At 71.6% G+C, this 111,444-nt stretch carries 111 protein-coding genes, 3 pseudogenes and 1 riboswitch (2 of these 115 running past the window's edge); of the genes and pseudogenes, 62 read left to right on the forward strand and 52 right to left on the reverse strand.

Annotated features, from left to right (window positions below):
* The 6 genes from ACZ6QQ_RS21885 to ACZ6QQ_RS21910 form a co-directional block, all read right to left on the reverse strand.
* Positions 1-116: the 5' portion of a hypothetical protein gene (locus tag ACZ6QQ_RS21885; RefSeq protein WP_465878548.1), read on the reverse strand. The gene continues 307 nt to the left of window position 1, outside the view; 116 of the gene's 423 nt are visible here — the first part of the coding sequence; it begins with the start codon at positions 114-116; its stop codon lies off the left edge, out of view.
* Positions 113-916, reverse strand: coding sequence for a hypothetical protein (locus tag ACZ6QQ_RS21890; RefSeq protein WP_465878549.1), 804 nt, complete (start codon positions 914-916; stop codon positions 113-115). Before ACZ6QQ_RS21890 ends, ACZ6QQ_RS21885 begins: the two co-directional genes overlap by 4 nt.
* Before the next feature lie 40 nt (positions 917-956).
* Entirely contained in the window at positions 957-1,277 is a 321-nt protein-coding gene (locus ACZ6QQ_RS21895; RefSeq protein WP_465878550.1) for a hypothetical protein, read from the reverse strand.
* 87 nt (positions 1,278-1,364) lie between these two features.
* Positions 1,365-2,141: a hypothetical protein gene (locus tag ACZ6QQ_RS21900; RefSeq protein WP_465878552.1), complete on the reverse strand. Its 777-nt coding sequence runs from the start codon at positions 2,139-2,141 to the stop codon at positions 1,365-1,367.
* A 72-nt stretch (positions 2,142-2,213) separates the two neighbouring features.
* Positions 2,214-2,399 carry a hypothetical protein gene (locus tag ACZ6QQ_RS21905; protein WP_465878555.1) on the reverse strand — a complete coding sequence of 62 codons (186 nt, stop codon included), beginning with the start codon at positions 2,397-2,399 and terminating at the stop codon, positions 2,214-2,216.
* Positions 2,400-2,696: 297 nt separating this feature from the next.
* Positions 2,697-4,499 carry a bifunctional metallophosphatase/5'-nucleotidase gene (locus ACZ6QQ_RS21910; RefSeq protein WP_465878557.1) on the reverse strand — a complete coding sequence of 601 codons (1,803 nt, stop codon included), beginning with the start codon at positions 4,497-4,499 and terminating at the stop codon, positions 2,697-2,699.
* A 188-nt stretch (positions 4,500-4,687) separates the two neighbouring features.
* Here ACZ6QQ_RS21910 and ACZ6QQ_RS21915 point away from each other — a divergent pair, with 188 nt between their 5' ends.
* From ACZ6QQ_RS21915 to ACZ6QQ_RS21925, 3 genes are all read left to right on the forward strand, one after another.
* Positions 4,688-4,852 (forward strand): hypothetical protein, encoded by a 165-nt coding sequence (locus tag ACZ6QQ_RS21915; RefSeq protein WP_465878559.1) that lies wholly within the window; start codon positions 4,688-4,690, stop codon positions 4,850-4,852.
* Between the two features lie 13 nt (positions 4,853-4,865).
* Positions 4,866-5,000: a biotin/lipoyl-containing protein gene (locus tag ACZ6QQ_RS21920; RefSeq protein ID WP_465878562.1), complete on the forward strand. Its 135-nt coding sequence runs from the start codon at positions 4,866-4,868 to the stop codon at positions 4,998-5,000.
* A gap of 271 nt (positions 5,001-5,271) precedes the next feature.
* Complete coding sequence (locus ACZ6QQ_RS21925; protein WP_465878564.1) at positions 5,272-5,907, forward strand: hypothetical protein; 636 nt, start codon at positions 5,272-5,274, stop codon at positions 5,905-5,907.
* 73 nt (positions 5,908-5,980) lie between these two features.
* Here ACZ6QQ_RS21925 and ACZ6QQ_RS21930 read toward each other — a convergent pair whose 3' ends face one another.
* Positions 5,981-6,499, reverse strand: coding sequence for an LURP-one-related/scramblase family protein (locus ACZ6QQ_RS21930; RefSeq protein WP_465878566.1), 519 nt, complete (start codon positions 6,497-6,499; stop codon positions 5,981-5,983).
* 409 nt (positions 6,500-6,908) lie between these two features.
* Here ACZ6QQ_RS21930 and ACZ6QQ_RS21935 point away from each other — a divergent pair, with 409 nt between their 5' ends.
* Positions 6,909-7,544: a hypothetical protein gene (locus ACZ6QQ_RS21935; protein ID WP_465878569.1), complete on the forward strand. Its 636-nt coding sequence runs from the start codon at positions 6,909-6,911 to the stop codon at positions 7,542-7,544.
* Positions 7,545-7,627: 83 nt separating this feature from the next.
* Here the strand turns inward: ACZ6QQ_RS21935 and ACZ6QQ_RS21940 are convergent, their stop codons facing one another.
* The gene (locus ACZ6QQ_RS21940) at positions 7,628-8,287 is read right to left on the reverse strand and encodes a nucleotidyl transferase AbiEii/AbiGii toxin family protein (RefSeq protein ID WP_465878570.1); all 660 of its coding nucleotides are present in this window, start codon (positions 8,285-8,287) and stop codon (positions 7,628-7,630) included.
* The gene (locus ACZ6QQ_RS21945; RefSeq protein ID WP_465878573.1) at positions 8,284-8,628 is read right to left on the reverse strand and encodes a hypothetical protein; all 345 of its coding nucleotides are present in this window, start codon (positions 8,626-8,628) and stop codon (positions 8,284-8,286) included. Before ACZ6QQ_RS21945 ends, ACZ6QQ_RS21940 begins: the two co-directional genes overlap by 4 nt.
* Before the next feature lie 320 nt (positions 8,629-8,948).
* Here ACZ6QQ_RS21945 and ACZ6QQ_RS21950 point away from each other — a divergent pair, with 320 nt between their 5' ends.
* Positions 8,949-9,896, forward strand: coding sequence for a hypothetical protein (locus tag ACZ6QQ_RS21950; protein ID WP_465878576.1), 948 nt, complete (start codon positions 8,949-8,951; stop codon positions 9,894-9,896).
* A gap of 81 nt (positions 9,897-9,977) precedes the next feature.
* Here ACZ6QQ_RS21950 and ACZ6QQ_RS21955 read toward each other — a convergent pair whose 3' ends face one another.
* Genes ACZ6QQ_RS21955 through ACZ6QQ_RS21975 form a run of 5 tightly spaced genes read right to left on the reverse strand, consistent with a single transcriptional unit; the run spans position 9,978 to position 13,887 of the window.
* Complete coding sequence (locus ACZ6QQ_RS21955) at positions 9,978-10,955, reverse strand: magnesium transporter CorA family protein (protein ID WP_465878578.1); 978 nt, start codon at positions 10,953-10,955, stop codon at positions 9,978-9,980.
* Complete coding sequence (locus ACZ6QQ_RS21960) at positions 10,952-11,395, reverse strand: hypothetical protein (RefSeq protein ID WP_465878581.1); 444 nt, start codon at positions 11,393-11,395, stop codon at positions 10,952-10,954. The genes ACZ6QQ_RS21955 and ACZ6QQ_RS21960 overlap by 4 nt, the downstream gene beginning before the upstream one ends.
* The gene (locus ACZ6QQ_RS21965) at positions 11,392-12,504 is read right to left on the reverse strand and encodes a molybdopterin-dependent oxidoreductase (RefSeq protein ID WP_465878582.1); all 1,113 of its coding nucleotides are present in this window, start codon (positions 12,502-12,504) and stop codon (positions 11,392-11,394) included. Before ACZ6QQ_RS21965 ends, ACZ6QQ_RS21960 begins: the two co-directional genes overlap by 4 nt.
* Positions 12,505-12,526: 22 nt before the next feature.
* Positions 12,527-13,228, reverse strand: coding sequence for a TIGR04282 family arsenosugar biosynthesis glycosyltransferase (locus ACZ6QQ_RS21970; protein WP_465878583.1), 702 nt, complete (start codon positions 13,226-13,228; stop codon positions 12,527-12,529).
* On the reverse strand, positions 13,225-13,887 hold the full coding sequence (locus ACZ6QQ_RS21975; RefSeq protein ID WP_465878587.1) for a glycosyltransferase: 663 nt from the start codon (positions 13,885-13,887) through the stop codon (positions 13,225-13,227). The genes ACZ6QQ_RS21970 and ACZ6QQ_RS21975 overlap by 4 nt, the downstream gene beginning before the upstream one ends.
* 162 nt (positions 13,888-14,049) lie before the next feature.
* On the opposite strand from ACZ6QQ_RS21975, the gene ACZ6QQ_RS21980 reads away from it, so the two are divergent.
* The 8 genes and pseudogenes from ACZ6QQ_RS21980 (at position 14,050) to ACZ6QQ_RS22015 (ending at position 25,076) form a co-directional block, all read left to right on the forward strand.
* Entirely contained in the window at positions 14,050-15,501 is a 1,452-nt protein-coding gene (locus ACZ6QQ_RS21980; protein WP_465878589.1) for a hypothetical protein, read from the forward strand.
* Positions 15,502-15,633: 132 nt separating this feature from the next.
* A pseudogene (fdh, locus tag ACZ6QQ_RS21985) lies at positions 15,634-18,840 on the forward strand (formate dehydrogenase); the annotation flags it as partial.
* A gap of 20 nt (positions 18,841-18,860) precedes the next feature.
* The gene (locus ACZ6QQ_RS21990; RefSeq protein WP_465878593.1) at positions 18,861-19,907 is read left to right on the forward strand and encodes a 4Fe-4S dicluster domain-containing protein; all 1,047 of its coding nucleotides are present in this window, start codon (positions 18,861-18,863) and stop codon (positions 19,905-19,907) included.
* Complete coding sequence (nrfD, locus tag ACZ6QQ_RS21995) at positions 19,904-20,923, forward strand: NrfD/PsrC family molybdoenzyme membrane anchor subunit (RefSeq protein ID WP_465878596.1); 1,020 nt, start codon at positions 19,904-19,906, stop codon at positions 20,921-20,923. Before ACZ6QQ_RS21990 ends, nrfD begins: the two co-directional genes overlap by 4 nt.
* 50 nt (positions 20,924-20,973) lie before the next feature.
* A complete protein-coding gene (gene selA, locus ACZ6QQ_RS22000; protein ID WP_465878599.1) occupies positions 20,974-22,362 on the forward strand; it encodes an L-seryl-tRNA(Sec) selenium transferase in 1,389 nt (462 codons plus the stop codon).
* A 2-nt stretch (positions 22,363-22,364) separates the two neighbouring features.
* Complete coding sequence (selB, locus tag ACZ6QQ_RS22005; RefSeq protein WP_465878602.1) at positions 22,365-24,131, forward strand: selenocysteine-specific translation elongation factor; 1,767 nt, start codon at positions 22,365-22,367, stop codon at positions 24,129-24,131.
* Positions 24,132-24,247: 116 nt separating this feature from the next.
* The gene (locus ACZ6QQ_RS22010) at positions 24,248-24,874 is read left to right on the forward strand and encodes a carbonic anhydrase (protein ID WP_465878603.1); all 627 of its coding nucleotides are present in this window, start codon (positions 24,248-24,250) and stop codon (positions 24,872-24,874) included.
* 4 nt (positions 24,875-24,878) lie between these two features.
* A complete protein-coding gene (locus ACZ6QQ_RS22015) occupies positions 24,879-25,076 on the forward strand; it encodes a hypothetical protein (RefSeq protein WP_465878605.1) in 198 nt (65 codons plus the stop codon).
* 24 nt (positions 25,077-25,100) lie between these two features.
* On the opposite strand, the gene ACZ6QQ_RS22020 is transcribed toward ACZ6QQ_RS22015, so the two are convergent.
* A complete protein-coding gene (locus tag ACZ6QQ_RS22020; protein WP_465878606.1) occupies positions 25,101-26,252 on the reverse strand; it encodes an SRPBCC domain-containing protein in 1,152 nt (383 codons plus the stop codon).
* Positions 26,253-26,353: 101 nt separating this feature from the next.
* On the opposite strand from ACZ6QQ_RS22020, the gene ACZ6QQ_RS22025 reads away from it, so the two are divergent.
* Both ACZ6QQ_RS22025 and ACZ6QQ_RS22030 read left to right on the forward strand, forming a co-directional pair.
* Positions 26,354-27,676: a hemolysin family protein gene (locus ACZ6QQ_RS22025; RefSeq protein ID WP_465878609.1), complete on the forward strand. Its 1,323-nt coding sequence runs from the start codon at positions 26,354-26,356 to the stop codon at positions 27,674-27,676.
* 141 nt (positions 27,677-27,817) lie between these two features.
* Positions 27,818-27,973: an amidophosphoribosyltransferase gene (locus ACZ6QQ_RS22030; protein WP_465878935.1), complete on the forward strand. Its 156-nt coding sequence runs from the start codon at positions 27,818-27,820 to the stop codon at positions 27,971-27,973.
* A gap of 74 nt (positions 27,974-28,047) precedes the next feature.
* Here ACZ6QQ_RS22030 and ACZ6QQ_RS22035 read toward each other — a convergent pair whose 3' ends face one another.
* Positions 28,048-28,719 carry a hypothetical protein gene (locus ACZ6QQ_RS22035; RefSeq protein WP_465878610.1) on the reverse strand — a complete coding sequence of 224 codons (672 nt, stop codon included), beginning with the start codon at positions 28,717-28,719 and terminating at the stop codon, positions 28,048-28,050.
* Positions 28,720-28,850: 131 nt separating this feature from the next.
* Here ACZ6QQ_RS22035 and ACZ6QQ_RS22040 point away from each other — a divergent pair, with 131 nt between their 5' ends.
* Entirely contained in the window at positions 28,851-29,051 is a 201-nt protein-coding gene (locus ACZ6QQ_RS22040; RefSeq protein ID WP_465878612.1) for a hypothetical protein, read from the forward strand.
* A 30-nt stretch (positions 29,052-29,081) separates the two neighbouring features.
* Here the strand turns inward: ACZ6QQ_RS22040 and ACZ6QQ_RS22045 are convergent, their stop codons facing one another.
* From ACZ6QQ_RS22045 to ACZ6QQ_RS22060, 4 genes are all read right to left on the reverse strand, one after another.
* Positions 29,082-29,588 (reverse strand): hypothetical protein, encoded by a 507-nt coding sequence (locus ACZ6QQ_RS22045; protein WP_465878614.1) that lies wholly within the window; start codon positions 29,586-29,588, stop codon positions 29,082-29,084.
* The gene (locus tag ACZ6QQ_RS22050) at positions 29,585-29,794 is read right to left on the reverse strand and encodes a phosphatidylethanolamine-binding protein (RefSeq protein WP_465878617.1); all 210 of its coding nucleotides are present in this window, start codon (positions 29,792-29,794) and stop codon (positions 29,585-29,587) included. The genes ACZ6QQ_RS22045 and ACZ6QQ_RS22050 overlap by 4 nt, the downstream gene beginning before the upstream one ends.
* A 46-nt stretch (positions 29,795-29,840) precedes the next feature.
* Positions 29,841-30,818 (reverse strand): universal stress protein, encoded by a 978-nt coding sequence (locus tag ACZ6QQ_RS22055; protein WP_465878936.1) that lies wholly within the window; start codon positions 30,816-30,818, stop codon positions 29,841-29,843.
* A gap of 97 nt (positions 30,819-30,915) precedes the next feature.
* Positions 30,916-31,803: a CE1 family esterase gene (locus ACZ6QQ_RS22060; protein ID WP_465878621.1), complete on the reverse strand. Its 888-nt coding sequence runs from the start codon at positions 31,801-31,803 to the stop codon at positions 30,916-30,918.
* A gap of 164 nt (positions 31,804-31,967) precedes the next feature.
* On the opposite strand from ACZ6QQ_RS22060, the gene ACZ6QQ_RS22065 reads away from it, so the two are divergent.
* Complete coding sequence (locus tag ACZ6QQ_RS22065) at positions 31,968-32,267, forward strand: antibiotic biosynthesis monooxygenase (RefSeq protein WP_465878622.1); 300 nt, start codon at positions 31,968-31,970, stop codon at positions 32,265-32,267.
* Between the two features lie 23 nt (positions 32,268-32,290).
* Here ACZ6QQ_RS22065 and ACZ6QQ_RS22070 read toward each other — a convergent pair whose 3' ends face one another.
* A complete protein-coding gene (locus ACZ6QQ_RS22070; RefSeq protein WP_465878623.1) occupies positions 32,291-32,833 on the reverse strand; it encodes a GNAT family N-acetyltransferase in 543 nt (180 codons plus the stop codon).
* A gap of 122 nt (positions 32,834-32,955) precedes the next feature.
* On the opposite strand from ACZ6QQ_RS22070, the gene ACZ6QQ_RS22075 reads away from it, so the two are divergent.
* Entirely contained in the window at positions 32,956-33,696 is a 741-nt protein-coding gene (locus ACZ6QQ_RS22075) for an SAM-dependent methyltransferase (protein WP_465878624.1), read from the forward strand.
* 68 nt (positions 33,697-33,764) lie between these two features.
* Here the strand turns inward: ACZ6QQ_RS22075 and ACZ6QQ_RS22080 are convergent, their stop codons facing one another.
* Both ACZ6QQ_RS22080 and ACZ6QQ_RS22085 read right to left on the reverse strand, forming a co-directional pair.
* Positions 33,765-34,403, reverse strand: a complete 639-nt coding sequence (locus ACZ6QQ_RS22080; RefSeq protein ID WP_465878627.1) for a hypothetical protein — start codon at positions 34,401-34,403, stop codon at positions 33,765-33,767.
* Positions 34,400-35,806, reverse strand: a complete 1,407-nt coding sequence (locus tag ACZ6QQ_RS22085; RefSeq protein WP_465878629.1) for a selenium-binding family protein — start codon at positions 35,804-35,806, stop codon at positions 34,400-34,402. The genes ACZ6QQ_RS22080 and ACZ6QQ_RS22085 overlap by 4 nt, the downstream gene beginning before the upstream one ends.
* Before the next feature lie 607 nt (positions 35,807-36,413).
* Between ACZ6QQ_RS22085 and ACZ6QQ_RS22090 the strand changes: the two genes are divergently transcribed.
* From ACZ6QQ_RS22090 to ACZ6QQ_RS22120, 7 genes are all read left to right on the forward strand, one after another.
* Positions 36,414-38,087, forward strand: coding sequence for an ABC transporter substrate-binding protein (locus tag ACZ6QQ_RS22090; RefSeq protein ID WP_465878631.1), 1,674 nt, complete (start codon positions 36,414-36,416; stop codon positions 38,085-38,087).
* On the forward strand, positions 38,087-39,043 hold the full coding sequence (locus ACZ6QQ_RS22095) for an ABC transporter permease (RefSeq protein ID WP_465878634.1): 957 nt from the start codon (positions 38,087-38,089) through the stop codon (positions 39,041-39,043). The genes ACZ6QQ_RS22090 and ACZ6QQ_RS22095 overlap by 1 nt, the downstream gene beginning before the upstream one ends.
* On the forward strand, positions 39,040-39,924 hold the full coding sequence (locus ACZ6QQ_RS22100; protein WP_465878636.1) for an ABC transporter permease: 885 nt from the start codon (positions 39,040-39,042) through the stop codon (positions 39,922-39,924). The genes ACZ6QQ_RS22095 and ACZ6QQ_RS22100 overlap by 4 nt, the downstream gene beginning before the upstream one ends.
* The gene (locus ACZ6QQ_RS22105) at positions 39,924-41,567 is read left to right on the forward strand and encodes a dipeptide ABC transporter ATP-binding protein (protein WP_465878638.1); all 1,644 of its coding nucleotides are present in this window, start codon (positions 39,924-39,926) and stop codon (positions 41,565-41,567) included. Before ACZ6QQ_RS22100 ends, ACZ6QQ_RS22105 begins: the two co-directional genes overlap by 1 nt.
* A gap of 69 nt (positions 41,568-41,636) precedes the next feature.
* Complete coding sequence (locus ACZ6QQ_RS22110; RefSeq protein ID WP_465878639.1) at positions 41,637-43,070, forward strand: LLM class flavin-dependent oxidoreductase; 1,434 nt, start codon at positions 41,637-41,639, stop codon at positions 43,068-43,070.
* Positions 43,067-44,986, forward strand: a complete 1,920-nt coding sequence (locus tag ACZ6QQ_RS22115; protein ID WP_465878641.1) for an ABC transporter ATP-binding protein — start codon at positions 43,067-43,069, stop codon at positions 44,984-44,986. The genes ACZ6QQ_RS22110 and ACZ6QQ_RS22115 overlap by 4 nt, the downstream gene beginning before the upstream one ends.
* Positions 44,983-46,950: an ABC transporter ATP-binding protein gene (locus tag ACZ6QQ_RS22120; RefSeq protein WP_465878642.1), complete on the forward strand. Its 1,968-nt coding sequence runs from the start codon at positions 44,983-44,985 to the stop codon at positions 46,948-46,950. The genes ACZ6QQ_RS22115 and ACZ6QQ_RS22120 overlap by 4 nt, the downstream gene beginning before the upstream one ends.
* A 16-nt stretch (positions 46,951-46,966) precedes the next feature.
* On the opposite strand, the gene ACZ6QQ_RS22125 is transcribed toward ACZ6QQ_RS22120, so the two are convergent.
* The 3 genes from ACZ6QQ_RS22125 to ACZ6QQ_RS22135 are packed head-to-tail and all read right to left on the reverse strand — an operon-like array spanning position 46,967 to position 49,523.
* Positions 46,967-47,713, reverse strand: coding sequence for an ABC transporter ATP-binding protein (locus tag ACZ6QQ_RS22125; RefSeq protein ID WP_465878645.1), 747 nt, complete (start codon positions 47,711-47,713; stop codon positions 46,967-46,969).
* A complete protein-coding gene (locus ACZ6QQ_RS22130) occupies positions 47,680-48,546 on the reverse strand; it encodes an ABC transporter permease subunit (RefSeq protein WP_465878648.1) in 867 nt (288 codons plus the stop codon). The genes ACZ6QQ_RS22125 and ACZ6QQ_RS22130 overlap by 34 nt, the downstream gene beginning before the upstream one ends.
* Positions 48,543-49,523 (reverse strand): aliphatic sulfonate ABC transporter substrate-binding protein, encoded by a 981-nt coding sequence (locus ACZ6QQ_RS22135; protein ID WP_465878650.1) that lies wholly within the window; start codon positions 49,521-49,523, stop codon positions 48,543-48,545. Before ACZ6QQ_RS22135 ends, ACZ6QQ_RS22130 begins: the two co-directional genes overlap by 4 nt.
* Before the next feature lie 448 nt (positions 49,524-49,971).
* On the opposite strand from ACZ6QQ_RS22135, the gene ssuE reads away from it, so the two are divergent.
* Together ssuE and ACZ6QQ_RS22145 are read left to right on the forward strand one after the other, a co-directional pair.
* Positions 49,972-50,523 (forward strand): NADPH-dependent FMN reductase, encoded by a 552-nt coding sequence (gene ssuE, locus ACZ6QQ_RS22140; protein WP_465878652.1) that lies wholly within the window; start codon positions 49,972-49,974, stop codon positions 50,521-50,523.
* 53 nt (positions 50,524-50,576) lie between these two features.
* Positions 50,577-51,746, forward strand: a complete 1,170-nt coding sequence (locus ACZ6QQ_RS22145) for an LLM class flavin-dependent oxidoreductase (RefSeq protein WP_465878654.1) — start codon at positions 50,577-50,579, stop codon at positions 51,744-51,746.
* 74 nt (positions 51,747-51,820) lie between these two features.
* On the opposite strand, the gene ACZ6QQ_RS22150 is transcribed toward ACZ6QQ_RS22145, so the two are convergent.
* On the reverse strand, positions 51,821-52,591 hold the full coding sequence (locus tag ACZ6QQ_RS22150; protein ID WP_465878656.1) for a GNAT family N-acetyltransferase: 771 nt from the start codon (positions 52,589-52,591) through the stop codon (positions 51,821-51,823).
* A gap of 367 nt (positions 52,592-52,958) precedes the next feature.
* Between ACZ6QQ_RS22150 and ACZ6QQ_RS22155 the strand changes: the two genes are divergently transcribed.
* The 11 genes from ACZ6QQ_RS22155 (at position 52,959) to ACZ6QQ_RS22205 (ending at position 60,666) form a co-directional block, all read left to right on the forward strand.
* Positions 52,959-53,603, forward strand: a complete 645-nt coding sequence (locus tag ACZ6QQ_RS22155) for a CDP-alcohol phosphatidyltransferase family protein (protein WP_465878658.1) — start codon at positions 52,959-52,961, stop codon at positions 53,601-53,603.
* Positions 53,600-54,532 carry a DUF881 domain-containing protein gene (locus ACZ6QQ_RS22160; protein ID WP_465878659.1) on the forward strand — a complete coding sequence of 311 codons (933 nt, stop codon included), beginning with the start codon at positions 53,600-53,602 and terminating at the stop codon, positions 54,530-54,532. Before ACZ6QQ_RS22155 ends, ACZ6QQ_RS22160 begins: the two co-directional genes overlap by 4 nt.
* Complete coding sequence (locus tag ACZ6QQ_RS22165) at positions 54,529-54,861, forward strand: small basic family protein (RefSeq protein WP_329110516.1); 333 nt, start codon at positions 54,529-54,531, stop codon at positions 54,859-54,861. The genes ACZ6QQ_RS22160 and ACZ6QQ_RS22165 overlap by 4 nt, the downstream gene beginning before the upstream one ends.
* Before the next feature lie 118 nt (positions 54,862-54,979).
* Complete coding sequence (locus ACZ6QQ_RS22170) at positions 54,980-55,948, forward strand: DUF881 domain-containing protein (protein WP_465878938.1); 969 nt, start codon at positions 54,980-54,982, stop codon at positions 55,946-55,948.
* Between the two features lie 63 nt (positions 55,949-56,011).
* Positions 56,012-56,392: a glycine cleavage system protein GcvH gene (gene gcvH, locus ACZ6QQ_RS22175; RefSeq protein ID WP_465878661.1), complete on the forward strand. Its 381-nt coding sequence runs from the start codon at positions 56,012-56,014 to the stop codon at positions 56,390-56,392.
* 212 nt (positions 56,393-56,604) lie between these two features.
* On the forward strand, positions 56,605-57,057 hold the full coding sequence (gene odhI, locus ACZ6QQ_RS22180) for an oxoglutarate dehydrogenase inhibitor Odhl (RefSeq protein ID WP_121161321.1): 453 nt from the start codon (positions 56,605-56,607) through the stop codon (positions 57,055-57,057).
* A 56-nt stretch (positions 57,058-57,113) separates the two neighbouring features.
* Positions 57,114-57,821, forward strand: a complete 708-nt coding sequence (gene ftsR / locus ACZ6QQ_RS22185; protein WP_465878939.1) for a transcriptional regulator FtsR — start codon at positions 57,114-57,116, stop codon at positions 57,819-57,821.
* Positions 57,822-58,037: 216 nt separating this feature from the next.
* A complete protein-coding gene (locus ACZ6QQ_RS22190) occupies positions 58,038-58,502 on the forward strand; it encodes a bifunctional nuclease family protein (protein ID WP_465878662.1) in 465 nt (154 codons plus the stop codon).
* 184 nt (positions 58,503-58,686) lie between these two features.
* Positions 58,687-59,286, forward strand: a complete 600-nt coding sequence (locus tag ACZ6QQ_RS22195; protein ID WP_465878664.1) for a MerR family transcriptional regulator — start codon at positions 58,687-58,689, stop codon at positions 59,284-59,286.
* Between the two features lie 33 nt (positions 59,287-59,319).
* Positions 59,320-60,042, forward strand: coding sequence for a SanA/YdcF family protein (locus ACZ6QQ_RS22200; RefSeq protein WP_465878665.1), 723 nt, complete (start codon positions 59,320-59,322; stop codon positions 60,040-60,042).
* A 153-nt stretch (positions 60,043-60,195) separates the two neighbouring features.
* Complete coding sequence (locus ACZ6QQ_RS22205; protein WP_465878666.1) at positions 60,196-60,666, forward strand: group I truncated hemoglobin; 471 nt, start codon at positions 60,196-60,198, stop codon at positions 60,664-60,666.
* A 52-nt stretch (positions 60,667-60,718) separates the two neighbouring features.
* Here the strand turns inward: ACZ6QQ_RS22205 and mgrA are convergent, their stop codons facing one another.
* Both mgrA and ACZ6QQ_RS22215 read right to left on the reverse strand, forming a co-directional pair.
* The gene (mgrA, locus tag ACZ6QQ_RS22210; protein ID WP_465878668.1) at positions 60,719-61,720 is read right to left on the reverse strand and encodes an L-glyceraldehyde 3-phosphate reductase; all 1,002 of its coding nucleotides are present in this window, start codon (positions 61,718-61,720) and stop codon (positions 60,719-60,721) included.
* A gap of 49 nt (positions 61,721-61,769) precedes the next feature.
* Complete coding sequence (locus tag ACZ6QQ_RS22215) at positions 61,770-62,186, reverse strand: winged helix-turn-helix transcriptional regulator (protein ID WP_465878669.1); 417 nt, start codon at positions 62,184-62,186, stop codon at positions 61,770-61,772.
* A gap of 257 nt (positions 62,187-62,443) precedes the next feature.
* Positions 62,444-62,540, forward strand: a riboswitch (glycine riboswitch).
* 78 nt (positions 62,541-62,618) lie between these two features.
* Between ACZ6QQ_RS22215 and gcvP the strand changes: the two genes are divergently transcribed.
* The gene (gene gcvP / locus ACZ6QQ_RS22220; protein ID WP_465878671.1) at positions 62,619-65,441 is read left to right on the forward strand and encodes an aminomethyl-transferring glycine dehydrogenase; all 2,823 of its coding nucleotides are present in this window, start codon (positions 62,619-62,621) and stop codon (positions 65,439-65,441) included.
* A 138-nt stretch (positions 65,442-65,579) separates the two neighbouring features.
* On the opposite strand, the gene ACZ6QQ_RS22225 is transcribed toward gcvP, so the two are convergent.
* On the reverse strand, positions 65,580-65,780 hold the full coding sequence (locus ACZ6QQ_RS22225; RefSeq protein WP_465878940.1) for a DUF5999 family protein: 201 nt from the start codon (positions 65,778-65,780) through the stop codon (positions 65,580-65,582).
* A 123-nt stretch (positions 65,781-65,903) separates the two neighbouring features.
* Between ACZ6QQ_RS22225 and ACZ6QQ_RS22230 the strand changes: the two genes are divergently transcribed.
* On the forward strand, positions 65,904-67,148 hold the full coding sequence (locus ACZ6QQ_RS22230; RefSeq protein WP_465878673.1) for a chorismate-binding protein: 1,245 nt from the start codon (positions 65,904-65,906) through the stop codon (positions 67,146-67,148).
* A 119-nt stretch (positions 67,149-67,267) separates the two neighbouring features.
* On the opposite strand, the gene ACZ6QQ_RS22235 is transcribed toward ACZ6QQ_RS22230, so the two are convergent.
* The 3 genes from ACZ6QQ_RS22235 to ACZ6QQ_RS22245 form a co-directional block, all read right to left on the reverse strand.
* Positions 67,268-68,137 carry a nitroreductase/quinone reductase family protein gene (locus ACZ6QQ_RS22235; RefSeq protein ID WP_465878675.1) on the reverse strand — a complete coding sequence of 290 codons (870 nt, stop codon included), beginning with the start codon at positions 68,135-68,137 and terminating at the stop codon, positions 67,268-67,270.
* A 433-nt stretch (positions 68,138-68,570) separates the two neighbouring features.
* Positions 68,571-69,539 carry a cation diffusion facilitator family transporter gene (locus tag ACZ6QQ_RS22240; protein WP_465878676.1) on the reverse strand — a complete coding sequence of 323 codons (969 nt, stop codon included), beginning with the start codon at positions 69,537-69,539 and terminating at the stop codon, positions 68,571-68,573.
* A gap of 465 nt (positions 69,540-70,004) precedes the next feature.
* Positions 70,005-70,532: a flavin reductase family protein gene (locus tag ACZ6QQ_RS22245; RefSeq protein WP_465878678.1), complete on the reverse strand. Its 528-nt coding sequence runs from the start codon at positions 70,530-70,532 to the stop codon at positions 70,005-70,007.
* Positions 70,533-70,793: 261 nt separating this feature from the next.
* On the opposite strand from ACZ6QQ_RS22245, the gene ACZ6QQ_RS22250 reads away from it, so the two are divergent.
* On the forward strand, positions 70,794-70,985 hold the full coding sequence (locus ACZ6QQ_RS22250) for a hypothetical protein (RefSeq protein ID WP_465878680.1): 192 nt from the start codon (positions 70,794-70,796) through the stop codon (positions 70,983-70,985).
* Positions 70,986-71,059: 74 nt separating this feature from the next.
* Positions 71,060-71,572: a peptide deformylase gene (def, locus tag ACZ6QQ_RS22255; RefSeq protein WP_465878681.1), complete on the forward strand. Its 513-nt coding sequence runs from the start codon at positions 71,060-71,062 to the stop codon at positions 71,570-71,572.
* A 9-nt stretch (positions 71,573-71,581) separates the two neighbouring features.
* Here def and ACZ6QQ_RS22260 read toward each other — a convergent pair whose 3' ends face one another.
* A complete protein-coding gene (locus tag ACZ6QQ_RS22260; RefSeq protein WP_465878682.1) occupies positions 71,582-72,352 on the reverse strand; it encodes a sulfite exporter TauE/SafE family protein in 771 nt (256 codons plus the stop codon).
* A gap of 195 nt (positions 72,353-72,547) precedes the next feature.
* Here ACZ6QQ_RS22260 and ACZ6QQ_RS22265 point away from each other — a divergent pair, with 195 nt between their 5' ends.
* Positions 72,548-73,327 carry an endonuclease/exonuclease/phosphatase family protein gene (locus tag ACZ6QQ_RS22265; RefSeq protein WP_465878684.1) on the forward strand — a complete coding sequence of 260 codons (780 nt, stop codon included), beginning with the start codon at positions 72,548-72,550 and terminating at the stop codon, positions 73,325-73,327.
* A 118-nt stretch (positions 73,328-73,445) separates the two neighbouring features.
* The gene (locus ACZ6QQ_RS22270) at positions 73,446-76,109 is read left to right on the forward strand and encodes an Hsp70 family protein (RefSeq protein ID WP_465878685.1); all 2,664 of its coding nucleotides are present in this window, start codon (positions 73,446-73,448) and stop codon (positions 76,107-76,109) included.
* Here the strand turns inward: ACZ6QQ_RS22270 and ACZ6QQ_RS22275 are convergent.
* The 3 genes from ACZ6QQ_RS22275 to ACZ6QQ_RS22285 all read right to left on the reverse strand — a co-directional run bounded on the left by ACZ6QQ_RS22275 (position 76,091) and on the right by ACZ6QQ_RS22285 (position 78,785).
* Complete coding sequence (locus ACZ6QQ_RS22275) at positions 76,091-77,128, reverse strand: tyrosine-type recombinase/integrase (RefSeq protein ID WP_465878687.1); 1,038 nt, start codon at positions 77,126-77,128, stop codon at positions 76,091-76,093. The two genes, ACZ6QQ_RS22270 and ACZ6QQ_RS22275, sit on opposite strands and share 19 nt — an antisense overlap.
* A 413-nt stretch (positions 77,129-77,541) precedes the next feature.
* Positions 77,542-77,979, reverse strand: a complete 438-nt coding sequence (gene coaD, locus ACZ6QQ_RS22280; protein WP_465878689.1) for a pantetheine-phosphate adenylyltransferase — start codon at positions 77,977-77,979, stop codon at positions 77,542-77,544.
* Between the two features lie 77 nt (positions 77,980-78,056).
* On the reverse strand, positions 78,057-78,785 hold the full coding sequence (locus ACZ6QQ_RS22285; RefSeq protein WP_465878690.1) for an SDR family oxidoreductase: 729 nt from the start codon (positions 78,783-78,785) through the stop codon (positions 78,057-78,059).
* Between the two features lie 234 nt (positions 78,786-79,019).
* On the opposite strand from ACZ6QQ_RS22285, the gene ACZ6QQ_RS22290 reads away from it, so the two are divergent.
* Positions 79,020-79,739 (forward strand): hypothetical protein, encoded by a 720-nt coding sequence (locus ACZ6QQ_RS22290; RefSeq protein WP_465878691.1) that lies wholly within the window; start codon positions 79,020-79,022, stop codon positions 79,737-79,739.
* Positions 79,740-79,814: 75 nt separating this feature from the next.
* On the opposite strand, the gene cydB is transcribed toward ACZ6QQ_RS22290, so the two are convergent.
* Together cydB and ACZ6QQ_RS22300 are read right to left on the reverse strand one after the other, a co-directional pair.
* Positions 79,815-80,810, reverse strand: a complete 996-nt coding sequence (cydB, locus tag ACZ6QQ_RS22295; protein WP_465878693.1) for a cytochrome d ubiquinol oxidase subunit II — start codon at positions 80,808-80,810, stop codon at positions 79,815-79,817.
* 14 nt (positions 80,811-80,824) lie between these two features.
* A complete protein-coding gene (locus tag ACZ6QQ_RS22300; protein ID WP_465878695.1) occupies positions 80,825-82,390 on the reverse strand; it encodes a cytochrome ubiquinol oxidase subunit I in 1,566 nt (521 codons plus the stop codon).
* 197 nt (positions 82,391-82,587) lie between these two features.
* Between ACZ6QQ_RS22300 and ACZ6QQ_RS22305 the strand changes: the two genes are divergently transcribed.
* A complete protein-coding gene (locus ACZ6QQ_RS22305; RefSeq protein WP_465878696.1) occupies positions 82,588-83,370 on the forward strand; it encodes a lysophospholipid acyltransferase family protein in 783 nt (260 codons plus the stop codon).
* Between the two features lie 20 nt (positions 83,371-83,390).
* Here the strand turns inward: ACZ6QQ_RS22305 and ACZ6QQ_RS22310 are convergent, their stop codons facing one another.
* Positions 83,391-83,915: a LuxR family transcriptional regulator gene (locus tag ACZ6QQ_RS22310; RefSeq protein ID WP_465878697.1), complete on the reverse strand. Its 525-nt coding sequence runs from the start codon at positions 83,913-83,915 to the stop codon at positions 83,391-83,393.
* A complete protein-coding gene (locus ACZ6QQ_RS22315; RefSeq protein ID WP_465878698.1) occupies positions 83,912-86,500 on the reverse strand; it encodes a helix-turn-helix transcriptional regulator in 2,589 nt (862 codons plus the stop codon). The genes ACZ6QQ_RS22310 and ACZ6QQ_RS22315 overlap by 4 nt, the downstream gene beginning before the upstream one ends.
* 205 nt (positions 86,501-86,705) lie before the next feature.
* On the opposite strand from ACZ6QQ_RS22315, the gene ACZ6QQ_RS22320 reads away from it, so the two are divergent.
* From ACZ6QQ_RS22320 to ACZ6QQ_RS22330, 3 genes are read left to right on the forward strand one after another with little or no spacing between them, the layout of a single operon-like run.
* Positions 86,706-88,262 carry a dynamin family protein gene (locus tag ACZ6QQ_RS22320; protein WP_465878699.1) on the forward strand — a complete coding sequence of 519 codons (1,557 nt, stop codon included), beginning with the start codon at positions 86,706-86,708 and terminating at the stop codon, positions 88,260-88,262.
* Positions 88,259-90,127, forward strand: coding sequence for a dynamin family protein (locus tag ACZ6QQ_RS22325; RefSeq protein ID WP_465878700.1), 1,869 nt, complete (start codon positions 88,259-88,261; stop codon positions 90,125-90,127). The genes ACZ6QQ_RS22320 and ACZ6QQ_RS22325 overlap by 4 nt, the downstream gene beginning before the upstream one ends.
* Positions 90,128-90,132: 5 nt before the next feature.
* The gene (locus ACZ6QQ_RS22330) at positions 90,133-90,867 is read left to right on the forward strand and encodes a hypothetical protein (RefSeq protein WP_465878701.1); all 735 of its coding nucleotides are present in this window, start codon (positions 90,133-90,135) and stop codon (positions 90,865-90,867) included.
* A gap of 20 nt (positions 90,868-90,887) precedes the next feature.
* On the opposite strand, the gene ACZ6QQ_RS22335 is transcribed toward ACZ6QQ_RS22330, so the two are convergent.
* On the reverse strand, positions 90,888-91,646 hold the full coding sequence (locus ACZ6QQ_RS22335) for a class I SAM-dependent methyltransferase (RefSeq protein ID WP_465878702.1): 759 nt from the start codon (positions 91,644-91,646) through the stop codon (positions 90,888-90,890).
* A gap of 117 nt (positions 91,647-91,763) precedes the next feature.
* Here ACZ6QQ_RS22335 and ACZ6QQ_RS22340 point away from each other — a divergent pair, with 117 nt between their 5' ends.
* From ACZ6QQ_RS22340 to ACZ6QQ_RS22350, 3 genes are all read left to right on the forward strand, one after another.
* On the forward strand, positions 91,764-92,543 hold the full coding sequence (locus ACZ6QQ_RS22340) for a glycerophosphodiester phosphodiesterase (RefSeq protein ID WP_465878703.1): 780 nt from the start codon (positions 91,764-91,766) through the stop codon (positions 92,541-92,543).
* A 46-nt stretch (positions 92,544-92,589) separates the two neighbouring features.
* The gene (locus ACZ6QQ_RS22345; protein ID WP_465878704.1) at positions 92,590-93,975 is read left to right on the forward strand and encodes an MFS transporter; all 1,386 of its coding nucleotides are present in this window, start codon (positions 92,590-92,592) and stop codon (positions 93,973-93,975) included.
* A gap of 64 nt (positions 93,976-94,039) precedes the next feature.
* A complete protein-coding gene (locus ACZ6QQ_RS22350; protein WP_465878705.1) occupies positions 94,040-94,756 on the forward strand; it encodes a thymidine kinase in 717 nt (238 codons plus the stop codon).
* Positions 94,757-94,772: 16 nt separating this feature from the next.
* On the opposite strand, the gene ACZ6QQ_RS22355 is transcribed toward ACZ6QQ_RS22350, so the two are convergent.
* Positions 94,773-95,228, reverse strand: a complete 456-nt coding sequence (locus ACZ6QQ_RS22355; RefSeq protein WP_465878707.1) for an Rv0361 family membrane protein — start codon at positions 95,226-95,228, stop codon at positions 94,773-94,775.
* On the opposite strand from ACZ6QQ_RS22355, the gene ACZ6QQ_RS22360 reads away from it, so the two are divergent.
* Positions 95,227-95,661 carry a GntR family transcriptional regulator gene (locus ACZ6QQ_RS22360; RefSeq protein ID WP_465878710.1) on the forward strand — a complete coding sequence of 145 codons (435 nt, stop codon included), beginning with the start codon at positions 95,227-95,229 and terminating at the stop codon, positions 95,659-95,661. The genes ACZ6QQ_RS22355 and ACZ6QQ_RS22360 overlap by 2 nt on opposite strands.
* Here ACZ6QQ_RS22360 and ACZ6QQ_RS22365 read toward each other — a convergent pair.
* Entirely contained in the window at positions 95,651-96,475 is an 825-nt protein-coding gene (locus tag ACZ6QQ_RS22365; RefSeq protein WP_465878714.1) for an ATP-grasp domain-containing protein, read from the reverse strand. The two genes, ACZ6QQ_RS22360 and ACZ6QQ_RS22365, sit on opposite strands and share 11 nt — an antisense overlap.
* Positions 96,476-96,691: 216 nt before the next feature.
* Between ACZ6QQ_RS22365 and ACZ6QQ_RS22370 the strand changes: the two genes are divergently transcribed.
* Both ACZ6QQ_RS22370 and ACZ6QQ_RS22375 read left to right on the forward strand, forming a co-directional pair.
* Positions 96,692-98,398 (forward strand): acyl-CoA dehydrogenase family protein, encoded by a 1,707-nt coding sequence (locus ACZ6QQ_RS22370; RefSeq protein ID WP_465878717.1) that lies wholly within the window; start codon positions 96,692-96,694, stop codon positions 98,396-98,398.
* Between the two features lie 156 nt (positions 98,399-98,554).
* Positions 98,555-99,763: an outer membrane protein assembly factor BamB family protein gene (locus ACZ6QQ_RS22375; protein WP_465878720.1), complete on the forward strand. Its 1,209-nt coding sequence runs from the start codon at positions 98,555-98,557 to the stop codon at positions 99,761-99,763.
* A 23-nt stretch (positions 99,764-99,786) separates the two neighbouring features.
* Here ACZ6QQ_RS22375 and ACZ6QQ_RS22380 read toward each other — a convergent pair whose 3' ends face one another.
* Entirely contained in the window at positions 99,787-100,794 is a 1,008-nt protein-coding gene (locus ACZ6QQ_RS22380) for a tyrosine-type recombinase/integrase (protein WP_465878722.1), read from the reverse strand.
* Between the two features lie 74 nt (positions 100,795-100,868).
* Positions 100,869-101,393, reverse strand: a complete 525-nt coding sequence (soxR, locus tag ACZ6QQ_RS22385) for a redox-sensitive transcriptional activator SoxR (RefSeq protein ID WP_465878725.1) — start codon at positions 101,391-101,393, stop codon at positions 100,869-100,871.
* A 108-nt stretch (positions 101,394-101,501) separates the two neighbouring features.
* On the opposite strand from soxR, the gene ACZ6QQ_RS22390 reads away from it, so the two are divergent.
* A complete protein-coding gene (locus ACZ6QQ_RS22390; protein ID WP_465878726.1) occupies positions 101,502-102,110 on the forward strand; it encodes an NADPH-dependent FMN reductase in 609 nt (202 codons plus the stop codon).
* A gap of 227 nt (positions 102,111-102,337) precedes the next feature.
* Here the strand turns inward: ACZ6QQ_RS22390 and ACZ6QQ_RS22395 are convergent, their stop codons facing one another.
* Positions 102,338-103,393, reverse strand: a complete 1,056-nt coding sequence (locus tag ACZ6QQ_RS22395) for a hypothetical protein (RefSeq protein WP_465878727.1) — start codon at positions 103,391-103,393, stop codon at positions 102,338-102,340.
* A 241-nt stretch (positions 103,394-103,634) separates the two neighbouring features.
* Here ACZ6QQ_RS22395 and rox point away from each other — a divergent pair, with 241 nt between their 5' ends.
* The 3 genes and pseudogenes from rox to ACZ6QQ_RS22410 all read left to right on the forward strand — a co-directional run.
* Positions 103,635-105,062, forward strand: a complete 1,428-nt coding sequence (gene rox, locus ACZ6QQ_RS22400; RefSeq protein ID WP_465878731.1) for a rifampin monooxygenase — start codon at positions 103,635-103,637, stop codon at positions 105,060-105,062.
* Positions 105,001-105,558 carry an alpha/beta hydrolase gene (locus tag ACZ6QQ_RS22405; RefSeq protein ID WP_465878733.1) on the forward strand — a complete coding sequence of 186 codons (558 nt, stop codon included), beginning with the start codon at positions 105,001-105,003 and terminating at the stop codon, positions 105,556-105,558. The genes rox and ACZ6QQ_RS22405 overlap by 62 nt, the downstream gene beginning before the upstream one ends.
* A gap of 108 nt (positions 105,559-105,666) precedes the next feature.
* Positions 105,667-105,780: pseudogene (locus tag ACZ6QQ_RS22410) on the forward strand (DUF4158 domain-containing protein); the annotation flags it as partial.
* Positions 105,781-105,833: 53 nt separating this feature from the next.
* Here ACZ6QQ_RS22410 and ACZ6QQ_RS22415 read toward each other — a convergent pair.
* From ACZ6QQ_RS22415 to ACZ6QQ_RS22425, 3 genes are all read right to left on the reverse strand, one after another.
* Positions 105,834-105,992 (reverse strand): hypothetical protein, encoded by a 159-nt coding sequence (locus tag ACZ6QQ_RS22415; RefSeq protein WP_465878949.1) that lies wholly within the window; start codon positions 105,990-105,992, stop codon positions 105,834-105,836.
* Positions 105,992-106,471, reverse strand: coding sequence for a hypothetical protein (locus ACZ6QQ_RS22420; RefSeq protein ID WP_465878950.1), 480 nt, complete (start codon positions 106,469-106,471; stop codon positions 105,992-105,994). The genes ACZ6QQ_RS22415 and ACZ6QQ_RS22420 overlap by 1 nt, the downstream gene beginning before the upstream one ends.
* A 537-nt stretch (positions 106,472-107,008) precedes the next feature.
* Entirely contained in the window at positions 107,009-107,956 is a 948-nt protein-coding gene (locus tag ACZ6QQ_RS22425) for a tyrosine-type recombinase/integrase (protein ID WP_465878735.1), read from the reverse strand.
* 177 nt (positions 107,957-108,133) lie between these two features.
* Here ACZ6QQ_RS22425 and ACZ6QQ_RS22430 point away from each other — a divergent pair, with 177 nt between their 5' ends.
* Positions 108,134-108,769 (forward strand): LysE family translocator, encoded by a 636-nt coding sequence (locus ACZ6QQ_RS22430; RefSeq protein WP_465878738.1) that lies wholly within the window; start codon positions 108,134-108,136, stop codon positions 108,767-108,769.
* Positions 108,770-109,026: 257 nt separating this feature from the next.
* Here ACZ6QQ_RS22430 and ACZ6QQ_RS22435 read toward each other — a convergent pair whose 3' ends face one another.
* Complete coding sequence (locus ACZ6QQ_RS22435) at positions 109,027-109,647, reverse strand: TetR/AcrR family transcriptional regulator (protein WP_433688287.1); 621 nt, start codon at positions 109,645-109,647, stop codon at positions 109,027-109,029.
* A gap of 89 nt (positions 109,648-109,736) precedes the next feature.
* Here ACZ6QQ_RS22435 and ACZ6QQ_RS22440 point away from each other — a divergent pair, with 89 nt between their 5' ends.
* Positions 109,737-110,174 carry a nuclear transport factor 2 family protein gene (locus ACZ6QQ_RS22440; RefSeq protein WP_240670041.1) on the forward strand — a complete coding sequence of 146 codons (438 nt, stop codon included), beginning with the start codon at positions 109,737-109,739 and terminating at the stop codon, positions 110,172-110,174.
* 91 nt (positions 110,175-110,265) lie between these two features.
* Here the strand turns inward: ACZ6QQ_RS22440 and ACZ6QQ_RS22445 are convergent.
* Positions 110,266-110,733 (reverse strand): annotated as a pseudogene (locus ACZ6QQ_RS22445) (Tn3 family transposase); the annotation flags it as partial.
* 244 nt (positions 110,734-110,977) lie between these two features.
* On the opposite strand from ACZ6QQ_RS22445, the gene ACZ6QQ_RS22450 reads away from it, so the two are divergent.
* Positions 110,978-111,444, forward strand: the 5' portion of a protein-coding gene (locus ACZ6QQ_RS22450) for a GNAT family N-acetyltransferase (RefSeq protein WP_465878740.1). Its footprint extends 160 nt past the window's final position; 467 of the gene's 627 nt are visible here — the first part of the coding sequence; its start codon is at positions 110,978-110,980; the stop codon falls past the right edge of the window.

A 111,444-nucleotide genomic window follows, 5' to 3' on the forward strand; every position in this document is an offset into this window, starting at 1 on the left:
AGCAGGTACCCGACCCCGCCGAGCAGCACCGCGTACGCGATGAGCAGCGCGCCGGTCCCGGTGGCCCGCAGCCGGGCGGCGCGCCGCAACCGGTCACCCTCGGCCGGTCCGGTCATGGCTCCAGGCGCCAGTCCGTGCCGTCGGCGACCGCCGGTGCCGGGTCCCGCAGGGTGCCGTCGGAGATCCTGTCGGCGGCCGAGACCGGCCAGCGGTGACCGTCGAACGCCAGCCACTCGTTGACCCGGTCCCGGAGATTGCCCTCCTGGACCGCGGTCACCCCGAGCAGGGTGCCGGTCCCCGCCGCCAGCGCGGTCAGGAACACCAGACACGCGGCGATCGCGATGAACGGCCCGGCCGGGGCGCCGAACACCGTCGCGGTCGACGCGGCGGCACCGATCAGACCGCCCACCAGCGCGGTGATCGCCACCAGGATCGAGCCCCACCAGACCACGATCGCCGCCGCGGTCGCGGTCAGCGCACCGTGGATGGCGTCGGCGAAGTCCTTCTTGATCGAGGTGATCGCCTTGAGCTGCGCACCCAGCATCCGCTTGTACGCGTCCGCCGCCGGCCCCTTCCACTCGTCCAGGATCGCCGACTTGTCCGGGTCGGCCGCCCCGGCGAGCGCGCTGACCGGCGACCCCACGTCGTCCGCCCAGGCGTTGCCGACCCGCAGCAGCGCCGGTGGCCACCCCGGCTTCGCGACGTACCTGTCCAACTCCGCGTAGATCTTGTTGATCAGCGCGACGAACCGCTCGGTCGAGTCACGGATCCCGTCGCCGACGAAACCGGGCACCTTCGACAGCACCCGGTTGACATTGTCGACGATCTCCCCGGTCTTCTGCTGTACGCGTCTCAGGGCGGCCTCGAACTCCTCGATCAGTTCGCGGAACTCCTGCTCACCGGGGCTCGGCGTCACCGCACACCGTCCTTGTCTGCTGTTCGTGCCTGGCTCGTCGTCAGTAGATTCCGCGCATCCGGTGCACCGCGTCCCGCTCGTCGGCGGCGTACCCGTCGGCGGCGGTGCGCAGCGCCGACCCGATCGCGTCGAAGTTGGCGGCACCCTCCCGCAGCAGCCGCGCCAGCTTCTCCTGCAACTCGCCGTACGTCTCCACCAGACCGGTGAGCGACGCCACGCCGGACAGCTCGAACGGGCCCAGGCTCTGCGCCGAGGCCGACTTCGACGCGGCGTCCATCGTGTCGGCGTGCCGACCCCACGACTGGGCACCGTCGTACAGCGCGGCGATCGACGCCTCGATCTGCTCTTTGCTCGGTGGCACGGTCTTACCTCACAATCGCTGGCCGGGCCGGCTCGCCGGGGTCGTCGGCGAGGGCCGACCGCCGGACGGACGAACTGGTGGGATCGGTCACGACGGGTGCAGCCCGAGTCGCCGGGCGAGTTCGAGCGGGTCCCCGGACAGTCGACCCAACGACCCGATCCGACTGTCGGCGACCAGAGCCTGCACGCTGTGCCGGCCGGCGACCGCGTACGCCGCCTCGAACGCCGCCAGGGTCGCCCGGCCGATGTTGACCTCGTGCGTGGCGTGGAGCCACCGGGCGTCGTACTCGACGGCGACCGGGGCGCCGGCACCGGTGACCCGTACGGTCACCTGCCGGGCCGGGTCCTGCCCGTCGTACGAGCGGTTCTGCTGGTCGGCGACCTGCCGGGACAGGACGTCGAGATCGGCGTCAAGATCCCGCAGCATCCGCACCATCTGCCGCATCGCCTCGATGGTCGCCTCCTGGTCCGGTCGTGCCGACAACGACGCCACCAGTTCGTCGACCGACCGGCGACCCGCCGACGGTGCCGGCGACGGGTCCGGGATCGCCTCGGCGGCCTCGTCCGGCGCCGTGAGCCCTTCGCTGAGCCGCGCGTCGAGGTCCCGCAGCCGCTCCAGCGCCGCCGCGTCGACCGCGGCCCGTACGGCCTCGCCGAGTCCGACGGCACCGCCGATCCGGCGCCAGCCCTGGGCCACCCGGACGTGTCGTACCCGGCCGTCGCCGTCGAGTTGGACGCTCACCACGTCGGCCGGGTCGCTGCCCGGGTAGCGGGCCGACGGGTCAGCCGCCGCGCCCACCCGCCGGGCGAGGTCGTCGGCCTCGGCCCACAGTCGTCCGAAGTCCGGATCGGTGTCCCCGTTCACCCCGCGCACCTTCCGCTTCCTCCCCCTGGCACCAGTGCACCCTAGCGGCAGACCAGCTCCGGGCACCGCCCGTCACGGGGTGCGTTTTCGACTCCGCCGACCGGAGGTGGACATCCGGACGGGGTCGGCGAGAAAGCCGGTGAGTGCGGCCCGCCACTGATCCGGGCTGTCCAGGCGCAGATCGTGGCCGGCGCCCGGCACCTCGACCGGGGTGACCAGCGGATGTCGTCGGATGCGGTCGTACTCCTCATCGGACATGAAGCCCAGCTCACGTGGTGGGTGCCGGTCAGCCAGGCGACGGTCGCCGACCACTCGCCGGCGTAGCCGCAGAGGCCGGGCAGGAGCAGGACCGGCGGGCCGGCACCGCCGAGGTCGTGCAGCGCCAGCCGGGTGCCGTCCGCGGCACGAAACTCACCCATGGGTACGGAACCCTACCGACCGGCCACCCCGCTTCGGTACGCGCGACGTCCGGTGGGGCAGCGGTGTCCGACACCCGCCGCCCCACCCGACGTGTACGCCGACCGGCGCGCACGCTCGGGGCACGCCCAGCCTGGGTCAGCTCGGGAACTCCACCGGCACGCCCTCGCGCACCAGGCGCCAGTTCGGTACGAAGAAGTCGGCCGGGTCGATCGTGCCCTTCGCCTGCGCCCAGTCGATCAGCAGCTGGCGGATCTCCTGCTGCTGGTTGTAGATCTGGGTCTTCACGATGCCGGGGAAGTTGCCGCCGCCGCTGCGCCGGTAGTTGTTCACCGCGATCACGAACTGGTCGCCGTCGGCGACCGGGGTGCCCGTACCGGGGTGGACCAGGCGGGTGATCCGCTGACCGACCGGGCGGCTGATGTCGATGTCGTAGTCGACGCCGGAGATGGTGTCGTAGTTGTAGTCCGGCACCGACGGGTCGCTGATCGTCGCCGGGTCGACCGGGGCACCCGGACCCAGCGTCCGGAAGTACTTCGCCGAGAACTCCAGGTACGCCTTCACCTCGGCGCCGCTGATCAGCACGGCTTCGAGGGTGTTGTCGTAGATGTAGAGCCCGGCCACGTCCTTGATCTTCACGTCACCGGCCGGGAACACCGCCGTACGACTGAACGGGGCGGCGATCGACAGCACCGGCAGACTCGCGTACGCGGTGCCGACCAGGGCGGCGCCGACCACGTCGGTCTGCACCTTGTTGATGTAGTCGAGGATCGGGGTGTCCTTGTACCGGGACTCGGTCGCCGGCAGGGCGACGGCGGAGGTGGCCACCACCTGGTTCACGTACGCGACCGTCTTGTTGTGCTGCGCGCGTACCGCTGCCAGCACCTTCGGGTCCTCGACCACGGTGTTGGTGTTCAGCATGGTGGCGTGCTTGCTGGTGATCTTCCAGTGGTTGCGTTCCCGGGTGAGCGTGAAGTCCATCCGGGTCAGCCGCTGACCCCACCGTGACGGCTCCGACGTCAACACCTGCACACCGGTGGCGGTGTTGGTGACGAACCGCTCCACCACCTCGTTGTGCGCGTGGCCGAACAGGATCGCGTCGATGCCGGGGACCTGCTGGGCGATCAGCGCGACCGGGTTCTCGTTCGGCAGTTCCGGGCCGTAGCTCGACGTACCGTTGTCGCCACCGTGCGCGGAGATCAGCACGATGTCGGCGCCGCGCTGGCGCATGATCGGCACGTACTTCGCGGCGGTCGCGATCATGTCCTCGAACCGGAGCTTGCCCTCGACGTTGCCCTTGTCCCAGATGGCCGTGCCGGGGTTGGTCAGACCGAGGATGCCGACCCGCAGCGCCGGTGCGCCCGCGCCGAGGTCGACCTTCTTGATGACGTACGGCGTGTACGCCGGCTTGCCGGTACGCGCGTTGACCGCGTTGGCGGCCAGGGCCGGGAAGCCGAGCTGCCGGATCCAGAGGTCGAGCAGGGGCAGACCATAGTTGAACTCGTGGTTGCCCAGGGTCACGGCGTCGTAGTCGAGGATGTTCATCGCCCGCGCCATCGGGTGCTTCTCACCGGTCGACGTGATCGGCTCCTGCTTGGCGTAGTACGTCGCCAGTGAGGTGCCCTGGATCGTGTCCCCGGCGTCCAGCACCAGAGTCGCCTTGCCCCGGCGCTCCCTGCGGATCTGGTTGACCAGGGTGGTCAGCTTCGCCACCCCGATGTCGTTGTGCGCGCTGTCGTCGTACTCGGCGTCCTTGTAGTAGTCCCAGTTGTAGACGTTACCGTGAGTGTCCGAAGTACCCAGGACGGTGAGGTCCCAGCTCTTCGGCTTCGTGGGCCGGTGCGCCTGCGCCGGGGTGGCGGCGACCAGCGGCGCGGCTGCGGCGGCAGCCGCGGCGGCAACCAGAAGCTGGCGGCGGGACGGGCCGGAGGGAGAGGTCATTACGCGCCTTTCCAATGACAGTGGGTGTCGCCTCGTGGGCGTCGTCGGCACGATAACCACCCGCCCGGAACCGCGCCAGTCCAGCGGCGAAGTCGACACGTTCCGGCCATCGGCCGCACACTCCGGCGAAACCGGGGCGGTTCGATCGGGATCGGTCGGAGGTTGACGTGACGGCCTACCTTTCGGTCGTGTCGGATGTCGTCGCTCCCGTCCTGGCCGCGATCCTCGCGGCAACCGTCGCGTTCGGCACACCCCTCCGGCTCCGGCGACCGGATCCTCCCGCGATCCGGGCCGAGGTCCGCAGGCGGTGGTGGCTCTACCCCCGGCCCGGCGACACCGTACGCAGCCGGTGAGCCTTTCTGTACGGTGTCCACCGACAAGGTCGATACGGAGATCCCCTCGGACGTTTCCGGCATTGTTACCGCGGTCCTCGTCACGCCGCCATGCGATCTCGCCGTTGGCGAGCCGATAATCCTGGTCGCCACGGATTCGTCACAATAACGCCGAGCCGGCCATCGGCAGTGCTGCGATTGGTTGCCGCGGCCGCGACGTATGCGAGGTTTGCAAGCTTGATCAACTCGGGTCGGGTGGCCGTCGGCGGAATGTTGGCGGGGCCGGGGCGGTTATACATCGCGTACGACCGGAGCAGCGCCGGGGTTGAGTTCTCGCCCCGTGCCGGCTGTGGCCTCGTACTTCTTTCACCCGAGTGAGTCGCTTCGCCTACCCCCATGGGCGTGCGCGTCGGGTACCCCCGATTGAAAGGTGAGCCATCGTGAAGACGACGACTTTCACCACCTTCGTAGAGACTTCGTTTGTTCGTAAGACCGCTCTGGGTATTGCCGGCCTCGCGTTTGTCGGTGGTGCGGTTGCCGGGCCCGCGTCGCACGTGTTCGCGTCTCCGGCCGAGCACACCGCCGCCGCCCCGGCGATGACCACGGTCGCGCAGGTGACCAGTGACAAGCCGGGCATGGACAAGCTCGTCCCGCACGGCACTCAGGGTGCTCAGTCGAGCATCGACCTGAGTAAGGAGCAGACCGACAACGCCAAGGCGATTGTCGAGACCGCCAAGAAGCTCGGTATGGGTGAGCGTGGTGCGGTGATCGCGGTTGCTACCTCCATGCAGGAGTCGAAGTTGGAGAACCTGGGTCATCTGGGTGACATGAACGACCACGACTCGCTGGGTCTGTTCCAGCAGCGGCCGAGTTCGGGTTGGGGTACTCCGGAGCAGATCACGGACCCGACCTACGCCTCGACCGCGTTCCTGAAGTCGTTGAAGCAGGTTGATGGTTGGCAGGACATGCCGTTGACGGATGCGGCGCAGAAGGTTCAGGTGTCGGCGTTCCCGGATGCGTACGCGCAGTGGGAGAACCAGGCCGCGCACATCGTGCAGGACGTCTGGACCAAGTAAGCAACAAGCTGAAAACGCGGCCCGGTCCGGGTCCCGGCAACGGGACCCGGACCGGGCCTAACGTGTCGGCGGCTCAGCCGTCCTTCTTCGCCTTCTCCTTCTCTTCGCGCTCCTTCTCGGCGCGGGACTGCGCGAGATCCAGGGCGAGGACGCCGGCCAGGATGAGCAGGTGATTGTCCTCTCCGAGGATCTTCACCGCGTAGGTGTCACGGAACGTGAACCACTTCTTGGACACCGAGGCGACCTCACGGCCGTCCTGCTCCACCGTGTACTCGTGGTCGAGCAGGTCGCCACGCATCTCCAGGTCGTGCGGTCCCGGTATGTCGATCGTGTACTTGTCCCGGAACGGAGTGAAGAGGTTCTTGCGTACCTCGGCCGCCTTCTCGCCACCGATTTTGATCGTGTACGTACGTCGGAGTGCGATGAGCTGCCGATGCACCGAGGCGACCTCCTCGCCGGTGGTGTCCTCGATGACGAGCTTGTCGCGGAGGGTCAGCACCTTGCCGTCGACCCGGTAGACCTTCCGGCCGGAGTCGTCGGTGATGTCGAAGTCGTCGCCGATGTCGAAGAGGCGCTCACGGATCAGGTACATGGGTGCATCCTTGCATCGGCCCGCACCCTGGGCATCCCGAGGACATGCCGGACGACGACCCCGTGTGCTCCCCGAACCTCGCGACCGTGACCCGGCTCCCACCGGTGACAGGCGTGCCCTCGCGGAGTAGGGCCCCGCCCCAACGCGCGGTAGGCGCTTCCTCGTCATACGTGACTGCGCCCCGCCGCGACGTATGCGAGGTTTGCTGGCTTGATCGACTTGGCTCGGGGGCCGGTGGGCGGAATGTTGGCGGGCCCGGCACGGTTATACATCGCGTACGACCGGAGCAGCGCCGGGGTTGAGTTCTCGCCTCGTGCCGGCTGTGGCCTCGTACTTCTTACCCCGTACGCGAGCGCCTTTCCCCCTTGTGGGCGCGCGTCGGGTACCCCCGATTGAAAGGTGAGCCATCGTGAAGACGACGACTTTCACCACCTTTGCTGAGACTTCGTTTGTTCGTAAGACCGCTCTGGGTATTGCCGGCCTCGCGTTTATCGGTGGTGCGGTTGCCGGGCCCGCGTCGCACGTGTTCGCGTCTCCGGCCGAGCACACGGCCGCCGCCCCGGCGATGACCACGGTCGCGCAGGTGACCAGTGACAAGCCGGGCATGGACAAGCTCGTCCCGCACGGTACGCAGGGTGCTCAGTCGAGCATCGACCTGAGTAAGGAACAGCGTGACAACGCCAAGGTCATTACGGATACGGCGAAGAAGCTGGGTATGGGTGAGCGTGGTGCGGTGATCGCGGTTGCTACTTCGATGCAGGAGTCGAAGTTGGAGAACCTGGGTCATCTGGGTGACATGAACGACCACGACTCGCTGGGTCTGTTCCAGCAGCGGCCGAGTTCGGGTTGGGGTACTCCGGAGCAGATCACGGACCCGACCTACGCGTCGACCGCGTTCCTGAAGAGCCTGAAGCAGGTTGATGGTTGGCAGGACATGCCGTTGACGGATGCGGCGCAGAAGGTTCAGGTGTCGGCGTTCCCGGATGCGTACGCGCAGTGGGAGAACCAGGCCGCGCACATCGTGCAGGACGTCTGGACCAAGTAAGTAGTTACGGGTGCAGCCCGTTGGCCGGGTCTCCGAAGCCGGGGACCCGGCCAACGGCGTACCACCCGGGGTTTCGCTCCGGGTCAGCGTGGCCAGTCGGCCAGGCGCTGGTGGACGATCCGTACCTCGTCCGGGGTGAGGCCGTAGCGGGCGAACCGTCGGTCGGGTAGCCGGTCCAGGTAGTGACCGGCGGCCCGGATGTCCTCCGGGTCGAGGGCCGGATCGTAACTGTGCGCCAGCGCCAGCAACTCGTCCAGGCGGTACACGTCCAGGGCGGCGGCGATGTCGATGTAGTCGCGGACCTCGCGGCGGGTGATCAGGGCGACGGTCTTGCTCGCGACCAGGTCCTGCACGTGCATGACCGGGCCCAGGTCCATCACCACCGGGCTTCGGTGCCGGTCGAGCCGGCCCAGGGTCAACCGGAGCTGGCGGCCGCCCCGGCTCACGACAAAGTCCTTCATGTCCTGGTCGAAGCCGTCGAAGAGACTGGCCAGGTCACCGGTGGGGTCCTCGTCGCGTACGTCGAAGCCGGCCGCTTGCAGCACGTTGCGAACCTCGGTGGCCGCCGCCCCGGCGGCGCCGTCGACGTCCGCGAACAGATCGAGATCTTCGGTCGGCCGGTTGACCAGTCCGTGTGCGGCCCAGGCGACGCCGCCGCCGAGGACGAAGCCGTAGCGGTCGGCGACGGAGAGTGCGACCCGGGCCACCTCCCGGTAGAAGTCGCCCAGATGTGCGGTGCTCACGCTGCCCGGCGGAGCATCCGGTGCCGGGCCTCCCAGGCCCGCCGGACACCGTGCGGCAGGTTCAGGTCCGGCCAGACTCGCCGCAGCAGGGTCCCGTTGACCAGGCGGCGCAGGTCGTCGGCGCGGGTGGCCTCGCGCAGGACATTCTCGTACATCCAGAGCAGCTGGTCGGGGTCGGCCAGATCGAAGGTGCGGTCGGTGCACCACATCAGCCGCAACGGCAGCTCCACCACGCCGCCGGCCGGTCCGGTCAGCTCGGCGACCGTGCGGGTCACCACGGCGGGGCGTCCCGGACGGGCCATGAAGGCGACGCCGGCCGTGGTCGTGTGGGTGCCGAGCATGGGGAGAGCGTAGCCCGTACTCGGCTCGGCTCGGCCCAGGCATGTCCTTCCTGTCCGTTATGTCGAAATCGGTGCCGGGTGGGTGGAGGGCGGTGTCGGCGTCGCCGACCACGGGACACGGCTGCCCCGGGCCGCCCGATCGGTCACCACCAGCCAGTCATTTCTGGAATGTCGGACAAGCCCGGCCCGTTACACCATGCGTACGCCCGAGCAGCCTCTGCCGGGCGTGTTGTTTTACCCCGGACTGCTCCTCCCGGAGTGCGTCATCCCCCTCGGGATGCTCCCGCCGGAGCGTCACCCCCAACGGAAGGGCACCCATCGTGAAGAACCGCTTCACTCGATGGCTCCCGGCCATCGCGCAGACCGACCTGCGCCAGTACGCCCGGACCAGAATCGAGCAGGCCGACCTCGGCCGGCGGCTCGAACAGGCCAAGGTGCTCCAAGGCGACCTGCGCGGTCTGACCCGGTACCAGATCCGCCGCCTCGACCTCGGTCGGCTGGCGGAGGGCAACCGCCGCAAGGCCGTACTCACCCTCGCCGGTGTCGCGGTCGTGGGCGGACTCGCCGCCGGTCCCGCACTGGCGGCCGACAACTCGACCTCGCCGAACGTGAACCCGGCCGCGGCGGCGCAACTGCGCCAGGCCGTCGAGGCGAGCAAGACCGACGCGAAGCCGCTCGTCGGCCCGCCGGCCGCCGCGGGCGCGCAGGCCGGTCAACCGCCGGCCGACGCGCAGGCGTCCACCTCGGCGCCGCAGGCCTCGGAGAAGCCCGCGGACTCGACGTCGCCGAAGCTCGCCGACCGGAAGGCGGACGACAAGCCGAACCTGTCGGACCTGATCCCGTTCGGCACCCAGGGTCAGCAGGTCTCCACGCCCCTCTCGGGCGACCAGTGGAACAACGCCAAGGCGATCGTGCAGACCGCCAAGCGGGAGGGCGTCGGCGAGCGGGGCGCCGTCATCGGCGTCGCGACCTCGTTGCAGGAGTCGAAGCTCAACAACTACGGCCACCTCGGCTACCTCAACGACCACGACTCGCTGGGCCTGTTCCAGCAGCGTCCGTCGTCGGGCTGGGGCACGCCGGAGCAGGTGACCGACCCCGACTACGCCGCCTCGGCCTTCTTCAACGGGCTCAAGCGGGTGGACGGGTGGCAGCATCTGCCGCTGACCGACGCGGCGCAGACCGTGCAGGTCTCGGCCTACCCGTTCGCGTACGCGCAGTGGGAGAACCAGGCCGCGCACATCGTGCAGGACCTCTGGAACAACAGGTAGGTCGGCACCGGACGGTTGCCCACCGGCCGGGTCCCCGAGCGGGGGCCCGGCCGGTGGCGTCTCCGGGGTCCCGGCGGGTCGTCAGATCCACCGGCGGCGCTTGAACTCCGCGAACAACCCGACCGCGATGCCGATCGTCACGATCGTCGACACGATGAACTCGGTCAGCGTGTGCTCCCACGGGAACGCCACGTTCTGGCCGAAGAACCCGGTGATCGCCGTCGGTACGGCGATGATCGCCGCCCAACTCGTCACCTGCTTGACGATCTGGTTCATCGTGTTGTTCTGCAACATCAGGTTCGTTTCGAGCATCGCGTTGTTCAGGTCCCGCAGCGACTCGGTCCACTCGATCACCCGCAGCACGTGGTCGTAGACGTCCTGGAAGTACGGCAGCATCGGGGCGCTGACCAGGTGCATCGTCGGACGCATCATCGAGTTCACCACCTCCCGCATCGGCAGCGCGACCTGGCGCAGCCGGACCAGGTTGCGGCGAGCGAGGAAGGTGCGCTCCTGCAACTCGGCGTACGACTCCCGGTGCGGGCGGAACATCGTGTTCTGCAACTCCACCAGCGCCTGGTCGAGCTGCTGCACCGACTCGAAGTGCCCGTCCACCAGCGCGTCCACCAGGCCGTAGAGCAGGAACGCGATGCCGTACTTGGCCATCTCGACGTTCTCGTCCCAGCGGATGAGCAACTGGTCGATGTTGAGCCGTTCGTCGTAACGGACGGTGATCAGTACCCGCTGGTTGATGAAGGCGGCCACCTCCGCCGTGCTCAACCCGCCGTCCGGCGTCAGTTCCGCCATGTACGTGTTCAGGAACAGGTGCGAGTCATACCGGTCCAGTTTGGCCCGCTGCGCCTGCTGGATGGCGTCCTCGACGGCGAGCGGATGCATGCCGAACTCCTCGGTCAGCAGGGCGATTTGCTGCGGGGTCGGCCGGCACAGGTCCAGCCAGGCGAAGGACCGTTCGGTCTCGTTGAGCCGGCTGGCGACCTCGGTCGCCGGGAAGTCCTGCGCGATCAGTTCCCCGTCGCGGTAGAGCCGGCTGCGCACACTCATCGCCCGTCCACCCGTCGCCGTCGCAGCCGGGTCACGCCGGTGTAGCCGGCGGTGGCGCCGAGCAGCAGCACCCAGAGCACCGCCAGGTAGAGCAGCAGGCCGGGCAGGTAGTCCCGGTCGTCCAGGCCCGGATTCGGGGCCGCCGGCATCGGCCGGGTCAGCAGCGGGATCCCGACCAGCAGCAGCACCCCGGTGCTGACCAGCCCGGCGACCACCGTGGTCCGCCACGGCCGGGGCAGCCTGCGGGCGAGCAGCGCACCGGCGAACGCCGTCACCGGGGTCAGCACCCAGTCGTGCAGGATCGGCCCGCCGACCAGCCAACCACCGAGCGGGAACACGAAACCGGGCTCCCAGGTGACCTGGGCCCAGAGCAGCCAGGCGCCGTACCCGAGCACACCCGTGCCGACCACCCCGAACAGCACCCGGATCGGCAGCATCACGGCCGCACCCGCAGTGAAGCGACCCACTTGGTCTGCAACACGCCCGGCCGGGTCGGCGCGATGATCCGGCACGGGTACCCGTGGTCCAAGGTCAGCTCCTCGCCGTTGATCCGCAGCGCCAGCAGGGTGAGCGGGTCCCGCACGTGGTCCGGCAGCAGCACACTGCTGCGGTACGCCCCCGACCGTTCCAGCGACTCGACCTCGACCCGGCCGGTCGGTGCGCCGACGGCGCGGAGCAGGTCCGCCAGCACGACCCCGGTCCAGGTCGCGCTCGCGCTCCAGCCCTCGACGCAGGCGATCGGCAGCCGGGCGGTGTGGTGCGGCAGGGCGGCCAGTTCGGCCCGGTCCAGCATCCTCGTCCCGCCCGGCCAGCTGACCGTCAGCCGCCAGTCCGCGCCGACCCGGTCCACCCGGGCGGCACTCGCGGTCCGGTTGATCGGCAGTCCCTGCGGTCCCCGCCCGGCCCGCCAGCTCAGCGGGGAGACCCGGTACAGCCACGGCACCGTCGCTCCCGCCGTCGCCACCAGGGCGGCGACGGCGGCGAGCCCGGTGGTGGCCAGGAAACCGCGCCGGCTCAGCCCGGTCCGGCCCGGTTGCGCCGGCCCGACCGGGCGGCGCAACCCGTCGTGGATCAGCGGCAGCTTGGTGGCGACGTGGATGCCGAGCGCGCCGACGGCCACCCAGGCGACCGCGTAGTGGGTGGGCACGAACTGGAACGGCCACGGGTACGACTGGGCGCTGTTGAACAGGCCGGTGGCGAGTTCGAAGAACGCGGCGGAGAGCAGCACGAGCAGCGCCGCGCGTTCCAGCGCGTGCGGCACCGAGCGGACCACCGGCCGGGCGAACAGCCGAGGGTAGACGCTCCACAGCTTCGCCAGCAGCAGCGGCACGGCGACGATCCCGGACAGCACGTGCACGCCCTGCGTGATCCGGTAGAAGTTCACCGGCCGGGTCGGCCACCACGACCCGTGCTGGCCGGCGTGGGAGAGCAGACCGGTGGCGAAGCAGAGCCCGAAGGCCACCCCGAGCGCCAGTCCCAGTCGGGCGGCGACCCGTACGTCGTGCGCGGGGGCGGTGAAGTCCGACTCGCGGGGTACCCGGAGTCTCACGGCCGGCCCGCCCCGACCGCGCTCATCGCTGTTCCCGGACCGGCACCAGCCACGAGTCGCGCAGGTCGAACACGGCGGCGGCGAACCGCCCACCGGGCACCGTGGCGGCGACGGTGACCGCGTCGGCCATGGTGTCGACGTCCGACATCGTCGGCAGCGCCTCGACCAGCAGCCCGCGCTCACGCAACGCCCGCCGGGTACGCGCCCCGGTGTCCGGACGGGAGGTCGGCACCGTACGCAGTGCCTGCGCGTCGGCCGGGTCGTGCAGTCCCAGCGCCCACCAGCCGCCGTCGAGGGCGGCGCCGAGCAGTGCCCGCGCGCCCCCGTCGAGCCGGCGGGCGGCGGCGTCGAGCAGGGTCCAGTGCAGGTGCGGGGTGTCCATCCCGATCTGCAGCACCGGCTGTCCCGGAAACCGGGCGGCGACGTCCAGGTGGGCGTTGCACAGCCGGTCGGCGAACGTCGGTCCGTGCTGGTCGAGCACCGTCCAACCGGCCAACGCCCGGCGGATCTCCTCGCCCCGGCCGGCCTCGGACAGGTCACCGGCCAGGGCGACGACCGGGGTCACCGCCGGGGTCGCCGCCACGGCGTCGAGCGTGTCGAGCAGGGCGGCGGCGGCGATCTCGGCCGCCTGTGCGGGACTGGCCGGGGGCGAGAGCCGGGTCTTCACCGCCCCGGCGACCGGTGCCTTGGCCAGCACCAGCAGCACCGGTCGTGCGGGGGTCACGCCAGCACCCGGGCCATGTCGCGGGCGGCCCGCAGGCTGCCGCGTACGGAGCCGGAGACCTTGGAGGTGGTGCCGGCGGTACGCGGTCGGTAGGCCACCGGACGTTCCACGATCCGCCACCCGGCCGCCGCCGCCCGGGTCAGCAACTCCAACGGGTAGCCGAACGCCCGGTCGCGTACGTCGAGGCGGAGCAGGTCCTCGCGGCGTACCGCCCGGACCGGGGCGATGTCGTGCACCGGTGCGCCCCGCCGTCGGATCATCGCTGCCAGGGCCAGGTTCCCGGCCCGCGCGTGCCACGGCCAGGCACCCCGCCCGACCGGGATCCGCCGGCCGACGGCGAGGTCCGCCGCGTCCCGCCGCACCAGCGCGACCAGCATCGGCAGGTCGGCCGGGTCGAGGGAGCCGTCGGCGTCGAGCACGCACACGATGTCGGCGGTGGCGGCCCGCAGCCCGGTGTCGACGGCGGCACCGTAGCCGCGCCGGGGCTCGGGCACCACCAGGGCGCCGTGCCGGGCGGCCACCTCCGGTGAGCCGTCGCGGGACCCGTTGTCCACCACGATCGCCCGGTAACCGGTCGGTAGCCGGCGCAGCAGTCCGGGCAGGGCCGCCGCCTCGTCGAGGCAGGGCAGCACCACGTCCACCCGTGGTGAGTCGGTCACGGCCACTCCTCGCGCTCCGTAGGTCGAGCCGCAGTTAGCCATTGTCGGGAGGTTTAAACGCCGGCCCGATGGGTTCACCCGACCGGACCGGCGCGGCGCACCCCGTACGACCTGCTGTGACGTTTCGGCCCGGCCGCCGGCCGGCGTCGGTAGCGTGACCGCGTGCAGCAGGCGCCGGCCCGGACCCGCGTCGGGCGCCGCCGCCGCGCGGACGCCGCGTCGGCCCTGGCCGCGCTCGCCCTGGTCGGCCTCGCCGTCGCGGTCGGCTGGCGGCTCAACCGGGACGGGGTGCCGCTGCACGCCGGCAGCGCGCCGCTCTTCGCCACCTGGGGCCCGCACGTCGGCCCCGGCACGCCCGCCGCGCTGCTCGTCGCGGCGGCCACCATCGGGTACGGGCCCCGGCTCGCCCTCCGGCTGCGCTGGCCGGCACTGCTCGCGGCCGGGTACGTGACCGCGTTCGCCTGGATCGTCTCGCTGGCCCTGGTCGACGGCTGGCGGGTCGGCCTGGCCACCCGGCTCACCCTCGACGCCGAGTACCTCAGCGAGGTGCCCGGCGTGACCGACGTCCCCGCGATGGTGCGGGGGTTCGCCGGTCGGATCCTCGACTTCCAGCCGGACGCCTGGGCCACCCACGTCTCCGGCCACCCACCCGGCGCGCTGCTGGTCTTCGTCTGGCTCGACCGGATCGGGCTGGCCGGCGGCGGCTGGGCCGCACTGGTCTGCGTGGCGGCCGCGGCGGCCACGGCGGTCGCGGTGCCGGTGACCGTACGCGTCCTCGGCGACGAGCGGGCCGCCCGGCGGGTGCTGCCGTTCGTGGTGATCTTCCCGGGGGCGGTCTGGTGGGGTGTCTCCGCCGACGCGATCTTCGCCGGGGTGACCGCCGGTGGGATCGCGCTGCTCGCCGTCGCCGCCGGCCGACCGGGGCAGCCGACACCGTCCGGGGCGCACCGGCGCCGGATCGGGCGACGGTACGGTGGCTCCGGCCCGGCGACCCTGGTCGCGGCGGCCGGTGGTCTGCTGCTCGGCTTCGGTGTCTTCCTCTCCTACGGGCTGGTGCTGATCGGTCCGCTGGTGCTGGCGGTGGTGCTGGTCAGCCGCCGGGGCTGGATACTGCTGCCGGCGGCGGTCGGGGTGGCGGCCGTCGTCGTCGGGTTCGCCCGCGCCGGGTTCTGGTGGTACGACGGCTACCACCTCGTGGTGGAGCGCTACTACCAGGGCATCGCGCGGGAGCGCCCGTACGCGTACTGGGTCTGGGCGAACCTGGCCGCCCTGGTGCTCGCCGCCGGGCCGGCGTGCGCGCCCGCGCTGCGCCGCGCCGTGCTCGCGCTTCGGTCGCCCGGTGACGGGTCGCCGATGGACGGCGGTCGGTTCGGGGCGGTTCTCCGTCGGATGTCGACCGGACCGGTGGCGCTGACCCTGGCCGCCGCGTTCGCGATCGTGGTCGCCGACCTGTCCGGCATGAGCAAGGCCGAGGTGGAGCGGATCTGGCTGCCGTTCGCGGTCTGGTTGCCCGCCGCCACCGCGCTCCTACCCGACGCCCACCGGCGCCGGTGGCTCGCCGTCCAGGCGGTGACCGCGCTCGCCGTCAACCACCTGGTCTGGACCGTGTGGTGAACGCTGGTCCGGATCGTCCGGTGGGCGCTGCCCTCGACCGCCGGGTGAGCGGTTGTGCCGACGCCGCCACCCGTACTGACCTATCGTCGGAATTGTCAGGCTTTCCCGACCGGCCAGGGGAGTGGTGCCGCGGTGGGCGTCCGTACCTGGATCGAGGGCTGGCCGGTCTACCGGCAGCTCACCGGCGACGACCCGCTCGGCCGGGGCGCCGCGGCGCAGTCGGCGCTGTCCGCCGCGCTCACCCCCAGGACCGAGACCGCCGACACGATGGCCCGCTCGATCTGCCCCTACTGCGCGGTCGGCTGCGGGCAGCGGGTCTACGTGCGCGACGGGAAGGTCACCCAGATCGAGGGCGACCCGGACAGCCCGATCTCGCGGGGCCGGCTCTGCCCGAAGGGCGCGGCCAGCAGGAGCCTGGTCACCAGCGAGCTACGACAGCAGCGGGTCCGTTACCGGCGGCCGTACGGCACCGAGTGGGAGGACCTCGACCTCGACACCGCGATGGACATGATCGCCGATCGGCTGCTCGCCGCCCGCGACGCGACCTGGGAGGACGTCGACGACGCCGGACGCCCGCTGCACCGGACCCTCGGCATCGCCAGCCTCGGCGGCGCGACCCTCGACAACGAGGAGAACTACCTGATCAAGAAGTTGTTCACCGCCGCGGGCGCGTTGCAGATCGAGAACCAGGCCCGGATTTGACACTCCTCCACCGTCCCCGGTCTGGGGATCAGCTTCGGGCGCGGCGGCGCCACCGGGTTCCAGCAGGACCTGGCCAACTCGGACTGCATCATCATCCAGGGCTCCAACATGGCCGAGTGCCACCCGGTCGGCTTCCAGTGGGTGATGGCGGCCAAGGAGCGCGGCGCCACCGTGATCCACGTTGACCCGAGGTTCACCCGGACCAGTGCCATGGCCGACACCTACGTCCCCATCCGCGCCGGCACCGACATCGCCTTCCTCGGCGGCATCATCCGGCACATCCTGGAGAGCGAACTCGACTTCCGGGAGTACGTGCTGGCGTACACGAACGCGGCCACTATCGTCAGCGACGACTACCGGGACACCGAGGACCTCGACGGGCTGTTCTCCGGCTACGACCCGCAGACCAGCACCTACGACCAGACGGGCTGGCAGTACCGGGGACAGGAAGCCGACGGCGGGAGCCACGACAGCGCCACCGAACGGGACACCGCCAGCGGACTGCGGCACGAGTCGCACGGCGTACCGGTCGGCCGGCTCACCGACCGGGACGAGACGCTGCAACACCCCCGCTGCGTCTACCAGATCCTCAAACGGCACTACGCCCGCTACACCCCGGAGATGGTCGAACGCGTCTGCGGCATCCCCCGGGAGAAGTTCGACCGGGTGGCGCGGGCCTGGACCGCCAACTCCGGTCGGGAACGCACCAGCGCGCTGGTCTACTCGGTCGGCTGGACCCAGCACAGCGTCGGCGTGCAGTACATCCGTACCGGGGCGATCATCCAACTGCTGCTCGGCAACGTCGGCCGCCCTGGCGGCGGGGTGATCGCCCTGCGCGGGCACGCCAGCATCCAGGGCTCCACCGATATCCCCACCCTGTTCAACCTGCTGCCCGGTTACCTGCCGATGCCGCACCACGCCCAGCACCCCACCTTCGACGAGTGGATCGACAGCATCAAGCACCCCGGTCAGAAAGGGTTCTGGGGCAGCGCCCGCGCGTACGGGGCGAGCCTGCTCAAGGCGTACTGGGGGGACGCGGCGACCCCGGAGAACGACTTCTGCTACGACCACCTGCCCCGGATGACCGGCGACCACGGCACGTACCGGACGGTGCTCGACATGATCGACGGGAAGGTCAAGGGGTACTTCCTGCTCGGCCAGAACCCGGCCGTCGGCTCCGCGCACGGCCGCGCCCAGCGCCTCGGGATGGCGAACCTCGACTGGCTGGTGGTCCGAGACCTGTTCATGGTCGAAAGCGCCACCTTCTGGCGCAACGGCCCCGAGGTCGCCACCGGTGAGATGCCGCCGCAGGAGTGCCGGACCGAGGTGTTCTTCCTGCCGGCCGCGTCGCACGTGGAGAAGGAGGGCACCTTCACCCAGACCCAGCGGCTGCTCCAGTGGCGGGAGAAGGCCGTCGAACCCGTCGGCGACTGCCGCTCCGAGCTGTGGTTCTTCTACCACCTCGGCCGCATCCTGCGGCAGAAGCTGGCCGGCTCCACCCGCCCCCGCGACCGGGCCCTGCTCGACCTCAACTGGGACTACCCGACCGCCGGCCCGCACCACGAGCCGAGCGCCGAGGCGGTGCTGCGCGAGATCAGCGGGTACGACGTCGGCACCGGCCGCCCCCTCGGCTCGTACACCGAACTGACCGACGACGGTCGCACCGCCTGCGGCTGCTGGATCTACTCCGGGGTGTTCGCCGACGGGATCAACCAGGCCGCCCGGCGCCGCCCGTGGACCGAGCAGACCTGGGTGGCGCCCGAATGGGGCTGGGCCTGGCCTGCCAACCGGCGGATCCTCTACAACCGGGCGTCGGCGGATCCGCAGGGCCGGCCGTGGAGCGAACGCAAGGCGTACGTCCGGTGGGACCCCGAGGCCGGAGCCTGGACCGGCCCGGACGTGCCGGACTTCGAGAAGACCAAACCACCGTCGTACCGGCCACCCGACGGCGCGGTCGGCATCGAGGCGCTCGCCGGTGACGACCCGTTCATCATGCAGGGCGACGGAAAGGGCTGGCTGTACGCGCCCGCCGGGGCCCTCGACGGGCCGCTGCCGACCCACTACGAACCCGGCGAGTCGCCGATCCGCAACCCGCTCTACGGGCAGCAGGCCAACCCCGTACGCAAGCTCTACCCACGGCCGGACAACCCGGTCAACCCGAGCCCGCCGGACGCGCACAGCGGCGTCTTCCCGTACGTCTTCACGGTCGTCCGGCTCACCGAGCACCACACCGCCGGCGGGATGAGCCGCAACGTCGGCTACCTCAGCGAACTGCAACCGGAGATGTTCGTCGAAGTCTCCCCGGAACTGGCCCGCGAACGCGGACTGACCCACCTGGGCTGGGCGCACCTGGTCACCAGCCGGGCGGCGATCGAGGCCCGGGTGCTGGTCACCGACCGGCTCGCCCCGCTGCGCGTCGACGGCCGCACGCTGCACCAGGTCGGGCTGCCGTACCACTGGGGCGGTGAGGGGATCGTCCGTGGCGACTCGGCCAACGACCTGGTCGGCATCGTCCTGGACCCGAACGTCCTGATCCAGGAGAGCAAGGTCGGCACCTGTGACGTACGGCCCGGCCGCCGCCCCACCGGCGCCCCGCTGCTCGCCCTGGTCGCCGAGTACCGCCGCCGCGCCGGCCTGGACAACGGAAAGGCCTGAACATGCCCGACACCGCGCACTGGTCCGCCGCCACCGACCCCGCCCCGGACGCCGGCTTTCCCGACGCCCCGCCCCGGATGGGCTTCTTCACCGACACCAGCGTCTGCATCGGCTGCAAGGCCTGCGAGGTCGCCTGCAAGGAGTGGAACGCGGTGCCGCAGCAGGGCCTGGACCTGCTCGGCATGTCCTACGACAACACCGGCGCGCTGACCGCCAACTCGTGGCGGCACGTCGCCTTCGTCGAGCAGGCCCGCCCCGCCGGGGGACACCGGCCCGCCCTCGCCGGCACGCTGGCCGGACCACCGGGCAGCCCCACCTCCGCGGCGGTCGCCGCCCGCAGCCCGGTCGACACCGGTACCCGACCGGGTACGCCGCCGGCCCCCGACCCGTCCGCCGCTGCCCGGATGACGCTCGGTGAGCCGGAGTTCCTCGGCATGCCCGGTTCCGTGCCACCCGGTCGGCAGCGCGGCGGCGACCGGTCCGACCTGCGCTGGCTGATGCTGTCCGACGTCTGCAAGCACTGCACCCACGCCGCCTGCCTGGACGTCTGCCCGACCGGCTCGCTGTTCCGGACCGAGTTCGGCACGGTCGTGGTGCAGCAGGACATCTGCAACGGCTGCGGCTACTGCATCCCGGCCTGCCCGTACGGGGTGATCGACCAGCGGCACGACGACGGTCGGGCGTGGAAGTGCACCCTGTGCTACGACCGCATCGGCGCCAACCTCACCCCGGCCTGCGCCCAGGCCTGCCCGACCGAGTCCATCCAGTACGGCCCCCTCGACGAACTGCGCCAACGGGCCCGGTCCCGGGTCGAGCGGCTGCACCTCGACGGCACCCCCGAAGCCCGCCTGTACGGGCACGACCCGGCCGACGGTGTCGGCGGCGACGGCGCCTTCTTCCTCCTCCTCGACGAACCCGAGGTGTACGGCCTCCCACCCGACCCCGTGGTCACCACCCGTGACCTGCCGCTGATGTGGCGGCACGCCGCCCTCGCCGGACTGACCATGATCGCCGCGGTCGCCGCCTCGTTCGTCGGGCACCGGCGATGACCGCCCCGGCCGGGACCGCCCGGTTCGACGGCCCGGTCGGGCCCGGTGACCGCGACCGGGCCGGCATGCCCGACCACCGGGAACGGTTCACCTCGTACTACGGCCGGCCGATCATCAAGGCCCCGGTGTGGAAGTGGGACATCCCGGCGTACCTGTTCACCGGTGGTTTGGCCGCCGGCACCGCCATGGTCGCCGTGGCCAGCCAGCTGACCGACCGGCCCCGGCTGCGCCGGGTCTCCCGGACCGGTGCGCTGGCCGCGATCGGCGCCAGCACCTACTTCCTGATCCACGACCTGGGGCGTCCGGAACGGTTCCACCACATGCTCCGGGTGGCCAAACCGACCTCGCCGATGTCGATGGGCACCTGGATCCTGGCCGCGTTCGGGCCGGCGGCCGGGATCGCCGCCGTTGCCGAACTCGCCCCGTTGCTGCCCCGCCGGGGGCCCCTCGGACTGATCGGCCGAACGCTGCCGGCGGTCGGCGACGCCGCCGGACTCGCCGCCGGGGCGATCGCCCCGGCACTGGCCACCTACACCGGTGTGCTGCTCGCCGACACCGCCGTGCCGGCCTGGCACGACGCCCACCCGCAGCTGCCGTTCGTCTTCGCCGCCGGTGCGCTGGCCAGCGCCGCCGGGATCACCCTGCTGGCGGCACCGCCGGGCGAGCACCCGCCGGCCCGCCGGCTGGTCCTCGCCGCCGCCCTGACCGAACTGACCGCCATCCGCAAGCTGGTCCGGATGGGGCTCACCGGCGAGCCGTACCGGCACGGGCCCGCCGGCCGGTTGATCCGTGCCGGCCGGTTGGCGCTCGCCGTCGGGGTGGCCGGCAGCCTGCTCGGTCAGCGCAGCCGTCCGCTCTCCGTCGTCGCCGGTGTCGCCTGCATGGCCTCCTCGGCACTGATCCGGTTCGGTGTGTTCCAGGCCGGGCTCGCCTCCGCCCGCGACCCCCGCTACACCGTCGTGCCGCAACGCGAGCGGCGGGAGCGACGCGTCGCCGGCGATCCCACCGTCGACTGATCCGCCCCGATTCGGCTCCGGCCCGGCCGCGCCTGTGCTGTAGTTCGCGAATGGACCTGCTGCCCGGTGGACGTACCGGTCCGCCCGCCGGTGTGCCGGGTGACGCCCCGGTCGATCCGCGTCGGCGGGTACCGCGTACCGATCTGGTGCTGGCCGATCCCCGGCTGGCGACCGCCGTCGCCACCCTCGGCCGGGCCCGGGTCAAGGTCTCGATCGGCCACGCCCAGGACCGCGCCCGGCGCGGCGAGATCGGTCCCGAGGACGTTCCCACGGTCGTCGCAGCCACCCTGTCCGGGGCCGCGACGGGGCCCCGACCGGTGGTCAACGCCACCGGGGTCGTGCTGCACACCAACCTCGGCCGGGCCCGGCTCTCCCCGGAGGCGGTCGCCGCGGTGGTCGCGGCCGCCGGCCACACCGACGTCGAACTCGACCTCGACACCGGACGGCGAGCCCGGCGCGGCCGGGGGGCGCTGGCCGCGCTCGCCACGGCGGTCCCGGACGCGGCGGCGGTGCACGTGGTCAACAACGGCGCGGCGGCGCTACTGCTCGCCGCCACGGCCCTCGCCGCCGGTCGGGAGATCGTGGTCAGCCGGGGCGAACTCGTCGAGATCGGCGACGGCTTCCGCCTGCCCGACCTGCTCGCCTCGACCGGGGCCCGGCTGCGCGAGGTGGGCACCACCAACCGCACCACCCGGGCCGACTACGCGGCGGCACTCGGGCCCCGGACCGGCTTCGTGCTCAAGGTGCACCCGTCCAACTTCGTCGTACGCGGCTTCACCGCCGCCGTACCCGTCGCCGACCTCACCGGTCTCGGTGTTCCCGTGGTGGTCGACATCGGCTCGGGTCTGCTGGCGCCGCAGCCGCTGCTGCCGGACGAACCCGACGCCGCCACCGCCCTGCGCGCCGGGGCGGCACTCGTGACCGCCAGCGGCGACAAGCTGCTCGGCGGGCCGCAGGCCGGGCTGCTGCTCGGCCGGACCGACCTGGTCGAACGGCTGCGCCGCCACCCGCTGGCCCGGGCGGTACGCGTCGACAAGCTCACCCTCGCCGCCTTGGAAGCCACCCTGCGCGGCGGCGGGACACCCACCTGGCAGGCACTGCTCGCCCGCCCTGAGGATCTGCGGGTACGCGCCGAGGCGCTCTGCGCGGCGGTCGCGCCCACCGGCGTACCGGTCGGGGTCGTCGACTGCGCCGCCGTCGTCGGCGGCGGTGGCGCCCCCGGGGTGGAACTGCCGTCGTGGGCCGTCGCCCTGCCCGCCGGGTACGCCGCCGCCCTGCGCCGAGGTGATCCGCCGGTGCTCGGCCGGGTGGAACGGGGACGACTCCTGCTCGACCTGCGCTGCGTGCCGCCCGAACTCGACCCGACGCTGCGCGCCGCGCTGCACGGGCTGGCCGCGAGCGGACCCCGGCCGACGCCACCGTCGCGCCCCGGTGGCTGACCGTGCAGGTCATCGCCACCGCCGGACACGTCGACCACGGCAAGTCGAGCCTGGTCCGGGCGCTCACCGGGATGGAACCCGACCGGTGGGCGGAGGAACGCCGCCGGGGCATGACGATCGACCTCGGGTTCGCCTGGACCAGCCTGCCGTCCGGTGCCGGGGTCGCCTTCGTCGACGTACCCGGACACGAGCGGTTCGTGCCGAACATGCTCGCCGGTGTCGGTCCGGTGCCGGCCGCCCTGATCGTGGTCGCCGCCGACGAGGGCTGGATGCCGCAGTCCGCCGAGCACCTGGCCGCCCTGCACGCCCTCGACGTCCGGTACGGGCTGCTCGCCGTCACCCGTACCGACCTGGCCGATCCCGGTCCGGCCATGGCGCAGGCCCTCGAACTGATCGGGGCGACCTGCCTCGGACCGGTCGACGCGGTCGCGGTGAGCGCGGTCACCGGCGCCGGCCTGCCCGAGCTGCGGACCGCGTTGGACCGGCTGGTCGCGCGGATGCCGGTGCCGGCACCGAACGCCCCGGTCCGGTTCTGGGTGGACCGGTCGTTCACCGTGCACGGCAGCGGCACGGTGGTCACCGGCACCCTCGGCGGGGGAGAGCTGCGCACCGGCGACGAGGTGGAGCTAGGGGCCGGCGGACAACGGGTCCGGGTCCGTGGGTTGCAGTCGCGGGGAATGGCCCTGGACCGGGTCACCGGGGTGGCCCGGGTCGCGGTGAACCTGCGCGGGGTCCCACGTGACCTGGTCGGACGCGGCGACGCGCTGCTCACCCCCGGACGGTTCCAGCCGACCGACGTCGTCGACGTGCGCCTGCACGGCGAACCGACGGGGCGGCTGCCGGCCACCGTCGGGCTGCATCTCGGCTCGGCCGCGGTGCAGGTCCGGGTCCGGCCGCTGGGCCCCGACACCGCCCGGCTCCGGCTGGCCCGCCCGCTCCCGATCCGGCTCGGCGACCGGGCCCTGCTGCGGGATCCGGGGCGGCGGCGGGTGCTCGGTGGGGTGACGGTGCTCGACGTCGTACCGCCGCCGTTGCGTCGCCGGGGCGCGGCGGCGAGCCGGGCGACGCAGCTGGCGGCGATGGACGGCCGGCCCGACGAGCGGGCCGAGTTGCGGCGTCGGGGCCTGGTCCGGCGGTCCGGGCTGGAGCGGATGGGCGTGACCGTGACCGGCCGCCCGACCGTCGCCGACTGGCACGCCGATCCGGACCACTGGCGTGAGCTGGCCGCCCGCCTGACCGACGAGGTCGGCCGTTACCTGCGGGACCATCCGCTGGAGCCCGGCGCCCCACTGCCGGTGCTGGCGCACCGCCTCGACCTGCCCGACCGCGCGCTGGTCGAGGCCCTGGTCCGGCCGCCGCTGGTGGTCCGGGCCGGCCGGATCACGATCGGCCCGGCCGGGGGCACCCTGCCACCGGCGGTCAGCCGGGCGGTCGACCGGGTCGGCGCGGATCTCGCCGGGGCGCCGTTCCGGGCCCCGGAGGCGGCCCGGCTGGCCGAGATCGGCCTCGGTCACCGCGAACTGGCGGCGGCGGTACGGGCCGGCGCGCTGCTGCGCCTCGGCGGCGCGGTGGTCCTGCTGCCGGGCGCGGTCGACGAGGCGGTCCGGGTGCTCGCCCGGCTGCCGCAGCCGTTCACCCTCAGCGGGGCACGACGCGCTCTCGACACCACCCGGCGGGTGGCGGTCCCCCTGCTCGAACTGCTCGACGCGCGGGGCGCCACCCGACGGCTGCCCGACGACACGCGGGTGGTGTTGCGCCCGCCACCCTGACCGCTCACCTCCGCCGGTTCGGGCCCGCCGCCGAGTACGGTGTGCGGGACGAATCCGGCCGGTCACCCGCGCCCGGCGGGGCAACCGGTAACCCGGTTTGGCGGTGGGAGTGACGGATGTTGGAGACGGGTCTGAAGTGGCCGGCGACCCCGGCGGCGGCGTTGGAACTGCTGCTGGAGGGCAACAAACGGTTCATCAGCGGGAACCGTCTCCATCCGCACCAGGACGCCGACCGCAGGGCGGCGCTCGCCCCGGCGCAGCGGCCGTTCGCGGTGCTGTTCGGGTGCTCCGACTCCCGGCTGGCCGCCGAGATCATCTTCGATCGCGGCCTGGGCGACCTGTTCGTCGTGCGTACCGCCGGACACGTCGTCGGGCCGGAGGTGCTGGGCAGCATCGAATACGCCATCGCCGTACTGGACACGCCGCTGATCGCGGTCCTCGGACACGACTCCTGCGGCGCGGTCGCCGCGACGTTGGCGGCGATCGAACGCGGCATCACCCCGGCCGGGTTCATGCGGGACGTGGTCGAGCGGGTGATGCTGAGCGTGCTTCCCGTACGTGAGCAGGCCGCCACCCATCCCGACATCGCGGTCGAGGAGCACGTCAAGTACACCGTCGACATGCTGGCGCACCGGTCGGGGGTGATCGCCGAGCGGTTGGCCGACGGCAGGTGCGGGGTGGTGGGCCTGACGTACCGGCTGGCCGAGGGCAGCGTGCGCCGAGTGGGCGGCGTCGGGGTGTAGCCCGGTGGACCCGGTGACGACCTGGCGGGACCGCAACCACCGGTGGCGGATCGAGGCGATCCGCGCACCGGACCTCAGGTTCGCGATCTACGCGACCAACGGGACCACCGAGTCCGCGCCGCTCTGGTTGTTCGGCCTGGCCGGCCTGGCCCGCTGGCTGATGATCCAGGGCCTCGAACTCGACGACCTGGAGGAGATGTGACCGTCGGGCCGGCACCGGCCGGTGTCACAGCCCGGCACAGGCGCGGTCACCCACCCGGCAGCTCTCCGGCTGCCGCTCGCTGAGCGCCGCGTTGACCTGGAACGTGAACCGGGCCGAGCCGTTCGCGGGCACGGCGGACCCGGTGAAGGTGACCGTCCGCCCCTTCTGCTCGCGGTTCGCCCCGGACACACCGGTCACCGTGGCGCCGCCGTGCAGGACGACGGTGACGGTCCAGCCGGCGGCCTCGGCGGTGCCCGAGTTGGTGAGCACGATCTCGCCGGTGTAGCCGAGCAGTTCGTTGGAGGCGCGGGCGTACCGGGCGTCCAGGTTCGGCTGGCCAGGCGGTGGCGGGTTGCCGGCGGCCGGTAGGCCGGCCGTGGGCGCGGCCGGGGGAGTCGGAGTGGGCGGGCTTGCCGACGGGCTCGCGGGCGCCGAGCCGGTCGCGCTCGCCTGCGGTGTGCCGGCCCGCGACGGTACGGCACCCGCCGCCGGGCTTGCCGGGCCGCTGACCGCTACGCCGGACGGGGCGGGGGAGCCCGCCTGCGGGGCGGCGGTGGGGGTGGTCGCGCCGGGCGGCCGGAGGACGGCGATCACCACCAGCGCGCCACCGACCACGATCGCGGCGGCGATCAGCCCGGCGACCAGCGGCCGTCGGCGACGACGCGCGGCGTCCCCGTCCCACGCACCGCCGAAGCCGTACGCGTCGACGCTCGGGTCGTCCGGTCCGACGGCGACGGCCGTCTCGGAGGTGAAGTCGAGTTCCCGGAACGCGAGCCAGTCCAGTACGGCCGGCAGCGGTCCGGTGAGCAGTTGGTCGAGGTCGTGCCGGCGTCGCTCCTCCTGCTCGGTCGTCCAGTGCCCGTCGGTGCCGGACTGCCGCACGACCAGCCGGCAGCCGTCCTCGGTCTCGGTCAGCTCGAACGTGACCAGCATCCGCACGCCGTGCTCCCGCCACCGCAGGACCAGTCGCCGGGCCTGCTCGACCTCGACCACCGCGCCGTTGACCTCACCGTCGAGGCCGGGCAGGCCGATCGGCCGCAGTTCGAACGGTGCGCCGTCCTCGGGCACCAGGTCAGTGGCGCCGAGCCACTTCTCGAGCAGCTGTTGGTCGGTGAGCGCACGCCACACCCGGTCCACCGGGTGGCGCAGTTCAACCTCTGTCCGGATATCGGTCACCGCGTGACTGTACCGACCCACTTGTCCGGCCAAACCGGCCCGCCGGCCCGTACGGCTGCGGTTAGGTGGCCTCAGGGGCGAACGGGGGGGCGGCGGGGGTCGTGGGAGGACACGGCGCGGAGTTGGGACTGGTGCTGCTGCTGGTCCTGATCAACGCGGCCTTCGCCGGCAGTGAGATGGCGTTGGTCTCGTTGCGCGAGGGCCAACTGCGTGGACTGTCGCGCGGGTCGCGTACCGGGCGGGTCCTGGCCCGGCTGGCCCGTGACCCGAACCGGTTCCTGGCCACCACCCAGATCGGTATCACGCTGGCCGGGTTCCTCGCCTCGGCCGCGGCGGCGGTCTCGTTGGCCCAGCCGCTGATCGGCCCGCTCGGTTTCCTCGGCGGAGCCGCCCGACCGGTCGCGGTGGTGGTGGTGACCGCCATCCTGACCTTCGTCACGCTCGTCCTCGGTGAACTGGCACCCAAGCGCATCGCCATGCAGCGGGCCGAGCGGTGGGGCCTGCTGGTCGCCCGGCCCCTTGATCTGTTCGCGACCCTGGTGCGCCCGGTCGTCTGGCTGCTCAGCGCGGCCACGAACCTGGTGGTACGGGTATTCGGCGCCGACCCGCACGCCACCCGTGAGGACATCAACCCGGACGAGCTGCGGGAACTGGTGGTCAGTCAACGGGGTGTGTCACCGCAGCAGCGGGAGATTCTCACCGGGGCGTTCGAGATCGCCGATCGTACCCTGCGGGAGATCCTGGTGCCCCGGGGTGAGGTCACCAGCCTGCCCGCGGCGATGCCGATCGAACAGGCGTTGCTCCGGATGGCCGAGACGGGCCGGTCCCGCGCGCCGGTGACCGGACCGACCGGGCTGGACGACGTGGTCGGCGTGGTGCACATCCGTGACCTGGTCGGCGGCGGGTGCCGGGTCGGCGAGCGGACCCGGCCGGCGGTGTTCCTGCCCGAGATGCTCCGGGTGGCCGACGCGATGCGGCAACTGCGCCAGCAGCGCCACCAACTCGCGCTCGTGGTGGACGAACGCGGCGCCACCGACGGGCTGGTCACCATGGAGGACCTGCTGGCCGAGGTGGTCGGCGAGTTGTACGACGAGACCGACCGGGACGTCGAGTCGGTGGTCCGCGAGCCGGACGGGGCGCTGCTGGTGCCGGGCACCTTTCCGCTGCACGACCTGCCCGATCTCGGGATCACCCTGCGGGTCCCGCTGACCGGGGAGTACACCACCTTGGCCGGCCTGATGCTGGCCCGGCTGGGGCACCTGCCCACCGGCCCCGGCGAGATTCTCCGGCTGCCGGGACTGACCGCGCAGGTGGTCGAGGTCGCGGGGCACGCCATCCGCACCGTACGGCTGCGCACCGGCACCGACCACGGCACCGACCACGGCCAGGCCGAACCGGCCCACGGAGCGGACGACCAGCCGTGAGCGGGTTCACGGGGAGCACGTCCGACGCGCCGAGGCGCCGGCGGGTCACCGCGACCCGCCGACCCGTACGGGGACGCTCCACCGGAGCCGGGGACGCAGCCCATTCCCGTCGCTACGGTGAATCGCGTGAAAAACAAGGGATTGCGGACTTTCCTGTCTGTGCTGGCAGGGCTGGCGGTGATCTTCTTCGGCACCAGCGAGGGGCAGGATCTGACCGTCGCCATCCTGGTGCTGGCGGCGGTCGCGGCCCTGATCGTCTGGCACCTCACCAAGCCCGGCAGCACCTCGACGAGCTGACCTCGGCGAGCCCGCCCACCGCCGCGCAGACAGACGGGCCGGCGGCCGGGAGGCTCGGCGGCCGGCCGGGTGACTCAGCGGGCCGCCACGGCGCGGGCCAGGTCGGCCGGAAGTTCACGGTTGTCGACCGGCTGTTCGCCGAGCGAGACCCGCACCAGGGCCGAGGCCAGCCGGGCGAAATCCGCCCCGCCGGTCAGGTCGCCGAGCTTGTCCGCCGACGCGGGCAACCCGAGCCGCTGCGCCCCGGTACCCACCCGCCGATCGGTGTACGGGCGCAGTTCCGGCCAGACCGCCTGCACCTCGCGCAGGAATATCTCCGACCCGGTCGGGCCGATACCGGGGAACTCGACGATCAGCCGGCGCAGCGCCGGTGGGTCGTCACCCGCCTCGGCGTGCAGTTTGCGCAGGTCGCCATGCCACCGGTCCAGGCAGAGCCGGGCACCCTCGGCGAGCATGGTGGCCGTGCGTTCGTCGTACCGCCGGTAGTGACCACGGCCGAGCGCGGCCAGCAGACTCCGCCGGTTCGTCGCCGCCGTCTGCTGTGGTGACCGGCAGCCGGCGGCGAACAGTTCCCGGGCCGCGGCGATCGCCACACTCGCCCGGATCCGGGTGCTCAGCAGTGTGGTGAGCACCAGTAACTGGTACAGCGGCATCGGCCGGTCGGCCAGCTCGATCCCGGCCTGCTCGGCGTACGTCTGCCCGTACCGGTCCAGCAGGGCCCGGACCACCTCGCGATCGTTGCTCATGCCCGTTGCCTACCCGCTGACGCCGCCGCTAGCCCGGCCGGAGCACCCGCATGGCCGACCGGCGGCCGGGTAATCGAGGCGGTGCGGGTCGGTGCGCCACGCACCGGCACCGAGCGCGGAAGGAGACAGCGATGACGAACGTGCAGCAACCGGAGATGCGACGCAACGAGAACAACCCGACCGTGCAGGACAGCAAGGGCCCACGGCCGGGCGACCGGCGCCAGTCCTCCGGTGGCGCCGCCAGACCCGTTCCGCCGGAACAGGTCTCCCCGTACGGGCCGTCGGGCCGACCGGTCGCGCGCAGCGGTGACGCCGAGCGCCGGTCCGAGTGACACCGGCGCCGCAGACGTCGGCGTGCACGGTCATCGGGACCGGCGCGACCGACTCAGCCGGTGCCAGGTGGCCGCGGCCGCGAAGCCGTACGCCAGGTGTGGCAGGGCATCGGACAGCCAGTCCGACCGGCTCCACCGGCGCGGATCGGTGACGCCCAGCCCGGCCATGGTCGCGTCCGAGGCGAACATCGCCCCGGCGCCCAGCACCAGCCCGGCCACCGGCAGCGGCAACCTGCGTCCGGCGGCCAGCACGGTCACGAGAACCGCGGCGCCGACCCCGGTGCCGTAACCGAGCAGGGGCCCGAGGCCCGAGCGGCGGTTCGCCGCCCGATCCCCGGGCCCCAGATCCAGGTGTACGGTCCGGGCGAAATGCCCGGCGGTCTCCTCCGGCGTACTGCTCGCCGGCCTGGCCCGGACGATCATGTCCAGGTAGGTGACCGCGTTCAGCGCCAGCGTGCCGACCGTGCCGGCGATGGCGCCGTCGACCGCCGCACCCGTGCGGTCGACGCCCGAGTGGCCGTACCATCCCATGGTCATCTCCGCTCGCCGCGTCCGCGTTCGCCCTTCGGGCCCCGTCCGCGTTCGCTGCGCAGCACGCCCCGTTGGCCCCGGTCGTCCTGGAGGACCTGGTTGGCGACGGTGTTGGCGCCCTTGTCCACGGCGCGCCCGGAGTCCTCGATGAGCTTTCGCAGTCGGGCCCGCTCGACGTCGTACGCGTTGCTGCCCGGTCGTGGTCCTGGCATTCGCTTGTCCCCGTTCCGTTTGTGTCCGACGGCGTACCCGGGGTGTCTACCCGCCCAGGTGGGGGCCATTCGCGTCACGCGGCTGGAGGTCACCGTCGCGCCCCGCGTCGACCACCGTCCGGGGGCGCGGTTCCGGTTGCGCCGGCTGGGCGTGGTGTACGACCGCCACCGGGCTCTCGCAGTGGTGCAGAACGTGCTGGCTGACCGAGCCGAGCAGCAGGGCGCCGAGGGCACCCCGACCGTGTCCACCGACCACGACGAGTTGGGCGTACCGGGACAGTTCAACCAGCGCCGGGGCGGCGCGTCCGGGTATCAGTTGACGGTTGATCTCCACCTGCGGGTAGCGCTCGCGCCAGCCGGCGACGGACTCGGCCAGCACCCGGCCCTCGTCGTCGCGCAGGGCCTCCTTGTCGTGCACCACCGGCACCACGTCGCCGGGTTGGGTCGAGACGGGGTGCCGGTAGGCGTGCACCGCCACCACGTGGGTGCCGCGCAGCGCGGCCTCGTCGACCGCGAAGGCGAGCGCCTCGTGCGACCGGGACGAACCGTCGATCCCGACGACAACCGGGCCGGTCGGGTCGGGGCGCCCGCGCGCGACCAGGACCGGACAGGTGGCGTGGGAGGTCACCTGGACGGCCACCGAGCCGATCAGCAGGCTGGTGAGGCCGCCGAGGCCGTGGTCGCCGATAACCACCACGGCGGCATTGGTGGACTCACCGACCAGCACGGCGGTGGCGAAACCGGTCACCACCTCACCGGTGACGGCGAGGTTCGGTGCGGCGGCCCGGGCCTGGGCCACCGCCTCGGTCAGGACCTGCTCGGCCTGCCGGCGCAGTCCGCCGTCGGGCGGCCCGGCCGGGGAGGGTTTGCCGGACACCTTCAGCTTCGGCCACACGAAGGCGTGCACGATCCGCAGCGGGCGGGACCGGCGTTGTGCCTCGTCCACCGCCAACCGGACCGCGGCCAGCCCGGTCGGTGAGCCGTCCACGCCGACCACCACCGGCGGCGCGCTGGGTACGTCCACCACTGCCCCTCCTCCCGGTGTCCATGGGGGCGGGGGTCCCTCCCAGTATGGGCGGGTGGGGCGGTCGCCGGGGCGATAGTCACCACCCCCGGCAGGCTCAGGACCGCCGGGGGTGGGCGGCGAAGAACTCCCAGATCAGGTCGGTCGCCACCAGACCCGCGTTGGGAGCGGCGATGATGCCGGTACGGGCACCGGGCCAGGAGTGACCCATGTTCTCCAGCAGGTACACCTCGACCTCGCTGCCGTCGGCGCAACTGGTCCGGGTCCGGGTGATCGCCTCGGCGACCGGTGCCGGTACGGGCGCGGCCGGTGTGCAGCGCAGCCGTTCCCGCCAGGCGGCGATCCCGGCCCGGAACTGCTGGGCGTACCGGTCCTGGCCACCGATGAACGTGATCACCGAGACCGGGCTCCGGGGGACGAAGTCGGTACGGGCGGCCGACGGGCCGACGTATCCGCCGCTGACCGCCCCGATCGCGGCGAACACTCCGGTGGCCTCGACCGCCGCCCGGAAGCTCAGGTCGCCACCGTTGGAGATGCCGGTGAGGTAGACCCGGTCGGGGTCCACCCGCCACCGTTCGACCAGGTGACCGGTGAGCGCGCTGAGGAAGCCGACGTCGTCGGCGTTGCCGCAGCAGACCAGGGCGTTGAACCCACCGTTGATCCCGTCCGGGTACGCGACCAGGAAGTTCTCCCGTTCGGCCTTCTCGTCCAGGCCGACCATCTCGCTCATCCCCAGGCCCTCGCCGGGGAACGGGTGCAGCGCGATCACCAGCGGCACGGCGGTGGCCGGGTCGTAGCCGGCCGGGGCGTGGAGCCGGTACGCACGGGTGACGCCACCGTGGTCGAGCGTCAACCTGTGTTTGCCGGGCGCCGGTTGCACGGCGGCCGGGGTCGGGGTCGGGGTCGTGGGGGGCTCGGTCGCGTCGCAGGCCGCGAGGCCGAGCAGCATGCCCACCGCCGTCACCCCCAGTACGAGTTGTCGCACGACGGTCCTCCCTCCCCGTTCCCGTTGGCACATACCTTCGCTGATCGCCCGGTGGCGGGGTCAACCCTTTCGGCGTACGCCGAAACCCGGTTCGTCTCCGGCGCTGCCGATAATCTGCGTGTGTGTTCGCGACCCGACCGGCGCGATCACCATGGGGGGCGACGATGGTTACCGTAGAACTGACCCGGTTCCGGGTGGCGTCGCAGCGGGCCGAGGAGTTGCTCGCCGCGCGACCGGCGATGTTGCGCGACTTCGAGGCCGACCGGGCCGGTTTCCTCGATGCCCGGTTGGTGCAGTTGCCCGACGACGAGTGGGTCGACATCGTGTTCTGGCGGTCACCGGAGGATCTGGCGGCATCCCGGGCCAAGGGCGGGAACCTGCCCTACATCCGGGCGTTCTTCGAACTGATCGACGAACTGGTCAGCTCCGAGGAGGGCCGGGTGCTCGACGGCCGGCTCATCTGATCGGCCGGTCCGGGTCCGGCGGCTCAGCGCAGGTCGGTGGCGGGGTCGATCACCCAGTGGTGGGACCGGAGCAGCCGGTCGGCGAAGGTGACGTCCTGGGTGCCGACCAGGGTGAAGCCGAGCGAGCGGCAGATGCCGTTGGACGGGCCGTTGGTGATCGCGGGGAAGGCGTGCACCGGCCCCCAGCGCCGCTGGTCGCGGGCTTGTTCGAGCAGCCTCCGGGTGGCCCGTTTGGCGAGCCCCCGGCCCTGGAACTCGGGCAGCACCATCCATCCGATCTCGGACAGGACCTCGCCGTCGTCCTCGTGCGACCAGAGCGCGACCGTGCCGGCGACCAACTCCGGGTGATCGGGGTCCGGCACGATCATCCGGATCCAGTCGGCGTCCGCCGCCGCCCGCTCGGCGTCCCGGGCGACCTTCGCCTCGATGCCCGTACGCGGTAGGGGGCCGCCGAGGTCCGCCATCATGACCGGATCGCAGCGCATCCGGACGTAGGCCTCGACGTCACTCGACTGCACATCCCGCAGCAGCACCGTTTCCTCCACCGTCCGACGTCCCGCTTCCACCCGGAGTCCACCACACCGCTGTGACAATCGCCCCGGCCGTACGTCGCGTCGCCGGCCGGCCGGGCCACCGGCTGGGTACGCTGGCGAGCCCACCCGGTCCAGCGCAGCAGAGGACTCCGTCGATGACCGAGACGCCCGTCGCCCCGAGCACCGCCCGCATGATCGACTACTGGCTCGGCGGCCGGCACCACTTCCCGGTGGACGTCGCCGCCGCGACCGCGTTCGAGGGCGCGTACGGGCCCTGCGCGGCGATCTTCCGGTCGCTGCGCGCCTTTCTCGGCCGCTCGGTGGCGTACCTGGCGCAGCAGGGGATCGAGAACTTCCTCGTCTTCGGGGCGGGGGTGCCGACCTGCGGCAACGTGCACGAGGTGGCCGGCGGCGCGCACGTGCTCTACACCGACATCGATCCGGTCACCATCGCCCTCGGCCGGGAGGTCCTCACCGGACACGACCGCGCCGGGTACGCCTTCGGCGACGCGACCGACCCCGCGACCATCGACCCGGAGGCGCTGGCGAGGTTCCTGCCGGGCTGGGGGCGGGAGCCGATCGGGGTGGTCTTCCTCGGGCTCGCCGCCTTCCTCGACGACCCGACCCTGGCCCGCACGCTCGACCAGCTCCACCGGGTCGTCCCGCCGGGCAGCATGCTGGCGTTCGACTTCGACGGCAAGGAACTGACCGGCTATCCGGCGGCGCTGGCGTTGATGGGGGAGGGCTTCCACATGCGTGACCCGGCAGCCTTCCCGGACCTGCTCGGGAACTGGCGGCTGACCGCCGACGGCATCCTCCCGGTGGCCCGGTGGCGTCCGGACGGTCCGCCGGCCGAGGTGCCGGACGCCTTCCACGGCGGGGTCGCGCTGCGCTGACCGCGCCGGAGCCCGGCGGCGGCGTCGACGAGCAGCAACGGCGTCGGGGATCCGGGGGCAGACAGCACTCAGCCGGCGGTGACGAGGGTGACCAGGCCGGCGGCGACCAGCACACCGGCCCAGAGCCGGTCCACGTTGAACCAGGCCCGGCGCAGCACCCCCAGCCCGACCACCTCGTACACCAGCACGGCCAGCACGGCGGCGGTGCCGAACATGGCGACGGTGTGGATGCCGGCGGCGGCCAGGCCGGTGAGCGCACCGACGGGTGCGGCCAGCGTCGTACCGTGTCCGGCGTGTCCGGTCGGCACCGGCGCGGCGAGCAGCACCGGCAGCAGCATCAGCCCGGCGCCGTGCGCGGACGACATGAGGAACGACCAGCCGGCGAGCTGCGGCAGGGACAGTCGCATGCCGGCCCAGCGGAAGTGCCGCCGGGACAGGAGCCGCCAGAGTCCGAAGCCGACCAGTGCCAGCCCGGTGGTCACCGGCACCACCGTGCCGGTGACCACCGAACGGGTGGCGCTGACCAGGCTGGCCACGATCGCCACCGAGGCGAGGTGCCCGGCGGCGATCGCCGGCAGGGCCGCGAAGAGGGCGGTGCGGCGCCGTTCCTGCATCGCCCTGGCGACCGCGAAGAGCCAGCCCATGGCCGGGTTCAGACCGTGGAACGCGCCGAGCGCGGCCAGCGCGCCCCACTGCGCCCAGGTCACGGAAAGCAGTACGAGTCGGACGAGGCGTCGCCGCCCTGTAGCCGGGTCTGGTGCACCCGCCGCCCCCGGAAGTCGTCGCCGTGCGGGAAGAAGCGCTGGTCCAGGGTGAGTCCACCGGCCTCGCCGTCGACGTCGAGTTTCGCCTGCCAGGCGCCGACCCCGTCGGGGTAGAACTGGTCGTCCCAGGCACCGTAGAGCGAGTTGGTGACGTACACCCGGCGGCCGTCCCGGCTGACCTCGACCATCTGCGGGCCGCCGGAGAGGGCCAGGTCGGGGCGGGCCGGGTGCGGGCTGCGTTGCACGATGCCGCCGAGCCGGACCGAGCCGGTCTGCACCGGGTGGAACGGGTCGCTGACGTCGTACTGCTGGAGTTCGCCGGTGCCCCAGCAGGAGACGTACAGGAACCTGTCGTCGACCGAGAGGTCGATGTCGGTGACCAGTGGTGGCACCGCCCCGAATGGTTTGAGCAGGTCGGGCAGGAGTTCGGGGTCGGCCGGCTCGGCCGGGATGTCGATCACGCGGGTGGCCGCCCACCGGTCGCCGTCGCGGTGCCAGAGCCAGATCGAGGCGGAGAGGTCCTCGACGCTGATCACCACCCCGACGAAGCCGTACGTCTGGGTCGGGTCGTGCGCGGGGCGCAGTTCCAGCGGCATCTGGTACTGGTCACCCAGGTCGACGGTCTGCACGTGGGTACGCCGGCGCAGGTCCCAGAAGTGCAGCGCGTGCCCGTACCTGCGGCCGAGCAGCAGTTCGCCGACGATGCCGTCCTCGATCATCGACGGCGTGCCCCACTCCGAGGTGACCACCACGTCGTGGTTGAGGTGCCACCAGGCGTCGTACGCGAGGACCTGCGGGCCCCGGTCGACCTCCCACGCTCCGCGTACCTCGAACGTGTCGTGGTCGAGGACGGCCAGCCCGCCCGGACCGTCCTCGCCGTTCGCTCCGCCGAGGGCGGTGAGGTAGATGCCGTCGGGTCCACAGTGCACGGTGTGTGGTCGGGAGTAGCCGGCCCGGTCGGCCAGTTCCTCGGGGCCGAGCACCTTGACGATCGTCGGCTGGGTCGGGTCCGTCCCGGTGTCCAGCACGTAGATCCGGGACGAGCGCAGACCGGGCACGATCAGGTAGCGCCGTTCGACGTGCGGGTGCGGGCTGGTCGGGCAGAGCGCGCTGCTGCACGCGTTCCAGCCGAAGTGGTGCAGTTCGTCGCCGGTGTGCGGCAGTTCGGTCCAGCCGATCACACTGCCGTAGCGGTCCGAGTCCGGGTCGACGTCGACCACCGCGATCGCGTCCGGCTGCCGGGCGGTGCGGTCGAACGCCGCGACGTAGGCGAGCTTCTCCGGTGGCGCGTTGACCGCGTCGCGCGGTGAGGCGTAGAAGGTGGGGTCCGGGGTCCATCGGGTCACGGGCTGCTCCCTGGTCGGACGGCTCTCCGCTCGGCGTGTTCCGTGGCAAGGTAACCCGTCGATCCCGGTTCGCAGATGGGGCGCGGGTATTCCCTATTAAAGCGGTAGAACATACCGGGAAAATAGGTGAGCCAGGTCACATTGATCTAGACCCTGTGCTCGTCCGGCGGCTACCTTCGGCGCCATGAATCGGAGCACCCGCCTGGTGCGGCGCCGCTTCGTCGACTACCAGCGGGTTTGCAGCAGCAGCTGTTGACGCCGCTGGCGACGCGGCCGGCGCACCGGCCCCCGTCGCATCCCGGCTGACCGGCCGGCCGTCCCGTTCGGACGCCGTCGCGGTCACCCCGCTCCCGACCTTCCCCCCGCCCTGCCGTGCGGGTGTGCCGCAGCGTCGCGCACGCACTCCACAGACCCGGCCCGGTGTGCCGCGACGACGTGTCCACCGGATCCGGCAGATCCCCACCGAGCCGCCGGGCGCGACCGGCGGTTGCCGCCCGCGCGGAAGCCGTACCGCCCGCCGCGATCGATCCTCGGAAGGACCGACCGTGCCCAGGCCGACGGCGTACTCCTGACCGCCGAAACCCCGATGAACAACCAAGGAGCCACCGTGCGCGTACGACACAAGTTGCGAAGCCTGGCCGGTGTGGCCGCACTCGCCCTGCTCGCCGGGTGCGGGGCCGGCGGAGGTGCCGCCGCCGGCCCCGGACCGGGGAACGAGCCGGCCCGTGGGGCGGCGCTGAACGCCGAGGGGACCCCGGTCTCCGGCGGCACACTGCGCCTGTCGATGAACACCGACCCGCTCTGCCTCGACCCGCACGCCATCTCCTCCGACGTGGAGCAGATCTTCGGCCACATCCTCACCGACAACCTGATCTACCTCGACGAGCAGGGGCAGCCCGGCCCGTACCTGGCCGAGTCGTGGCAGATCTCGCCGGACGGGCGGACCTACACCTTCAAGCTCCGTCAGGGGGTGACGTTCAGCGACGGGACCCCGTTCGACGCCGAGGCGGTCCGGGTGAACTTCGAGCACATGCTCGACCCGACCACCCGGTCACCGCTGGCCGGGCCGTACATCGCCCCGTACCAGGACAGCAAGATCATCGATCCGTACACGATCGAGGTACACCTGGGCGTTCCGTACAGCCCGTTCCTGGACGTGCTCGCCCAGGGCTGGCTCGGCCTGCTCTCACCGAAGGCGATCAACGAGACCACCCCGGCACAGCTCTGCGAGAAGCCGATCGGCTCCGGCCCCTTCGTCCTGACGAGCTACACCAAGAACCAGGGCGTCACGTTCGCCAGGCGCCCCGGCTACAACTGGGCGCCGCCGCAGCTCAAGCAGACCGGCGAGGCGCACCTCGACGGCATCGAGGTCTCCTGGGTCGGCCAGGACGCGGTCCGGTTCAACTCCCTCACCGGCGGGCAGTACCAGGCCACCGGCTACGTCCCGGCGCAGAACGCCGCCGCCCTGAAGAACAACCCCGACTTCGTGTACGCCAACGTCAACCGGATCGGGCTGCCGTACACGGTGGAGTTCAACACCTCCCGCGCCCCGTTCGACAACCTCGACGTACGGCGGGCGTTCGCGGCGGCGGTCAACGTACCGGCGATCGTGCAGACCCTGGGCTTCGGTGAGCGGCAGCAGTCGACCAGCTACGTCGACCGGGTGACGAAGTACTACGACCCGGCCGTGAAGCTGCCCGGCTTCGACCCGAAGCTCGCCAACCAACTCCTCGACCAGGCCGGCTGGACCTCCCGCAACGGCGACGGCTACCGGACCAGGGACGGGAAGGAACTCGCCGTGCAGTGGCCGGTCAGCCAGGCCGGCACGGTCAGCCCGATCTTCGACCTGATCCAGGCCCAGGTGAAGTCGGTCGGCATCCGGGTCAACATCCAACTGGTGCCGTCGACCCAGTTCACCACCCTGCGCTACGCCGGTGACTACGACCTCACCTACGGCGTGTGGCACACCAACACCCCGGACGTGCTCTACATCAAGTACGCCAGCTTCAGCATCCCGAACGCCAAGCGGCTGGGCCAGAACACCTCGCACCTGTCCGACCCCCAGGTCGACCAGTGGCTGGAGCAGGCCCGGCAGACCACCGACCAGGCGACCCAGCAGCAGCTCTACGGCCGGGTGCAGGCCCGGCTGGCCGAACTCGTACCCGGCATTCCGGTCTACGACAACTCGGTGCTCTGGGCCTTCAGCCGCAAACTGCACAACGTCTCGGTCGACACCTCGCACGGCACCCCGCTGTTCACCTACGCCTGGCTGGAGAAGTAGTGGCGGGCCGGGCGGACCGGGTCCGCGCGCAGGCGACCCGGATCGGCGGCCGGGTGCTCGCCGGGGTCGGGGTGCTCTGGGGAGCGGCGACGCTCTCCTTCCTCGCCCTGCACGCGACCGCCGGCGACGCCGCGCTCGCGACCGTCGCCGGTGACGGCGCCAACCCCACCCAGGCCGTGCTCGAACGCGTACGCCAGGACTACGGCCTGGACCTGCCGCTGCATCGGCAGTACCTGAACTACCTCGGCAACCTGCTCACCGGCGACCTCGGCGAGTCCTACCAACAGCGGATCTCGGTTACCCGGGCGATCGGGGAGCAACTCGGCCCCACCGTCGCCCTGGCGCTCGGCGCCGCGCTGCTGGCCCTGGTGCTGGCGGTCACCGTCGCCGTGTTCACCGCCGGGCGCCGTCGCTGGATCCGCTCCACCGCCTCCGGTGTCGAGGTGGTGCTCGCCTCCTTCCCGACGTTCGTCCTCGGCCTGCTGCTCCTGATCGTCTTCTCGTTCCGTACCGGGTGGTTCCCGGTCTCCGGCAACGACGGCTTCGCCTCCCTGGTGCTGCCCGCGGTCACCCTGGCCCTGCCGATCGCCGCGGTGCTCGGCCAGGTGCTGCGCGCCGAACTTGAGGACGTGCTGGAGCAGCCGTTCATCCTCACCGCCCGCGCCCGGGGCATGCGCGACACGGCGGTACGGATCCGGCACGCGCTGCGGCACGCGCTGATCCAGATCGTCACCATGTCCGGCTACATGATCGGCACTCTGCTCGGCGGTGCGGTGATCACCGAGACCCTCTTCGTCCGCCGGGGCGTCGGGCAACTCATGCTGACCGCCGTCACCACCAAGGACATTCCGCTGGTGCTCGGCGTGGTGCTCTTCGCCGCCGCCGTCTACGTGGTGGTGAACCTGGTCGTCGACATCGTCTACGGCCTGGTCGACCCGAGGGTGGTGACGGCGTGACCGCGCTCGACGTACCCGTGGCCGCCGTACCGTCGGCGGCGACCTCGACCGCCCCGGCGCGGCGGGCCCGGCGCCGGACGATCCGGCCGGGCGTCGCTCTCGCCGCGCTCTTCCTCACCCTGCTGGTGGTCGCGGCCCTGGTGCCGGACTGGCTGGCGCCGCAGGACCCGTTGGCGCTCAGCCCGGACGGCGCATTCCTGCCACCCGGTCCGGGGCACCTGCTCGGCACCGACCAGACCGGCCGGGACGTGCTCAGCCGGATCATCCACGGGGCCCGCCCCACGCTGATCCTGGGCCTCGGCGCGACCGCGCTCGCGGTCACCGGCGGCACCCTGATCGGCCTGGTCGCCGGCATCGGTGGCCGGTTCGTCGAGGGCGCCCTGATGCGGCTGGTCGACGTCGCCCTCGCCGTGCCGGACCTGCTGCTCGCCCTGGTCGTGATCACCCTGGTCGGTACCGGCACGACCAACGTGCTGTTCGCGGTGGCGTTCGCCAGCGTCCCGTACTACGCCCGGATCGTCCGGGCCCAGGTGCACGTGGTCCGCCGGGCCACGTACGTCGAGGCGTCCACCGCCCTGGGCCTGAGCCGCTCGGCGGTGATCGCCCGACACGTCCTGCCGAACGCGCTCAAGCCGCTGGTGGTGCTGGCCACCATCAGGATCGGTGACGCGATCGCCAACGGGGCGTCGCTGAGCTTCCTCGGCCTCGGCACCCCGCCACCGGCGGCCGAGTGGGGCAGCATGCTCTCCACCGGCATCCAGTACATCTCCAACGACTGGTTCATGCTCGCCGTACCCGGCCTGGCGATCACCCTGACCGTGCTCGCGGTGACGGTGGTCGGCCGGGACCTGCGGCGCCGCTCCGAGGGGAGGGTGTCCTGATGGCCGACCCACTGCTCACGGTGGAGAACCTGCGGGTCGACTTCGACGGCGTGACCGTGGTCGACGGGATCTCGTTCACCATCGGCCGGGGCGAGTGCCTGGCCCTGGTGGGGGAGTCCGGCTCCGGTAAGAGCGTCACCTCGCGCAGCCTGGTCGGCCTCACCGGGTCCGGCGCCCGGGTACGCGTCGACCGGCTCACCTTCGAGGGCGAGGACCTGACCCGGCTGTCGTTACGGCGGTGGCGCCGGATCCGGGGAGCGCGGATCGGCTTCGTGCTCCAGGACGCGCTCTCCTCGCTGGACGGGCTGCGCCCGGTCGGCCGGGAGGTCGCCGAGCCGCTGGCCCTGCACACCGAGCTGACCCGTACGGCACGGCAGCGGCGGGTGGTCGAGTTGCTCGACTCGGTGGGCGTCCCGGAGCCGCAGGTGCGGGCGCGGCAGTATCCGTACCAGCTCTCCGGTGGGCTGCGGCAGCGGGCCCTGATCGCCTCCGCGATCGCCTGCGCGCCGCGCCTGCTGATCGCCGACGAGCCGACCACCGCCCTGGACGCCACCGTCCAGGCCCAGGTGCTGGCCCTGCTGGAGACGCTCAAGACCAGCGAGGGCGGGATGCTGGTGGTCAGCCACGACCTGGCGGTGGTGGCCCGGCTGGCCGACCGGATAGCGGTCATGCGCGACGGCGTGATCGTCGAGCAGGGTCCGACCGCGCAGGTGCTCGGCGACCCCCGGCACGACTACACCAAGGCGCTGCTGGCGGCGGTCCCCGGCAGCCGTCCGAAGGGCACCCGGCTCTCCGCCGTACCGGTCCCGACCGGTGCCCCGACCGCGACCCGGCCCGCCGCCGCGCCACCGGCCGCCGGTGGCGACGTGGTCGAGGTGCGGGGGCTGACCAAGTCGTTCCCCGGCCCGGACGGGATCCGCCGCACCGTGGTCGCCGACGTCTCCTTCACCCTCGGCCCGGGGCAGACGCTCGGCATCGTCGGCGAGTCCGGCTCCGGCAAGACCACCACCGCCCGGCTGGTCCTCGGGGTGGAACGGCCCGACGCCGGTGAGGTACGGCTGCACGGCCGTGACTGGGCCACCCTCGACCCGGCGCAGCGGCGGCGGGAACGGCGCCGGCTACAGGTCGTCTACCAGGACCCGCTCAGCTCCTTCGACCCGCGCTACACGGTCGAGCGGGTGATCGGCGAGGCGCTCGGGGTGATCGGCGTCCGGCGTGGTGCCGGCCGCCGGGACCGGACCGTCGAACTGCTCGAACAGGTGGGTCTGGACGCCGGTTACCTGGGCCGGCGACCGCTGGAGATGTCCGGCGGGCAGCGGCAGCGGGTGGCGATCGCGCGGGCGCTGGCCCCCGAGCCGGAGGTGATCGTCTGCGACGAGCCGGTCTCCGCGCTCGACGTCTCGGTCCAGGCGCAGGTGCTCGACCTCCTTGCCGACCTGCAACGACGTCTCGGCGTGTCGTACCTGTTCATCTCGCACGACCTGGGCGTGATCCACCACGTCAGCGACCGGGTGCTGGTGATGAAGGACGGGCGGGTGGTCGAGGCCGGCGACACCGCGCAGATATTCGAGCATCCGCAGCACGCGTACACCCGTGCCCTCCTGGCGGCGGTGCCCCGGCTGCACCCGACCAACTCCAGCTAGTTATCACCTAGCCTCCTAGGATGCCCTACGGGGCGGGGCACACACCACACCTCACGAAGGACACCGAAGATGACCGCTGACCCGCCCAAGAAGAAGATCCACGTCAACCTGTTCGAGATGAACTGCGTCGGGCACATCTCGCACGGGCTCTGGGTGCACGAGGACAACAACCGGCACCGCTTCAACGACATCGAGTTCTGGACCGACCTGGCCGAACTGCTGGAGTACGGCACCTTCGACGCGGTCTTCCTGGCCGACGTGATCGGCGCGTACGACGGGTTCCGCTCCGGCCCCGAGACGGCGTTGCGCGAGGCGGTGCAGATCCCGAACAACGATCCGCTGCTGGTCATCCCGGCGATGGCGGCGGTGACCCGCAACCTCGGGTTCGCCGCCACCTTCTCCACCACCTACGAACCGCCGTTCGCGTTCGCCCGCCGGATGAGCACCCTGGACCACCTGACCAGGGGACGGGTGGCGTGGAACGTGGTCACCTCGTACCTGCCGAACGCGGCCCGTAACTTCGGCCTGCCCGACGAGGTGGAACACGACCGCCGGTACGCGATCGCCGACGAGTACCTCGACGTGCTCTACAAGCTGTGGGAGGGCTCGTGGGACGATGACGCCGTGATCAGGGACCGCGCCGACCGGGTGTATACCGATCCGGCGAAGGTCCGCTACATCAACCACGTCGGCGAGCACTACCGCGTCGCCGGCCCGCACCTGTCCGAGCCGTCCCGGCAGCGCACCCCGGTGATCTACCAGGCGGGTGCCTCGGACGCGGGCAAGGAGTTCGCCGCCCGGCACGCCGAGGCGGTCTTCACCGGCGGCAGCACCCTGGACGAGGTACGGGCGAACGTCGAGGACACCCGCAGCCGGGCCAAGGCGTACGGGCGTGACCCGGAGCACATCAAGTTCCTCGCCGGGGCGGCGGTGATCGTCGGGCGTACCGACGCCGAGGTGGACCGGAAGGTGGCCGAGTTCCGGCGGCTGCGCAGCGTCGACGGGCACCTCGCGCACGCCGGGGCCGGACTGGACTGGACCCGCTACCCGCGCGCCGAGCGGATCGGCGACATCATCGCCCGGCAGGACCCCGGCTACCAGCGGCTGGGTCGCCGCTACCGGCCGGAGCAGACCGTCGGTGAGGTGCTCGACCAGATCGGGTCGTTCAACCGGGGCCCGTTCTTCGTCGCCGGCACCCCGAAGGTGGTCGCCGACGAGTTGGAGCGCTGGGTCGACGCCGGCGGTATCGACGGGATCAACCTGCGCCAGTTCCTCACCCCGGGTACCGCCGAGGACTTCATCGAGCTGGTCGTACCGGAGCTGCGCCGCCGGGGTCGCTACCGGGAGTCGTACGACGACGGTGAGACCCTGCGCGAGCGGCTGTTCGGGGCCGGGCAGGCCCGGCTGTACGACGTCCACCCGGGCGCCCGCTACCGCGACCCGGCGCAGTTGTCGGTGCCGGCGACCCCGTTGCGACTGAGTACGGCGGGCAGCCCGGCGTGAGCTACCGCGCGCCACGGGCGGTGATCGACCCGGACCCGGCCAAGTCCTGGCTGCGTCGGGCGTTACCGCTGGTGGCGGCGCACAAGCGGCTGCTGCTGACCTCGCTGGTGCTGTCGTTCGTCGGCCTGGTCGTGCAGGTGCAGATCCCCAACGTGATGCGGCTCGGCATCGACCACGCGATCATCGCGCGCGGCGGTGACCTGGGCCGGTACGTCTGGTGGGTGGTGGTGCTGGCGCTGGTCCAGACGGTCGTCGCCTACCTGGCCCGGCGCTACCTGCTGCGCACCGCGTACGAGATCGAGTACGACCTGCGCAACATCATGTTCGCCCACCTGATCCGGATGCCGTTCGGCTTCTACGACCGGGTGCAGACCGGTGAGCTGATGTCGAGGTCGAGCTCGGACATCCGGGCGGTGCAGATGTACCTCGCCTTCGGGCCGTCGATCCTGGTGCAGTGCACGATCGCCGGGATCGCGTTCGTGCTGATGCTGACGATCAACGTGCCGCTGGCCCTGGTCGCGATGGTGACCATGCCGATCATCGGCCTGCTCGGGGTGGCCATGCGCAAGGCGATCTTCCCGGTCTCCTGGCTGATCCAGGCGCGGCTGGCCGGGCTGGCCACGGTGGTCGACGAGAACATCAACGGGGTACGGATCGTGAAGGCGTTCGCGGCCGAGGGGCGGCAGCTCGACACCTTGGCCGTGGCGGCGGACCGGGTGCGGTGGGCGTACCTGACCGATGCCCGGATCCGGTCGCGCTGGTCGCCGGTGATCGAGAACCTGCCCCGGCTGGGGTTGGCCCTGGTGCTGCTGGCCGGCGGCTGGCTGGTGCTCGAAGGGCGGACCACGGTCGGCACGATCGTGGCGTTCAACACGTACGTGCTGATGCTCCAGCCGCCGTTCCGGATGCTCGGCATGATGATCATGATGGGTCAGCGGGCGGCGGCCTCCGCGCAACGGATCTACGAGGTTCTGGACACCCGCTCCGACGTGGTGTCGCCACCGCACCCGGTGCCCGTCGACCTCCGCGGTGACCTGCACCTGGACCACGTGCGGTTCACGTACGCGAACGGCACGGTCGCCCTCGACGGCCTGGACCTGCGGGTACGCGCCGGTGAGACGGTGGCGGTGGTCGGCCGGACCGGGTCCGGCAAGTCGACCCTCGGCAGGTTGCTGGCCCGCTACTACGACGCCGACGGCGGCACCGTACGGATCGACGGGCACGACGTCCGCGACCTGGACCTGGCCCGCCTGCGTGAGCAGGTCGGCATCGTGCCGGACGAGCCGTTCCTGTTCTCGGTGTCGATCCGGGACAACATCGCCTACGGCCGACCCGACGCCACCCTGGACGAGGTGGTCGCGGCGGCGGTCGCGGCCGGCGCGGACGGCTTCGTCCGGGCCCTGCCACACGGCTACGACACGGTGGTCGGGGAGCGCGGGTACACCCTCTCGGGTGGGCAGCGCCAGCGGCTCGCCATCGCCCGCGCGCTGCTGGTCAACCCGCCGGTGCTGGTCCTCGACGACGCGACCAGCGCGATCGACGTGACCGTCGAGCACCGGATCCACGCCGCCCTGCGCGACCTCATGCGCGGCCGGACGACCGTGATCGTCGCGCACCGGCTCTCCACCATCGGCCTCGCCGACCGGGTGGTGCTGATGGAGGCGGGCCGGGTGGTGGCCGAGGGCAGCCACGCCCACCTGCTCGCCACCGAACCCCGCTACCGGGCGGTCCTCGCCGAACGCAACCCGGCAGACTCGGGTGGGTCGGCCGACTCGGCCGACCCCGCTGGACCGGCCGACCCTGCTGGATCGGCCGACGAGTTGACGGCCGAGCCGCTGGACCGGCCCGGCGGTACCGATCGGGGCGCCGGCCCGCCCCGGCAGGGGCCCGGCGCGGCGGTCGAGGCGACCCGATGAGCATGTTCGGTGGGGGCTTCGGCGGCCCCGGTGGCGGTTCGGCCGGCGGCCCGATGGGCGGCCTCGGCGGGATCGGCGCCGGTCGGGGCAGCGGCAAGTCCGGCAACCACGGCAACGGGCTGCCGTTCGCCGGCATCCCGGAGGAACTGCTCGCCGGGGTCGCCCGCCTGGAGGCGAGCGAACCGGAGCCCGAACCGCAGCACCAGACGTTCACCGCCCGAGCGCCCGACGAGCCACCGCTGACCCTGTCGACGATCGTCGCCCGCTACCGGGGGACCCTGCTGGTCGCCTGCCTGCTGGTGGTCCTGGAGACGCTGCTGTTGCAGGCCGGCCCGTACCTGGTGCAGGTCGGCATCGACCACGGCATCGTGGCCGAGGATCCGTCGGTGCTGCTGCTGGCCACCGGCGCGTTCGCGGCCACCGTGCTGGCCGGTGGACTGGCCGCGGCGGCGCGCACCCGGCAGACCGGCCGGCTCGCCGCGTACGCCATGCGGGACCTGCGGGTACGCGTCTTCGCCCAGCTGCAACGCCTGTCCCTGGACTACTTCACCCGGGAGAAGGCCGGGGTCACCATGACCCGGATGACCTCGGACATCGAGTCGCTGCAACAGCTCCTCCAGGACGGCCTGGCCCAGTTCGCCGGCCACGCGCTGACCATGCTGGTGATCGTCGTGGTGCTGGTCGGCTACGACCCGGAACTCGCCCTGATCATGCTGGTGCTGGTCCTGCCGCCGCTGGCCGCCGCCTCGATCTGGTTCCGGGTCGCCTCCGATCGTGGCTACCGCCGGCAACGCGACGCGGTCGCGGCGATGTTCTCCGACCTCGCCGAGGGGCTGCACGGCGTACGCGTGGTGACCGCGCACAACCGGCAGGAACGCAACGTGCTCGCGCACCGGGAGGTGGTCGGCCGCTACCGCGACGCCAACGACTTCACCGGGCACATCAGCGCGATCTACGGTCCGGGCAGTTCGGCGATCGGCCTGCTCGGACTGGCCGCGCTGCTGTTCATCGGTGGCCGAATGGTGCTGCGCGGCGAGCTGAGCATCGGTGAGCTGACCGCGTTCGTGCTCTACCTCAACGCGTTCTTCCAGCCCGTGCAGCAACTCGTCCAGCTCTACACGAGCTACCAGCAGGGCCGGGCGGCCGTGAGCAAGCTGCGGGAACTGCTCCAGAGCGCGCCGAGCGTGGCGCAGGCGCCGGACGCGGTGGCGTTGCCCCCGGTCGACGGGGAGATCGAGTTCGACGACGTGACCTTCGGTTACGACCCGGCCCGCCCGGTGCTGCGCGGGATCAGCCTGCGGCTCGCGGCCGGCGAGACCGTCGCCTGCGTGGGGCCGACCGGCGCGGGCAAGTCGACCCTGGCGAAACTCGTCACCCGGCTCTACGACCCGGATGCCGGCCGGGTCCTGATCGACGGGCACGACCTGCGCGGGGTCACGCTCGACTCGTTGCGCCGACAGATCGGCGTGGTGCCGCAGGAGCCGTTCCTGTTCGCCGGCTCGATCCGGGACAACGTGGCGTTCGCCCGCCCGGAGGCGTCCGACGACGAGGTGTGGGCCGCGGTGGACGCGGTCGGCCTGCGGGATCTGGTCGAACGTTCACCGCAGGGGCTGTCCACCCCGCTGCACGAACGCGGCCAGTCGGTCTCCTCCGGTGAGCGGCAACTGCTGGCGTTGGCCCGTGCCTTCCTGGCCCAGCCCCGGGTGGTGCTGCTCGACGAGGCGACCGCCAACCTGGACCTCCAGTCGGAGTTGCGGGTCGAGGCCGCGTTGGACGTGCTGCTCGACGGGCGGACCGCGATCCTGGTCGCGCACCGGCTCTCCACCGCCGCCCGCGCCGACCGGATCGTCGTGATCGACGACCACGGTATCGCCGAGTCCGGCTCGCACCGGGAACTGCTCGACCGGGACGGCCCGTACGCCCGGATGTTCGCCACCTGGGCCGCCGGGGCCGACCACTCCTGACCCCGGTGGCGCGGTGTCAGCCGACCGGAACGCCGAGCCGGTCCAGCAGGTGCCGGCGCAGACCACCGAAGCCGGGATCGTCGTGGGCACGCGGGTGGGGCAGCGGTACGGGGGCGTCCTCGACGATCCGGCCGTGTTCGAGCACCAGCGTCCGGTCGGCGAGCAGCAGTGCCTCGTCGACGTCGTGGGTGACCAGCAGGGCGGCGAAGCCGTGTTCGGCCCGTAGCCGCCCGAGCAGGCCCTGCATCCGCAGCCGGGTGAGCGCGTCGAGTGCGCCGAACGGCTCGTCCAGCAGCAGCACCTCGGGTTCCCGGACCAGGGCGCGGGCGACCGCGACCCGTTGGGCCTGGCCACCGGAGAGCTGCGCCGGCCAGGCCCGGTCCCGGTCGGCGAGGCCGACCTCGGTCAGTGCCGCCCGGACCCGGTCGCGTACGTCCGGTCCGGTCAGGCCGAGCGCGACGTTGTCGCCGACCCGTTTCCACGGCAGCAGCCGGTGCTCCTGGAACACGACCGCCGGCCGGCCCCGTACGTCGACGGTGCCGCCGGCCTCGGGGTCGAGTCCGGCCAGCGCCCGCAGCAGGGTGCTCTTGCCGGAGCCGGAGCCGCCGAGCAGGGCCACCACCTCGCCGGGCCGGATGCTCAGGTCAACGCCGTCGAGGACGGCGGTGCCGTCGAAGTCGCGCCGGACGCCGGTGGCGGTGACCACCGGCGCCCGGTCCGCACCGGGGCTCAACTCGCCTGGACGTGTACGCCGGTCCGCCATGTCAGCGCCCTCCTCTCCAGCATCCGCAGCGCCACGTCGGACACCAGGCCGAGCAGCGCGTAGATGAGCAGCCCGAGGACCACCACGTCGGTCTGGCTGAACTCCCGGGCCTCCATCATCAGGAAGCCGATGCCGGTCTGGGCGTTGACCTGTTCGCCGACCACCAGGCTCAGCCAGGCGGCGCCGATGGCCAGGCGCAGGCCGAGGAAGAGGGCGGGCAGGGCACCGGGCAGGATCACGTGCCGGATCCGCTGGATCGCGTTCAGCCCGCAGGTGCGGGCCGCCTCGACCAGCCGTACGTCGATGTCGCGGATGCCGGCGTACATGTTGAAGTAGATCGGGAAGAAGGCGCCGAGGCAGACCAGGGTGATCTTCAGTGACTCGCCGATGCCGACCCAGATGATGAGCAGCGGAACCAGGCCGAGGTGGGGGAGCATCCGGGCCATCTGTACCGGCGGGTCGACCAGGTCGTCGCCGATCCGGAGCAGTCCGGCGAGGGCGCCGAGCAGCACTCCGAGGGTGCCGCCGATGGCGAGCCCGATCGCCGCCCGGGTGAGCGAGTCGGTCAGGTGGGTCCAGAGGATCCCGTCGGCGGCGAGCCGCCAGCCGGTGCGCAGCACCTCGCTGGGTGCGGAGAGTTTCTCCGGTGCCAGCAGGCCGGTCCGCGAGGCCAGTTCCCAGCCGAGGATGAGCACGACCGGGCTGACCACCCGTCGCCACCGCGCACCGGTACGGCGGCGGCGCCTCGGCCCGGACGGTCCCGCCCCGCCCGGTACGGGCGCGGCGGTGGAACCGTCCGGCACGGTTGCCGGCGCCGGTGCGGAACGGGTCATCCGAGCACCTCGGCGAACCGGCCGTCCACCCGGTCGCGCATGTCGACCGAGGTCGGGATGAGTTCCAGTTTGGTGAAGCCGTCCGCGATGGCCTGTAGTTCGTCGCCGATCGCCGGGGTGACCGGGGCCAGGGCGCGGGCGCTGCGGGCCAGGGCGCGGGTGGTGACGTCCTCCGGGATCTTCAGCTCGGGTGCCAGGATCCGGGCCCGGTCGGCCGGGTTGGCGATGCCCCAGTCGGTGACCTCGCGGTAGGTCTGGAGGAACGCCCGGATCTGTTCGGGCTTGTTCTTCAACGCCTCGGGGGAGACCAGCAGGTACTCCCGGTTGCCGGCCAGGCCGGTCGCGTTGACCAGGATCTTCACCCCCGGCTGCTCGGCGAGGGCGAAGTACGGGTCCCAGATGATCCAGGCGTCGACCTGCCCGGCGTCGAACGCGGGTCGACCCTCGGCCGGTTTGAGGTACTTGACCTGGATGTCGGCGAGCGTCATGTTGTTCGCCTCCAGCAGTCGTACCAGCAGCCAGTGCACGTTCGAGCCCTTGTTCAGCGCGACCGTACGGCCCTTGAGGTCGGCGAAGCTGTTGATGCCGCTGCCCTCCTTGACCAGCACCGCCTCGCCCTCGGGGATCTCCTGCGAGGTGCCGATGATCTTGAAGGGGATCTTGCCGGCGGCGGCGAAGATCGGTGGCGCCTCGCCGACCTGTCCGATGTCGATCGCGTCGGCCTTGAACGCCTCGGTCAGCGCCGGTCCGCTCTCGAACAGCGACCAGGTGGTGCCGGCCGCCGCGTCCCGTGCCTTGACCAGGCTCAGCCCCCCGAACCGCTGGTAGCCCACCCGCAGTGGTGACTCCGCGCCCGCGGCCTGCTCGGTGTCGCCGCAGCCGGCGACCAGACCGACCGTGGCCAGCAGGCCCGCACTGAGGGCGGCGGCCAGTAACCGCCGCCAGCTTCGGCTGCCGGTACGCGTGGCGATCGACATGAGCAAACTCCCGGAGCGTCGAGGGCGGTGGGCGATCCACAGTGGTGGAAGCGTGGCGGTGGTTGCCGGCGACCATGCTTTGGGCGGTCGCCCGACGGCGTCAATGACCTGTGACGTACGTCACTTCAGCCTCGAACTGCCCTCCCGGTCGCACCTTGTCGCCCGCCCTGAGATCCGACCGGACCGGTCGTGAACTGCCGAAACGCGCTCCTCGCCGGAGGTGGGTGGGGCGTTGCTCGGGGCGGCTTGTCCTATTCGACCGATAGGGAAAATCGATATTGGGCCGGGAGGGGGCGTGCCGCGCATCACCCGAACCGGCTTGATCAACTTAGCCGAGAGGTCTACTCAACCGATAGGAATTATAGATAAGCTGCGTGAAGATCCATCCAGCGCCACCGCCCGGCGTCCCCGTTCCGTCCGGCGTGCCGCACCGACCCGAGGAGAGCGCATGTCCACCATCCTCGCCATCTCCGGCTCGCCATCGTCCACCTCCCGTACCGCGCGGCTGGTCGAACTGCTGGCCGGGCGGCTCGCCGACGGTGGGCACCGGGTGAACGCCCTGTCGATCCGGGACCTGCCGCCGGAGGCGTTGCTCGGCGCCGACCCGGAGCACCCGGCGATCGTCGCGGTGGCCGACGCGCTCGCCGCCGCCGACGGCCTGCTCGTCGCGACCCCGGTATACAAGGCGTCCTACAGCGGCGCCCTGAAGGCACTGCTCGACCTGCTGCCCCAGTACGCGCTGGCCGGCAAGGTGGTGCTGCCGCTGGCCACCGGCGGGACGCTCGCCCACGTACTGGCGATCGACTACGCGATGCGCCCGGTGCTCAACGCGATGGGCGCGGCACACATCGTGCCCGGCTACTTCCTGCTCGACCAGCTGATCCTCACCGGGGCCGACGGCGCGACCGTGGTCGAGGCGACCGCCGCACCGGCGCTGCACGCCGTGGTGGACACCTTCGCCGCGGCCCTGGCGCCGCGCGGACTGCCAATCGCGGCCTGATCCCGGACCGACCCTTCCTCCCGCACGCCCCACCCGGATCGAAAGAGAGCACCATGGCACTGACCTTCCACTGGTTCCTTCCCACCTACGGCGACAGCCGCGACATCGTCGGCGGCGGGCACGGGCTGGCCGCCGGCACGGCGGGCGGCGCCCGACCGGCGACGGTCGCCTACCTGGGCCAGATCGCCCGTACCGCGGAACAACTCGGCTTCGAGGGTGCGCTCACCCCGACCGGTGCCTGGTGCGAGGACGCCTGGCTGGCCACCGCCATGCTGTCGGAGGTCACCGAGCGGCTGAAGTTCCTGGTCGCGTTCCGCCCCGGCATGCTCTCCCCGACGCTCGCCGCCCAGATGGCCTCCACCTTCCAACGGCTGTCCAACGGGCGGCTGCTGCTCAACGTGGTGACCGGCGGAGAGAGCCACGAACAGCGGGCGTACGGCGACTTCCTCGACAAGGACGCCCGGTACGCCCGTACCGACGAGTTCCTGCACGTGGTACGGGCGCTGTGGCGCGGTGAGACGGTGAGCCACGACGGCCCGCACGTCCGTGTCGAGCAGGCGAAGCTCGGCCGGCTGCCGGACCCGGTCCCGCCGATCTACTTCGGTGGCTCGTCGAAGGCGGCCGGCCCGGTCGCGGTGGCGCACTCCGACGTCTACCTCACCTGGGGCGAGCCGCCCGCGCAGGTGGCCGAGAAGCTGGCCTGGATCCGGGGCCTCGCGGCCGAGGCCGGGCGCGAACTCCGGTTCGGTATCCGGCTGCACGTCATCGCCCGGGACACCGCCGAGCAGGCCTGGGCCCAGGCCCAACGGCTGCTCGACGGCATTCCGGAGGCGGACATCAAGGCGGTCCAGGCGGGGCTGGCGCGCAGCGAGTCCGAGGGGCAGCGCCGGATGATCGCCCTGCACGGTGGTTCGCGGGACGGGTTGGAGATCGCACCCAATCTCTGGGCCGGTGTCGGCCTGGTCCGGGGCGGTGCCGGTACGGCGCTGGTCGGCAGCCACACCGAGATCGCCGACCGGATCGCGGAGTACCACGCCCTGGGCATCACCGAGTTCATCCTCTCCGGGCATCCGCACGTGGAGGAGGCGTACTGGTTCGGTGAGGGCGTGCTGCCGATCCTGCGTCAGCGCGGGCTGTGGCGGCACCCGGTGGGCGATCCCGAGCCGGTCGCCGCCGCGGTCCCGTTCGCCGCCCCCGAACCGGCCACCAGCTCGCCGAGCTGATCCGTCGTTGGTGACCCACCGGTGCCGCCGGTGGGTCACCAACGCGCTGCGTTGACCGCCACCCGCTGAGGCGGTCACGGAGTGAAGATCGTCCAGTCCTCCGCGACCCGGAAGCCCATCTCCCGGTAGAGCGCGACCCCCATCGGGCTGGCGTGCAGGTACGCGGTTCGCGCTCCGGCCGCGTACGCCTCGCGGAGTACGGCCGCCGTCGCCGCCCGGCCGTAGCCACGCCGCCGGTGCTCCGGTGGCACCGCGATGTTGAACACCCCCACGTGGTCGTCGATCAGTACGCCGAAGGACGTCGCGACCGGTGTGCCGGCGACCTCGGCGACGTAGGCGCGCATCGCGGAGTGCTCCAGCACGGCGGGGGAGCCGAAGACCGCGAAGATCTCCCGTGGGCCTTCGTAGCCGGCGGCCAGCGCGCTCTGGTAGAGCTCGCCGTCCGTGCCGGCGAGTTCGCGTACCGGTGGCGCGTCGTCCCCCGGTGGCCCCGCGTCCCGCGGGGTGAGGCTCTTGACCATGAAGGGCAGCCTCGACCGCTGCCCCCGTCGGTGTGCGTCGGCGATCCGCTCGATGCGCGGGTCGACCTCGTCGCCGCGGACCTGGATGCTCCAGGCCACCGACGCCAGCTCCGGTGCGGCGGCGAAGGCCTCGATCTCCTCGGCGTCGGGCCCGCGTACGACGCTGATCACACCGTTGAGCATCGGCATCGGCGCACCGGTGACGAGCACGGAGGTGCCGCCCGCGCCCATCCGGTAGGTGCCGGACGGCTGGGCGACCGCGAACATGGCGAGGGCGGCCATCCAGGTCTCGGCCGCGACGTCCACGGGATCCGTTGTCTCCACCCGCGGATCCTACAAATCGAATGACTTGTCCGGGTTCGAAGCTGATCGGGCGCGTGAGCAATTCGACCCCGGGCCCGATTCGCCGCCCGCCGATCCCACTAGCGTCCTAGGACGCACTACGGGTTGTGCCTCTCATCACGTAACGACGACCCGCTCCGGCACCCGTAGCCCGCCAACAGGGGACGGATATAGTGACACCGCAAATCAGCAGCCCCGGACGTCCGTTCACACCCGGACCACGGCGACTGTGCCAGGAGCCGGCTTGATCGCGAGGTCACCCAGGGACCTCGCGGACACCGGCGGAGCGCGCACGGTCCCGGAACGACCCGTGTCAGCGGGCGCCGGACCAGTCGCAGAGGGAGGTTCGGTGTCGCGTCGGCCGGCGCGGGCAGATGATGCCCAGCCAACCGGGGGCACCGCCGCCCAGTCCGAGGACGCGGCGACGACCCGGGTGTTCACCATCCCCAACCTGATCAGCTTCGCCCGGCTGCTCGGCGTACCCCTGTTCCTCTATCTCCTGCTCGGGCCGCGCGCGGACGTCGCCGCCCTGGTGGTCCTCGCGGTCGGCGGGACCACCGACTGGGTCGACGGGTACGTCGCCCGCCGGCTGCGCCAGGTCAGTCGGCTGGGGGAGTTGCTCGACCCGTTCGCCGACCGGCTCTACATCCTGGCCACGCTGGCCGGGTTCACCGCCCGCGAGATCGTGCCGTGGGAGTTCACCGTCGCGCTGCTGGCCCGCGAGGTGGTGCTCTTCGGTTCCCTGCTGGTCCTGCGCCGTCACGGGTACGGTCCGCCGCCGGTGCACTACGTCGGCAAGACCGCCACGTTCATCCTGCTCGCCGCGTTTCCGACGCTGCTGCTCGCCGACGCGGTGCCCGGTGCCGCGGCCGCCGCCGGTGCGATCGGATGGGCGCTGGCCTGGTGGGGGCTGGTCCTCTACTGGGCTGCCGGGGTGCTCTACCTGATCCAGGCCGCCCAGCTGGTCCGTACGACCCGTCGGGAGGCCGGATGAGCACCGGCGGTCGTGGTCCGGAGCGCACCTACGCCCCGGATTTCCTCACCGAGTTGTTCCGTAACCCGCTCGATCCCGGTTACTCGGACGCGGCGGTCAGTCGGCGCGCGGGTCGTGGGCCGACGGGGTGGCGGCGGTCGACGATCCGGGTGGTGAGTGTGATCACCCTGGCGGCGCTCGGTTTCCTGCTGGCGATCGCCTACCGGCAGACGATCGAGGGGGAGCCGGGGCGCAGTCAGGCGCGGGCCGGGCTGGTGGCGCAGATCAAGCAGCGGGAGAGCGAGACCGACCAGTTGACCCGCCGGGCCGACGAGTTGCGCGCGGATGTGAACCGGCAGCGGGACGCGGCGTTGTCGGGCAGTGACGCGGCCCGGTTGCGTGATCTGGAGGCGGCGACCGGTCTGGGGCGGGTTCGGGGTGACGGTGTGGTGGTCCGGGTCGCCGATGGGCCGTCGGAGGCGGATGCGGTGACGGGCGCCGGTGGTACGAATCTCGGCAAGGTGCTCGACCGGGATCTCCAGGACATCGCGAACGCGCTGTGGAGTGCCGGTGCGGAGGCGATCTCGATCAATGGTCAGCGGCTCACGGCGACGTCGACGATCCGGGCCGCCGGTGGTGCGATCCTGGTGGATTTCCGGCCGGTGACGGGCCCGTACGAGGTGTCGGCGATCGGTCCGGGTCAGCTGGAGCGCCGGTTCCGGTCCAGTGAGGCGGCGAATCTGTTGCGTCAGGTCGCGGCGGAGCACGGTATGTCTTTCGGTGTGCGTGGGGCTGATGATCTGACCCTGCCGGCGGCGAGTGAGCCGCAGCTGCGGTACGCGGTTCCGTCCGTGTCGCCGTCACCGTCGCCTTCCGGGGCGGCGCGTTCCACTCCTCCGGCGTCGCCTGGCGCCGGTTCATCCCTCAGCCCGTCCGGAGGCGGCCGATGATCCCCGTACTCGCGTTGCTCGCCGGCGTGGTGCTCGGCGTGGTGCTGGACCCGACGGTGCCGGCGGCGTTGCAGCCGTATCTGCCGATCGCGGTGGTCGCGGCGCTGGACGCGGTGTTCGGTGGGGTACGGGCGAAGCTTGACGGGATTTTCGACGACAAGCAGTTCGTGATCTCGTTCATCTCGAACGTGCTGGTCGCGGGTGTGATCGTTTACCTGGGTGATCAGCTCGGGGTGGGTGGTCAGTTGTCCACCGGTGTGGTGGTGGTGCTCGGTGTCCGGATCTTCGGCAATGTGGCGGCGATCCGCCGGCACCTGTTCCGGGCGTAGGTTTCTGACGATGAGCGACGAGCAGCGACAGGCCGGGGCGGGTTCGGACGCGTCCGGTGCGGCGGGTGGGTCGGGTCCGGTGGAGGAGCCGGTGACGGGCGCCGCGCCGGATCCGGGGGTGTCCGGCGATCGGCCGCGCCGGTCCGGTGACCCTGATCGGGGTGGTCCCGGTCGGTCTCCCGGACCGGAACCGGTGTTGGGGTCGGAGTCGGACGTCGGTGACGGGCCGACGGTGGACCTGGCTGCGGCGCGTCGGTCGGTGGCCGGTGGGGACGCCCGGGTCGAGGTGGATCCGGATGTCGTGGATTCGGATGCCGTGGTCGAGGGTGATCCGGAGCGGGGTCGGCGGGAGCCGGTCGTGGCCGGTGGTGGCTGGGTGCGGGGGCTGTCGCTGCGGTCGCGGTGGAGTGGCGCGAGTGTGATCATCGCGGTGTTGCTGGCGCTGCTGGGTTTCACGTTGGTGGTGCAGTTGAAGACGAATTCGGCTGATCCGGAGCTGGCGGCGACGCGGCAGGAGGATCTGGTGCGGATTCTGTCGGATCTGGAGTCGCAGGAGCAGCGGTTGCGTCAGGATGTCGCGGGTCTGGAGGAGAGTCAGCGGCAGCTCGCCTCGGGCGCGCAGGGGCGGCAGGCGGCGTTGGACGAGGCGACGCGACGGGCCGATGAGCTGGGGATTCTGGCGGGTACGTTGCCGGCCCGGGGGCCGGGGTTGACGGTGACGTTCTCGTCGGGGGCGAAGTCGATCGAGGCGGCGACGGTGCTCGACGCGGTGCAGGAGTTGCGTGGGGCGGGCGCGGAGGCGATGCAGATTTCCGGTGGTGGTGCGACGGTACGGATCGTGGCCAGCACTTTCTTCCTGGACGAGGATGGGGCGATCGTGGTCAGTGGGCGGAAGTTGGTCGGGCCGTACACGATCACGGTGATCGGTGATCCATCGACGATGCGGACCGCGTTGAACATTCCGGGCGGGGTGGTGGCGTCGGTCAGTGGGGACGGCGGTAACGTGACCGTCCAAGAGCGGGAGGTGGTCGACGTGGCGACCCTGAGCGCTCCGCTGGACCTGAAGCACGCGCGCCCGGTCTCCTGACCGGGCGCGGCCGTACCTTGCGGGGTGCGGTACCGATCGGAGCGACGATGAAGGACGCGGCTGGTGATTCCTGAGGACCTGCGTTACACGGCCGAGCACGAGTGGGTGGCGGGCGACGGTAGCGGATCGGTGCGGGTGGGCATCACCCACTTCGCCCAGGACGCTCTGGGTGACATCGTCTATGTTCAGCTTCCGGACGAGGGCGCCACGGTCGAGGCGGGTGAGTCGTTGGGTGAGATCGAGTCGACGAAGAGTGTTTCGGAGATCTACGCCCCGGTGAGTGGCACTGTGGTGGCGCGTAACGCCGATCTCGGCGATACGCCGGAGTTGATCAACAGTGACCCGTACGGTGCGGGTTGGTTGCTGGAGATCGCTCCGGATGGGCCGGCGGCGGTCGACGGTCTGCTGACCGCGGCGGCGTACCGGGAATTGACCGAGAGCTGATGTGGGCGCGCTCGGGTGCGGATTGTGCCCGCGCGTCTGGTTGCCCTGTATTTCGGCGCTGGCTAGGCTCGCTCAGTCGACCGAGAACCCAATAGTTGCGCGTTGCGGAATTGCCTTCCCTGGCACGGGTGAGCCAGCCGCTGGGCTTTACAGCCCGGCGGCCAGACCCGCCACCCCTGACGCCCGACCGAACAGATCCGTGAGGTGGTCCCATGACGCGCCCAGACGACGAGTTCCCCCCACTCGACGTCACATCGACGCTCAACCTCGGTGCACTGGACGAAGTGCTGGAGGGACCGGATGCCGATGTTGTGCCGAGCCGGATGTCGGGGTCGTTGCCTCCGGGCATGGCGTTGCTCGTCGTTCGGCGTGGTCCGAATGCCGGGGCCCGGTTCCTGTTGGACCACGACGTGACCACCAGTGGTCGGCACCCCGACAGTGACATCTTCCTCGACGACGTGACGGTGTCGCGGCGGCACGCCGAGTTCCACCGGGACGGGGGTACGTTCACCGTCCGCGATGTGGGGAGTCTGAACGGCACCTACGTCAATCGTGAGCGGGTCGAGGCGGCCACCTTGAGCAATGGCGACGAGGTGCAGATCGGCAAGTTCCGGTTGGTCTTTATCGCCGGTCCGCGCCCGGAGGAGGAGGCCGGCCGGGGGTGAATGAGCGTGCGGCAGCGGCTGCGCCCACGGCTTCGGCCGGTCGGGCCCAGCCGCTGATGAGCATCGGTGAGGTGCTGGCTCAGCTGCGGGTGGAGTTTCCCGACACGACGATTTCGAAGCTGCGCTTCTTGGAGGCTGAGGGTCTGGTCGAGCCGCAGCGGACGCCGGCCGGCTATCGGAAGTACAGCTTCCAGGATGTGGCGCGGCTGCGGTTCGTGCTGACCGCGCAGCGGGATCAGTATCTGCCGTTGCGGGTGATCCGGGAGCAGTTGGAGGCCTCCGAGCGGGAGCCGGAGAGTCCGGGGCGGCAGCGGCCGGCGTTGGTGGCGGTTGGTCCGGAGGGTGAGGTTCCGGGTCGGGACGGTGTCGTTCCGGGGCCGGTGGAGTCGGCTGATGTGCGGGTGACCCGGTCGGATCTGGTCGCTCGTACGGGGATCGATGATGTGACGTTGACCGAGTTGGAGCGGTTGGGGTTGATCGTGTCCCGGCCGCCGGGGTGGTACGACTCGGATGCGTTGATCATCGCGCAGGCGGTGACGGGGTTGGCGGCGTACGGGTTGGAGCCGCGTCATCTGCGGGCGTTCCGGACGGCCGCGGATCGTGAGGTGGGGTTGTTCGAGCAGTTGATCGCGCCGTTGGCGCGGCAGAATGATCCGGCGGCGCGGGCTCGGGCGGCGGAGGCGGCGCGCGAGTTGGTCGGGTTGTCGCAGCAGTTGCACGCGGCTCTGGTGCGGGTGGGGTTGCGGACGATGCTGGGTCGTTGACCCGGCGTCGGTGAGGTGGGAAAGATCTGCGGTCGCGGGCGTGCCGTAGGCTTCGCGGGGTAACCCCGGTGGGGCGTGCGACGGTGCGGCGACGCGCGTGGGACGACCGTCTCGCGGCCCGTGTACCGTGCAGGTGAAGGGGCCGGTTGCGGTGGCACGGGGGTTTGGTCGCCGGGTCATGGTTGCTGGGGAAGACACGACGACACGGAGGCGGCGGTGCGCGAGCTGAGCGTGGTCGGGGTTCGGGTGGAGCTGCCCAGCAACCAGCCGATCGTCCTGCTCAGGGAGGTCGAGGGTGACCGTTACCTGCCGATCTGGATCGGTGCGGTGGAGGCGACCGCGATCGCGTACGAGCAGCAGGGGGTCAAGCCGGCTCGGCCGTTGACCCATGATCTGTTGCGGGACATCCTGGCGGCGCTGGAGGCGCCGTTGCGCGCGGTGGAGATCACCGAGCTGAAGGAGAACGTCTTCTACGCCGACCTGCTGATCGGGGACGGGTTGCGGGTTTCGGCCCGGCCGAGTGACTCGATCGCGTTGGCGTTGCGGGTGGGTGCGCCGATCAGGTGCGCGGACCAGGTGCTGACCGAGGCCGGGATCGTTATTCCTGATGAGCAGGAGGACGAGGTCGAGAAGTTCCGGGAGTTCCTGGAGCAGGTTCAGCCGGAGGATTTCGCGGGTTGATCGTGCCGGGCCGGTGGGTTCCGGTCGTACGCTGACGGGCCGGGTGCGGCGTGTGGTGCCGTGTGTGCGGCGTGTCGCGCTGGATCCTGCGGCTGTTCGGTGGGGTGTCGCTATAGGGTTGCCTTGTCGAGGGGTGCACGTCCCGGAAACGACGTGTCACCGCACTGGCGGGGAGGTTGTCCGGATGCACGAGCCACAGGACCCTGATCCGGGGACATCAGATCATCGCCACACTGACGGCACCGCGGCGGTCGATCCCTTCGTGGAGGGTGACGGTGCGGTCGGGTATCGCGGCGTGACTGCCTGTTCCGCGGTGGGTATCAGTTACCGGCAGTTGGACTACTGGGCGCGGACGACGCTGGTGGTGCCGAGTATCCGGGATGCGTCGGGGTCGGGTACGCAGCGGTTGTACTCGTTCCGGGATCTGGTGGTGCTCAAGGTCGTCAAGCGGTTGCTGGACGCCGGGGTGTCGTTGCAGAACATCCGGAAGGCGATCGAGGCGTTGCGGTCGCGTGGGGTCGGGGATCTTGCCGGCATCACGTTGATCTCGGATGGTACGACCGTGTATGAGTGCCGGTCCCCGGAAGAGGTCGTCGACCTGTTGCAGGGTGGTCAGGGTGTGTTCGGCATCGCCATCGGTGGTGCGTTCAAGGAGATCCAGGGGTCGTTGTCGCATCTGCCGGCGGAGCCGGCCGGGGGTGTGCAGCCGATCGGGGTGCCGGCGGAGCCGGAGGTTTCCGGTGACGAGTTGGCTGCGCGTCGGGCGCGGCGTCGGGCCGGCTGACCGGTCGTTGGTGTTGCCGGCCACAATGTGCTGATGTCGGCTGTCGCGGGTTGGTCCCGCCGGGTTGTTGGTCCGTTGTCCGTGGTGACGTTGCTGCGTCGGTGGTGGCGCCGGTTGTTGGTGTCCGCCGTGGTGGTGGCGTTGCTGGGGTTGTCGGCGGTGGTCGGCAGCGCGGTCTGGGTGGACCGGTCGTCGCGGGCACACGTGTTCGATTTGGCGGGGGTGCCGGCTGCCCCAGTGGTGTTGGTGCTCGGGGCGCAGGTGGATGCGGATGGGACGCCGGCTCCGTTCCTGGCGGCCCGGTTGCAGTTGGCGAAGGAGTTGTACGACGCGGGTAAGGCTCGGGTGGTGCTGGTGTCGGGGGATCACCGGCGGTGGGAGTACGACGAGCCGGGGGCGATGCGGCGGTGGTTGGTGGATCGGGGTGTGCCGGCGTCGCGGGTGGTGCAGGATCACGCCGGTTTCGATACGTATGACTCGTGTCAGCGGGCGTCGCGGGTTTTCGGGGTCCGGCAGCTGATCGTGGTGACGCAGACTTTCCATGTCGACCGGGCGGTGGCGGTGTGTCGGCAGGTGGGGTTGGACGCGGTCGGGGTCGGGGACGATTCGGTGAGCCGGTTCGGGCGGGCGTGGCGGTGGGGGAGTTTCCGGGAGCGGTTGGCGGCGGTGAAGGCGGTGTACGACGTGGTGAGTCGTCGGGATCCGGTGTTTCTCGGGCCGCGTGAGTCCGGTGTGGACGACGCGTTGCGGGGTTGACGGCTGTGTTGCCGGTCAGCGGGGCGGGACCACCGTCGTCCCGGCCGGTGATGGTCCCGATTCCGGTGTCGATCAGTGATCGGTGCGTGACACTGGGTGTGGGTGTGCGCTATCGTCCGACTGGCCGATCAGTCTGCCGCCGGGAGGACAGCCGTGACGGAAACGGAAGCCAGCGCCTCGTTGTCCACTGGGGACGGTTCCGCCGGGAAGCCGGTTCCGGAGCCGGTCGTGCCCGTCGGGGGCGGTGACGTCGCTTCGGCGTACGAGCGGATCGGTGGGGCGGTGGCGGTCCAGGCCGCGGTGCGGATCTTCTACGAGCGGGTGTTGGCCGAGCCGGACCTCGCCGGGTATTTCGAGTCGGTCGAGATGGCCGACCAGCGACGTCATCTGGCGGCGATGCTGACCGTGTTGCTCGGTGGGCCGGACACGTACACGGGTCGGAGCCTTCAGCGGGCGCACCGGGGGTTGGGGATCCCTTCGGCGCACTACGCCCGGGTGGGTGGACACCTGCTGGCGACGTTGATGTGGCTGGACGTGCCGGCGGACGTGGTGGACCACATCCGGGACACGTTGGGGCAGGTGGAGTCGCAGGTGGTGACGGCGCCGGATCGACCGGCGGGGTGATCGGGCCGGTGCCGTACCCGTCGGGCGGCGGGTACGGCACCGGTGGGGTCGGCTACTCCTCGGTGGCGTACTGCTCGATCTCGGCGAGTTCCTCGGCGCTGAGGTCGGTGTTGCCGAGGGCGGCGATGTTGTCCTCCAGTTGGGTGACGCTGCTGGCGCCGATGATGAGGCTGGTCATCCGTGGGTCGCGCAGCGCCCAGACGAGGGCGAGTTGGGCGAGGGTCTGTCCGCGCCGGGCGGCGATCTCGTTGAGGGCCCGGACCTTGGTCATGGTGGTGTCGCTGAGGTGGCTCTCGTTGAGGAAGACGCTGGTCGCGACGCGGGAGTCGGCGGGTACGCCGTGCAGGTAGCGGTCGGTCAGCAGGCCCTGGGCGAGCGGGCTGAAGGCGATGCATCCGGCGCCGACCTGTTCCAGGGTGTCGAGCAGGTTGTCCCGTTCGATCCACCGGTTCACCATCGAGTACGACGGTTGGTGCAGCACCAGTGGGGTGCCGAGGTCACGCAGGATCGCGGCGGCTTTCGCGGTCTGCTCGGAGTTGTAGTTGGAGATGCCGACGTACTGGGCCTTGCCTGCGCGGACGACGGCGTCGAGGGCGCCCATCGTCTCCTCCAGCGGGGTGTCCGGGTCGGGCCGGTGGCTGTAGAAGATGTCGACGTAGTCCAGGCCGAGGCGGCGCAGTGACTGGTCCAGGGAGGCGACGAGGTACTTGCGGGAGCCCCATTCGCCGTACGGGCCGGGCCACATGTCGTATCCGGCCTTGGTGGAGATGACGAGTTCGTCGCGGTAGGGGGCGAGGTCGGTGGCGAGGAGGCGGCCGAAGTTCTCCTCGGCGGAGCCGGGCGGCGGGCCGTAGTTGTTGGCCAGGTCGAAGTGGATGACGCCGAGGTCGAAGGCACGTCGGACGATGTCGCGTTGACGCTGCCAGGGGCGTTCGTGGCCGAAGTTGTGCCACAGGCCCAGGGAGATCGGGGGCAGGCGCAGGCCGCTGCGGCCGGCGCGGTTGTAGGTTGTCGAGTCGTAGCGGTCGGAGGCTGCGGTGTAGGTGACGGTCACCGGTCCACCCTATTGATCTCACCGGGCCCGGTGGGGTGGGGCCGGTGGGTCAGCAGCCGGTCGGGTCGTCGGGGGTGCCGGCGCGGGGGTGGGTCCGGTCGTAGTCGACCCGGGCGGCGGCGATGGTGGCCCGGTGGCGTTCGGCCCACCGGGTCAGGGCGAGCAGGGTGTCGTGCAGTTCGCGGGCCATGGCGGTGGCGGTGTATTCGACCCTGGGTGGGACGGTGGCGTGGACGGTGCGGATGAGCAGCCCGTCGCGTTCGAGGTTGCGCAGGGTGAGGGTGAGCATGCGGCGGCTGATGCCCTCGATGCCGCGTTCGAGTTCGGTGAACCGGACCGGGCCGCCGGTGGCGGCGACGATGATCCCGATGCTCCATTTGCCGCCTACCCGGTCCAGGACATGGCGGACGGTGCAGTCCGGGGTCGGGGTGACCGGTGCCGACCCGTCGTGGGGTCCGGGTGTCATGCGACGTCCTCCGTTGCGCGGCGCCGATGGTCACCCGTGGTGCGGGGTGACGGGGCATGGCCACTGTGACGAACAGTATCCCGAGCGGTACGACCGCCGCCCGCTGGCCGGTGCCGGGCCGCCGGAGGGTGTCCGGTCGCCGCCCGGCTGGGTGGTTTCGCCGGTTCTGCTGGTGTGGTTCCTGGGGTCGTTGGTGCCTCGGGTGTTGCCCGATACCCGCCCGAAACAGACCCGCTGGTAGCGTTGACCTCGCCGGTAACACCCACGTGGGAGAGACCGCCCGGCTTGTCAGGGCGGCGCCGAAGGGGCAAATCCTCCCCGGAACCTCTCAGGCAAAAGGACCTCGTGGGCAGGCGACTGTGGAGCACCCCCGCCACGCGTGGGTGCGACAGAGGGGGAGGCCGCATCGTCGACCTCGCCCCGGGAGCCGCCATGACCGCAGAGCAGTTCGCCGTACGCCACATCGGCCCGGACGCCGATGGTGAGCGCCGGATGTTGGACACCGTCGGCTACGACTCGATCGACGAGCTGATGGACGCCGCGATTCCCGAGGTGATCCGTTGGCACGGCACGCTCGACCTGCCGGCCCCGGCGACCGAGGCCGAGGTGATCGCCGAGCTGCGGGCGATAGCGGCCCGGAACACCGTCGCGGTGTCGATGATCGGGCTCGGTTACCACGGCACCCACACCCCGGCGGTGATCCGCCGCAACGTGCTGGAGAGCCCGGCCTGGTACACCGCCTACACCCCGTACCAGCCGGAGATCAGCCAGGGCCGGTTGGAGGCGCTGCTGAACTTCCAGACGATGGTGACCGACCTGACCGGGTTGGCGACCGCGAACGCCTCCATGCTCGACGAGGCGACCGCGGCGGCGGAGGCGATGACCCTCGCGCGCCGCGCGTCGAAGAGCAAGAGCCCGGTGTACGTCGTCGACGCCGACACCCTGCCGCAGACGATCTCGGTCATCGTGACCCGGGCGGAGCCGCTCGGCATCGACGTACGCGTGGTGGACCTGGACACCGAGGAGTTGCCGGCGGAGTTCTTCGGTCTGCACCTGCAGTACCCGGGTGCGTCCGGGCTGGTCCGTGACCACGCGTCGCTGGTGGCGGCGGCGCACGGTGTCGGGGCGCTGGTCGCGGTCGCCGCGGACCTGCTCGCCCTGACCCTGCTGCGGCCACCGGGACAGATCGGTGCCGACATCGCCGCCGGGACGACGCAGCGGTTCGGCGTACCGATGGGCTTCGGTGGGCCGCACGCCGGTTACCTGGCGGTCCGCGCCGGTCTGGAGCGGATGCTGCCCGGCCGGCTGGTCGGGGTGTCCCGCGACGCCGACGGCAACCCCGCCTACCGGTTGGCGTTGCAGACCCGTGAGCAGCACATCCGGCGGGAGAAGGCGACCAGCAACATCTGTACGGCGCAGGTGCTGCTCGCGGTGATGGCCAGCATGTACGCCGTCTACCACGGTCCGGACGGGTTGCGGGAGATCGCGTCGCGTACGCACCGGTACGCGGCCCGGCTCGCGGCCGGGTTGCGCGCCGGTGGGGTGGCGACCGAGGGGCCGGCGTTCTTCGACACGGTGACCGCGGTGGTGCCGGGGCGAGCCGCGCGGGTGGTGGCCGCCGCCGCGGCGGCGGGGGTGAACCTGCGGCTGGTCGACGCCGACCGGGTCGGGGTGGCATGCGACGAGACGACGCTGCCGGCGCACCTGGGCGCGGTGTGGGCGGCGTTCGGGGTGGCGGAGTTCACCGGTGAGGTCACCGAGGCGCTGCCGGCGCAGTTGCTGCGCACCAGCGACTACCTGACCCACCCGGTGTTCCACCGGTACCGGTCGGAGACGGCGATGCTGCGTTACCTGCGCCGGTTGTCGGATTCGGACTACGCCCTGGACCGGGGCATGATCCCGCTCGGTTCGTGCACGATGAAGCTGAACGCGACCACCGAGATGGAGCCGGTCAGCTGGCCGGAGTTCGCGAACGTGCACCCGTTCGCCCCGGCGGAGCAGACCGCCGGTTACCGGGAGCTGGTGTCGTCGCTGGAGGGGTGGCTGGCCGAGATCACCGGTTACGACGCGGTGAGTGTGCAGCCGAACGCCGGTTCGCAGGGGGAACTCGCCGGCCTGCTGGCCATCCGGGGTTACCACCGGGAACGCGGCCAGTCGCACCGGGACGTGTGCCTGATCCCGTCGTCGGCGCACGGCACGAACGCCGCCAGCGCGGTGATGGCCGGTATGCGGGTCGTCGTGGTCGCCTGTGACGACAACGGTGACGTGGACCTGGTCGACCTCGACCGGAAGATCGACGCGCACCGGGACGCGCTCGCGGCGATCATGGTGACGTACCCGTCGACGCACGGGGTGTACGAGACCGGGATCGCGTCGCTGTGCGCGAAGGTCCACGACGCCGGTGGTCAGGTGTACGTCGACGGGGCGAACCTCAACGCCCTGGTCGGGTTCGCCCGGCCGGGCCGGTTCGGTGCCGACGTGTCGCACCTGAACCTGCACAAGACGTTCTGCATTCCGCACGGTGGTGGTGGCCCGGGTGTCGGTCCGGTGGCCGTACGGGCGCATCTGGCGCCGTTCCTGCCCGGTGACCCCCTCGACGCTTCGGTCGCCGGTGCGCCGGTGATCTCGGCGGCCCGGCACGGGTCGGCGGGGATCCTGCCGATTCCGTGGGCGTACCTGCGGATGATGGGCGCCGACGGGCTGACCCGGGCGACGGGGACGGCGGTGCTCGCGGCGAACTACGTCGCGGCGCGGCTGCGGGGGCACTACCCGGTGCTGTACGCCGGCAACAAGGGCCTGGTGGCGCACGAGTGCATCCTCGACCTGCGGCCGTTGACGAAGGCGACCGGGGTGAGTGTCGACGACGTCGCGAAGCGGTTGATCGACTACGGGTTCCACGCGCCGACGATGTCGTTCCCGGTCGCCGGGACGCTCATGGTGGAGCCGACCGAGAGTGAGGACCTGGCCGAGCTCGACCGGTTCTGCGCGGCGATGATCGCGATCCGGGAGGAGATCGACCTGGTCGGGTCGGGGCGGTGGCCGGCAGGTGACAATCCGTTGTCGAACGCCCCGCACACGGCGGTGATGGTCAGCGGTGACGAGTGGGAGCACCCGTACCCGCGGTCGGTGGCGGCGTACCCGGCGGGGGTGGATCGGGCGGCGAAGTACTGGCCGCCGGTGCGGCGCATCGACGGTGCGTACGGTGACCGGAACCTGGTCTGCGCCTGCCCGCCGCCGGACGCGTTCGAGGACTGAACGGGTAACGGTGCCGGGTTGATCAAGGAAGTCCGCGCCGATCAAGGACGTGGCGTCCCGCTCCGGGTCGGGTGACCGGGGCGGGGTGGTCGTTGATCGGCGGGGACAGCCTTGATCGGCCGGCCGGTCGGGGCTCGCTCAGGCGACCAGGACGTGACGGGCGGGTCCGCGGTGCGGTTCGATCATCCTGCCGTCGGGCAACAGCTCGCCGGTGTCCTCGAAGACGATCACACCGTTGCAGAGCAGGCTCCAGCCCTGTTCACGAAAGCAGGCGATGACCCGGGCGGCGTCCCGGTCGGTGGCCTCGGCGGACGGGCAGGTGGGTTGGTGCTGGCACATCGGGTTCTCCGGACTGTGGGGGTGCTGTGTCATGGTTCACATGACCAGTGACGCACGGTACCAAGTTAAACGGTGCTATATCGAGCAGGGATTGGCACCAACCCGGGAGAATCCACCCAACGGATGATGGAGATTGGGCCACTCGTCGTGGAAACGCTCCCATACGGGGTCGGGGTAACACCGGCAATGCCATCGGCGTACCTCGATTCCCTCACTGAGCTCGACCGATTTGAATGGTACGTCGGCCAGCCCGGCGACCCGGCCGAGTCGATCGACGGCTTCCTGACCGGTTACGGACTCGGTTCGGGTGCGCTGCGTCCACCGACCGCCGGTCGGGAATCCGACCGCCTCCCGGGCGCCCCGGTCGGTGCCGCCCTGTTCGTCTCCGCCGCCGCCGGCGCGCACATGATCGGCGCCCCGACCGGGCCGCCCAGCCCGGCGCCCGGCGTACCCGACGTGGTCGCGGTCGTCTACCGCCACGCCACCCGACCGGCCCCCGCACCCGGCCACCGCACCCCGCCGTGGTGGCTCGGGCCGTGGCGGCCGAGTTGGACCCCGCAGGCGCACGCCACCGCCGTCGCCCGCGCCCGCGACGCCATCGGCCGCGGCGACATCTACCAGGTCAACGTCGTCGGCCACGCCAGTGCCCGGTACACCGGCGACCCGATCCCGGCCCTGACCCGCCTCGGGCGGCTGCCCGGCGCCCGCTACGGCGGGGTCCTCACCGGCGACGGCTGGGCGATCGGCTGCGCCTCCCCGGAAACCCTGATCGAGGTCACCGGCGCGCGCCTGGTCACCCGCCCGATCAAGGGCACCCGACCGGCCACCGCGACCGGCCGCGCCGAACTGCTCACCTCGGCCAAGGAACGCGCCGAACACATCATGATCGTCGACCTGGAACGCAACGACCTGGCCCGGATCGCGGCCACCGGATCGGTCCGGGTCGACGAGCTCTACGCCATCCGCCGCTGGTGCGACCTGTGGCAGGCCGAGTCGACCGTCACCGCCCGCGCCGCCGACGGCCTCGGCCTGGCCGACCTGCTGCGCGCGGTCTGCCCCGGCGGGTCGGTCACCGGCACCCCGAAGGTGTCCGCGCTCGGCCAGATCGCCGCCCTCGAACCCGTCGGCCGGGGCGCCGGCATGGGCGCGCTCGGCTGGATCGGGCCACACCACATCGACCTCGGGCTGACCATCCGCACCGCCGCCGCCGACGGCGAACGGATGCACGTCTGGGCCGGTGGCGGGATCACCTGGGACAGCGACCCGGACGCCGAGGTCGCCGAGGCGGCGGCGAAGGCCGCACCGGTCCGCGCCGCCCTCGCCGCAGACCAACCCGCCGGGAACCGACCCGAGCGGTCCGCGCCCTGACCGCACCACATAACCGCCCCACGCCGGTCGGGCGCCCCGAACACACCGCGCGCCCGGTCGCGGCGGGCGGCCCCCCGATCCGTCGCCCACCCGCCGCCCCGCTCACCCGGCCCCGGCGCTCAGCCCCGGCCGGCCGGTCCGACCGGTGGGGCGTCCAGGACCGGGATCAGCTGCTCCTCCTCGTACGTCAGGTGCCGTTCCAACTCCGCGACGAGCCGGTCGACCTCGGCCAGCACCAACGCGGGCTCGGCCCGGTCGGCGGCCACCGTCACCCGCAGCTGCTCGACGAGGGCGGCGATCGTCTCGTGTTCGCGGCGCAGCCGGGCCACCGTCGGGGCGAGCGCCGGATCCCGCTCGACCACGGCGGGAAACACCGCCCCGTCCTCACCGACGTGGTGGACCCCCAGCCCCTGACAGACGGTCAGGCAGTTCACCCGCAACTGGGCGCCGAGCCCGGTGCCGGCCCCGGCGACCTCCGCGCGGACGAGGGCGAGCTCCCGCCGGAACGCGTCGTGGACCAGCTTCAGCGCCGTACCCCACGACGGGGGCTGCGCCCCGGCGGCGAACCGGGGCGGCCCCGGCACCCGCGCCAACGCGACCACCGGCAGGACCCGACTGGTCCGGGCCTGGTAGTCGGCCCACCCCGAGTCGGCCTCGACCGCGCGGGCGAAGACCCGGTCACGGTCGGCACCGGTCAGCACGGTCGCGGTGGCGTCCCAGACGAAAACACCGTCCTCGACCGTCGCCCGGGGATCGGCGACCAGGTTGCGGTACCAGTCGGGGTGATCCGGGGCGCCGCCGGCCGAGCCGATCACCAGGATCCGGTCACCACCGTCGGGCAGGTAACCCAGCGGCGTCGTGTGCGCCGCCCCCGACCGGGCCCCGGTGGTCGTCAACAGGATCAACCGGGCCCCCTCGAAATAGCCGCCGACCCGGCCGCCGTTGGCCCGGAACTCGTCGATGACCTGCTGGTTGAAATCATTCGGCATACGGTGTTTTCGACTCCTGTCCGATAATCCCGCGAACCATTCGCGGGCATGGTGACGAACCCGCCCGGCGGACGGGTCGAAATGAACACGAACACGGTGGGAAAAATGCCCGGACAACCGGCCGTTCGGTGTGGTCACCGTCCGCCGGGCAGCAGGGGACACCCGCGTACGGCAGCCGCCAACGGCGGAGGTACGCAGGTGGAAGACGCGCTCAAGCGCGGGATGTACGAGAAACGGCGGGCCTCTCGGCCGCCCGACGATCACGCCTGAGCCGGGAACCTGACTCGCTTGTGGCCCATGGCCGACCCGGCAGTCATGACGTGAATCCTAATCGCGCGCACACCGCCCCGGCAACCACGCGACAGCACCACTGCGGGTCGGCGACAACACCGCACGAAACCGATCGCCGTACCCCTTTTTTCCGGGGCGGCGGTCACCGGTGGTGGGCGAGCGGTGCGTGCGGGTCGCCGGCCCCGTGGTGGTCCGGGTCGGCGTGCACCAGGGCGGCGCTGAGCCGGGGCACGGCATGGATCAGCCGGTGCTCGGCGGCCACCGCGATCACGTGTCCCTGCGCGACGGTGAGGTTCCCGTCGATGGTGATCGCGCACTCGGCGTGCAGGTGGTGACCGATCCACCGCAGCCGCAACGCGCCGACGTCGGTGACACCCGGGGTGGCGAGCAGGGCCGCCTCGGCGGTGTCGACCAGGGCCGGGTCGACGGCGTCCATCAACCGCCGGTACACGGCGCGGCCGGCGTCGACGAGCACGACCACGATCGCGGCGGTGATCAGCAACCCCACCGCGGGATCCGCCCACCACCAGCCGACCGCGACACCACCGGCGCCGAGCAGCACCGCCAACGAGGTGAACCCGTCGGTACGGGCGTGCAGCCCGTCGGCGACCAGCGCGGCGGAACCGATCCGCCGCCCGACCCTGATCCGGTACCGGGCCACGAGTTCGTTGCCGACGAACCCGATCAGGCCGGCGGCCGCCACGTACGGCAGGTGGTCGACCTCGCGCGGATCGAGCAGCCGCGTCACGGCCTGGTATCCGGCGAACGCCGCGGACCCGGCGATGGTCGCGACGATCGCGATCCCGGCAAGGTCCTCGGCCCGCCCGTAACCGTAGGTGTAACGGCGGTTCGCCGCCCGCCGGCCGAGCAGGAACGCCACCCCCAGCGGTACGGCGGTGAGCGCGTCGGCGACGTTGTGCAGGGTGTCGCCGAGCAGGGCCACCGACCCGGACCAGAACACCACCGCGGCCTGCCCGGCGGCGGTGACCCCGAGAACCACCAGGGAGATCCACAGGGCGCGCAGGCCGTCACGGGAACTCGCCAACGCCCGGTCGACCTTGTCGGTGGTGTCGTGCGAGTGCGGGGTCAGCAGGTGACGGACCCGCCGCACCCACCCCGTCCGGTGACTGTGGTCATGACCGTGTACGTGGTCGTGGCTCATGGCTTCCTTCCGGCCGGCGGGTCACGACGGTGCTCGCCGGTCGGCAGAATAAGCGCCACTACAGGTATGCGACAACGCGGTAACCGCGAGTATTGGGCAACAACCAGCACCCGGCCCGGCCAGGGCTGTCGCCCCCGGCGGGAACCACCGCGACGCCACCGGCCACGGGAAGGTGACCGGCGACGACACCACGGCCCGCCGTCAGCCGGCGGCGGGACGGCGACGCAGCGCCGGATCGGTCAGCTCCGGAGATGGATCAGCGACAGCCCGGACTCCACGGGATCACCGCCAGCCCGTACCGCTGGGCGACCGGCAGCACCTCCCGTTCGACACCCCGGGCCAGGATCGAGTCCGGCCGTGGAACTTGGCGGCGAGTCCGGGGCGGTCACACCGGTTACGGATGCCCGCCGACGCTCACCCGGCCGCGCCGGGCTGCGCCCGCAGACCCGCGTAGCCACCCCGGTGATACAGCAGCGGTGCTCCGTCATCACCGTGGCTGCCACGCACCGGAGACGCGAGCACGATGCTGTGGTCACCGGCGGTCAACCGGTCGACGACCCGACACACCAACCAGGTCAGCACCCCGTGCAGCAGCGGAACCCCGTACGGGCCCGGCTGCCAACCGGTGTGCGCGGCGAACCGGTCGATACCGCTGACGGCGAACGTCCGCGCCACGTCCTGCTGCGTCTCGGCGAGCAGGTGCACGGCCACGTACCCGGCCCGGGACACGGTCGGCCACGACGACGACCCACGGTCGAGGCAGAAAGACACCAGCGGTGGCTCCAGCGAGACGGACGTGAACGAGGTGGCGGTGAACCCGGCGGCCGGCAGGCCGCTGTCCGGGTCGCCGGGCGCGGTCACCACGGTGACCGTCGCGGCCTGCCGGCGCAGCAACGCCCGGAACCGGCCGGCGCCGACCGGGTCGAGCTCGGTGATCGTCAAGATCTCCTCCTCCGGAGGTGAGGCACGAGGGGCCGTCCCGCCACCACGGGCCGGGACGGATCAGGCGGCGCGTGGTGGCGGCGGCCCTGCCGCGGCGCGTACGAGACCGAAGCCGACGACCGACAGCGGCGTCGGCGTCGGCGTCGTGACGTGGGGGGAGAGGACCCGACACCCCGGTTCGCGGGCGCGCCGGGAAACCGGGAAACGCGACTTCTGGTCCCGCCGTGCGCGCGAGAGTCAGCGCGGACAGAGGGCGCTGGCGTGCCGGACCAGGTCGACGTGCACACAAGCGACGAGCAGAAGAACGTGACGCTGTCGCATACCGATGATGCTCCAACCCGCACCAACGAAGGTCAACAACCCGACCGGATACTGAGAAAAACAGATCCCCGACAAGCAAACACCGGGCCTGAGCTGCCCGACAAGCACCCACAAAACCCACCGGCACTGTAGAAAATCAACCCCGCCGCCCCACCCCGAACCAACCACCCCACCACCCCCGACCACCCGACCGATAACCTCATCCCATGACGATGCGGCCCATCAGGATCATCGGCGACGCCGTACTGCGCACCCCCACCGAACCGGTCACCACCTTCGACGCCGAACTACGCGCCCTGGTCACCGACCTGATGGACACGCTCCTCGGCGCCCCCGGCCGAGCCGGCGTCGCCGCCCCACAAATCGGCGTCAGCGCCCGCGTCTTCGTCTACGACGCCGACGGACACCGAGGCCACCTGATCAACCCCACCCTCGAACTCTCCACCGAACTCCAGGACGACGACGAAGGCTGCCTGTCCATCCCCGAGCTCTACTTCCCGACCCCCCGCGCAATGCACGCCACCGCCCACGGCTTCGACCAGCACGGCGAACCCACCACCATCACCGGCAGCGGCTTCCTCGCCCGCGCCCTCCAACACGAAACCGACCACCTCAACGGCCGCCTCTACGTCGACACCCTGCGCGGCGACACCCGCCGCCGGGCCCTGCGCGAAATCCGCGACGGCCGATTCGCCACCCCCGGCCACACCACCACCTGACCCCGGGACTCACCCCACCCACTGGTCATAACCGAGCTTCGCGACCAACGCCAACACCACCACCAGCAACACCACCCGAACAAACCCCGAACCCCGCCGCAACGCCATCCGCGCACCCAACGCCGCACCCACCACGTTGCACACCGCCATCACCGCACCCAACGACCACCACACATGACCCGCCGAAGCGAACACCACCAACGCACCCAAATTCGTCCCCGCGTTGACCACCTTCGCCATCGCCGACCCATGCACAAAATCCGCGCCAACCACCGCCGTGAACGTCAACACCAAAAACGTGCCGGTACCCGGACCGATCAAACCGTCGTACAACGCGATCACCCCACCGGCCACCGCGACCGCCACCACCACCCGGCCCCGAGTCCGCTTCGCCGGCTCCGCCACCACCCCCAACCGCGGCCGCAACGTCACGAACAACGCCACCGACACCAACACCGCCAACACCACCGGCCGATACGCCGCCGCCGGCACCACACCCGCCAACGCCGCACCCACCCCCGCGGTCACCACCGCCAACCCCGCCGCCGGACCCGCCAACCGCCAATCGATCTTCGTACGCCGGGCGTACGTCACCGCCGCCGTACCCGTCCCCGCAATCGCCGCGAACTTGTTCGTCCCCAACGCCACCGGCAACGGCAACCCCGGCGCCGCGATCAACAACGCCGGCAACAACAGCAACCCACCACCACCCACCACGGCGTCAACCCACCCGGCCGCCGCCGCAGCCACCAACAAACCCACCAACCCACCGAGATCCACGACGCGGCATTATTCCGCCGCCACCACCGCACCCGACGAACCCTGTGGGCAGCCTCACCCGTCCCCGGTCAACGCCCCCGCCGCCGACGCAACGCCACCCCCAACGCCCCCAACAGGACAAAGACCAACACCGAACAGAGCAACACCTTGAAGATCACCCAGAAACTCTCCCACACCACCCCGTAAGGTGCAGAGGTGCGACTGGTCACCTTCAACCTGCTCCACGGCCGATCCCTGCACGACGGAATGGTCGACCAGACCCGACTACACGACACCGTCACCGCCCTCGACGCCGACATCCTCGCCCTCCAGGAAGTCGACCGCGACCAGAGCCGCAGCGGAAACCTCGACCTCACCGCCATCGCCGCCCGCGCCCTCGACGCACCCACCCACCGCTTCGCCGCCGCCGTCGTCGGCACCCCCGGCGAAAGATTCCGCCCCCTCAACCACGACGACGACGGCCACGGCGAACCCCTCTACGGCGTCGGCCTCATCAGCCGCTACCCCGCCCGCTCCTGGCAAGTCACCCGACTCACCCCCGCACCCCTACGCGCACCCATCTACGTCCCCGGCCCCGGCGGCGGACTCACCCTCCTCAACGACGAACCCCGAGTCCTGCTCGCCGCCGTACTCGACACCCCCCACGGCCCCCTCACCGCCGCCGCCACCCACCTCACCTTCGTCCCCGGCTGGAACCTCCGCCAACTCCGCCAGGTCGTCCGCGCCCTGCGCACCCTCCCCGCCCCACGACTCCTCCTCGGCGACCTCAACCTCCCCGCCCGACTCGCCACCCTCATCTCCCGCTGGCAACCCCTCGGCTGCCAACCCACCTACCCCTCCGACGCACCCCGAGTCCAACTCGACCACATCCTCGCCGACCCCCGAGGCCGCCAACACCTCCCCGCCGTCACCGCCGTCACCACCCCCGCCGCCACCATCTCTGACCACCGCCCCCTCGTCGTCGACCTCGGCTGACCCACGCCCGAAACCGACAGCCGGGACCGAACCACCCGCCCCACCCCACCCGTCGTACCCGGGCAGTAACATCGCCCCCCGGCGGCGTCCCCCCAGCTCCGCCGGAAGGCGGACAACGGTGAACACAACGGCCCGGCTCGCCGTCGACCTCGGCACCACCCACACCGTCGCGGTCATCCACCGACCCGGCCAACCACCCCGACCACTCCTGTTCGACGGCACCCCACTGCTACCCAGCGGCGTCTACGTCGACCCCACCGGCACCACCCACACCGGCCGCGACGCCCACCGACTCGCCAGCAACCAACCCGACCGCTTCGAACCACACCCCAAACGCCGCATCGACGACGGCACCATCCTCCTCGGCGACAACGACATCCCCATCGAACAACTCCTCGCCGCCGGCCTACGCCGAATAGCCGACGAAGCCCGCCTCACCGGAATCAACCCCGCCACCGGCACCGTCCTCACCTGCCCCGCCGACTGGGGCCACCCCCGCCGCAACCTCCTCCGCACCGCCGCACACCTCGCCGGCCTCGGCACCGTCGACCTCGTCGACGAACCCGTCGCCGCCGCCCACTACTGCCTCGACCTCCTCGGCCCACAACTCCCACCCGGCGCCACCCTCGCCATCTTCGACTTCGGCGGCGGCACCCTCGACGTCACCGTCATCCGCCGCGAACCCACCGGCCCACGAGTGCTCGCCACCGGCGGACTCGACGACCTCGGCGGCATCGACATCGACGACGCCCTCGTCGCCCACCTCGGCCAACTCATCGCCCTGCGCGACCCCGACCTCTGGCAACGACTCCACCACCCCGCCACCGCCGTCGACCGCCGCGACCGACAAACCCTCTGGACCGAGGTACGCGCCGCCAAAGAAATGCTCTCCCGCACCGCCACCGCACCCGTCACCGTCCCCGGGCGCACCGAACCCCTCCACCTCACCCGCGAAGAACTCGACCGCATCGCCGCCCCACTCATCGCCCGAGCCGTCGACGAAACCCGCCGCGTCCTCCAACGCGCCGGCACCGAACCCACCACCCTCGCCGCGCTCCTGCTCGTCGGCGGATCCAGCCGCATGCCACTGGTCGCCAGCCGACTACACGCCCGCCTCGGCATCGCCCCCGCCGTACCCGAACAACCCGAACTACCCGTCGCCTACGGCGCCCTACGCCACCCCGCCACCCAACGCCCCGCACCCACCCCACCCCCGCCACCACCGCTGACCGTCCAGCCCACACCCATCCCGCCACCGGCCCGCCGCCAACCAACCACCACGCCAACACCAGCACCACCCCGACGCTGGATCCGCCGGATCCGCCGCACCCTCATCACCACGACCACCGTCATCGTCGTCGTCACCTTCATCTACACCACCGTCACCAACCCCAGCTGGGTCACCGACCGCATCACCGGCCTTCTCGACCAGACCAGCCGCATCCCCGGCCTATCCAAGGACCTGCTGCAGACCGACGGCAGCCTCAAACCCGGCCAGGCCCGCCCCGCAGCCACCGGCGCCGCCGCCGTCACCATCGCCGACCAGGCCGTCATCTCCGCCGCCGTCACCGCCCGCAAAACCGAAATCAGCTCCCTGCCCGGCGACGGGGGAGCGGCCCGCTGGACCACCCTGGTACCGTTCGAACCCGCCGAACTCGCCCTCACCACCATCGACGTCCCGGCGCCCGCCGACGACCTCATCATCGTCGACGGAAAAGACTCCGCCACCGACGCCGGCAAACCCGTACGCGCCGTCCTCAACGCCACCAACGGCAAACTCCTCTGGCGCGACACCTGGACCAACCGCTACGACGTCGCCTACTACGGCACCACCGCCGTCGTCGAAGCCCGCGGCTCCATCGACGGCAACGCCGTACTCGGCATCGACCTGCGCACCGGCAAACCACGCTGGCAACGAGCCGGCAACTCCGGCCTGCTCATCCTCGACAGCCACCGCATCGAAGCCCTGCGCCAATGGCCCACCAGCCCCGACCCCACCGCCGGCACCCTGCCCGCTGTGAAGGGCGCGCTACGCGACGCCGTCACCACCAGCCCCACCATCGTCGAACTCAACACCAGCAGCGGCAAGGGCTTCACCATCGACGCCACCACCGGCAAACTCAAGAGCAGCGGAAACCTGCCACTCGACGAGGAACGCTGGGTCGCCTACGACAACCTCGTCATCGGCAAACTCAGCAACGACGCCTCACCCGCCCGCGACGTACTCGCCGCCTACAACGTCGCCGACCTCAAACAAAAATGGAAACTCGAACTGCCCGCCGCCGTCGACATCGAAAACGTCAAACCCTGCGGCCCCCAACTGATCTGCGCCGCCATCGACGAACCCCGCAACAACCGCGTCATCGCCCTCGACACCCGCACCGGCAAACAAACCTGGTCCGCACCCACGGAATCGGCCGACGACGAGAACTGGTACGCCACCGCCACCGCCGTCGTCTGCGGCGACGGCACCTTCGACCGCGTCTCCGAGGCCCGGATCCTCGGCCACGACGGCAAACAACTCCGCCAGATCCCGCAGTTCACCACCGTCATCGCCACCGACGGCACCAACCTGGTGCTCCAGGAATACGACGGCCTCAGCAAACAGTGGCAGATCACCGTTCAGGAGATCAGCAGCGGACGCACCACCAGCGCGGCCGACGTCGGCGCCGAACCTCCCGCACACGTGACCATCCACAAGGACCTCGTCGCAGTCGTCACCGCCGACCGACGCGCCCTCACCTTCAAGGTCACCGACCTCGCTCAACCACCCGCCAAATGACCCGCACCCAGCACCGGAGGTGACGTACGCCCACCGGCCAACCCGGTCAACGCCCGGTTCGTACGGTTGGCCCGCACCGCCGCCCGCTGCTGACCCGCCGTCACGTCGATGTAGTTCTGACTCGTCGTCAAGCTCGCGTGCCCCAACAACCACATGATCTCCGAAGCGGTCGCGCCGTCCTCGGCCAACCGAGTCGCGAACGTGTGCCGCAACGCGTGCAACTGCGCCCCACGCGGCACCCGGTCGGTCACACCCGCACGCCGGTAACAGGACTCGACCAGGTACTGCAGCCCACCCCTGCGCAGCGGCTCACCGTGCCGATCCACCAGCAACGGCGACTCCCGCCGCACCGTACGGGCACCGAACCGCCGCCGCCGGCTGTCCAGATAGGCCGACACCACCGCATCGAGCTCCGGCTCGATCGGGATCACCCTCGGCCGGCCGCCCTTGCCGCTCACCTCGACCCGCCGCTCACCGGGCCGCCCGGCCAGCGAACCCACCCGCAACGCCAGCAACTCGGACAGACGCAGGCCCGCGCAGAGCGCCAGGGCGATCACCGCCAGATCCCGTTCGGGCCACGGGTGGCGTTGCCGCTGGTCCTCCCGTGCCACCGCCTGCAGCAGCTGCTCCGGGGTGTCCTCGCCCCGCAGTGGCTTGGGCAGGGGGAGCGGGGCCGCCGGCTTGTCGACCGCCGGCATCGGGTTACCGGCCACCACCTGGTCGGTGACGAGGAAGGTGAAGAAACTGTTCCAGGTCGACCAGGCCCGGTAGATGGAGGCGACCGCCCTGGGCGCGGCGAACCGGGCGAACGCCGCCCGCAGGGTACGGGCGGTGAGTGCGGACAGCGGCAACTCGGACAGGGGGAGGGGAGGGACGGCGTCCTCGGCGACGAGCCGTCCGACGGCGAGCAGGTCCCGGCGGTACGCCTGCAGGGTGTGCGGGGATGGTTTGCGGGTGCCGCGTGCGGTCAGGAACTCCTCAACCATCTCAAGTAGCGTAACGTCACTTTTGTCCTGCATAAGGAATATTATGCAGGTTTTACCGCTGCGGCGGAACCGGCGCCGGCCCATCAATCGTGAGAGATGTTCTGGTCTGTGTCGGTGTCGGCGGGCACCGCAGTGAGCCGGGGAAGTCCCCGTGTGCGTACGCGTCCGTGGGCTACCCGAAGGCGCCGCCGGCCACCGTCGCGTGGGTGTGCACGCGTAACCCGTGACACCCACACCGGCCGCTCCGACGTCTCGGGGCGGTCCCGCGTACGCGGACGATCTTGGGACCGAGATCGTCCGCGGACGCGGGCGGGAGCGAGGGCGCTCCGCCCCCGGACCAGACGACCGAACCCGTCTAGGTTGACATAATGTGCATTATCGAACTTCAGGGCCAGAGGTCGACGAAGCGAGCCGCCCGGCGCGGGCTCATCGTCTCGGGCGGGCGGCTAGGTCGCGGCGGCGCGGATCACGGTCGAGGAAATCGTCGCGAGTTCGGGCCGGGCCGGCATGAACACTGTGCTGACACCCAGCGCCTCGTTCATGACCGCCAACTGATTCTCCCGCACGGTGTCGACGGCGTTTCGCACGCCACGGAGGATCACCCCGGCTCCGTGTTGTTGGCAGTAAGCCACGGTCAGCCCGCTCCAAGCGGCGACTGTCACGTTCTCCCAGTCCGGTGGAAGCGTGGCACGTATGACCAGCGCGCGTTCCATAGCGGTCTTGGTGGGCCGCTTCTCATCGTTGATCGCGACCAGCACCGTTAGGTGCTCGAACAAACGCCGCGCCCGATCGATGAGATCTCGATGACCATCAGTGAAGGGGTCGAACGTTCCGGGATAGACAGCTCGGGAGCTTTGGGGATCGCCCACAGGCCGGTGAGGCACCGACACATGCTACCGGCCGTCCGGGCAGGCTCACCGGAGGCCGCTTCTCCCCCGGCCCGCGCCGATCATGGGGATGTTCAGAGGCCGCCGGCGACCCTGAGGGTGGCGCCGGTGGTGTAGGAGGCGGCGTCGCTGAGCAGCCAGACGATGGCGGCGGCGATCTCGTCGGCCTGGCCGGCGCGCCCGAGTGGGACCCGGGGCGCCACCCGGGCGGGTCGGTCGGGTACGCCGGAGACGGTGTGCAGGTCGGTCCAGATGGTGCCGGGTGAGACGGTGTTGACCCGGATCTGGCGGGGGCCGAGTTCCTTGGCGAGCCCGATGGTGAGGGTGTCGGTGGCGGCTTTCACGGCGGCGTAGTGGATGTATTCGCCGGGGCTGCCGAGGGTGGCGGCGGCGGAGGAGACGTTGACGATCGCGGCTCCGGCGCTCATCCGGCGGGCGGCCTGCTGGGCGCAGAGAACGTAGCCGATCAGGTTGACGTCGACGACCCGGCGCAGGTCGGGCAGGGTGAGGTCGACGAACGGGCCGACCGGGCTGGTGACTCCGGCGTTGTTGACCAGGCCGGTGAGTTCGCCGAGTTCGGCGGCGGCGTCGAAGAGCCGGGTGACCTGTTCGGGTTCGGTGGTGTCGGCTCGGATGGCGATGCCGCGTACGCCGGCGTCGTGGACGTCGTGCAGGACGGCGGTCGCGGCGTCTGCGTCGGTGCGGTAGCAGAGGGCGATGTGGTGGCCGGCGCGGGCGAGTTGTCGTACGGTGGCGGCGCCGATGCCTCGGCTGCCGCCGGTGACCACGGTGACCTGGTTCATCGGGCCCCTCCCCTGCGTGTTCGTCGCCGAGGTTACCGGTGGTGGGTGTGCCGGTGCGGTGGTGATCGGGGTGAGGTGGCGCACGGCGTACGCTTCGCCCACTGTCGGGCGGTGTGCCGGTGTTTGGTGTCGTGGGTGGACCGGTGTGGTGTCCGGGGTGGGGTCGGTTCGACGTTGTCGGATCGGGCTGGTAGGAAGTCAGGAAATCAAACAGGTGTACGGAAGAAGGATCTGATGGCTGCCGCGCATACCGCTGTCCGAGGGTTGTCCGCCGAGGAGTTGCAGAGCATCCGGGACACGTTGGCCGGTGGTCGTAAGCCGAAGGTGATGTTCACCGAGGCGGCGGGGCAGATCGCCGGGCAGATCGGTCAGGTGGTGGAGTTGACCGATCCGGCGACGTCGGATGAGTGGGTGGTGGTGCGGTTCGGGCGCGACGAGTTGCCCTTCTCCCCCACGGATCTGTGTATTCCGCCGAAGGGGGCGACGGGTCGTCGGGCGGAGCCGAAGGTGGAGGAGCCGGTGGAGAGTGTTCCGGAGCCGGAGTTCATGGTTGTCAGGTCGCCGGTGCCGGCGGTACGCGAGGAGGTTGGGGTGACCGCGGTGGAGGGTTCTGTGGCGGTGCCGGTGGAGCCGGATGCGAAGCCGGCGCGGCGGGCGGTGGCGAAGCCGGCGCGGCCGAAGGGGCCGGCGGGTTTGACGGTGACGCTGGCGTATGCGGACGGTGAGTGGACGTTGGCGGCGACGCAGGGTGCGAAGGCGTTGGCGAAGCCGTATGTGATCAAGCCGGTCGAGGCGTTGAAGATGGTGTCGTTGATCGACGTGCCGGGGGTTCATGAGGCGGTCGAGCAGATCATGGCGGTTGAGCGGAGTGAGGCCGAGCAGCAGGCGGAGAAGTTGCGGGCGGAGCTGGCCGAGATCGAGGCGCGGTTGGCGGAGTTGCGCGACGCCGGCTGAGTGCGTGGGTGTTGGGCGGCGGGCCCCGGAGTCGGTGTGACTTCGGGGCCCGCCGTTTTTTGTTGTTGTGGTGGGTCAGTGCGGGATGTTGGCGACGCCGATGCGGCGGCGGAAGACCCAGTAGGTCCAGCCCTGGTAGGCGATGACGACGGGGGCGAAGATGGCCGCGATCCAGGTCATGATTTTGAGGGTGTAGGGGTTGGAGGCGGCGCCCAGGGCGGTGAGGGTGCCGGCGGGGTCGGTGGTGGAGGGCATGACGTTGGGGTGCAGGGCGGCGAAGAGGGTGGCGGTGGTGAGGCCGATGCCGATGGCGGTGCCGGTGAAGGCCCAGCCTTCGCGGCGTACGAGGGTGGCGGCGTAGGCGGCGGTGAGGGCGAGGGTCGCGGTGACGGCGAGGGCGACGGCGGTGGGGTTGTGTCGTTGGGTGAGGGTCCAGGTGAGGAAGGTGGCGGTGAGGGCGAGGGCGGCGGGGGTGGTGCGGGTGGCGAGGTTGCCGGCGCGGGTGCGGATGTCGCCGTTGGTTTTGAGGGCGAGGAAGACGGCGCCGTGGGTGAGGAACAGAGCGGCGGTGGTGGCGCCGCCGAGCAGGGCGTAGGGGTTGAGTAGGTCGGTGAGGCCGCCGGTGTAGTCGTGGTTGGCGTTCAGGGGTACGCCTCGGACGATGTTGGCCAGGATGATGCCCCAGCCGATGGCGGGGATGACGGAGCCGGCGGTGATGGCGGCGTCCCAGCGTTGTTTCCAGGGGGCGTCGGGGCGTTTGTGGCGGTATTCGAAGGCGACGCCTCGGCCGATGAGGGCGACGAGGATGAGCAGGAACGGTAGGTAGAAGCCGGACAGGAGGGTGGCGTACCACTCGGGGAAGGCGGCGAAGAGGGCGCCGGCGGCGGTGATGAGCCAGACTTCGTTGCCGTCCCAGACGGGTCCGATGGTGTTGATGAGGACGCGGCGTTCGCGGTCGTCGCGGCCGAGTACGGGTAGGAGTGCGCCGACGCCGAAGTCGAAGCCTTCGAGGATGAAGTATCCGGTGAAGAGGACGGCGATGAGCAGAAACCAGACGGTGGTGAGGTCCATCGTGGGCTCCGGGGTCAGTAGGCGAAGGCGAGGGGGCGGTCTTCGTCGGCGGTGTTGTCGTCGGGTTCGGGTGGTGGGTTGGTGTCGGGTAGGCCGGTGCGGGCGTAGCGGAGCAGGAGTCGGATTTCGATGACGGCGAGGGTGGCGTAGATGAGGGTGAAGGTGGTGAAGGAGGTGATGACTTCGGTGAGGGAGACGCTGCGGGAGACGCCGTCGCGGGTGAGCATTTCGCCGAAGACGACCCAGGGTTGGCGGCCCATTTCGGTGAAGATCCAGCCGAAGCAGTTCGCGGCCAGCGGCAGGATCGGCATGATGATCGCGGCGCGGAGCAGCCAGCGTGAGGTGGGGGTGCGGCCTCGGCGGGTGGCCCAGAGGGCCCAGAGTGCGATGGCGGCGGCGGCCATCCCGAAGGCGATCATGAAGCGGAAGCTCCAGTAGGTGATCGGGATGATCGGGGTGTAGCTGCCGGGGCCGTATTCGGAGACGTACTGGGCTTGGAGGTCGTTGATGCCTTGGACCTGGCCGTGGGGGTCGCCGGTGCCGAGGAAGCTGAGCAGGTACGGGATCTTGAGGGCGTAGAGTTCGCGGCTGCCGTCGAGGGTGCCGATGGTCAGTACGGAGAACGCGGCGGGTTGTTCGGTGTGGTAGAGCCCTTCGGCGGCGGCCATTTTCATGGGTTGGACGTCGGTCATGATTTTGCCCTGGAAGTCGCCGCTGATGAGGACGGCGGCGGCGGCGACGAGGGTGACGACGGCGCCGAAGGTGGCGGCGAATCGGAATGCCCGGATGTCGGTGTCGGTGTGTGCGGGGGCGGTGGTGGGTTGGTTTCGCCACCGTCGGATCCGGTGGGTCCGCCGGGTGGTGCCGGCGTCGGCGGTGGTGGTGCTGCTGGGTTCGGTGGTGGTGGTGGTGGTGTCAGTGGTGGTTGTCGCCGGGGTGTCGGGTTGGGTGCGGTGGCGCATGAGGTGCCAGAGGGCGACGGAGACCATCAGGGAGCCGGCGACGAGGAAGCAGCCGGCGAGGGTGTGCGGGAACGTGGCGAGGGTGACTTTGTTGGTGAGTACGGCCCAGATGTCGGTGAGTTCGGCGCGTCCGGTGTCGGGGTTGATGCGGTAGCCGACGGGGTGTTGCATCCAGGAGTTCGCGGCGAGGATGAAGTAGGCGCTGAGGGTGGAGCCGATGGCGGCGGCCCAGATGGTGGCGAGGTGTACGCGTCGGGGTAGCCGGTCCCAGCCGAAGATCCACAGGCCGAGGAAGGTGGATTCGAGGAAGAAGGCGAGCAGGGCCTCGATGGCCAGGGGGGCGCCGAAGACGTCGCCGACGAAGCGGGAGTAGTCGCTCCAGTTCATGCCGAACTGGAATTCCTGGACGATGCCGGTGACGATTCCCATGGCGAAGTTGATCAGGAAAAGTTTGCCGTAGAACTTGGTGAGTTTGAGGTAGCGCTCGTCGTCGGTACGGTGCCAGAGCGTTTGCAGGATGGCGACGAGCATCGACAGCCCGATGGTCAGTGGTACGAACAGGAAGTGGTAGACGGTGGTGACACCGAACTGCCAGCGGGCGACGTCCAACGCGTCCACGGGAACCCCCCAGGTTCTACGACGGCCTGTAGTAAATACTACCGACCGTCGTAGATAACGGAGGGGGTGCCGGTGGTGCGCTCGGCCACACTCCCTCGCCGCGCCATCCCCTCGCCCGGTCCGACACCGCCACCCTCTCCACCCCACCGCCGGTAGCGGCACGCACCGGGTCGGGACTGTGCGAGGATCGGCGCTCGATGGACACCGCGACCGACACCCCCTGGCGGGCGCCGCGACTCTGGCGATTCCTGCAACTCGTCGCCCGGGCCCTGGTCGCCGTGGTGGCCCGGCTGCGGGTCACCGGCGACGTACCGGAGCACCTCCGGGCCGGGCCGCTGATCCTCGCCGCCAACCACATCAGCCCGTTCGACCCGGTGGTGCTCAGCGCCGCCTGCCGGGTACGCGGGATCGCCCCCCGGATCATGGCGACCGGCGGGCTGTTCCGGACCCCGGTCGTCGGCACCGTCATGCGCCGCAGCGGCCACATCCGGGTCGACCGGCGCACCGCCGAGGTCGGCCACGCCCTGTCCAGCGCCGCCGACGCGGTCACCGGTGGCGCGGTGGTGCTGCTCTACCCGGAGGGGCGGATGGGGTTGGACCCCGGCATGTGGCCCGAGCGGGGCAAGACCGGAGCCGCCCGGCTCGCCTTCGCCAGCGGTGCCGCCGTCGTACCGGTCGCGCAGTGGGGCGCCCACGAGGTGCTGCCGTACGGCACCCCGAAGGGGTTGCTGCGCGCGGTCGGTCGGGCGCTGGTCCGCCGGCCCGTGATCCGGGTGCACTTCGGTGAGCCCGTCGACCTGGACGGGTTCGACCCGGCCGTACCGGGGGCGGCCCGCCGGGCCACCGACCGGATCATCGACGCGCTCACCGCGAGCCTGGCGCCGCTGCGCCCGGACGAACCGGACCGGCCACGGTTCCGGGACCCGAGCCGGCCGATCGACACCAGCCGGGTCCACCGCCGAAATCCCGCAGGTCCCTGACCGACGCCTTCGACGGGGCGCTACTCCGGTTGGCGTTGGCGCAGGTAGGCCAGGACCGCCTCACGGGTGGTCCGTACGCCGAGCACGCCGCGGGCCTGGGCGATCCGCCGGTTCGCCGTACGCAGTGACAGGAACTCCGCCGCCGCGGCGGCCGCGATCGTCTCCCCGTTGGCCAGACGTTCCAGCAGCGCCCGCTGCTCCGGAACGAGGTGCACCACCCCCGGTTCGGCTGTGGTGTCGGTGTCCCGGTTGACCGGGCCCAGCCGGTCGAGGTCGGCGAGCAGGGCCCGACCGACGTCGGTGCCGGTGTCGACGATCGCCACCACACCCACGCCCCGGGCGGCGGCGAGCACCACCAGCCGTGCCGTCTCCAGATCGGGCACCCGGCCGAACAGCAGCAGCCGGGCGGTTGTCAGGTCCCATCCGCCCTCGGGCAGGGCGAAACCCTCCCTGGTGGACCAGCCGGTGCGGGCGAGTCGGCGCAGCACCGCCGTGGCGTCGGCCGTCGAGGAGACGACGTGCCGTGGCGCGTCGGCCGCGTTCACCGGCCCACCTCCGCCGCCGGGCGGACGACGGGGCCCGCTTCGGCACCGGTACGCGGTGCCGGCACCGTGACCGCCCCGGTCAGCACCAGCGCCGCCGCTTCGGTGCGGGTACGGGCGCCGAGTTTGCGCATCCCCGAGCGGATGTGGGTTTCGACCGTCTCGGCCGACACCCCCAACCGGCCGGCGATCCGGCGGGTCGGTTCACCGGCCGCGACCAGGCGCAGTACGTCGAGTTCCCGGTCGGTGAGGGTGTTGCCGGCGCGTGGGCCCCGGCTGTCGCGGCGGACGGAGTGCCGTCGCAGCGCCCGTCGGGTACGTCCGAGCAGGACGATCAGGGCGGCGTCGGTGGCCAGCCGTTCGGCCTCCAGCAGTGCCGGCACGGCCCGCTCGGGGTCCGGGTCGTGCAGCCCGTACGCCAGCAGGCAGCGGATCTGTTCGCGGACGATCACGTCGCGCCAGGCGGTGGCGGCGCGGGTGAAACCGGTCGGGTCGGTGGCAGCGCGGTCCCAGGCCGTCAGGGTCAGGTCGACCGCCGGCAGCCCCGCGACGCTGCCGGCCGGGTTCGGGGTCGACGGGGTGCCGATCGCGGTGTCGTGGGCGGCCCACCGGCCGGTGATCCGGCCCAGTCCGTCGACCAGTGGTGAACCGGACGCGGGAAGCGCGGCGGGCGGGTCGGCGGCCGCGCGTTCCGGCTGCCCGTCGAGCCAGGCGGCTTCCCGGCCGACCCAGTCCAGCAGCCCGCCCGGTGGTGCCGGCACGGTGGCCAACCGGGACCGGGCCGGGGCGAGCAGGCCACCGTCGGCCTCGACCAGACTCGCCGCCGCGAGCGCGTACTCGCGGGCCGGGGCCGGCAGGGTGCGGTCGGTCAGGTCACCGGCCCGGCGCAGCACCTCGTCCGGGTCCGTACCGTGGCGGCGCAGTGCCGCCGACCACAGGGCGGCGCTGAGGAAGCGGGTCTGCCAGCTGTAGGCCAGGTCGGTGGCGCAGGTCCGGGCGGCGGACTGCGCGACCCGTTCGGCCTCGACCAGGCGGGCGTCGGCGAGCAGGGTCTGGACCAGCAGCCAGGCGCTCCACCGGGCGGCGAGCGGGTCACCGGCGGCCGACGCGGTGTCGGCGGCGTCGCGCAACGACTCCTCCCAGCCGGGTGCGCGGCGGGCGGCGTGTACCGCCGCGTACGCCGCCCGCAGTCCGGGGTGCCCCGGTCGGGGTCCGTGTCGGGCGACGAGGCGGGTGAGGGTGGTGGCCGCCGTGTCGGGGCTGTCGGCGAGGGCGGCCAGGAGCAGGACCCGGTCGCGGGCGGCGACCAGGTCCGGGGCGGCCGTGTCGGGCACCGGTGCCGCCGCTGTCCGGGCTGCGGGCAGGTCACCGGTCTGCACCAGGGCCTCGGCGCGCAGTACCGAGGCGGCCACGCCGAGCGGGGCGGTGCCGGTCAGGACCCGCACGGCGGCCCGGGGGCGGCCGCAGGCCAGCGCGGCCCGGGCGGCGTCGACGCGGGTGCCCGGGTCGGGGTGGGCGTCGGGCAGGGCGCAGGCGAACAGGAGCAGGTCGGCCCGCTCCCCCACGGTGGTCGCGTGTGCGGCCCCGGTGACGGCTGCGGCGTACGCGGCGCTGTGGTCGCCCGCGGCGGCCAGGTGCCGGGCCGATTCGGTGACCGGGACGAGGTCGGCCAGCCGCCGGTGCAGTGCCCGCCGGCCGTCGGGGTCGAGCATGCCGGCCGCGACCTCGGCCAGGTACGCCGACACCGGGGCGACGGTGCCGTCAGGCAGTTCGGTGACCAGGGCGGCGGTGGTGAGTTCGTCGGCACCGGGGCCGAGCAGTGCGGCGGTCGCCGGGCGGCCCAGCAGGCCGAGTGCGGCCAGGGCGGTACGGGCCGGTCGGGTCAGGTCGGCCAGCGCGGTCGCGATGACGTACCCGATCTGGTCGATGTCGGCGGGGGTGGTGCCGGGGCGGGCACCGGTGGCGTGCCGGGCCAGTACGGTCGCCACCAGCGGCACCCCGCCGGCGCGGCGGACGACGTCGGCGACCGTGACCGGGTCGAGGCCGGGTGCGGTGGCCCGGACCAGTTCCGTCGCCTCGACCGGGCCCAGCGGTGGTACGGGCAGCCACCCGGCCGCCGTGTGACGCAGCGCGGCCAGTACCGGGGCCGGGAGCCGGTGCGGGGTACGTAACGCCACCACCACCCGGCAGTGCGCCGCCAACGGCACCAGGGCGGCGAGGGTCGCCGGGTCGGCCCACTGCAGGTCGTCCAGGAGCAGCAGCCCGCCCCGGACCCGGGACCGGACCGCCTCGGCGAGCAGTGCCGGGTCACCGGTCGGCAGCCGTACCCGCAGCGCGTGGCTGAGCGCGAACGCCGGCACCGTCTGCAGGGTGGCCAGCGCGCCGCCGGTGAACACCGGCCCGTGGAAGGCGGCGCCGAGCCGGGACAGCACGGTGCTGCGGCCGCTGCCGGGGCCACCGTGGACGACGACCAGGCCGGGTACGGTCAGCAGTGCGCTCGCCCGGTCGAGCAGGGCGCGTGTGGATGGGTGGGGCGGCTCGTGTCCGTGGACACGGCCGTCGGGTACGCCGCCGAGTGCGTGCCGCACTGGTCCTCCCGCCAGGGCTCGCGGCCACCACCGGGCGGGGCGGTGGCACGAACATGGGATCCTGCGCCGGCAGGATATTCGTAGTGTGAGGTCCGGCAGGAGCGCCCCGCCCTGCCGCCGCGTCGGAGGGACATCCAACGATATGTGCGAGCAAGACCGCCGTGACCATGCCATTGTCGCCGACCGTACCGCCGGCTGACGAGTCGTGGGGTCAGGTCCGCTCGGTGCCCGCGTCGCCGCGCTCTGCGACGAGGTGGGTCCCCGGCTCGGGATTTCGGTGCAGGGGCAGGTGTTCGGCGTACGGCGGCGGCTCGACGAGCCGTTGCGGGTGGCGATCGCCGGTCGGCTCAAAGCCGGAAAGTCGACACTTGTCAACGCGTTGATCGGTCGGCGGGTCGCGCCGACCGAGGTCGGTGAGTGCACCAGGGTCGTCACCCAGTTCCGTTACGGAACCGTCGACCGGGTCGACGTGGTTCGCCGCGACGGGGGTCGGACGAGTCTGCCGTTGGACGCCGACGGGATGATCCCGTCGCGGCTCGGGGTGCCGCGGGCCGAGATCGGTTTCGTCGACGTGACCCTGACCAGCGATCATCTGCGGGATCTGACGGTCGTCGACACCCCGGGGTTGGCGTCGACGAACACGTCGGTCAGCGACGGTGCCGCCCGGTTCCTGCACACCGACGAGGTCGCCCCGTTCGACGACGACATCGACGACGACTCGACCGGGGCGATCTCCGGTGCGGAGGCGATCGTGTACGTGTTCACGCAGGCGGTCCGCGACGACGACGTGCGGGCGCTGGCCGCGTTCCGGTCGGTGTCGGCGCGGTTGGCGAGCAACCCGATCAACTCCCTCGGCCTGTTCAACAAGGTCGACAAACTCGTCGGTGGGGTCGGTGACCCGTGGCCGGTCGCCGGTCCGCTCGCCGTCGACCAGTCCCGGGTGCTGCGTCGGGTGGTGTCCGACGTGGTGCCGCTGGTCGGGCTGCTGGCCGAGACGACCGAGGCCGGACGGCTGACCGCGGCCGACTGCGAGGCTCTGCGTACGCTGTCGCGGCTGCCCGCCACCGAACGCCTCGTCCTGCTGGCCTCGGTCGACCTGTTCACCACCCGCGAGTGTGTGGTGCCGCCGGCGCAGCGGGAGCGGCTGCTGCGGCTGCTGGACCTGTACGGCATCGGGTTCGCCCTCGCCCAGCTCGCCGCGGCCCCGGAGATGGCCAGTGGTGACCTGGTCCGGGCGCTGTTCCGGGCGTCCGGGCTGCCGCGCCTGCGGCACACCCTGGACCAGGCGTTCCGGTGGCGTACCGACGCGATCAAGGCGGGGTGGGCGCTGTCGGCGTTGGAGAAGATCGCCGGTCACGCCGCCGCGCCGGCGGACCGGGAGCTGCTGCGCGACGCGATCGAACGGGTGTTGCAGCAGCCGGACTACCACCGGCTGCGGCTGTTGGAGGTCGCCCAGCTCGTCGGGACCGGCACGGTCGAGCTGCCCGAGCCGATGGAGCGGGAACTGAACCGGTTGGCGCTGTCGACCGATCCGGAGTGGATCCTCGGTCTACCCGGTGCCCCGGCGGCGGACCTGGCGCGGGCGGCGTTGGAGGCGGCGACCCGGTGGCGGGTGTACGCGGTCGCCGGATCCGGTCCGGCCCAGTCCCGGGTGGCGCTGGTGGCGCACCGGGGTTTCTATCTACTCTCGCAACACATCCGCGCCGGTGCGCCAGCACAGTCCGTACCCGGCACGGTCGGCTACGGAGGGCAGGTGCGGTGACGGCGACCGCGGAGGTGAAACCGGAAGCGCTCGGCAAGCTGCTGACCGGGGCGGTGCAGGCGGCGCTGGCGTACCTGCGCAAGTCCGACCCGGACGCGGCGGCCGAGGTCGACGTGGTGCGCCGCAGGGAGGTGACCCGGCCGGCGATCGTGGTCGTCGGTGAAACGAAACGCGGCAAGAGTTCGCTGGTCAACGCGTTGATCGGGGTGCCGGGGCTGTCGCCGGTGGATGTGGCGGTGGCGACGAGCACATACCTGGAGTTCGTGCCGGGAGCGACGGTCGGGGCGCGGGCGTTCGTGCCCGGACGCCAGGAGCCGGTCGAGCTCGGAGTGGCCGACCTGCGGGACTGGGGCACCGGGCTCGGGGCGCTGCCGGACGGGATGCGCCCACCCCGGCGGATCGAGGTACGGCACCCGGCGCCGCTGCTGGAGTACCTGACCCTGGTCGACACCCCGGGCACCGGGGGGCTCGACCCGGTGCACGCCGAGATCGCCCTGGACGCGGTCGAGCGGGCCACCGCGCTGCTGTTCGTCGTCGACGCGTCCGCCCCGTTCGGGAAACCGGAACTCGACTTCCTCGTCGAGGCCAGCAAGCGGGTGAACCTGGTGGTGTTCGCGTTGACGAAGACGGACGCGTACCCGGGGTGGCGGACGATCTGGGCGGACAACCGGGCCCAGTTGCAGGCGCACGCGGCCCGGTTCGGGGCGGCCGCCTGGTTCCCGGTGTCGGCCCGGCTGGCCGAACTGGCCTCGACCCTGCCCGGCGAGGCGGCCACGGAGTTGCTGCGCGAGTCCAGGATCGGTGACCTGCAGCGCGCGCTGGTCGACGTGGCCGGCAAGGGGCACCTGCTGAACCTGGCGAACGTGCTGCGTACGGTGCGCAGCGAACTGGTCCGGTTGGACCTGGGCATCGGGGCGCGGTTGACCGCCACCGACCCCGACCCGGCGGACGTGACCCGGGCCAGGCAGGAGCGGGCGGGGTTGGCGGCCCGTAAGCGGACCGAGTCGCGGCAGTGGTCGCTGGCGCTGAGCACCGAGACGCAACGGGCCCGGGTCGAGGTGACCGGGTTGCTGCGCGGTTACCTGGGTGAGGTGCAGGAGGAGCTGCTCACCACCATCGACCGGGGTCGGGGTGAGGAACTCGGGAACCTGCCGGTGACGGTCGACGAGTCGTTGCAGGCGGTTTCCGTACGGTTGTCGCGGGATCTGGAGTCGCGGTTCGGGAAGGTCGCCGAGCGGGCCCTGGCCCAGGTGTTCGCCCCGCACGAGTTGCAGTTCGTCCTGGGCCGGCTCAACAACACCCTGCACCACGCCCTGGCCAGCAAGCCCCGGCGCGACGGCGGTGGCGCCGACAACGTCATGATCGCGATGTCGGCCGGTGGGATGGCGTTCATGGCCGGGCGGGGGGCGATGGCCGGTGCCACCGCCCTGGGTGCCGGCACGCTCATCGGCGGTGGCCTGCTGGTCCCGTTCGCCGGCCTGGGGCTCGGCCTGGCCGCCGGGGCGTTCATCCTCTACCGGCGGCGGGTGCAGTCCGACCGCCAGCAGGCCCGCACCTGGCTGCGGGAGGTGCTCGCCGAGGCGCGGGCCGCGCTGTCCGACGAGGTGACGCACCGGTTCACCGACCTGCAGTACGCGCTGACCCTCGCCCTCGACGACGCGATCGAGCGACGGCTGCGGGAACTCGACGCGCACATAGCGGAGATCGACAAGGCGTTGGCGGAGGACACGTCGACCCGGGCCCGGCGCCGCGCCGGTCTGCAGGCCGAACGGGAGACGCTGCGGGCCCGGATCAAGCAGGTCGACGAGGTGCTTCTCCGGACCCGGGTGCTGTCCCCGGTGCCGGGAACGCAGGGGCGGGGGTGACCGGGGTGGGTGACCACTGGGAAGGGTGGATCGACGACGGGCCGGACTTCGGCACCGGCCCCGACCCGGACTTCACCGCCGACGGGTATCCGGCGGTGGAGGGTTTCGGACCGGCCGACGACCCCGGCGGGGACGACTGGACCGGCGGCGGTGGGGCCGGCGAGGAGGACCTCGACGGCGGCGGCCCGCCGACGGACACCACCCCGATCGGGTACGGCGACGAGCCGTTCACCGCCGAGGACGGCTTCGGCCCGGCGGAACACCCCACCGGTTCCGGTTCCGTGGACCATGACAGCGGCTTCGGTTCGGTGGAACACGACGCCGGGTACGGCCCCGCCGACCCGGACGCCGACACCGGGTTCGGGGCGACGGAACCGGGTGACACCGACGCGCAGGTCGGGTTCGGGGCCGCCGGTGCACCGGTGGGCGCCGACCCCGACCTCGACCCGTACACCGACACCGACGGCTGGCCCCGGCCGGAGTTCCCGGAGGCGCTCGACTCCGGGGGCGTACCGGAACCGGTCGACGGCTTCCCGTGGGCGGACCCGGCGTCCCTCGGCGACCCTGACCCGGTCGCCGCCCCGGTCGAGGCGGCGACCGGGGCACCGGAACCGGCGGAGCTGGCCGGTTACGCCGCCGAGGAGGTGCCGCCGGGAGTCGACCCGTGGACGGCGCTCGCCGCCTCCGACGACCCGGCGACCAGTGCGCTGGCCCGTTTCTGGGGCACCCGGGACACCTGAGGCCGGGTGCCGCGCGCGGGTCAGCGGACGGCGGCGACGGCGGCGTCGCGGGCACCCCGCCAGACCAGCCCCGTCTCGGTGAACCCGGCCGCGCGCAGAGCGTCGAGGTGCCACGACAGCGGCGGCGTCCACTCGGTGGCGTGCGGGTCGGCGAAGATCTTCCGGCGCGTTTCGAGCAGCGGCCCGAGGACCGGGTCGGCGGCGACGTGGTCCCACCACGCCTGCCAGGACAGCACCGCACCGGCGGCGTAGCGCGCCTGCCGGCGGGCCCGGAACACGTCACCGAGGCGGGTGGTCAGCTCCGGCAGGCCGTCGTCGGGCATGGTGTCGACGTTGACGAAGACCCCACCGGGGCGCAACACCTGCCGGATCTCGGCGTAGAGCGCGCCGAGGCGTTCGGAGGGCAGCCAGTGCAGCGCGGTCGCGGTCAGGACCGCGTCGTAGTCCCGGCGGGGCAACCGGGCCGCCCAGTCCGGGGCGCGCAGGTCCGCGGCGACCACGGTCGATCGCTGGTCGAGTGACTCGCGGGCGATCGTCATCAGGACCGGGTCCACGTCGAGCAGTGTGGTGCTCGCGTACGGGAACCGGCGCAGCACCCGCAACGAGATGCTGCCGGTGCCGCCGGCCAGGTCGAGTACGGCCGGTGCCGGCCCGTCGGCGGTCGCGGCGACCGTGTCGAGCAGGGCGGTGAACCGTTCCTCCCGGTCGGGCAGGTACGCCTCCTGCTGACGGTCCCAACTTTCCTGCCAGGCCACCGCATCCAAGGCGTAAGGAGTCATAGACAGTAGGCTACTTACGCCTGGTGGGGTTGTCGAGCACCGACCACCCCGAACCGGTCCAACTCCTCCTCGTGCGCCGGACACCCGGCGGCCACCTCCGACCGGCATACTGCGCCCGTGACACCGCACTTCGCCTACCTCGACGCCCCGACACCGCTGGCCTTCGCCCACCGGGGCGGGGCGGCCGACGGCGACGAGAACACCGCCGAGGCGTTCAGCCGCGCGATCGAACTCGGCTACCGGTACGTCGAAACCGACGTACACGGCACGGCGGACGGGGTGGCGGTGGTCTTCCACGACGCCACCCTGGAACGGCTCACCGGTGAACGGGGCAGGATCTCGACCCTGACCTGGGCCGACCTGACCCGCGTACGGGTCGGCGGGTCGGCCGCCGTACCGCGACTGGACGACGTGCTCGGCAGCTGGCCGCAGGTGCGGTTCAACATCGACGTCAAGGCCGACGGGGGCGTCACGCCGACACTCGCCTCGCTGCGGCGCACCGCCGCCCACGACCGGGTGCTGCTCGCCTCGTTCAGCGACGCCCGACTCACCCGGCTGCGGGCCCTGGCCGGGCCGACGGTGGCAACCTCGCTCGGCATGCGCGGGGTGGCCCGGCTACGGCTGGCGTCGCTGACCGGCAGGCGGCTGGTGCTGCCACCGTCGGTCGTCGCCGCCCAGGTACCGGTCCGCTACGGCCGGATCAAGGTCGTCGACCGGCGGTTCGTCGACCACGCCCACCGCCTGGGCCTGCAGGTGCACGTCTGGACGATCGACGAATCTGCCGAGATGCACGAGTTACTCGATCTCGGGGTTGATGGCATCATGACCGATCGCGTGGATGTGCTGCGCGACACGTACCTCAGCCGCGGTCACTGGCCCGCCGACCGAACCCCCTAGGTCGACCGGTTCCCGCCCGCCCGAGCACCGTCGAAGGACCACACCGATGGCCGAAACCGTCTCCGTCGCCGTCACCGGCACACCGCCGCCCAGTACCCGCCGGGAACGGACCGGCTGGTACTTCTACGACTGGGCGATGTCGGCGTTCTCGACCACCGTCATCACGGTGTTCCTCGGCCCGTTCCTGACCACGGTCACCGAACTGGCCGCCGGCTGCGAACTCGGCGCCGACGCCTGCGACGGTGACGTCCACCCGTTCGGGATCACCGTCGCCGCCGGGTCCTACTTCCCGTACCTGGTGTCGCTGTCGGTCTTCCTGACCGTGTTCGTGCTGCCGGTGATGGGTGCGGTGGCCGACCGTTCGGCGCACAAGAAGCGACTGCTGGCCGGGTCGGCGTTCGTCGGGGCGGCCGCCACCATCGCCATGGTCTTCGTCATCGGCGACCGGTACCTGCTCGGCGGTGCCCTGTTCCTGGTCGCCAACATCGCCTTCGGTGCCAGCGTCGTCGTCTACAACTCGTTCCTGCCGCAGCTCGGCGGACCCGACGACCGGGACGGGATCTCCAGCCACGGCTGGGCGCTGGGCTACCTCGGCGGCGGGCTGCTGCTGGCGGTGAACCTGGTCGTGGTGACCCTGTTCAGCGTCGACGGCGACCACCAGCGCACCCTGGACCTGGCCCGCTGGTCGATCGTGTCGGCCGGGGTGTGGTGGGCGGCGTTCACCCTGATCCCGCTGCGGTGGCTGCGCGAACGGCCCGCCGCCGAGGCCAGCGTCGGCGTCAACCTGCTCACCGACGGGTTCCGGCAGCTCGGCCGGACCGTACGCGGACTCAAGGCGTACCCGTTGACGTTGTTCTTCCTGCTCGCGTTCCTGGTCTTCAACGACGGCATCCAGACCGTCATCGCCCTGGCCAGCCAGTACGGCACCGAGGAACTGCGGCTGGAGCAGACCACCCTGATCGTGACCATCCTGCTGGTGCAGTTCCTCGCGTTCGGCGGCGCGTTGCTGCTCGGGGCGCTGGCCAAGCGCATCGGCGCGTGGAAGACGGTGCTGCTCAGCCTGGTGCTGTGGACGGTGGTGATCCTGGCGGCGTTCCGGCTGCCGGCCGAGGCGCCGGTACCGTTCATGATCCTCGGCGCCGGCATCGGCCTGGTCCTCGGCGGCAGCCAGGCGCTGAGCCGCTCACTGTTCAGCCAGCTCATCCCGGCCGGCAAGGAGGGCGAGTACTACGGCTTCTACGAGATCAGCGACAAGGGCACCAGCTGGCTCGGGCCGCTCGCGTTCGGGTTGGTGTTCCAACTCACCAACAGCTACCGGGTGGGCTTGGTCTCGCTACTGATCTTCTTCGTGGTCGGTTTCGTGCTCCTGCTCGCGGTGCCGATCCGGCGCGCCATCGTGGCCGCCGGGAACACACCGCCACGGGTGCTGTGAGGCACGCGGGTCGCGGCTGCGACAGGCGGGGACGGATGTTCACCATGCGTTAGGCTGCCCGACCGTGACCGACGACGCCGCCACCTCCGCCGCCCCACTGGTGTACTCGCCGTCCGGCGGACCCGACGCCCCGCAGACCCGCCCGGCGCGGCCGGCCCGCGACGGCCGGCCGCTGCACGCCGCCGCGCTGAAGTTCTTCTGGGGACCGATGGACTGTGGCAAGTCGACCATGGCCCTGCAGATGAACTACAACCACGCCCGGCAGGGCCGCCGCGGCCTGGTCACCACTCGGATCGACCGCTCGCTCGGCCCGCAGGTCACCACCCGGATCGGACTCGCGCACGAGGCGATCGAGGTCACCGAGGACCTGGACCTGCGGGCCCTGGTCCGGGGCCGCCGCGCCGAGGGGATCCGGGTCGACTACCTGATCTGCGACGAGGCCTGCTTCTACACGGTGGAGCACGTCGAACAGATGGCCGAACTGGTCGACGACTACGACGTCGACGTGTTCGCCTTCGGGCTGGCCACCGACTTCCGGTCGTGCCTGTTCCCGGCGGCGCAGCGGCTGCTCGAACTCGCCGACGAGGTGGCCCGCATCCAGGTCGAGGTGCTCTGCTGGTGCGGCCGCGAAGGGCTGCTCAACGCGCGCGTCGTCGACGGCACGGTGGCCCGCGAGGGTCAGCAGGTGGTCATCGGCGACACCGTCGTCAGCGCCGAGGTCCGCTACCAGGTGCTCTGCCGCCGGCACTACCGCACCGGTGACCTCGGGACACGCCGCTGACCGCGGCCGTCGCCGCTCAGAACGGGTCGCCGCAGACCTGCCAGCCGTCGTCACCGTCGACCACCGGCACCTCGTGCCTGTCCACCACCCCGTCGGTACGGGTCAACGCGGCGGTGACGGTGGCACTGCGCCGCCCCGCCCGGCTGACGATCTTGACGTCCTCGATCGTGTACCGGCTGATCGTCGGCGGGGTGTCGACCCGCTGCGCGAACCTCGACCGGCTCCACCGCCCACGGGTCGCGGCACACAACCTGTCGTACGCGCCCCCCGGGTCGCCGGCGGTGACCAGGTCGAGGAACGTACCCGCCGCGCGGGTGGCCGGGCCGGTCGCCTGCCGGACGGACTGGAAGTTCCAGGCCGCCAACCCGGCCGCCCCGACACAGCACACGAAGAGCGTCAGCCCGACCACGACCAGGGCCCGACGCAGCGCCCGCCCGGGCCGGGCCCGCGACCTCGCGACCTCGTACGCCATGCCCGCAACGGTAGATACCCTCCGGCGCCACCGCAGGAACTCACGTTGCTACCCTCGGTCAATCGCCTTCATCGAACTGGACCCGCACTCACCGGTCCCACCGTACGAGCAGGTCCGGGCGGGAATCGCCGCCCTGGCCGCCGGTGGCGAACTGACCGCCGGCACCCGGCTGCCACCGGTCCGGCAACTCGCCGGGGAACTCGGCCTGGCGGCCAACACCGTCGCCCGCGCCTACCGGGAGCTGGAGCAGGCGGGGCTGGTCGAAACCCGGGGCCGGCACGGCACCGTGATCACCGCCGGGGCGGCGCGGGTGCCGGTCCAGGCGCAACTGCTCGCCCAGCGGTACGCCGAGGCCAGCCACCGGCTCGGCGTACCGGCCGAACAGGCACTGGCCCTGGTCCGGGCCGCCCTGGACCTGCCGGTCAGCGACTGAGCAGGGCACGGATCGACGCACCCAGGTTCGCCACGAACGCGGTACGGGTATCGTCGTCGACCAGGTCCAGCGACAGGTACGGGTTGAGGTCCTCCAACTCGACCAGCAGCAGCTCCCCGTCGGCGGTACGGCACGCGTCGACCCGCTGGATGCCGTGCGCCAACCCGTTCCAGTCGACGAACCGTTGGGCGAAGTCCCGGTCGGCCGGGCTCGGGTCGTAGCGCCGCAACAGCCACCGCTGGGCCGGGTCGGGGGCGTGCAGGGCGTACTGCAACTCGTGGTCGACGAAGTAGAACGACACCTCGTACCGGAAGTCGATCCTCGGCTGGGCCAGCAACTGGTCGAACTCGACCCGGTCGAGTTCGTCGCGCGCGACCACCCGCAGGCCGATCGAGTCGGCCCCGGCGGTCGGCTTGACCACGTACCGCGCCACGTCCGGCAGCCGGTGCAGGTCGGCGTGCCGGTCCACGGTCGGGATCACCGGGTAACCGTCGGCGGTCAGGTCGACCAGGTACCGCTTGCCGACCATGTCGGCGCGACCGGTCAACGGGTTGTAGACCCGGGTGCCGCGCGCCGAGGCGGCGCGGCGGAACGCGTCGTAGGCGGCGCGGTAGTGCAGCACCGGGCCACTGTTGCGGACCACGACCACGTCGAAGTCGTCCATCAACGCGGTGACCTGCGACGGGTGGCACAGGGCGACGGTGAAGTCCGCGCGCAGCCGCCCCGACAGAAAGATGTCCTCGTCGCAGTACCTGCGCCCACGCGCCTGGTAGCCCAGGTCGGTGACGTACAGGATGGTGGGTGGGGTGGGCATCGGACTCCTCGGGGCCGCGCGGGTGGTCGCGGGCGGGATTCTGCCGTACGGCCGCCGCGACCGTCACCACGACGGACCCGCCGCCGTCCCTACCACGCCCGACGGCACCGGCTGGTAATCGATTGTTGACACTCGGTGGCCTGTTGTCGCCGATGCGGGTGGTCTACCGTCAGCGCATCCCGCCAACCACCCCCGACCGGCGGAGGAGTAGACGACATGGCCCGCTATGTGCAGCCGGTGACACCACCGGGCGACCCCTACACCGACGACCGGCTGCTGCGTTCCTGGCTGGACCGGCAACTCGGCCTCGGCGGACACGCCGCCGCCAAGGGGCGGCTGACCGCGCTCGCCGCCGACGTCAGCGGGCCACTGCGGGCCGCGCACACCGACGCCGAGGCGCACCCGCCGACGCTGGTGCAGTACAGCCCGTGGGGGGCCAGGATCGACCGGATCGACACCTCCGCCGGCTGGCAGACCCAACGGGCCGCCGCCGCCCGGCACGCCGTGGTCGCCCTGCCCTACCTGGAACAGGCCCGCGGCGAGTGGGGGGCGGCGGCGCGCGTCGTCCAGCACGCCCTGCTGCACCTGTACGGCCCCGAGTCGGCCACGTTCTCCTGCCCGGTCGCGATGAGCGACGGGGCGGCGGCGCTGCTGGCCCGGCCCGAGGTCGACCCGGCGGTACGCGACGCCTGGCTGCCGAGGCTCACCTCCACCGACCCGGCGGAGGCGATCACCAGCGGGCAGTGGATGACCGAGTCGCAGGGCGGCTCCGACCTGGCCCGCTCCTCCACCGTCGGCCGGCCGGCCCGTGACGGCTCCTGGCGGCTCACCGGCGAGAAGTGGTTCTGTTCGGCCGCCGACTCGGCGATGGCGGTGGCCCTGGCCCGCCCCGACGGGAAGGTGCGGGGCAGCCGGGTCCTAGCCCCGTTCCTGGTGCCCCGCTACGGTGCCGACTCACCGCTGTCCGGTGCCGGCACCGACCCCGGCCACCCGGCACCGGGGGTGGTGGTGCACCGGCTCAAGGACAAACTCGGCACCCGGGCCTTGCCAACGGCCGAGATCGGATTGCGTGACGCGTACGCGCTGCCGCTGGGCGACCCGACCCAACCGGGCCTGACCCGGGCGATGACCCTGGTCGTGGTGACCCGGCTGCACAACGCCGCCGCGGCGGCCGCCGGTATGCGCCGTGGCCTCGCCTACGCCCGCGCGTACGCCGACACCCGCGAAGTGGCCGGTGGACTGCTCGTCACCTCACCGCTGCACCGGGCCACGCTCGGCACCCTCGCCGTCGACGCCGCCGGTGCGTTCGCCCTGGCCGGCCACGCGTTCTTCCTGCTCGGTCGGGTGGAGGTGGGGTCCGACCCGGCCGCCGCCGCCGAACTGCGGATCGTGGCGCCGCTGGCCAAGCTCGCCACCGGTCGGCTCGCCGTCGCCTCCGCCGCCGAGTACGTGGAGAGCTTCGGCGGCGCCGGCTACGTCGAGGACACCGGGGTGCCGCGACTGCTGCGCGACGCCCAGGTGCTGCCGATCTGGGAGGGCACCACCAACGTCCTCGCCCTCGACGTGCTGCGCGCCACCGTCCGGGAGGACGCCGCCCCGACCCTGCTGCGTCGCCTCGACCTGGCCGCCGACACCGCCCGCCGGCTGAACCCGGCGCTGGCCGACGCGCTCGCCACGGCGGCCCGGCGACTGCGTACCACGGTCGCGGAGGTGACCGCCGACCCGGACGCGGTGGCGGTGGTCGCCGGTGCCCGCGAGTTCGCCCTGCGCCTGGCGTACGCGCTGGCCACGGCCGTGCTGGTCGAGCAGGCCGCCGGCGGTGACGAACTCGCCGAGGTCGCCGCGCGCCTGTGGGCCCGGCGCTGGTTGGGTGGCGACGAGATCGCCGCCGACGCCCACCACCACCTCGACGTGCTCTGCTAGCGACGGACGACACACGGTGGCGGCGCGACCGGTGCCGGTGCGTCGCGAACCGATCGGGGCGGACCGGCCGGTAAGCCGTCCGGCGGTGGCTACGCTCGACCGGTAACCGGACGAGTCTCCGGGCGGTGGCGGCGACGCCGGCAAGCGGGAGATGCGATGGACAGCCACCCGGCGGTGCTGATCGAGCTCGGCACCGAACGCGGGATCCCGGAGCAGGACGACCGACCGAGGTCCGTACGCGCCCGCCGGGTCGCGGCCCGCTGGCCGGTGCTCTGCCTCACCGCGCTGCTGGTGCTGCTGTCGGTCACCGCGGCGCAACCGTTCGGGCGGGACCTGCGCCGCACCGGCGAGTTGGAGATCACCGCCCGGTCCACGTTCTTCCTCGCCGGGGACCTGTTGCTGGTCGCGGACCCGACCGCCACCCCGATGACACTGTCCGGTTACGACCTGCCCGGTGGCCGGCGGCTGTGGCGGGTGCCGGCCACCACGGCCGCGTCCTTCGCCGCGGACCTCGTCGGTGACCTGGTGCTGGTCGCCGAGGTGGACACGTTTGGCCGCCGGATCGCCACCACCGCCCGGTCGGCCCGCACCGGGCAGGTCCGGTGGCAGCGCCCCGGCCTGCTGCTGGTCGGCGCGGACCCGACCACCGGGGTGGCGATCTCCGAGGTACGCAGCGCGTCCGGCGCCGGCCGGCGGATCGAGGGAACCATCGAGGCGGTCGACCTGGCCACCGGGCAGGTCCGGTGGACGGTGCCGGTCCCGTCGACGGCCGTCGGTGAACTGGTCCCCGACGCACCGGGCCGGTTGCTCGTGGTCCACGACAGCGGGGTGGTGCAGCTGCACGACCTGCGCACCGGCGCGGTCGTCGGGCAGGGGCGGCTGCCGCCGGCGGACTACGCGCCGGACAACCCGGTGATGGTCGGTGGCCGACTGATCCTGCGGCACCCGACCGGCGACGGTGACTCCGCGATCAGCGCCTGGGACCTGTCCGACCTGACGACCGTCCGGTGGACCCGACCCGTTCGGCGGGTCAACGGTGGCCTGCGCGAGTGCGGTGAGCTGGTCTGCCTGGAGGACTGGCGGCAGGTGACGGCGCTCGACCCGGCCACCGGTGTCCAGGCGTGGACCGGGGGCACGCACCGGGGCTGGGGGCGGCTGCCGTGGGGCACCGGTGCCGGCAGCCGGGTCATGCTGCGCCCCTCCCCCGACCGGCCACTGATCGCCGTGGAGCAGGGCGCGGGGCTGCACATCCTCGGCGCCCTACCGGAACGGGTGTCGGACTGCCGGGCCGGCGACGTGCACCTGGTGTGCCGCACCGGTGACGTTCGGCTGGGTCTGTGGCGGATGTCCGTACCCGGCCGGTGACCGGGCGGACGAGGGCGACCCGGTCAGGCCGGGTCCGCGGGCCGGCGGCGGGCACGGGCGGCCCAGATCGCGTACGCCGGGTCCCGGTCGAGGTTGTGCCGGTCCCGGTCGTACCGGCGGGTGGTACGGGGATCGGCGTGGCCCATCGCGTCCTGCACGTCCTCCAGCGGCACCCCCTCGGAGCGGGCCGTGGTGGCGAACGCGTGCCGCAGCGAGTGCGGGGACAGTTTCGCCCAGGCCGGAATGCCGGCGAGTCGGGCCAGTCGGCGGACCAGCCGGAACACGGCGTGCCGGTCGAGTCGACCACCTGTTCCGGTCACCAGCAGCGGCCCGGCGAGTTCCTCTACCGGCACCCGCTCGGCCGCGGCGCGGGAGCGCAGGTACGCGTCCACGGCGAACGCCGTACCCGGGGTCAGGGCCCGGCGCCGGGCCCGGCCGCCCTTGCCGACGAACCGGATGCTGCGGTGTCCGCGCTCGTAGCCGAGGTCGCCGAGGTCCAGTGAGACCAGCTCCCCGACCCGGAGTCCGAGGTCGGCCAGGAACGCCAGCGCGACCCGGTTACGGGCGGCGGTCGGACCGGTGTCCGCCTCGGCCGCGGCGAGCAGCGCGTCGACCTCGTCCGGGGTCATGCCGACGGTGGCGGAGTGGTCCCGGCTGACCCGGGGCCGGTCCGCGCCGGAGACCGGGTTCGCCTCGACCGCCCGCAGCCGGACCAGGAAGTCGTACCAGCTCGACAGGGCCGACAACTTGCGGGCCACGGTCGCCGGGGTGAGCAGCCGGCCGCTGCGCGGGTCCACGGTCGACTCCAGGTCCCGGGCATAGGAGTTGACGTCGAGAAAGGTCACCCGCAGCGGGTCGAGGTCCCGGCCGGTGCACCAGGACAGCCAGCCGGTGATGTCGCGCCGGTACGCCGCCCGGGTGTGCTCGGAGAGCCGGCGGTTGCGCAACCACGCCTCGGTGAAGTCGAGCGGGCCGGACGCCAGGGCCGCGCGGGCCGACGAACGTTGAGCGGGTGCGGCGGTGCGAGGCATGTGAAAAAGTTTCTCAGCCGGGTCGTCTCCGTTGTCCGAGGCGCGCCCTACCTTCGCACGGAAAGAGAAACCGGTCAGGACGGTGGCTGGTCGGCCGCGCCGACCGGAGCCAGGCAGGCGGACGACTCGCACGAGGCGGCGGCGACCGGGGCGCCGCCGAGCAGCCGCCGGGGTCCCGGCCCCTGCGCGCCCAACCGGTCGTACGGGTTGACCAGCGGGCACCGGTCCAGGGAGAGGCAGCCGCAGCCGACGCAGTCGGTGAACTCGTCGCGCAGTTGCTGGAGGTGGCGCATCCGCTGGTCCAGTTCGGCCTGCCAGCACAGGGCCAGCCGGGCCCAGTCCTCCCGGTTGGGTGTACGCCGCTCCGGCAGTACGGCCAGCACCTCGGCGACCTTCGCCAGCGGGATGCCGACCCGCTGGGCGATCCGGATCAGCGCCACCCGCCGCAGGGTGTCGCGTCGGTAGCGGCGTTGGTTGCCGCTGGTACGGCGACTGGTGATCAGGTTCTGCCGCTCGAAGAAGTGCAGTGCCGAGACGGTCACACCGCTCCGGGCGGCGAGCTCACCGACGGTGAGTTCACCGGCAAAGGATTCCCCCATGGTCGTGCCCTTTCTGTCCGTCCAGCTTGACCTTAACAAATGTTGAGATTCTACCGTCCTTCCTGTCGTCACCCGACGATGCGCATCGAGCAGGAGGACTGAACACGGATGGACGCTGACGCGGCAACCACCACCGCCCGGCCGCCGCTACGGCTGGCCGTCATCATCGGCAGCAACCGGGAGGGCCGGTTCGGACCCACCCCGGCCCGCTGGTTCGCCTCCCACGCGCAGCGACGCGGCGACCTGATCGTCGACCTCGTCGACCTCGCCGACACCCTGCTGCCCACCGCGATCACCGGGCAACCCTCGGCCGAACTGGCGCGGGAACTCGGCGCGCTGACCGCACGCCTCGACCGGGCCGACGCCTTCGTCGTGGTCACCCCGGAGTACAACCACAGCTACCCGGCCTCGTTGAAGACCGCGATCGACTGGCACTTCGGCCAGTGGAAGGTCAAACCGGTCGGCTTCGTCTCCTACGGCGGCATGTCCGGTGGGCTGCGCGCGGTCGAGCACCTGCGGCAGGTCTTCGCCGAACTGCACGCGGTGACGGTGCGCGAGACGGTCAGCTTCCACGGCGGCTGGGCCCGGTTCGGGCCCGACGGTCAACCGAAGGACTCGGACGCCTGCACCGCGGCGGCCACCGCCATGCTCGACCAGCTCACCTGGTGGGGCAACGTGCTGCGGGACGCCCGCGCCCAATCTCCGTACGCCGGCTGACACCCGCACGGACGTGGGCGCTGCGACCGGTCCCGTACCGGCCCCGTCAAGCGCGGTACGGGACCGGGGCGGATCAGGAACCGAGTGCGGGCATCGATGTCGATGGTGTCGCGGGGCACCGAGAAGCCCACCGGGCCGAACCACGCCGCGATCTGATCGGGGTCGGTGAACGCCCGGTAGACCCAGTTCCCGTCAAGCGACTCACCCGAACCATCGCGCGGCCGGCGCTAACGGGGCCGGGTGCCGGAGTTCCCCGCCAGGATGGCCTCCGCGGTGGCCCCGAGTTCCGGCAGGAAACGAAGAACATCGCCGGTACGGCGCCGCAGGTCTGCGCCCGTACCGAGCCCGAGATCGGCGACCAGCTCCTCGAACGCCGGCGCGAGGGTGTCCCGCAACCGGGGCGGGGCGTCCACGGCCAGGATCCGGTGACAGCGGGCGAAAGTCACCGCGATCCAGAAAACCGCCTCCCGGTGGTCGCCACGTTCGACGAGCACCCGACTGCCGTCGATCGCGACCGGTCGAGCCGCGGCGGTGATGTCGGAACTGAAGAAGAACGGCGTCCGGGACACCTCGGCGGTCCGGTCGAAGGTGTACGCGAGCCGGCGCAGGTGGTGGGCCACCCGCCGAGCGGTCATCGCGGCGCAGCCGAGCAACCCCAGCAGGTCCGGGTAGCGGTCGACCAGGCCGTGGTCGGCGAGCGCGTCACGGGCCGCCAGGTAGCGCAGCCGTACGGTCGGGTTACGCAACGCCGCGACGAGCAGCACCTGCGTGGTCACACTGGCCGGGAACAGCCAGGCCAACACCCGCTCGGGCAGCGGCGCGGCGTCGTCGACGGCGGCCAGTCCGGTCTCGATCCGGCGCCGGGCGTGCTCGCAGCGGGCGCGTACCCAGTCCGGTTCGGCGAAGCGCGCCGACACCAGCGACCGCAGCCGGCGCAGGCTGCCGGTGGGATCGGCGATGATCGTGTCGGTCCGGAAACTGCTGGCCAGGTAGGACGTCGCCAGCACCCGTTCCGGCGGATCGAACTCGGCCCGGGACAGGTGGGTGACCTCCAGCAGCACGCCACGATGGCGGAACTTGCCGAGCTTCACGGCGGGCGGATCGCCCGCCGTGACCACCACGACGTCGACGTCGGAGGTCGGCGGCAATTCGGCGTACGCCGGCAGCCACGTCGTCGAGCCACTGAAGAACGCTCCGACGAACCCGGTGCAGTCGCGGGAATGACCCCGTACCCAGTCCGTCGCGACCGCTCGTGCCTGCCCGACCCGCACACCGGTCATCATCCGGGAACCGGTCCCGGGCCGCGAGTCGAGACGGAAGAAGCGTGGCGTTCAGAGCTGAGGACAAAAACAAAGGCAAGGAGACGTACTCTCCCTGCCACTCTTAACGTATACCGCACCGGGGGTCTTGCGGCAAGACCCGGGTCATGGCGCAGAATCTCCAGCCGAAGCCAGGACCTGCGCAATCAGTGATTCGCGAAGCGCGTACGGCTGGCCGAAACACAGCTTCCGACTGGGGGATTCCATGATTGACGTCATCGTCGCCGGGGGCGGACCAACCGGTCTGATGCTGGCCTGCGAGTTACGGCTGCACGACGTACACGTGATCGTGCTGGAGCGGGACCCGGAGCCGACCAGGGTTGTCCGCTCGCTCGGCCTGCACGCCCGCAGCATCGAGGTGATGGACCAGCGCGGCCTGCTTGAGCGCTTCCTCGCCCTCGGAAAGCAGTACAAGATCGGTGGTTACTTCGCCGGCATCACCAAGCCGTGGCCGGACCGGCTGGACACCGCGCACGGGTACGTCCTCGGCATCCCGCAACCCGTCACCGACCGGATCCTGGGCGAGCACGCCACCGAGGTCGGTGTCGAGATCCGGCGCGGCGCGCAACTGGTCGGGCTGAGCCAGGACGACGACGGGGTGACCGCCGAACTGGCCGACGGCAGCCGGCTGCGTTCGCGCTACCTCGTCGGCTGCGACGGCGGCCGCAGCACCGTACGCAAGCTGCTCGGCGTCGCCTTCCCCGGCGAGCCCACTAGGGTCGAGACACTGCTGGGCGAGATGGAGCTGACCTCGCCAGCGGAGGAGGTCGCCGCCGTGATGGCCGAGGTCCGCAGGACCCAGCTCCGGTTCGGCGCCGGGCCGATCGGGGACGGGCTGTACCGCCTCGTCGTACCCGCCGCCGGGGTCGCCGAGGACCGTGTGGTCCCGCCGACCCTGGAAGAGTTCAAACAGCAACTGCGGGTGACCGCCGGTACCGACTTCGGCGTGCACTCACCGCGCTGGCTGTCCCGCTTCGGTGACGCCACCCGGCAGGCCGAGCGTTACCGGGTCGGCCGGGTACTGTTGGCCGGCGACGCGGCGCACGTCCACCCACCGATGGGTGGGCAGGGGCTCAACCTCGGCATCCAGGACGCGTTCAACCTGGGCTGGAAACTGGCCGCCGAGATCGACGGCTGGGCGCCGGCGGGCCTGCTGGACAGCTACCACACCGAACGGCACCCGGTCGCCGCCGACGTGCTCGACAACACGCGCGCCCAGGCGGAGCTGATGTCCCTCGAACCGGGCCCGCAGGCGGTACGCCGGTTGCTGTCGGAGCTCATGGACTTCGAGGAGGTGACCCGCCACCTGATGGCGAAGATCACCGCGATCGCGGTCCGCTACGACTTCGGCGAGGGCCACGAACTGCTCGGCCGGCGATTGCGAGACGTACGGCTCAAGCGAGGACGCCTGTACGAGCTGACGCGCGGCGGACGCGGACTGTTGCTCGACCAGACCGGCCGGCTTTCGGTGGCGGGCTGGGCGGATCGGGTCGACCACGTCGTCGACGTCAGCGAGGAACTGGACGCGCCCGCCGTGCTGCTGCGGCCGGACGGCCACGTGGCCTGGGTCGGTGACGACCAGCGGGACCTGCTCCACCACCTGCCCCGGTGGTTCGGCACAGCCGCCCGCTGAACGCACGGGTACGACCCGAATCACCTCTCAGGATCTCCCGATACGGGTAAGGCCGGTCGGTCGCCCCGGGCAATTGCTGCCCGATCGGTTTCCCGCCCCGTTGCAGGACGCCCGGGCCGGCTTGGACCACATCAGGAGCGGAGCCCACGGGCTCGACACCGGCCGCGTCGGCGTCATCGGTTCCAGCGCCGGCGGCCACCTGGCGGGCCTGCTCATGACCAGTACGGTCCTGTCGATGGAAACGGGTGTCGACGACCCGCCGCGTCCGGACTTCGCGATCCTGGCGTACGCCCTCGCCGATCTGGATCTGCTCCCGCCAGGGGCGGTCAAAGGACTGCCGGGCGAGCTCATCTCCATCAAGGACGAACTGTCGCCGTCCAAGCATGTGGACTCGACGGTGTGCCCGACGTTCGTGTGGGCGACCGCGCAGGATCCGCCGGGCCTCCCCAACGCCCTGGAGTGGGCCCGCGTTCGCCGAAGCGGAGGTCTCCGTTGAACTGCACAGGTGTGGCTGCGGGCGGAGGGCGTCCTTGAGCGCTGACCGGCTCACCTCGGGGTGAGCGCTGATCTCCCGGGTCCCGCGTCGGTGTCGATTCGGGACATCATGCGGGTCAACGAGCAGTTGGACGTAGCGGACCCGTCGGTGGTGAAGCGGTACACCGAGCGGTTGCCGACGCAGCATGAGCATGCCCGGGAGATTCGGCAGGCGTACGGCTACCGGGACTTCTCCGATCCTTCTCCCGCAAGGACGGTTCATCGACACGTTACCGCTCACTCGTCATCGGCGGTCCTGGGAGCCTCGGCGCCCCAGGACCGCAGGGCGGCGGCCCCGTCCTCGCGGGAGAGCTCTCCCCGTTCGACGCGGAGGTTCTGGAGGAACCGGATGGCCGCGCCGACCTGCCGCCCGGAGGGGATTCCGAGGATCTGCATTACCTCCTTACCGTTGAGGGGCACCGGAACGTCTGGCAACCGGGTGTACTTGTCGCGCTCAGCCGCCTCACGTTCGGCGGCCTCGCGGCGTGCCAGTCGTCGTAGGTAGCGTGATTTCGGGCCTCGACGGCGTGCCAACTCCAGCCCTCGTAGTCGCGTTCGGCGGCGAGCCCTACCTCGACGAACAGGTCGTAGTACTCCGGGCGCACGTCACGAGGTTCGAGAACGACACCGAGTTGGGCGAGTACGGCGTTGATCGGCCAGTCGTGCCGGGGGGCGGAGAACTCCCAGGTGTGCGACGGGCCCCAGATCCGCTTCCCGTCGCGCCACAGGGACGCGGTCTGGTATCCGTCGCCTCCGAAGAAGTCCGCCTCCACCTGGCCGATCGTTCCGGAGCGCGACCAGTTGCTTAGCTTGTCCTCCGGGAACGCGCTGCTGACCTCCTCATAGAGCCAGGACAGGAGGGGAACGATGCCCATCCGTTGATGGAGCGGGACGACCGAAGAGCGGACTTCGTCTGGGACCACACTTCTAAGAAGGTCGAACGGGCCAATGGCCCCGTTCAGGCGATAGGACATCGGGCCTCCACGGGGGGTGGAGGGATCGTGACGATCATGCACCCATGCTGGCCGACCAGATCGCCTCAGCGCCAACCCGCGCCGCGCCGCCGCATCAGTCCATCAAACGACGAGGTGCCCGCCGACACCACCGTCGTCCGCACCGACCGCCGGTTTCGCCGCGTCGGCTTCAAACGCCGACGCGAGCCGTGTGGTGAGTCGTGTGGCGAGCCGTGTGGTGAGTCGTTCACCTCCCGACCGCAGCATCTGCCCGTGGTGCGTGACGGTCCAGCCTGGACCGGGTCGTCGCTGACCGCCGAGAGGGCCGCCCGTAGTTTCCAGACCAAAAACAACGGTAAGCATTTGATCTAGGCAACACCTGGGACAACCTCTTCCAGTCGGCCGGTTTGCCGGACGCCGATCGCCGTTTTGGGTGATCCCGGTACGTGGGATGCAAGGTCAGCGGCGATGCCGACGATGGTGCTCGTCGTTCTCGGCGGTGATGCGGGCGGAGGTCTCCTCGCCTAGCCGGACGTAGATGCCGAGGGTGGCCAGGTGCCGGTGGCGGGACTTGGCCTGGAGTTCGGCGGCGCTGCGGCCCTTGGCTGCCAGGTGGGTCAGCCCGGAGTGGCGTAGCTGGTGCAGGGTGTATCCGGCGCCGTGCGGGTCGTGGAGCTGGGACGCCTGTTTGAACAGGTACTCGGCGCGCGGGTAGGACAGCCGGCCCCGGCCGGTCTCCGGGCAGATATCGCCCAGGGCCGGCGCGTGGCGTCCCGCTGCCGCAGCGCGCCGGTCGGCGAGGAAAACCGGCCCGGCGGTGCGCCCGGCCAGCAGCCGGGGCAGCAGGCGGGCGGTCGGGGTCTCCCAGTGCACGTAGGCGCGGTCGCCGCCCTTCTCGACGACCAGGGCGCGGCGGAACTCCATGTCCAGGTCGGGCACGTCGAGGCCGAGGATCTCCTCGGCGCGGGCGCAGGTCTCGTAGAGCATCCGCCAGAGCACCCGCTCGCCCAGCGGGTTGCGGTCGTCGGTGAACAGCCGCTCCAGGCGGGCGCGGGGGATGGCCTTGTCCCGGGTCCGGGTGACCTTGCGGCGTTCGAGCCGCCGGCCGGGATCGGTGGCCAGCCAGTCCTGACGGCCGCAGTAGGCGGCGAACGAGGTCAGCGCGGACAGGTGCTTGTTCCAGGTGTTCGCGGCGCCGGAGTCCCAGCGGGCCATCGTCTGCTCGTAGATCTCCGGGGTGAGCGCCGCGACCGGCAGCTGATCCCCGGCGGTCTCGCGCAGCCGGCGCAGGGTCTCGGTGTAGGTGGCGCGGGTGCCGGGGTCGTCGCGGAACCGGTCGAGGAACGCGTCAACGGCGACCACGAGCGCCACCGGGCGGTGCATGGTCGGCAGCGGGATCACGGACACCTCGGCCGCCCCTTCCGGCGATGTGACACAGAATGTGGCCGAGTCGCCCCCGCCGCGGTGACGGCGTCGCGCAGGCCGCGACGGGTGAATGATCGGCTCTGTGACAGAGAATAGGGGATTCTGTGTCACAGACTCGATGTGTTCCCCTGCCGCCGCGGTCGGTGTGCTGATGGCGCGATGGATCTGCATTTGGTGCTGGCCTTGGCCGCCGCGGGGATGTTACTGAGCTTGGTTCCCGGCCCTGACCTGTTGTTCGTGGTGACCAACGGGGTGCTCGGCGGCCGACGGGCCGGCGTGCTCGCCGCGCTGGGCATGTCCACCGGGTTGGTCGTGCACACCGTGGCGGCGGCGTTCGGGCTGGGCGTGCTGATCCAGTCGGCGCCGCAGGCGCTGCAGATCGTGCGGCTGTTCGGCGCGGCGGTGCTGGTTTACATGGCGGTGGCGGCATGGCGCAGCAGCCGCACCGCAGAGCCGTTGCAGGTGGCGTCGGCGCCGCGCCGGTCGCTGCGGCGCACCTACGTGACGGCAACCTTGACGAACCTGGCCAACCCGAAGGTGATCCTGTTCTACCTGGCGTTCCTGCCGCAGTTCCTCACCACCGGCGAACGGGCCTGGCCGGTGACCGCACAGATGCTGATCCTGGGCGGGGTGTTCATTCTGGTCGGGCTGGCCGTCGACGCCACGGCCGCGTTGGTGTCGGGCATCCTGTCGGAGAAGTTCACCGCCCGCCCGCAGTGGCGCCGCACCATGCAGCGGGTGTCCGCCGTCGTGTTCGGCGGCCTGGCCGCCCGCCTGGTGATCGAAAGCCGATGACAGCCCGGCAAAGCCGGTGACCAGCACCGGCGAAAACCGCCGCCACCTCGGTTCTCGCAAACCGATTCGCCCCGCGACCGGACTGGTCGCGGGGCGAATCGGTTCAGGCCGGTCGCTCGCCCGCTTCCGGTCCCGCGAGACGTAGCGGCCGGTCGCCGTCGGAGTCGAGCTGGCCCAGTCCGTCGTCGACCTCACGGCCGGTGCGGCGTAAAGCAGCCATGTCGAGGCCAGATGTTGCTGTCGATCAGCATCGCTCCTCAGCGGTTGACAGCGGATGGTTCGCGAAGTGCGGCCAGCACGACGCCGTCGATGATCGAGAGCATGAACTCCTCGTCGACGACCTGCTGCATGAAGAACGCTCGGTAGGCCGCCATCGACGGGATCACCTGTGCCAGAGCGTCGAGGTTGCGCGGCGGAGCGTATTCGCCCCGATCGACGGCCCGCTGGATCAGGAACCGGTAGGCGGCGGTCGACGGGTCGACGATGGCCTTGGTCACGGCGTCCACGGCCCTGGGGGTGCGGGTGATCATGGCCGAGACACTGCTCAGGATGCGCAGGCGCCGCTCGCTGCCGCCCATCCAGTTCGGGTCCAGCAGGGCCAGGAAGTCTGAGCGCAGTGTGCCGGTGTCCGGCAGGCCGTCCGGGCCCAGGTCGGCCGAGTCGGTGCAGGCGATGGCGGCCAGGATCAGCTCGTCCTTGCCTTCCCAGCGGCGGTAGATGGTGTGCCTTCCCGCTCCGGCCCGGGCCGCGACCAACTCGATGGTGACGTCGGCGTAGTCCGTCTCCGCGAGCACGTCGAGGGTGGCCTGGAGGATCTGCGCGTCTTTCTCAGGGTCGCGCCGGCGTCCGGCCTTGCCCGCCGTGGGAGTGCTGGTCATCCCGTGATGGTACGCACCATCGATTGCGGCACTGCATAGTGCCGTATTAGCGTCGGGGTGTCTTACCGATCCGATCCAGGAGAACCACCATGCACAGCAACGACGTTCAGGAACTGCTCGACCGCGCCGCCATCACCGACGTGCTGTACCGGACCGCCCGCGCGATGGACAGCAAGGACTGGGACCTGCTCGCGGCCGGCTACACCGAGGATGCCCAGGGCGACTACGTCAACGCCGCCGCCAGCGGGCGCGCGGAGATCGTCGAGGGCACCCGGGCTTTCCTGGGGCCGCTCGATGCGACCCATCATGCCGTGCACAACATCGAGGTCAGCATCGACGGCGACGCCGCCACCACCCACGCCACGATGACGGCCCAGCACGTGCGAGGTGGAGAGCAGTTCCTGTTGGGCGGCACCTATGACGACACCTTCCGGCGTACCGAGCAGGGCTGGCAGATCAGCCACCGCCGCATCCGGGGCCTCTGGAGCACAGGGAACCCGACCGTTCTCACGGTGCCCGTCTCCTGAGTCGATCGGTGCCTGAAGACGTGTTCGGCGGACCACGGCGCACGCTGGCGGCGATCCGCCGAACACGTCCCAGGTGACTGGTGAAGGACGGTCAGATGCCCGCCTCGCCGGTCTCGGCCATCCGCAGGGGTCGGTAGCCGTCGGTGTCGAGCTGGGCGAGTTCACCGTCGATGTCGACGGAGTGGGTGCCGTAGAAGTGCACGTTCTCGTGGTGGGTCGGCCAGATGTGCGCCAGCACCTCGTCGTCGACTTGGCGGCCGGTGCGGCGCAGAGCGGCCACGCCGAGCCCGTGATACTCCGTGGACCAGCACACGATCGCGTTGGTGGCCAGGGTCAGGCACCACATCTGCTCGGTCTGCTGCTCGTGATGCCGGCGCCGCAGTGCTCCCTCGCTCGCGTAGGCCAGGGAGCGGCGCAGGGCGTGCAGGTTCTCGCCCTTGTTGAGCTGCCGGGCGATCCGCCGCCGGTAGGTCTCGTCGGCCAGGTACCGGGTGGCGTAGACGGTGCGGCGCAGCGCCCCGTATTCCTTGATCGCGCTGGTCAGCGCGTTCTGCTGCCGTACCAAGATTGCCCTTAGCGTTCACTCCTGCTCCGAATCTTCCTCAGCCCCGACTCGGGGCCACCAGTCGGCCAATTATCGGATTATCGGTTAATGCAATCCATCAAAAGCCCATCATGGAGCACCTTGCCAAACCGGGACAAAAGGGCGTGCACCATAATGACAGTTATGGTGCACGGGTGTGCGCGCGACCGAAGCGGCCCGACGGGTAGGGCCGGCCCGGGGGATGAGAGAGACTGAGCGGGTGCCGCTCCTCATCGACCCAGCCCTACCCGCCGGCTCTCTGAGTCACCGGGAGCAGCCCCGTCTCACCGCCGCCGGGAACCTGTCCCTCCGCCCGTGGTCCGAGGCGGACATCGCGGCCGTACGGACGGCGTTCGACTGTCCGCACATCCAGCGGTGGCACGTACGCCGAATGGACAGCGACGACGAGGCGCGGGCATGGGTGACGGGTTGGGTACGGCGCTGGGCGGACGAGACGGACGCGAGCTGGGCGATCGTGGCCGACGATGACGACCGGCCCGTCGGCCAGGTCGGTCTGCGTACCGTGGACCTGACCGAGGCCACGGCGCAGCTGTCGTACTGGGTGCTGCCGTCGGCACGGGGCGCGGGCATCGCCGGGCGGGCCGTACGGGCGCTGAGCCGTTGGTCTTTCACCACGGTGGGGCTCAACCGGCTGTTCCTGGTGCACTCGACGTCGAATCCGGCGTC

This window comes from Micromonospora sp. NPDC049529 (genome assembly GCF_055586685.1).

Coding starts and splice junctions, on each gene's coding strand:
- ACZ6QQ_RS22380 (WP_465878722.1), bottom strand. CDS start 100,794: ATGCCTCGCACCGCCGCACCCGCTCAACGTTCGTCGGCCCGCGCGGCC.
- ACZ6QQ_RS22305 (WP_465878696.1), top strand. CDS start 82,588: ATGGACACCGCGACCGACACCCCCTGGCGGGCGCCGCGACTCTGGCGA.
- ACZ6QQ_RS22120 (WP_465878642.1), top strand. CDS start 44,983: ATGAGCATGTTCGGTGGGGGCTTCGGCGGCCCCGGTGGCGGTTCGGCC.
- ACZ6QQ_RS22430 (WP_465878738.1), top strand. CDS start 108,134: ATGGATCTGCATTTGGTGCTGGCCTTGGCCGCCGCGGGGATGTTACTG.
- ACZ6QQ_RS22230 (WP_465878673.1), top strand. CDS start 65,904: ATGATGGAGATTGGGCCACTCGTCGTGGAAACGCTCCCATACGGGGTC.
- ACZ6QQ_RS21930 (WP_465878566.1), bottom strand. CDS start 6,499: ATGTACCTGATCCGTGAGCGCCTCTTCGACATCGGCGACGACTTCGAC.
- ACZ6QQ_RS22435 (WP_433688287.1), bottom strand. CDS start 109,647: ATGACCAGCACTCCCACGGCGGGCAAGGCCGGACGCCGGCGCGACCCT.
- ACZ6QQ_RS22375 (WP_465878720.1), top strand. CDS start 98,555: ATGGACAGCCACCCGGCGGTGCTGATCGAGCTCGGCACCGAACGCGGG.
- ACZ6QQ_RS22355 (WP_465878707.1), bottom strand. CDS start 95,228: ATGGCGTACGAGGTCGCGAGGTCGCGGGCCCGGCCCGGGCGGGCGCTG.
- ACZ6QQ_RS22160 (WP_465878659.1), top strand. CDS start 53,600: ATGAGCACCGGCGGTCGTGGTCCGGAGCGCACCTACGCCCCGGATTTC.
- ACZ6QQ_RS22200 (WP_465878665.1), top strand. CDS start 59,320: ATGTCGGCTGTCGCGGGTTGGTCCCGCCGGGTTGTTGGTCCGTTGTCC.
- ACZ6QQ_RS21945 (WP_465878573.1), bottom strand. CDS start 8,628: ATGCTCGGCACCCACACGACCACGGCCGGCGTCGCCTTCATGGCCCGT.
- def (WP_465878681.1), top strand. CDS start 71,060: ATGACGATGCGGCCCATCAGGATCATCGGCGACGCCGTACTGCGCACC.
- ACZ6QQ_RS22235 (WP_465878675.1), bottom strand. CDS start 68,137: ATGCCGAATGATTTCAACCAGCAGGTCATCGACGAGTTCCGGGCCAAC.
- ACZ6QQ_RS22345 (WP_465878704.1), top strand. CDS start 92,590: ATGGCCGAAACCGTCTCCGTCGCCGTCACCGGCACACCGCCGCCCAGT.
- cydB (WP_465878693.1), bottom strand. CDS start 80,810: ATGGACCTCACCACCGTCTGGTTTCTGCTCATCGCCGTCCTCTTCACC.
- ACZ6QQ_RS22360 (WP_465878710.1), top strand. CDS start 95,227: ATGCCCGCAACGGTAGATACCCTCCGGCGCCACCGCAGGAACTCACGT.
- ACZ6QQ_RS22145 (WP_465878654.1), top strand. CDS start 50,577: ATGGCACTGACCTTCCACTGGTTCCTTCCCACCTACGGCGACAGCCGC.
- ACZ6QQ_RS22075 (WP_465878624.1), top strand. CDS start 32,956: ATGACCGAGACGCCCGTCGCCCCGAGCACCGCCCGCATGATCGACTAC.
- ACZ6QQ_RS22125 (WP_465878645.1), bottom strand. CDS start 47,713: ATGGCGGACCGGCGTACACGTCCAGGCGAGTTGAGCCCCGGTGCGGAC.
- ACZ6QQ_RS22370 (WP_465878717.1), top strand. CDS start 96,692: ATGGCCCGCTATGTGCAGCCGGTGACACCACCGGGCGACCCCTACACC.
- ACZ6QQ_RS21910 (WP_465878557.1), bottom strand. CDS start 4,499: ATGACCTCTCCCTCCGGCCCGTCCCGCCGCCAGCTTCTGGTTGCCGCC.
- ACZ6QQ_RS22195 (WP_465878664.1), top strand. CDS start 58,687: ATGCACGAGCCACAGGACCCTGATCCGGGGACATCAGATCATCGCCAC.
- ACZ6QQ_RS22275 (WP_465878687.1), bottom strand. CDS start 77,128: ATGCAGGACAAAAGTGACGTTACGCTACTTGAGATGGTTGAGGAGTTC.
- ACZ6QQ_RS22110 (WP_465878639.1), top strand. CDS start 41,637: ATGACCGCTGACCCGCCCAAGAAGAAGATCCACGTCAACCTGTTCGAG.
- ACZ6QQ_RS22010 (WP_465878603.1), top strand. CDS start 24,248: ATGTTGGAGACGGGTCTGAAGTGGCCGGCGACCCCGGCGGCGGCGTTG.
- ACZ6QQ_RS21905 (WP_465878555.1), bottom strand. CDS start 2,399: ATGTCCGATGAGGAGTACGACCGCATCCGACGACATCCGCTGGTCACC.
- ACZ6QQ_RS22365 (WP_465878714.1), bottom strand. CDS start 96,475: ATGCCCACCCCACCCACCATCCTGTACGTCACCGACCTGGGCTACCAG.
- ACZ6QQ_RS22040 (WP_465878612.1), top strand. CDS start 28,851: ATGACGAACGTGCAGCAACCGGAGATGCGACGCAACGAGAACAACCCG.
- soxR (WP_465878725.1), bottom strand. CDS start 101,393: ATGGGGGAATCCTTTGCCGGTGAACTCACCGTCGGTGAGCTCGCCGCC.
- ACZ6QQ_RS22440 (WP_240670041.1), top strand. CDS start 109,737: ATGCACAGCAACGACGTTCAGGAACTGCTCGACCGCGCCGCCATCACC.
- ssuE (WP_465878652.1), top strand. CDS start 49,972: ATGTCCACCATCCTCGCCATCTCCGGCTCGCCATCGTCCACCTCCCGT.
- selA (WP_465878599.1), top strand. CDS start 20,974: ATGGACCTGCTGCCCGGTGGACGTACCGGTCCGCCCGCCGGTGTGCCG.
- ACZ6QQ_RS22035 (WP_465878610.1), bottom strand. CDS start 28,719: ATGAGCAACGATCGCGAGGTGGTCCGGGCCCTGCTGGACCGGTACGGG.
- ACZ6QQ_RS22105 (WP_465878638.1), top strand. CDS start 39,924: ATGGCCGACCCACTGCTCACGGTGGAGAACCTGCGGGTCGACTTCGAC.
- ACZ6QQ_RS22165 (WP_329110516.1), top strand. CDS start 54,529: ATGATCCCCGTACTCGCGTTGCTCGCCGGCGTGGTGCTCGGCGTGGTG.
- ACZ6QQ_RS22050 (WP_465878617.1), bottom strand. CDS start 29,794: ATGCCAGGACCACGACCGGGCAGCAACGCGTACGACGTCGAGCGGGCC.
- nrfD (WP_465878596.1), top strand. CDS start 19,904: ATGACCGCCCCGGCCGGGACCGCCCGGTTCGACGGCCCGGTCGGGCCC.
- ftsR (WP_465878939.1), top strand. CDS start 57,114: ATGAGCATCGGTGAGGTGCTGGCTCAGCTGCGGGTGGAGTTTCCCGAC.
- ACZ6QQ_RS22045 (WP_465878614.1), bottom strand. CDS start 29,588: ATGACCATGGGATGGTACGGCCACTCGGGCGTCGACCGCACGGGTGCG.
- ACZ6QQ_RS22225 (WP_465878940.1), bottom strand. CDS start 65,780: ATGTGCCAGCACCAACCCACCTGCCCGTCCGCCGAGGCCACCGACCGG.
- gcvP (WP_465878671.1), top strand. CDS start 62,619: ATGACCGCAGAGCAGTTCGCCGTACGCCACATCGGCCCGGACGCCGAT.
- rox (WP_465878731.1), top strand. CDS start 103,635: ATGATTGACGTCATCGTCGCCGGGGGCGGACCAACCGGTCTGATGCTG.
- ACZ6QQ_RS22065 (WP_465878622.1), top strand. CDS start 31,968: ATGGTTACCGTAGAACTGACCCGGTTCCGGGTGGCGTCGCAGCGGGCC.
- ACZ6QQ_RS21955 (WP_465878578.1), bottom strand. CDS start 10,955: ATGAGTGTGCGCAGCCGGCTCTACCGCGACGGGGAACTGATCGCGCAG.
- ACZ6QQ_RS22415 (WP_465878949.1), bottom strand. CDS start 105,992: ATGCAGATCCTCGGAATCCCCTCCGGGCGGCAGGTCGGCGCGGCCATC.
- ACZ6QQ_RS22290 (WP_465878691.1), top strand. CDS start 79,020: ATGGCTGCCGCGCATACCGCTGTCCGAGGGTTGTCCGCCGAGGAGTTG.
- odhI (WP_121161321.1), top strand. CDS start 56,605: ATGACGCGCCCAGACGACGAGTTCCCCCCACTCGACGTCACATCGACG.
- ACZ6QQ_RS22285 (WP_465878690.1), bottom strand. CDS start 78,785: ATGAACCAGGTCACCGTGGTCACCGGCGGCAGCCGAGGCATCGGCGCC.
- ACZ6QQ_RS22215 (WP_465878669.1), bottom strand. CDS start 62,186: ATGACACCCGGACCCCACGACGGGTCGGCACCGGTCACCCCGACCCCG.
- ACZ6QQ_RS22130 (WP_465878648.1), bottom strand. CDS start 48,546: ATGACCCGTTCCGCACCGGCGCCGGCAACCGTGCCGGACGGTTCCACC.
- ACZ6QQ_RS21990 (WP_465878593.1), top strand. CDS start 18,861: ATGCCCGACACCGCGCACTGGTCCGCCGCCACCGACCCCGCCCCGGAC.
- ACZ6QQ_RS22420 (WP_465878950.1), bottom strand. CDS start 106,471: ATGGGCATCGTTCCCCTCCTGTCCTGGCTCTATGAGGAGGTCAGCAGC.
- ACZ6QQ_RS22395 (WP_465878727.1), bottom strand. CDS start 103,393: ATGATGACCGGTGTGCGGGTCGGGCAGGCACGAGCGGTCGCGACGGAC.
- ACZ6QQ_RS22390 (WP_465878726.1), top strand. CDS start 101,502: ATGGACGCTGACGCGGCAACCACCACCGCCCGGCCGCCGCTACGGCTG.
- ACZ6QQ_RS22135 (WP_465878650.1), bottom strand. CDS start 49,523: ATGTCGATCGCCACGCGTACCGGCAGCCGAAGCTGGCGGCGGTTACTG.
- ACZ6QQ_RS22335 (WP_465878702.1), bottom strand. CDS start 91,646: ATGACTCCTTACGCCTTGGATGCGGTGGCCTGGCAGGAAAGTTGGGAC.